At 70.1% G+C, this 110256-nt stretch carries 100 protein-coding genes and 2 pseudogenes (1 of these 102 cut by a window edge); 57 read left to right on the top strand and 45 right to left on the bottom strand.

Annotation, left to right across the window (positions count from 1 at the left end; all coding sequences use genetic code 11):
- Positions 1-43: 43 nt before the first annotated feature.
- The 3 genes from ACN6LB_RS04910 to ACN6LB_RS04900 all read right to left on the bottom strand — a co-directional run bounded on the left by ACN6LB_RS04910 (position 44) and on the right by ACN6LB_RS04900 (position 3721).
- Positions 44-1282 (bottom strand): DUF5667 domain-containing protein, encoded by a 1239-nt coding sequence (locus tag ACN6LB_RS04910; protein ID WP_445024707.1) that lies wholly within the window; start codon positions 1280-1282, stop codon positions 44-46.
- Positions 1283-1536: 254 nt separating this feature from the next.
- Positions 1537-2367, bottom strand: a complete 831-nt coding sequence (locus ACN6LB_RS04905; RefSeq protein ID WP_356144837.1) for an ECF subfamily RNA polymerase sigma factor, BldN family — start codon at positions 2365-2367, stop codon at positions 1537-1539.
- 403 nt (positions 2368-2770) lie between these two features.
- On the bottom strand, positions 2771-3721 hold the full coding sequence (locus tag ACN6LB_RS04900) for an HAD family hydrolase (protein WP_356144835.1): 951 nt from the start codon (positions 3719-3721) through the stop codon (positions 2771-2773).
- A 174-nt stretch (positions 3722-3895) separates the two neighbouring features.
- Between ACN6LB_RS04900 and ACN6LB_RS04895 the strand changes: the two genes are divergently transcribed.
- The 7 genes from ACN6LB_RS04895 (at position 3896) to ACN6LB_RS04865 (ending at position 12588) form a co-directional block, all read left to right on the top strand.
- Positions 3896-4225 (top strand): glutaredoxin family protein, encoded by a 330-nt coding sequence (locus ACN6LB_RS04895; RefSeq protein ID WP_356144832.1) that lies wholly within the window; start codon positions 3896-3898, stop codon positions 4223-4225.
- A 311-nt stretch (positions 4226-4536) separates the two neighbouring features.
- Entirely contained in the window at positions 4537-5307 is a 771-nt protein-coding gene (locus tag ACN6LB_RS04890) for a redox-sensing transcriptional repressor Rex (RefSeq protein ID WP_356144830.1), read from the top strand.
- Positions 5304-7013: a glutamyl-tRNA reductase gene (locus ACN6LB_RS04885; protein ID WP_445024706.1), complete on the top strand. Its 1710-nt coding sequence runs from the start codon at positions 5304-5306 to the stop codon at positions 7011-7013. Before ACN6LB_RS04890 ends, ACN6LB_RS04885 begins: the two co-directional genes overlap by 4 nt.
- Positions 7013-7981, top strand: coding sequence for a hydroxymethylbilane synthase (gene hemC, locus ACN6LB_RS04880; protein ID WP_356144826.1), 969 nt, complete (start codon positions 7013-7015; stop codon positions 7979-7981). Before ACN6LB_RS04885 ends, hemC begins: the two co-directional genes overlap by 1 nt.
- Positions 7978-9711: a bifunctional uroporphyrinogen-III C-methyltransferase/uroporphyrinogen-III synthase gene (locus tag ACN6LB_RS04875; RefSeq protein ID WP_356144824.1), complete on the top strand. Its 1734-nt coding sequence runs from the start codon at positions 7978-7980 to the stop codon at positions 9709-9711. The genes hemC and ACN6LB_RS04875 overlap by 4 nt, the downstream gene beginning before the upstream one ends.
- Before the next feature lie 187 nt (positions 9712-9898).
- Positions 9899-10897 (top strand): porphobilinogen synthase, encoded by a 999-nt coding sequence (gene hemB / locus ACN6LB_RS04870; protein WP_445024705.1) that lies wholly within the window; start codon positions 9899-9901, stop codon positions 10895-10897.
- Positions 10898-11214: 317 nt separating this feature from the next.
- Positions 11215-12588, top strand: coding sequence for a helix-turn-helix domain-containing protein (locus tag ACN6LB_RS04865; protein ID WP_445024704.1), 1374 nt, complete (start codon positions 11215-11217; stop codon positions 12586-12588).
- Here ACN6LB_RS04865 and ACN6LB_RS04860 read toward each other — a convergent pair.
- Positions 12585-13523, bottom strand: a complete 939-nt coding sequence (locus ACN6LB_RS04860) for an aminoglycoside phosphotransferase family protein (RefSeq protein ID WP_445024703.1) — start codon at positions 13521-13523, stop codon at positions 12585-12587. The two genes, ACN6LB_RS04865 and ACN6LB_RS04860, sit on opposite strands and share 4 nt — an antisense overlap.
- Positions 13524-13618: 95 nt before the next feature.
- Between ACN6LB_RS04860 and ACN6LB_RS04855 the strand changes: the two genes are divergently transcribed.
- The 3 genes from ACN6LB_RS04855 to ACN6LB_RS04845 all read left to right on the top strand — a co-directional run bounded on the left by ACN6LB_RS04855 (position 13619) and on the right by ACN6LB_RS04845 (position 17182).
- Complete coding sequence (locus ACN6LB_RS04855) at positions 13619-14827, top strand: aminotransferase-like domain-containing protein (protein WP_445024702.1); 1209 nt, start codon at positions 13619-13621, stop codon at positions 14825-14827.
- 283 nt (positions 14828-15110) lie between these two features.
- Positions 15111-16109: a DUF5937 family protein gene (locus ACN6LB_RS04850; protein ID WP_445024701.1), complete on the top strand. Its 999-nt coding sequence runs from the start codon at positions 15111-15113 to the stop codon at positions 16107-16109.
- A gap of 125 nt (positions 16110-16234) precedes the next feature.
- Complete coding sequence (locus tag ACN6LB_RS04845) at positions 16235-17182, top strand: hypothetical protein (protein WP_445024700.1); 948 nt, start codon at positions 16235-16237, stop codon at positions 17180-17182.
- A 154-nt stretch (positions 17183-17336) separates the two neighbouring features.
- Here the strand turns inward: ACN6LB_RS04845 and ACN6LB_RS04840 are convergent, their stop codons facing one another.
- From ACN6LB_RS04840 to ACN6LB_RS04825, 4 genes are all read right to left on the bottom strand, one after another.
- Complete coding sequence (locus ACN6LB_RS04840; protein WP_445024699.1) at positions 17337-17822, bottom strand: hypothetical protein; 486 nt, start codon at positions 17820-17822, stop codon at positions 17337-17339.
- A 429-nt stretch (positions 17823-18251) separates the two neighbouring features.
- Positions 18252-18599 (bottom strand): DUF6193 family natural product biosynthesis protein, encoded by a 348-nt coding sequence (locus ACN6LB_RS04835; protein WP_445024698.1) that lies wholly within the window; start codon positions 18597-18599, stop codon positions 18252-18254.
- 20 nt (positions 18600-18619) lie between these two features.
- The gene (locus tag ACN6LB_RS04830; protein WP_445024697.1) at positions 18620-18832 is read right to left on the bottom strand and encodes a DUF397 domain-containing protein; all 213 of its coding nucleotides are present in this window, start codon (positions 18830-18832) and stop codon (positions 18620-18622) included.
- 11 nt (positions 18833-18843) lie between these two features.
- Positions 18844-19698 (bottom strand): helix-turn-helix domain-containing protein, encoded by an 855-nt coding sequence (locus ACN6LB_RS04825; RefSeq protein WP_445024696.1) that lies wholly within the window; start codon positions 19696-19698, stop codon positions 18844-18846.
- Positions 19699-19936: 238 nt separating this feature from the next.
- Between ACN6LB_RS04825 and ACN6LB_RS04820 the strand changes: the two genes are divergently transcribed.
- A complete protein-coding gene (locus ACN6LB_RS04820; protein WP_445024695.1) occupies positions 19937-20413 on the top strand; it encodes an ATP-binding protein in 477 nt (158 codons plus the stop codon).
- A gap of 242 nt (positions 20414-20655) precedes the next feature.
- On the opposite strand, the gene argS is transcribed toward ACN6LB_RS04820, so the two are convergent.
- A complete protein-coding gene (gene argS, locus ACN6LB_RS04815; protein ID WP_445024719.1) occupies positions 20656-22428 on the bottom strand; it encodes an arginine--tRNA ligase in 1773 nt (590 codons plus the stop codon).
- Positions 22429-22575: 147 nt separating this feature from the next.
- On the opposite strand from argS, the gene lysS reads away from it, so the two are divergent.
- Positions 22576-24321, top strand: a complete 1746-nt coding sequence (gene lysS / locus ACN6LB_RS04810; RefSeq protein WP_445024694.1) for a lysine--tRNA ligase — start codon at positions 22576-22578, stop codon at positions 24319-24321.
- Positions 24322-24389: 68 nt separating this feature from the next.
- On the opposite strand, the gene ACN6LB_RS04805 is transcribed toward lysS, so the two are convergent.
- The 3 genes from ACN6LB_RS04805 to ACN6LB_RS04795 all read right to left on the bottom strand — a co-directional run bounded on the left by ACN6LB_RS04805 (position 24390) and on the right by ACN6LB_RS04795 (position 27686).
- The gene (locus ACN6LB_RS04805; protein ID WP_445024718.1) at positions 24390-25646 is read right to left on the bottom strand and encodes a DUF2637 domain-containing protein; all 1257 of its coding nucleotides are present in this window, start codon (positions 25644-25646) and stop codon (positions 24390-24392) included.
- 176 nt (positions 25647-25822) lie between these two features.
- Positions 25823-26701: a DUF3558 family protein gene (locus ACN6LB_RS04800; protein WP_445024693.1), complete on the bottom strand. Its 879-nt coding sequence runs from the start codon at positions 26699-26701 to the stop codon at positions 25823-25825.
- 157 nt (positions 26702-26858) lie between these two features.
- Positions 26859-27686, bottom strand: coding sequence for a DUF3558 domain-containing protein (locus tag ACN6LB_RS04795; RefSeq protein WP_445024692.1), 828 nt, complete (start codon positions 27684-27686; stop codon positions 26859-26861).
- A 204-nt stretch (positions 27687-27890) separates the two neighbouring features.
- Here ACN6LB_RS04795 and ACN6LB_RS04790 point away from each other — a divergent pair, with 204 nt between their 5' ends.
- A complete protein-coding gene (locus tag ACN6LB_RS04790; RefSeq protein ID WP_445024691.1) occupies positions 27891-29084 on the top strand; it encodes an RtcB family protein in 1194 nt (397 codons plus the stop codon).
- A gap of 43 nt (positions 29085-29127) precedes the next feature.
- On the opposite strand, the gene ACN6LB_RS04785 is transcribed toward ACN6LB_RS04790, so the two are convergent.
- The 5 genes from ACN6LB_RS04785 to ACN6LB_RS04765 form a co-directional block, all read right to left on the bottom strand.
- On the bottom strand, positions 29128-30000 hold the full coding sequence (locus ACN6LB_RS04785; RefSeq protein WP_445024690.1) for a hypothetical protein: 873 nt from the start codon (positions 29998-30000) through the stop codon (positions 29128-29130).
- A 144-nt stretch (positions 30001-30144) separates the two neighbouring features.
- Positions 30145-31413 (bottom strand): GNAT family N-acetyltransferase, encoded by a 1269-nt coding sequence (locus ACN6LB_RS04780; protein WP_445024689.1) that lies wholly within the window; start codon positions 31411-31413, stop codon positions 30145-30147.
- A 42-nt stretch (positions 31414-31455) separates the two neighbouring features.
- The gene (locus ACN6LB_RS04775; RefSeq protein ID WP_445024688.1) at positions 31456-31626 is read right to left on the bottom strand and encodes a hypothetical protein; all 171 of its coding nucleotides are present in this window, start codon (positions 31624-31626) and stop codon (positions 31456-31458) included.
- Entirely contained in the window at positions 31626-32405 is a 780-nt protein-coding gene (locus ACN6LB_RS04770; protein ID WP_445024687.1) for an SDR family NAD(P)-dependent oxidoreductase, read from the bottom strand. The genes ACN6LB_RS04775 and ACN6LB_RS04770 overlap by 1 nt, the downstream gene beginning before the upstream one ends.
- A gap of 169 nt (positions 32406-32574) precedes the next feature.
- Positions 32575-32913 carry a YnfA family protein gene (locus ACN6LB_RS04765; RefSeq protein ID WP_445024686.1) on the bottom strand — a complete coding sequence of 113 codons (339 nt, stop codon included), beginning with the start codon at positions 32911-32913 and terminating at the stop codon, positions 32575-32577.
- A gap of 120 nt (positions 32914-33033) precedes the next feature.
- Here ACN6LB_RS04765 and ACN6LB_RS04760 point away from each other — a divergent pair, with 120 nt between their 5' ends.
- Positions 33034-33519, top strand: a complete 486-nt coding sequence (locus ACN6LB_RS04760) for a hypothetical protein (protein ID WP_445024685.1) — start codon at positions 33034-33036, stop codon at positions 33517-33519.
- Positions 33520-33638: 119 nt separating this feature from the next.
- Entirely contained in the window at positions 33639-34151 is a 513-nt protein-coding gene (locus tag ACN6LB_RS04755; RefSeq protein WP_356133747.1) for a MarR family winged helix-turn-helix transcriptional regulator, read from the top strand.
- Here ACN6LB_RS04755 and ACN6LB_RS04750 read toward each other — a convergent pair.
- Positions 34124-34531: a winged helix-turn-helix transcriptional regulator gene (locus ACN6LB_RS04750; protein WP_356133745.1), complete on the bottom strand. Its 408-nt coding sequence runs from the start codon at positions 34529-34531 to the stop codon at positions 34124-34126. The genes ACN6LB_RS04755 and ACN6LB_RS04750 overlap by 28 nt on opposite strands.
- A gap of 165 nt (positions 34532-34696) precedes the next feature.
- On the opposite strand from ACN6LB_RS04750, the gene ACN6LB_RS04745 reads away from it, so the two are divergent.
- Positions 34697-35587 (top strand): NADP-dependent oxidoreductase, encoded by an 891-nt coding sequence (locus tag ACN6LB_RS04745; protein WP_356133743.1) that lies wholly within the window; start codon positions 34697-34699, stop codon positions 35585-35587.
- A 40-nt stretch (positions 35588-35627) separates the two neighbouring features.
- Here ACN6LB_RS04745 and ACN6LB_RS04740 read toward each other — a convergent pair whose 3' ends face one another.
- Entirely contained in the window at positions 35628-37058 is a 1431-nt protein-coding gene (locus ACN6LB_RS04740) for an MFS transporter (RefSeq protein ID WP_445024684.1), read from the bottom strand.
- A 75-nt stretch (positions 37059-37133) separates the two neighbouring features.
- Positions 37134-37952 (bottom strand): AraC family transcriptional regulator, encoded by an 819-nt coding sequence (locus ACN6LB_RS04735; protein ID WP_445024683.1) that lies wholly within the window; start codon positions 37950-37952, stop codon positions 37134-37136.
- 131 nt (positions 37953-38083) lie between these two features.
- On the opposite strand from ACN6LB_RS04735, the gene ACN6LB_RS04730 reads away from it, so the two are divergent.
- The 4 genes from ACN6LB_RS04730 (at position 38084) to ACN6LB_RS04715 (ending at position 42179) form a co-directional block, all read left to right on the top strand.
- Positions 38084-39172 (top strand): LLM class flavin-dependent oxidoreductase, encoded by a 1089-nt coding sequence (locus ACN6LB_RS04730; RefSeq protein WP_445024682.1) that lies wholly within the window; start codon positions 38084-38086, stop codon positions 39170-39172.
- A complete protein-coding gene (locus ACN6LB_RS04725; RefSeq protein ID WP_445024681.1) occupies positions 39169-39837 on the top strand; it encodes a CE1759 family FMN reductase in 669 nt (222 codons plus the stop codon). The genes ACN6LB_RS04730 and ACN6LB_RS04725 overlap by 4 nt, the downstream gene beginning before the upstream one ends.
- Positions 39838-40028: 191 nt before the next feature.
- Positions 40029-40730, top strand: coding sequence for a response regulator transcription factor (locus ACN6LB_RS04720; RefSeq protein WP_445024717.1), 702 nt, complete (start codon positions 40029-40031; stop codon positions 40728-40730).
- Positions 40731-42179 (top strand): HAMP domain-containing sensor histidine kinase, encoded by a 1449-nt coding sequence (locus ACN6LB_RS04715; RefSeq protein WP_445024680.1) that lies wholly within the window; start codon positions 40731-40733, stop codon positions 42177-42179.
- Between the two features lie 13 nt (positions 42180-42192).
- Here ACN6LB_RS04715 and ACN6LB_RS04710 read toward each other — a convergent pair whose 3' ends face one another.
- The 4 genes from ACN6LB_RS04710 to ACN6LB_RS04695 all read right to left on the bottom strand — a co-directional run bounded on the left by ACN6LB_RS04710 (position 42193) and on the right by ACN6LB_RS04695 (position 47834).
- The gene (locus ACN6LB_RS04710; protein WP_445024716.1) at positions 42193-44169 is read right to left on the bottom strand and encodes an amino acid transporter; all 1977 of its coding nucleotides are present in this window, start codon (positions 44167-44169) and stop codon (positions 42193-42195) included.
- 207 nt (positions 44170-44376) lie between these two features.
- Positions 44377-45051, bottom strand: coding sequence for a hypothetical protein (locus ACN6LB_RS04705; RefSeq protein ID WP_445024679.1), 675 nt, complete (start codon positions 45049-45051; stop codon positions 44377-44379).
- Positions 45052-45112: 61 nt separating this feature from the next.
- Complete coding sequence (locus ACN6LB_RS04700) at positions 45113-47110, bottom strand: amino acid permease (protein WP_445024715.1); 1998 nt, start codon at positions 47108-47110, stop codon at positions 45113-45115.
- Positions 47111-47276: 166 nt separating this feature from the next.
- Positions 47277-47834, bottom strand: coding sequence for a hypothetical protein (locus tag ACN6LB_RS04695; RefSeq protein ID WP_445024678.1), 558 nt, complete (start codon positions 47832-47834; stop codon positions 47277-47279).
- 440 nt (positions 47835-48274) lie between these two features.
- On the opposite strand from ACN6LB_RS04695, the gene kdpF reads away from it, so the two are divergent.
- The 5 genes from kdpF to ACN6LB_RS04670 are packed head-to-tail and all read left to right on the top strand — an operon-like array spanning position 48275 to position 53510.
- A complete protein-coding gene (kdpF, locus tag ACN6LB_RS04690; RefSeq protein WP_073491767.1) occupies positions 48275-48364 on the top strand; it encodes a K(+)-transporting ATPase subunit F in 90 nt (29 codons plus the stop codon).
- Positions 48365-48371: 7 nt separating this feature from the next.
- A complete protein-coding gene (gene kdpA, locus ACN6LB_RS04685) occupies positions 48372-50036 on the top strand; it encodes a potassium-transporting ATPase subunit KdpA (RefSeq protein ID WP_445024677.1) in 1665 nt (554 codons plus the stop codon).
- Entirely contained in the window at positions 50033-52162 is a 2130-nt protein-coding gene (gene kdpB, locus ACN6LB_RS04680) for a potassium-transporting ATPase subunit KdpB (protein WP_445024676.1), read from the top strand. Before kdpA ends, kdpB begins: the two co-directional genes overlap by 4 nt.
- A gap of 24 nt (positions 52163-52186) precedes the next feature.
- A complete protein-coding gene (locus tag ACN6LB_RS04675) occupies positions 52187-52819 on the top strand; it encodes a potassium-transporting ATPase subunit C (RefSeq protein ID WP_445024675.1) in 633 nt (210 codons plus the stop codon).
- A gap of 7 nt (positions 52820-52826) precedes the next feature.
- Positions 52827-53510: a response regulator gene (locus ACN6LB_RS04670; RefSeq protein WP_445024674.1), complete on the top strand. Its 684-nt coding sequence runs from the start codon at positions 52827-52829 to the stop codon at positions 53508-53510.
- Between the two features lie 35 nt (positions 53511-53545).
- Here the strand turns inward: ACN6LB_RS04670 and ACN6LB_RS04665 are convergent, their stop codons facing one another.
- The gene (locus ACN6LB_RS04665; RefSeq protein ID WP_445024714.1) at positions 53546-54433 is read right to left on the bottom strand and encodes a LysR family transcriptional regulator; all 888 of its coding nucleotides are present in this window, start codon (positions 54431-54433) and stop codon (positions 53546-53548) included.
- 78 nt (positions 54434-54511) lie between these two features.
- Between ACN6LB_RS04665 and ACN6LB_RS04660 the strand changes: the two genes are divergently transcribed.
- Positions 54512-56134: an EamA family transporter gene (locus tag ACN6LB_RS04660; RefSeq protein ID WP_445024673.1), complete on the top strand. Its 1623-nt coding sequence runs from the start codon at positions 54512-54514 to the stop codon at positions 56132-56134.
- Positions 56135-56435: 301 nt separating this feature from the next.
- Here the strand turns inward: ACN6LB_RS04660 and ACN6LB_RS04655 are convergent, their stop codons facing one another.
- The 6 genes from ACN6LB_RS04655 to ACN6LB_RS04630 all read right to left on the bottom strand — a co-directional run bounded on the left by ACN6LB_RS04655 (position 56436) and on the right by ACN6LB_RS04630 (position 63029).
- Complete coding sequence (locus ACN6LB_RS04655; protein WP_445024672.1) at positions 56436-56951, bottom strand: DUF4760 domain-containing protein; 516 nt, start codon at positions 56949-56951, stop codon at positions 56436-56438.
- A 57-nt stretch (positions 56952-57008) separates the two neighbouring features.
- A complete protein-coding gene (locus tag ACN6LB_RS04650) occupies positions 57009-60464 on the bottom strand; it encodes a type ISP restriction/modification enzyme (protein ID WP_445024671.1) in 3456 nt (1151 codons plus the stop codon).
- A 204-nt stretch (positions 60465-60668) separates the two neighbouring features.
- Positions 60669-61022 (bottom strand): ASCH domain-containing protein, encoded by a 354-nt coding sequence (locus tag ACN6LB_RS04645; RefSeq protein WP_445024670.1) that lies wholly within the window; start codon positions 61020-61022, stop codon positions 60669-60671.
- Positions 61019-62140, bottom strand: a complete 1122-nt coding sequence (locus ACN6LB_RS04640) for a hypothetical protein (protein WP_445024669.1) — start codon at positions 62138-62140, stop codon at positions 61019-61021. Before ACN6LB_RS04640 ends, ACN6LB_RS04645 begins: the two co-directional genes overlap by 4 nt.
- A gap of 44 nt (positions 62141-62184) precedes the next feature.
- Positions 62185-62580: a hypothetical protein gene (locus ACN6LB_RS04635; protein WP_445024668.1), complete on the bottom strand. Its 396-nt coding sequence runs from the start codon at positions 62578-62580 to the stop codon at positions 62185-62187.
- 32 nt (positions 62581-62612) lie between these two features.
- Positions 62613-63029, bottom strand: coding sequence for a hypothetical protein (locus ACN6LB_RS04630; RefSeq protein ID WP_445024667.1), 417 nt, complete (start codon positions 63027-63029; stop codon positions 62613-62615).
- A 119-nt stretch (positions 63030-63148) separates the two neighbouring features.
- Between ACN6LB_RS04630 and ACN6LB_RS04625 the strand changes: the two genes are divergently transcribed.
- From ACN6LB_RS04625 to ACN6LB_RS04610, 4 genes and pseudogenes are all read left to right on the top strand, one after another.
- On the top strand, positions 63149-64192 hold the full coding sequence (locus tag ACN6LB_RS04625) for a helix-turn-helix domain-containing protein (protein WP_445024666.1): 1044 nt from the start codon (positions 63149-63151) through the stop codon (positions 64190-64192).
- Between the two features lie 14 nt (positions 64193-64206).
- Positions 64207-64878: a YdcF family protein gene (locus ACN6LB_RS04620; protein WP_445024665.1), complete on the top strand. Its 672-nt coding sequence runs from the start codon at positions 64207-64209 to the stop codon at positions 64876-64878.
- A gap of 28 nt (positions 64879-64906) precedes the next feature.
- Positions 64907-65632 (top strand): WbqC family protein, encoded by a 726-nt coding sequence (locus ACN6LB_RS04615; protein ID WP_445024664.1) that lies wholly within the window; start codon positions 64907-64909, stop codon positions 65630-65632.
- A 37-nt stretch (positions 65633-65669) separates the two neighbouring features.
- Positions 65670-65816 (top strand): annotated as a pseudogene (locus tag ACN6LB_RS04610) (flavoprotein); the annotation flags it as partial.
- Here the strand turns inward: ACN6LB_RS04610 and ACN6LB_RS04605 are convergent.
- Positions 65812-65904: pseudogene (locus ACN6LB_RS04605) on the bottom strand (flavoprotein); the annotation flags it as partial. The pseudogenes ACN6LB_RS04610 and ACN6LB_RS04605 overlap by 5 nt on opposite strands.
- Positions 65905-65915: 11 nt before the next feature.
- Positions 65916-66353 carry a hypothetical protein gene (locus tag ACN6LB_RS04600; protein WP_003974483.1) on the bottom strand — a complete coding sequence of 146 codons (438 nt, stop codon included), beginning with the start codon at positions 66351-66353 and terminating at the stop codon, positions 65916-65918.
- A 484-nt stretch (positions 66354-66837) separates the two neighbouring features.
- Between ACN6LB_RS04600 and hemL the strand changes: the two genes are divergently transcribed.
- The 10 genes from hemL to ACN6LB_RS04550 all read left to right on the top strand — a co-directional run bounded on the left by hemL (position 66838) and on the right by ACN6LB_RS04550 (position 76890).
- Entirely contained in the window at positions 66838-68154 is a 1317-nt protein-coding gene (hemL, locus tag ACN6LB_RS04595; RefSeq protein WP_445024663.1) for a glutamate-1-semialdehyde 2,1-aminomutase, read from the top strand.
- A complete protein-coding gene (locus ACN6LB_RS04590) occupies positions 68151-68867 on the top strand; it encodes a histidine phosphatase family protein (protein WP_445024662.1) in 717 nt (238 codons plus the stop codon). Before hemL ends, ACN6LB_RS04590 begins: the two co-directional genes overlap by 4 nt.
- A gap of 284 nt (positions 68868-69151) precedes the next feature.
- Positions 69152-70444: a hypothetical protein gene (locus tag ACN6LB_RS04585; protein WP_445024661.1), complete on the top strand. Its 1293-nt coding sequence runs from the start codon at positions 69152-69154 to the stop codon at positions 70442-70444.
- Between the two features lie 81 nt (positions 70445-70525).
- On the top strand, positions 70526-71149 hold the full coding sequence (locus ACN6LB_RS04580) for a TlpA family protein disulfide reductase (RefSeq protein WP_445024660.1): 624 nt from the start codon (positions 70526-70528) through the stop codon (positions 71147-71149).
- Between the two features lie 6 nt (positions 71150-71155).
- Positions 71156-71932: a cytochrome c biogenesis CcdA family protein gene (locus ACN6LB_RS04575; RefSeq protein WP_356133712.1), complete on the top strand. Its 777-nt coding sequence runs from the start codon at positions 71156-71158 to the stop codon at positions 71930-71932.
- A gap of 3 nt (positions 71933-71935) precedes the next feature.
- Positions 71936-73750: a cytochrome c biogenesis protein ResB gene (resB, locus tag ACN6LB_RS04570; RefSeq protein WP_445024659.1), complete on the top strand. Its 1815-nt coding sequence runs from the start codon at positions 71936-71938 to the stop codon at positions 73748-73750.
- Positions 73747-74850, top strand: coding sequence for a c-type cytochrome biogenesis protein CcsB (gene ccsB / locus ACN6LB_RS04565; RefSeq protein ID WP_356133710.1), 1104 nt, complete (start codon positions 73747-73749; stop codon positions 74848-74850). The genes resB and ccsB overlap by 4 nt, the downstream gene beginning before the upstream one ends.
- 89 nt (positions 74851-74939) lie before the next feature.
- A complete protein-coding gene (locus ACN6LB_RS04560; RefSeq protein WP_445024713.1) occupies positions 74940-75533 on the top strand; it encodes an RNA polymerase sigma factor in 594 nt (197 codons plus the stop codon).
- Positions 75530-76465, top strand: coding sequence for a CU044_5270 family protein (locus ACN6LB_RS04555; RefSeq protein ID WP_445024658.1), 936 nt, complete (start codon positions 75530-75532; stop codon positions 76463-76465). The genes ACN6LB_RS04560 and ACN6LB_RS04555 overlap by 4 nt, the downstream gene beginning before the upstream one ends.
- 38 nt (positions 76466-76503) lie before the next feature.
- Positions 76504-76890, top strand: a complete 387-nt coding sequence (locus ACN6LB_RS04550) for an SRPBCC domain-containing protein (RefSeq protein ID WP_445024657.1) — start codon at positions 76504-76506, stop codon at positions 76888-76890.
- On the opposite strand, the gene ACN6LB_RS04545 is transcribed toward ACN6LB_RS04550, so the two are convergent.
- The 5 genes from ACN6LB_RS04545 to ACN6LB_RS04525 form a co-directional block, all read right to left on the bottom strand.
- Positions 76887-78428, bottom strand: coding sequence for a hypothetical protein (locus tag ACN6LB_RS04545; protein WP_445024656.1), 1542 nt, complete (start codon positions 78426-78428; stop codon positions 76887-76889). The two genes, ACN6LB_RS04550 and ACN6LB_RS04545, sit on opposite strands and share 4 nt — an antisense overlap.
- Positions 78428-80533 (bottom strand): hypothetical protein, encoded by a 2106-nt coding sequence (locus ACN6LB_RS04540; RefSeq protein WP_445024655.1) that lies wholly within the window; start codon positions 80531-80533, stop codon positions 78428-78430. The genes ACN6LB_RS04545 and ACN6LB_RS04540 overlap by 1 nt, the downstream gene beginning before the upstream one ends.
- 201 nt (positions 80534-80734) lie before the next feature.
- The gene (locus ACN6LB_RS04535; protein WP_445024654.1) at positions 80735-81277 is read right to left on the bottom strand and encodes a GNAT family N-acetyltransferase; all 543 of its coding nucleotides are present in this window, start codon (positions 81275-81277) and stop codon (positions 80735-80737) included.
- Between the two features lie 44 nt (positions 81278-81321).
- Positions 81322-82308, bottom strand: coding sequence for an isopenicillin N synthase family dioxygenase (locus ACN6LB_RS04530; RefSeq protein WP_445024653.1), 987 nt, complete (start codon positions 82306-82308; stop codon positions 81322-81324).
- Positions 82301-82759, bottom strand: a complete 459-nt coding sequence (locus tag ACN6LB_RS04525; RefSeq protein WP_445024652.1) for a nucleoside deaminase — start codon at positions 82757-82759, stop codon at positions 82301-82303. Before ACN6LB_RS04525 ends, ACN6LB_RS04530 begins: the two co-directional genes overlap by 8 nt.
- A 192-nt stretch (positions 82760-82951) precedes the next feature.
- Between ACN6LB_RS04525 and ACN6LB_RS04520 the strand changes: the two genes are divergently transcribed.
- The gene (locus tag ACN6LB_RS04520; protein WP_356133690.1) at positions 82952-83383 is read left to right on the top strand and encodes a DUF5959 family protein; all 432 of its coding nucleotides are present in this window, start codon (positions 82952-82954) and stop codon (positions 83381-83383) included.
- A gap of 21 nt (positions 83384-83404) precedes the next feature.
- On the opposite strand, the gene ACN6LB_RS04515 is transcribed toward ACN6LB_RS04520, so the two are convergent.
- Positions 83405-84394 (bottom strand): quinone oxidoreductase family protein, encoded by a 990-nt coding sequence (locus ACN6LB_RS04515; protein WP_445024651.1) that lies wholly within the window; start codon positions 84392-84394, stop codon positions 83405-83407.
- Between the two features lie 102 nt (positions 84395-84496).
- Between ACN6LB_RS04515 and ACN6LB_RS04510 the strand changes: the two genes are divergently transcribed.
- From ACN6LB_RS04510 to ACN6LB_RS04500, 3 genes are all read left to right on the top strand, one after another.
- A complete protein-coding gene (locus ACN6LB_RS04510) occupies positions 84497-84841 on the top strand; it encodes an ArsR/SmtB family transcription factor (protein WP_445024650.1) in 345 nt (114 codons plus the stop codon).
- Between the two features lie 51 nt (positions 84842-84892).
- A complete protein-coding gene (locus tag ACN6LB_RS04505) occupies positions 84893-85507 on the top strand; it encodes a hypothetical protein (protein WP_445024649.1) in 615 nt (204 codons plus the stop codon).
- 119 nt (positions 85508-85626) lie between these two features.
- Positions 85627-86592, top strand: coding sequence for a DMT family transporter (locus tag ACN6LB_RS04500; protein WP_445024648.1), 966 nt, complete (start codon positions 85627-85629; stop codon positions 86590-86592).
- Here the strand turns inward: ACN6LB_RS04500 and ACN6LB_RS04495 are convergent.
- Positions 86489-87370 (bottom strand): LysR family transcriptional regulator, encoded by an 882-nt coding sequence (locus ACN6LB_RS04495; RefSeq protein ID WP_445024647.1) that lies wholly within the window; start codon positions 87368-87370, stop codon positions 86489-86491. The two genes, ACN6LB_RS04500 and ACN6LB_RS04495, sit on opposite strands and share 104 nt — an antisense overlap.
- 1 nt (position 87371) lies before the next feature.
- A complete protein-coding gene (locus ACN6LB_RS04490; protein ID WP_356133677.1) occupies positions 87372-87764 on the bottom strand; it encodes a PLD nuclease N-terminal domain-containing protein in 393 nt (130 codons plus the stop codon).
- A gap of 88 nt (positions 87765-87852) precedes the next feature.
- Here ACN6LB_RS04490 and ACN6LB_RS04485 point away from each other — a divergent pair, with 88 nt between their 5' ends.
- The 8 genes from ACN6LB_RS04485 to ACN6LB_RS04450 all read left to right on the top strand — a co-directional run bounded on the left by ACN6LB_RS04485 (position 87853) and on the right by ACN6LB_RS04450 (position 94417).
- The gene (locus ACN6LB_RS04485; RefSeq protein WP_356133675.1) at positions 87853-89310 is read left to right on the top strand and encodes a menaquinone biosynthesis decarboxylase; all 1458 of its coding nucleotides are present in this window, start codon (positions 87853-87855) and stop codon (positions 89308-89310) included.
- Entirely contained in the window at positions 89307-90209 is a 903-nt protein-coding gene (mqnP, locus tag ACN6LB_RS04480) for a menaquinone biosynthesis prenyltransferase MqnP (RefSeq protein WP_356133673.1), read from the top strand. Before ACN6LB_RS04485 ends, mqnP begins: the two co-directional genes overlap by 4 nt.
- Before the next feature lie 31 nt (positions 90210-90240).
- Positions 90241-90927 (top strand): UbiX family flavin prenyltransferase, encoded by a 687-nt coding sequence (locus tag ACN6LB_RS04475; RefSeq protein WP_445024646.1) that lies wholly within the window; start codon positions 90241-90243, stop codon positions 90925-90927.
- A gap of 76 nt (positions 90928-91003) precedes the next feature.
- Positions 91004-91459 carry an Lrp/AsnC family transcriptional regulator gene (locus ACN6LB_RS04470; protein WP_356133669.1) on the top strand — a complete coding sequence of 152 codons (456 nt, stop codon included), beginning with the start codon at positions 91004-91006 and terminating at the stop codon, positions 91457-91459.
- Between the two features lie 49 nt (positions 91460-91508).
- Positions 91509-92672 carry an aminofutalosine synthase MqnE gene (mqnE, locus tag ACN6LB_RS04465; protein WP_356133775.1) on the top strand — a complete coding sequence of 388 codons (1164 nt, stop codon included), beginning with the start codon at positions 91509-91511 and terminating at the stop codon, positions 92670-92672.
- Positions 92673-92686: 14 nt separating this feature from the next.
- Positions 92687-93211 (top strand): GNAT family N-acetyltransferase, encoded by a 525-nt coding sequence (locus ACN6LB_RS04460; protein WP_445024645.1) that lies wholly within the window; start codon positions 92687-92689, stop codon positions 93209-93211.
- Between the two features lie 138 nt (positions 93212-93349).
- On the top strand, positions 93350-93652 hold the full coding sequence (locus tag ACN6LB_RS04455) for a DUF4229 domain-containing protein (RefSeq protein WP_356133665.1): 303 nt from the start codon (positions 93350-93352) through the stop codon (positions 93650-93652).
- 102 nt (positions 93653-93754) lie between these two features.
- Positions 93755-94417, top strand: coding sequence for a TetR/AcrR family transcriptional regulator (locus tag ACN6LB_RS04450; protein ID WP_445024644.1), 663 nt, complete (start codon positions 93755-93757; stop codon positions 94415-94417).
- Positions 94418-94426: 9 nt separating this feature from the next.
- Here the strand turns inward: ACN6LB_RS04450 and ACN6LB_RS04445 are convergent, their stop codons facing one another.
- Positions 94427-95287 (bottom strand): MaoC family dehydratase, encoded by an 861-nt coding sequence (locus ACN6LB_RS04445; protein ID WP_445024643.1) that lies wholly within the window; start codon positions 95285-95287, stop codon positions 94427-94429.
- Positions 95288-95326: 39 nt separating this feature from the next.
- The gene (locus tag ACN6LB_RS04440) at positions 95327-96628 is read right to left on the bottom strand and encodes a 3-oxoacyl-ACP reductase (protein WP_445024642.1); all 1302 of its coding nucleotides are present in this window, start codon (positions 96626-96628) and stop codon (positions 95327-95329) included.
- Between the two features lie 96 nt (positions 96629-96724).
- Here ACN6LB_RS04440 and ACN6LB_RS04435 point away from each other — a divergent pair, with 96 nt between their 5' ends.
- Entirely contained in the window at positions 96725-98011 is a 1287-nt protein-coding gene (locus ACN6LB_RS04435; protein WP_445024641.1) for an acetyl-CoA C-acetyltransferase, read from the top strand.
- Between the two features lie 282 nt (positions 98012-98293).
- A complete protein-coding gene (locus tag ACN6LB_RS04430; protein ID WP_445024640.1) occupies positions 98294-100195 on the top strand; it encodes an AMP-dependent synthetase/ligase in 1902 nt (633 codons plus the stop codon).
- 126 nt (positions 100196-100321) lie between these two features.
- Here ACN6LB_RS04430 and ACN6LB_RS04425 read toward each other — a convergent pair whose 3' ends face one another.
- On the bottom strand, positions 100322-100525 hold the full coding sequence (locus ACN6LB_RS04425) for a cold-shock protein (RefSeq protein ID WP_053740801.1): 204 nt from the start codon (positions 100523-100525) through the stop codon (positions 100322-100324).
- Between the two features lie 359 nt (positions 100526-100884).
- Between ACN6LB_RS04425 and ACN6LB_RS04420 the strand changes: the two genes are divergently transcribed.
- The 3 genes from ACN6LB_RS04420 to ACN6LB_RS04410 all read left to right on the top strand — a co-directional run bounded on the left by ACN6LB_RS04420 (position 100885) and on the right by ACN6LB_RS04410 (position 106073).
- Positions 100885-101733, top strand: a complete 849-nt coding sequence (locus ACN6LB_RS04420) for a menaquinone biosynthetic enzyme MqnA/MqnD family protein (protein ID WP_445024639.1) — start codon at positions 100885-100887, stop codon at positions 101731-101733.
- 104 nt (positions 101734-101837) lie between these two features.
- Complete coding sequence (locus ACN6LB_RS04415) at positions 101838-103607, top strand: serine/threonine-protein kinase (protein WP_445024638.1); 1770 nt, start codon at positions 101838-101840, stop codon at positions 103605-103607.
- 105 nt (positions 103608-103712) lie between these two features.
- Positions 103713-106073, top strand: coding sequence for a protein kinase domain-containing protein (locus ACN6LB_RS04410; RefSeq protein ID WP_445024637.1), 2361 nt, complete (start codon positions 103713-103715; stop codon positions 106071-106073).
- Positions 106074-106115: 42 nt separating this feature from the next.
- Here the strand turns inward: ACN6LB_RS04410 and ACN6LB_RS04405 are convergent, their stop codons facing one another.
- Positions 106116-110256, bottom strand: partial view of an FtsK/SpoIIIE domain-containing protein gene (locus tag ACN6LB_RS04405; RefSeq protein ID WP_445024636.1) — the 3' portion only. 455 nt of this gene lie beyond the right edge of the window; 4141 of the gene's 4596 nt are visible here — the last part of the coding sequence; the start codon falls outside the window, past its right edge — the gene reads right to left on this strand; the stop codon is at positions 106116-106118.

Here is a 110256-nt window from a genome sequence, read left to right as displayed (position 1 = left end):
CTTCCTGAGAAGGGAGCCCCCATCGCCGTACGACCTGATCCCGCTAGTCGGCGTCCTCGCTGTCGATGCCCAGGCCCGGGAGGAGGCCCGGGAGGAGCGGGGGCAGGGTGACGTCCGGCTCGGGGGTGGTGCTGTCGCTGCTTGAGGGGGACGAGCTGGTGTCGTCCTTGGGCGGGTCGAGGAGGCCGCCCGTGTTGCCGCCGAGGAGGCCGTCGCTGTCGCTGCCCGAAGTGGACGGCTTGGGCTTGCCGCTGCTGTGCGTTCCGGTGGCGGAGCCGCTGGTGGCGCTGGGCTCCGGTCGGTCCGTGCCGGAGGAGCCGGTGGACTCCTCGCTCCTGCCGCGGTGGCGGCCGGTGCCCTCCGGGGAGGTCGGCTGGGGCAGCAGCGAGCGCAGCGGCTCGACTTCCTCGTCTATGGCGGCGAACACCGACGAGACCTGCTCGCTGACGTCACCGAGCTGGACCGGCAGCCGGTCGCGCAGCGTGCCCCAGGCTTGGCGGTGCGACTGGGAGAACGCGGAGAGCGCCTGGATCGGGCCCAGGGAGCCGTCCCGCTCGTATGCCTCGTGCAGCAGCCGGTGGCCCTCGGAGGCATCGTGCTGCATGCCCGACAGAGCGCGGCGGATCTCGCCCAGGGACTCGTGGTCCAGGTGGCCGGAGCGGCCGCGTTCCATCAGCCGGCGTGCCTCGCTCAGCCGCGTCGAGGCCTGGTCGAGATACACCTCGCCGCGGTCGCTGTCGCCGTGGGCCAGGCCCAGCTTGATGTCCTCCATGCCGCGCTTGAGCCCGTAGAGCGAGTCACCGGGGAGGGCGTCGGAGCTGGCAGCGGCTACGCCGCCGAAGGCTCCCGCGGCCACACCGATGGAGAGCCCGCCCGCGGCGAGCCCCTTCGACAGCCGGGACCGTGGTCGCAACTTCCCGAGCCCGCTCGCCCGGTGCGTGCCTCTGCCCCGATGGGACCGCTGCTCGGGCACCGAAGGGTCCGGGCCTTCGCCGCCCAGTGCCGTGCCCTCCAGCAGCATGGCCTCCATGGCGGCCACGAGCTGGGCCCGCTGGACGACCTTCACCTCGGGGTCCAGCTCCGGTTTGGGCAGCTCGCCGAGACCGGAGGCGAGGGCCAACAAACGGCCCTGCCCGGTCTGTTCCGCAGCAGCCGTGGACGCAGCAGCCGGAGGCGGTGCCGATCCATCGGGCTGCTCGGCCGCCGTGCCCCGGTCGGACTGCTCCTCCAGGGCCTGGGCGAAGGCGTTCGCCCGCCGGTGTGCCGATACGTTCGCGATCACTGGCGGCACCTCCTCTCGTCATGACGGTCGACTCCCCAGGGGGTCCTGAGGGTTGCACGCCCTGACCACATCCACACGATCGAGTGATCGGTGGCGGCCAGGGAGTGACCACAGGGAGCCTGTATCCCACACAACGAGCGGCGCGGCACTTGGGTTACGGACGACGGATGATCGGACCGCGAAGTCAACGGACTTTTACGGACGGTGAGTTGAGCATCGCTGAGCGTATCGGTCCGCGGTGGGGTCGGGCGTTCTCAGCGGGCGTCGTCGGGGAGGAGCCGGGCGAGGGTGCGGACGGCCCGGTACTGGAGGGTCTTGATCGCGCCCTCGTTCTTGCCCATCACGCGGGCGGTCTCGGCGACCGAGAGGCCCTGGAGGAAGCGCAGGGTCACGCACTCCTGCTGCTGGGGATTGAGGCGCCGTACGGCATCGAGCAGTGCGGCGTTGGAGAGGGACTCCAGGACGGAGTCCTCGGGTGAGCGCTCGACCTCGTTGGCGTCGAGCATCTCGCCGGTCGTCACTTCGAGCCGGAAGCGGCTCGACTTGAAGTGGTCGGCGACCAGGTTGCGGGCGATCGTCACGAGCCAGGCGCCGAAGTCGCGGCCCTGCCAGGTGAAGGTGCCGATCCGTCGCAGGGCGCGCAGGAACGTCTCGCTGGTGAGGTCCTCGGCTGTCGCCTTGCCTCCCACGCGGTAGTAGATGTAGCGGTACACGGTGTCGCTGTACTGGTCGTACAGGCGTCCGAAGGCGTCGGCCTCGCCGGCCTGGGCGCGCTCGACGAGGTCCATCATCCGGGCGCTGTCACTGTCTGCGGCCGGGCGGCGGGCGGTGGGGGTGGCGGCCGAGCCGGAACGGCTCCGCCTGGTGACTTCCCGGCCGTCGCCCGATCGCCGCCCCCCGACGACGGCGCTTCGCGCCGAGCCCTGTTCGACGCCGTCGGCCAGGGCATAGCAGGGACCGGCGGGTGCGGGGACGGCGAAGGCGGGGACGGCGTACGCGGTGGGGACGAAGCCGCGCAGGCGGTCCAGGACCGTTGCGCGCAGCGTAGCCAGGCCAGAGGCGTCAACCCCGACGTGTGAGTACACGGGACTCCCAGAGGCAGAGCTTCCATCACGTGCAGTGCGGGACCGTTCACCCGTCGTAGCGACGGAGGGGTACCGGTTTGCGTCTGAGGAGAATAACGCTTCGTACAGGCAGTGCTACACCCAGTTGCTCAAATCATCGATTACGTCGCTTCTGTAACCGATTGACGCCTGATCAAGTGCCGGACAGTGACCGGTTGTTGATCGAATCGGGTCAGGTTCCGTCTGGGTGCGGGGCGTGTTGTGGCCGTGTGCGGTGAAGGGGACTGGCGGGGAGGCTGCCCGGGTAGAACCCCGTGATTGCCCTCCGGACAGCGACGCGAGGGCCCTGCGGGAAGGGAAACGTCAACCCCGGGCCCCCTCTTCGGGAGAGGGGACCCGGGGCGGGTGTTCGTGGGGTCCGGCGCTACCGCCGGCGGCGGTGCAGGGCGATCGCCGCCGCCGTGCCACCGGCTACCGCGCCCACCCCCGCGGCCGCGGGGATGCCGACCTTCGCGGCCTTGCGTGCCGTGCGGTAGTCCCGCAGCCGCCAGTCGGACGCCCGCGCGTGCTTGCGCAGCTTCGTGTCCGGGTTGATGGCGTAGGGGTGGCCCACCAGGGACAGCATGGGGATGTCGTTGTGGGAGTCGCTGTAGGCCGCGCAGCGGCCGAGGTCCAGGCCCTCCGCCGCGGCCAGCGCCCGTACCGCCTCCGCCTTGGCGGGCCCGTGCAGCGGCTCGCCCACGAGCTTTCCGGTGTAGACCCCGTCCACCGACTCCGCGACCGTGCCCAGGGCGCCCGTCAGGCCCAGCCGCCGCGCGATCACCGTCGCGATCTCGACCGGCGCGGCCGTCACGAGCCAGACCTTCTGCCCGGCGTCCAGATGCGCCTGGGCCAGCGCGCGGGTGCCCGGCCAGATGCGCTCGGCCATGTACTCGTCGTAGATCTCCTCGCCGATGGACATCAGTTCGGCGACGCGGTGGCCCTGGACGATGGACAGCGCGGAGTCGCGCGCCTCCTGCATGTGCTCCGGGTCCTCGATGCCGGCCAGCCTGAACCAGGCCTGCTGCCAGGCGAACTTGGCGAGGTCGCGGGTCTCGAAGAACTTCCGCTTGTACAGACCGCGGCCGAAGTGGAAGATCGCGGCGCCCTGCATCACGGTGTTGTCGAGGTCGAAGAACGCGGCGGCCCTGTCGTCACCGAGTACCGGGAACTCCGGTTCCTCCGCGGCGTCCGGAGCGTCGGGCGCGGTTTCGTGGGCGAGGTCCTCCAGTTCCTGCGAGGACTTGCGGGCGGCCTCCGCCGAGGCCTCGCCTGCCAACACGCTCCGCGCGGTGGCGGAGCGCCTACGGGGAGTGAGCCATCCGAGAGCGGCCATGTCGTGAGCATAGCCAGTCTGTTCGGTCGCTTCGGAGTCGAGAGGATTCGGTGCTGTGAACTCTCTGCGACCGACCAGTTAAAGAAGTGGTCCCACCAAGGCGTCGGCCCAGTGTGCAAGCGGGTTGGGGCCGCCCGGGCGGACGGTCCCCACCAGCGCGGCCGCAGCGGGAGAATGGCCGGTATGAGTCCCATGTTCCGGCGCAACGACCGCCGCACCGACAAGACGGACGGCGAGAAGCACAACGAGAAGGACACGAGGGAGTCTCAAGTTCACCTCGTGACGCTGATCAGGAAGCCCGGCTGCCATCTGTGCGATGACGCACAGGCAGTTGTCGAGAAGGTCTGCGGCGATCTCGGTGTCCCGTGGGAGCAGAAGGACATCACGCAGGACGAAGACCTGCACCGGGCGTACTGGGAGCAGATTCCGGTGGTGCTGGTGGACGGCGCGCAGCACACGTTCTGGCGCGTCGACGAGGGCCGGCTGCGCAAAGCCCTCTCCTAGGAGGTGCCTCCCATGCCCTGGCCGAGGAGTCCAAGTGGTCCGGAAAGTCGCCTAGGATCGGGGGCGATTCAGATCTCGGGGGCGGGATTCGTTGAGGAGTGTGTGCGGCTTTGCCCCCTTCAGGCAAGGAACGTAGGTGCTCGTGCGCCGGTTCCATACGGGTGCGCCGGGCGTGCGTGACCCCGGTCACGTTGGCCGGGCAAATCGGACACCATCTTTGTGCACGCGTTCACAAAGACATAGCCTGCATTCGACGGGGCGGTCCGGGGACGTGTGACCGCCTGCAGCCCCGCGCTACCCGCAGGAGCACCGTGGCAACTGGCCGAACTCACCGAACGGCGACCCGCAGCCGAGGGATTCCCGAGGCCACCGTCGCCAGGCTTCCGCTGTACCTCCGAGCCCTCACCGCCCTGTCGGAGCGCTCGGTACCCACGGTCTCCTCCGAGGAGCTCGCTGCCGCCGCGGGGGTCAACTCCGCGAAGCTGCGCAAGGACTTCTCCTACCTCGGGTCGTACGGGACGCGCGGTGTGGGCTACGACGTCGAGTATCTCGTGTACCAGATCTCCCGCGAGCTGGGGCTGACCCAGGACTGGCCGGTTGTGATCGTCGGTATCGGTAACCTCGGCGCCGCGCTGGCCAACTACGGCGGGTTCGCCTCCCGTGGGTTCCGGGTCGCCGCGCTGATCGACGCCGATCCCGAGATGGCCGGAAAGCAGGTCGCCGGGATCACCGTGCAGCACAGCGACGACCTGGAGAAGATCATCTCCGAGAACGGCGTCTCCATCGGGGTCATCACCACCCCGCCGGGCGTCGCTCAGGCCGTCTGCGAGCGCCTGGTCGCCGCCGGAGTCACCTCCATCCTGAACTTCGCGCCGACCGTGCTGTCCGTCCCGGACGGCGTCGACGTGCGCAAGGTCGACCTCTCCATCGAGCTGCAGATCCTCGCCTTCCACGAGCAGCGCAAGGCCGGCGAGGAGGCCGAGGCGCAGGCGCAGGCCCAGGCGGGCGCCGCGCTCGCGGCCTCTCAGGAGAACAACGGCAAAGGACCCGACGGGGACGTCCCCGCCGTGATGCCGGCATGAGTCTCCTCGTCGTCGGGCTGAGTCACCGCAGCGCTCCGGTCAGCGTCCTGGAGCGGGCCGCGCTGGCCACGGACACACAGGCCAAGCTCCTCCAGGACACCCTGGCCGCCGAGCCGGCCACCGAGGCCGCCGTCCTCGCCACCTGCAACCGCATCGAGCTGTACGCCGACGTGGACAAGTTCCACGCGGGCGTCGCCGAGCTGTCCACGCTGCTCGCCCAGCACAGCGGGGTCGGCCTGGAGGAGCTCACTCCTTACTTGTACGTGCACTACGAGGACCGGGCCGTCCACCACCTCTTCTCGGTGGCGTGCGGGCTCGACTCGATGGTCGTGGGCGAGGGGCAGGTCCTCGGTCAGATCAAGGACGCGCTGGCCACCTCGCAGGAACTGCACACCGCCGGGCGGCTGCTCAACGATCTGTTCCAGCAGGCGCTCAGGGTCGGCAAGCGGGCCCACTCCGAGACCGGCATCGACCGGGCCGGGCAGTCGCTGGTGACGTTCGGTCTGGAGCAGCTCTGCGCCGGTGCGGCCGTCGAGGCCTGGGCCAAGGACAAGAAGGCCCTCGTCATCGGCGCGGGCTCCATGTCCTCGCTGGCCGCGGCGACGCTCGCACGCGCCGGGGTCGCCGAGATCGTGATCGCCAACCGCACCCACGACCGCGCCGAGCGCCTCGCGCAGATCCTTTCCGAGGGCGACGACACGGACGTGCTGGCCCGCGCGGTACCGATGGAGTCGGTGCCGGTCGAGCTGACACGTGCCGACATCGCCGTCTCCTGTACGGGCGCGACCGGCCTCGTGCTGACCGCCGACGCGGTCACGGCCGCCGTGGAGGGCCGCACCGGCACTCCGGCAGCCGTCCAGCACGACGTACCGGCCGCATCCGCGGGCGCCCTCGCACCGACCAGCCTCGGCACCGAGGAGGGCTGCCCGCTCGACCTGTCCGCCGTGCAGGGCGCCTCCGGCTTCTCCGTCATGGGGGAGGCCGCGGTGGCCGGGATGAACGCGGCGACGCTGGAGCAGCACGCCGCCTGGGTGGACAAGGGCACCGGAACGGTCGAGCGCCGCGACAGCCGCCGCATGGCGGAGGCCGACGCCGAGCTGATCACCGCGCTCGCCGCGACCGCGGCCGCCATCGGCCGCGTCCCCGAGCGCCGCAGGCCCGAGCCCGTCGTCGAGGCCCCGCGCCCGGCGCCCGTGCTCGCCCTTCTCGACCTCGCCATGCCGCGCGACATCGACGCGGCCGTGCACCGGCTGCTCGGGGTGCGGCTCGTCGACATCGAGTCGCTGGCCGAGGCCTCCGCCGACGCGCCGATGGCCGCCGACGTGGACCAGGTGCGCCGTATCGTCGCCGACGAGGTGGCCGCCTTCGGCGCCGCCCAGCGGGCCGCGCACATCACGCCGACCGTCGTCGCGCTGCGCACCATGGCAGCGGACGTCGTCGCCGGCGAGATCGCTCGCCTCGACGGCCGGCTGCCCGGCCTCGACGACAAGCAGCGCAGCGAGATCACCCAGACCGTGCGGCGCGTGGTCGACAAGCTTCTGCACGCGCCGACCGTACGGGTCAAGGAGCTGGCCGCCGAACCCGGCGGCGCCGGGTACGCGGACGCACTGCGCACCCTCTTCGATCTGGACCCCGAGACGGTCGCCTCCGTCTCGCGGGCCACCGATGACATCACCAACGAGAACGCCGAGAACCGAGGGCGATGATGAGTGAGCCGGAAACAACGGCACTGAGGCTCGGGACCAGGCGGAGCAAGCTCGCCCTGGCCCAGTCCGGGCAAGTGGCGGATGCCGTGAGCCAGGTGACCGGACGTCCCGTCGAACTCGTGGAGATCACGACGTACGGCGACACGTCCCGCGAGCACCTGGCGCAGATCGGCGGCACCGGTGTGTTCGTCACCGCGCTGCGTGAGGCGCTGCTGCGCGGCGAGGTCGACTTCGCCGTGCACTCCCTCAAGGACCTGCCGACCGGACAGCCCGACGAACTCGCGCTGGCCGCCGTGCCGGTGCGCGAGGACCCGCGTGACGTGCTGGTCGCGCGGGACGGGCTGACGTTCGCCGAACTGCCGGACGGCGCCCGCGTCGGCACCGGCTCGCCGCGCCGCATGGCGCAGATGAACGCGTATGCGCGCAGCCACGGGATGACGATCGAGACGGTCCCGATCCGTGGCAACGTGGACACCCGGATCGGGTTCGTGCGGAAGGGTGAGCTCGACGCCGTCGTCCTCGCCGCCGCCGGACTCGCCCGGATCGGGCGGAGCGCGGAGGTCACCGACTTCCTGTCCGTCGACACCGTTTTGCCGGCCCCCGGCCAGGGGGCCCTCGCGATCGAGTGTGCCGCGGACAACGCGGACCTCGTCGCAGCGCTCGGAGAGCTCGACGACCCGTTCACCCGGGCCGCCGTGACCGCCGAGCGGTCCCTGCTCGCCGCCCTGGAGGCCGGTTGCAGCGCACCTGTGGGTGCGTACGCCGACCTTCTGGCCGACGGGCAGATTGTCAAGGAGATGCGCCTGCGCGGCGTCGTCGGCACGACCGACGGCTCGACGCTGGTGCAGCTGTCCACCACCGGTCCCGTGCCCGAGACACATGACCAAGCAATGGCGCTCGGCCGTGAACTCGCCGCCGAGATGCTTGCCAAGGGCGCGGCCGGTCTGATGGGGGAGCGAGCACTTTGAGCCCCACCAACTTTCCCGCCGGTCCGGAACACGGGCACGTCACCTTCCTTGGTGCCGGACCCGGGGATCCGGGACTGCTGACACTGCGCGCCGTCGAGGCGCTGGCGAACGCGGACGTTCTCGTCGCCGAGCACGAGGTGCTCGACGTGGTGCGTGTGCATGCCAGGCAAAGCGTCGCCGTGCTGAACACGGATGCGACATCCGCGTCTTCGGCGGATACGCCCTCGGGGTCTTCCTCGGGTACGTATCCGGGCACGGGCACGCCTCGTCCGACGGTTGTTGACAGTGCGTCAACAACCGCTGGGATCCCGGCGATGAGGGACGCGGCCAATCTTGTCATGGAGGCCGCACGGGGCGGCAAGCGGGTCGTGCGTGCGGTGTCCGGTGACCCCGGGCTCGACACGTACGCCGCCGAGGAGATGCTGGCCTGCGCCGCCGCGGGTGTGCCCTTCGAGGTCGTGCCCGGTGTCGCCGCCGCCGTCGGTGTGCCCGCGTACGCCGGTGTGCCGCTGCGGGACGCGCAGGGTGCGGACGTGCGGTTCGTGGACGCCCGTACCGCCTCGGACCGGTGCTGGACCGAGGTCGGCGCGTCCGACGGAACCGTGGTCGTCTCCTCGACGCTCGACTCGGTCGCCGCGGCCGCGGGTGAGCTGGTCGCCGCCGGACGCAAGCCCGATACGCCGCTGTCGGTGACGATCGCCGGTACGACGACTCGGCAGCGGACCTGGTCCGCGACGCTCGGGACGATCGCGCAGACGTTGAAGCAGGCGAAGGTGCTGCCGTCGCCGGAAGGTCATCGGCCCGTCATAGCCGTGGTCGGTGAGCGCTCCGCCGCCGCGCAGCGCGACCAGCTGTCGTGGTTCGAGTCCAAGCCGCTCTTCGGGTGGCGTGTGCTGGTGCCGCGTACGAAGGAGCAGGCGGCGTCGCTCTCCGACCAGCTGCGGTCCTACGGAGCCGTGCCGCACGAGGTGCCGACCATCGCCGTCGAGCCGCCGCGCACGCCCCAGCAGATGGAGCGGGCCGTCAAGGGGCTCGTGACGGGGCGTTACGAGTGGATCGCCTTCACGTCGGTGAACGCGGTCAAGGCCGTACGGGAGAAGTTCGAGGAGTACGGGCTCGACGCGCGCGCGTTCGCGGGGATCAAGGTCGCCGCGGTGGGGGAGCAGACCACGAAGGCGCTCGTCGCGTTCGGTGTGAAGCCGGACCTCGTGCCGAGCGGGGAGCAGTCCGCTGCCGGGCTGCTGGAGGACTGGCCGCCGTACGACCCGGTCTTCGACCCGATCGACCGGGTGTTCCTGCCGCGGGCCGACATCGCCACGGAGACGTTGGTCGCCGGGCTGATCGAGCTCGGCTGGGAGGTGGACGACGTCACAGCCTATCGGACCGTGCGGGCGTCGCCGCCGCCGGCGGACACGCGTGAGGCGATCAAGGGCGGTGGGTTCGATGCCGTTCTGTTCACGTCCTCGTCCACGGTGCGCAACCTGGTGGGTATCGCGGGGAAGCCGCACAACGTGACGGTGATCGCGTGCATTGGTCCTGCCACGGCCAAGACCGCCGAGGAGCACGGGCTGCGGGTGGATGTGATGGCTCCCGAGCCGTCCGTGCACAAGCTCGCCGAGGCGCTGGCCGACTTCGGGCTGAAGCGGCGCGCTGCCGCGCAGGAGGCGGGGGATCCCGTCACCCGGCCCAGTGAGCGCCGCCCCGGGTCTCGGCGGCGCCGGACCACCTAGCCGGTGGTTGGGGGCTGAGGGGACGGCTTTTTTCGCCCCCTCCGCCCCTGCCCTGCCCGTTTCTGGGGGCTGCGCCCCCTTTCCCCCTGCCATCGCGCTGCGCGCTCGTCCTCAAACGCCGGACGGGCTGGGAACCCCGACTGGGCGTCGGTAAAGGTGCCTCTGTGGCGGGCGTAGCGTAGGGCGTATGTCTACGTACGGATCCTTCCCCGGTACGCGGCCGCGGCGGCTGCGTACGACGCCTGTCATGCGGCGCATGGTCGCCGAGACCCGGCTGCACCCCGCCGACTTCATCCTGCCCGCCTTCGTGCGCGAGGGTGTCAGCGAGCCGGTGCCGATCGGGGCCATGCCGGGCGTGGTGCAGCACACCCGCGACAGTCTGAAGAAGGCCGCCGTCGAGGCGCTGGAGGCCGGGGTCTCCGGGATCATGCTGTTCGGCGTGCCCGAGGAGTCGAAGAAGGACGCCGTGGGGACGCCGGGGACCGATCCGGACGGGATTCTGCAGGTCGCGCTGCGGGATGTGCGTGCCGAGGTCGGCGACGAGTTGCTGGTGATGTCCGATCTGTGTCTGGACGAGACCACCGATCACGGGCACTGCGGGGTGCTGGACGCCGAGGGGCGTGTCGACAACGACGCGACGCTGGAGCGGTACGCCGAGATGGCTCAGGTGCAGGCCGACGCCGGGGCGCATGTGGTCGGGCCCAGCGGGATGATGGACGGCCAGATCGGTGTCGTCCGCGATGCGCTCGACCAGATCGGGCGTGAGGACGTGTCGATCCTCGCCTACACCGTCAAGTACTCCTCGGCCTTCTTCGGGCCCTTCCGGGAGGCCGTCGCCTCTTCGCTGAAGGGTGACCGCAAGACCTACCAGCAGGATCCCGCCAACGTACGTGAGTCCCTGCGGGAGTTGGCGCTCGATCTGGAGGAGGGCGCCGACATGGTGATGGTCAAGCCGGCCGGGCCCTACCTGGACATCCTGGCGCGCGTCGCCGACGCGGTGGACGTGCCCGTGGCCGCCTATCAGATCTCCGGCGAGTACTCGATGATCGAGGCCGCCGCGGAGAAGGGGTGGATCGACCGGGAGAAGGCCATCCTGGAGACCCTCACCGGGATCAAGCGTGCCGGGGCGCGGAATATTCTGACGTACTGGGCCACTGAGGCTGCCCGGATGGTGCGGCAGGCCTGAGTCCCGAGGACGGGCCCTCGTCGCGAACGCCCTCGCCGTCCTCGCATGCCGTCAGCGTGAGCGCGGCGGCCAACATGGCGGCCGCCGCGGCCAGTCGGCGTGTGCGGGCCCTGTGCGTGGTGCGTGCGGGCATGGGCGTTCCCCTCGGTTTCGGTGCGCAGTCGGTGCTGAAACGCGCCAACGGGCGTGGGCGGTCAGGTAGTTGCCGGGTGCAGGTGCTTGGATGGAAACAGCTTGCTCGGTGAACCGGCCCGGCCGCCATATCTGTCGGGATATTCGGGACGCCGGAACAGCAACATGGGCTTTGAGCTGCGGAGATGTCGTCCCTCTGGAACACGGGCCGGGACGCGGGGGACGGAGGAACGGTGGCCGGGGACGAGTTCGCGGGACTGCTGAGGGAACTCAAGGAGAGGTCCGGACTCAGCTACGGGGCCCTCGGCAAGCGGCTGCACATGAGCACGTCGACCCTTCACCGGTACGCCAACGGGGATGCCGTACCGACGGATTATGCGCCCGTGGAGCGGTTCGCGCGTGCCTGCCGGGCCACCTCTGAGGAGCTTGTCGAGCTGCACCGGCGGTGGGTGCTCGCGGATGCGGTGCGGCGGGGGCAGAAGGGGGCGGCCGCTGCCTTGGCCGCGGGGGGCGCGGGGGCGGTGGAGGCTGCCGAGGTCTCGGAGGCAGTGGAGCCGGCGCCGGAGTTGGCGCCGGAGACCGTCTCGCCCGAGGTTCGTGAGGTTCGTGAGGTCCGCGAGGGCGGAGCCGGGGCCGACGCCGAGGCCGGCGTCTGGCGGCGTCGGCGGGCCGTCGTGCTCGCCGGGGCCGGCGTGGTCGCGGCGGCCGTCGCCGCCGTGCTCGTCGTCAACCTCGTGCCCGGCAAGGGCAAGGACCACGGTGAGAAGCAGTCCTTGGGGGTCCCCGCGTCCACCGTCGCCGAGCGCACCGGGGCCGGGGTGACGGCGTCGCCGGACGCCCGGCCCAAGTCGCCCTCGCCGTCCGCCTCGCGGAGCCCTCGTACGACACCGTCCGTGTCCGCGCGTACCACCGGGGCTGCCGCCGCGCCCAGCTCCGCGGGCCCTGCCGACGACGGTGCCGCCGCGCCCGCCGTCGCCACCAACCCCTACAAGTGGGAAGAACCCTGCAGTCAGCACTACCTGGTGAACCGGGAGCCCGAGAAGGTTCCACCGCCGCCGAACGAGTCGGACGCGCGCGGCTGGGTTGCCGCGCTCGGCGGGGTCGCGGGAGGGCAGCAGATGGTCGCGTTGACCGTGCAGGGCACCGGGAAGGCCACGGTCGTCCTGGACGCGCTGCATGTGCGGGTGGTGGACAAGGAGGCGCCGCTCGCCTGGAACGACTACACGATGGGTGTCGGGTGCGGGGGCGGGGTGAAGACCGCGTCGTTCCATGTCGACCTGGACGCCGGACGGCCGGCGGCCGAACCCAGGGCCGGGCAGCGGGACTTCCCGTACAAGGTGAGCGAGTCCGACCCCGAGGTCTTCTACGTGTTCGCCGACGTCCAGGCGCACAACGTGAGTTGGTACCTGGAACTGGACTGGTCCAGCGGGAGGAAGAGCGGGACCGTCCGCGTCGACGACCGTGGGAAGCCCTTCCGGACCAGCGGGAACGTGGGGCGGCCCGCCTATGACCAGCCGCTGGGCGACAGCGAGTGGGGGCCGGTGGCTCCCCAGGGTTAGCGGCTCGTGTCCGTTGCGAACCAGGTGTCCGCGAGGACGTCCAGCCGCGGTTCGGGGGCGACGGGCAGGCCCTTCAGGTAGCGCGCCAGATTGCTGTACACGTGCAGCAGTGTGTACGCGAGGAGGGTCTGCGGAGGGTACGGGGCGCGGCCGTAGGCCTCGTAGAAGCGGCTGAGGAGGCGGGGGTCGCCCTTCGTCACGTACAGGCCCACCCCCACGAAGTCGTACGCCCGGTCGCCGGTCATCGCCGGTTCGAAGTCGATGAGGCCGGTCAGGCGCCAGTCGTCGGACGGGTCCGTGATCAGGTGCTCGCGCATGAACTCCGTGTGCAGCAGGACGCGTTCGGTCGACGTGGGCAGCTGGGCGGAGTCCAGGTAGTCGGGGATCTGCTCCAGCCACACCTCCGCGAGACCGCACTCGCGCTGCTGCTCGACCGCGCCGGCCCGCTGCTTGTCGAGGAACGTGCCCCAGTCGGGCGGGCCCACGACGTCGGCCAGTGGTGCCGGGTCGAGCGCGTGCAGGGCGGCGAGGGCCGCGCCGGACTCCGTGGCGATACGGTCGCGGACCGCGGTGGGGACGCGCGGCCACGCCACGGCCAGGTCCTCGCCGACCAGGCGCGACATGAGGACGTAGTGCCAGCCGTTCTCGTAAGCGCCTGCCGCGTGGACCCGCGGGGTGGGCACCGGCAGGCGGTCCTCCAGGTGGGAGAGGACGCGCGCCTCACGGACGGCGTCCTGCGCGTACGCACCGGGGAACAGCTTCAGCACATGCTCGGTGCCGACGGCGTACACCGGCAGCGAACCCGCCGGGAAACGGGTCAACTCGGTGCCCGCCAGGCCGAGTCGGGCGCAGAGGTCCTCGACGCCCGGCCGCAGCGCGGCCTCGTTCGAGGAGGCCTCGTCCCATTCGGTGTCGGTGTCCACGCGGGGCAGCATGTCCGCACCGTAGACAGCCCCTGCGTACGCGATCAAAGGGTTTTAGGCTGCTCGATACGAACAACTGCCCAGAGCCGCAGCCGAAGGAGCCCGCCGTGAGCGTCGCCGACCCCGTGACCGCAAGTTCGCCCGTGCCGCCGCTCGCCGCACGAGCCACCGCGATCGGCGGCTCTCCGGTCCGGGACATCCTGGCGGTGACCGCGCGGCCCGAGGTGATCAACTTCGCGGGTGGGCTGCCCGCGCCCGAGCTGTTCGACGTGGCGGGGATAGCCGCCGCCTACCGGGACGTCCTCGCCGACGTTCCCCGGCAGGCGCTGCAGTACGCGACGACCGAGGGCGAGCCCCTCCTGCGTACCGCCCTCGCCGAGCGGTACGGCGTCCGGGGCCTGGCCACCGGGCCCGACGACCTGCTCGTCACCACCGGCTCGCAGCAGGCGCTGTCGCTCCTCGCCACCGCCCTGATCGACCCCGGCGACACCGTCCTGGTCGAAAGCCCCTGCTATCTGGCGGCACTTCAGGCCTTCGCGTTCGCCGGAGCCCGCGTCGTGCCCGTGCCCGGCGACGACGACGGCATGGACACGGCCGCCCTCGACGACCTCGTCGCGCGCGAGCGGCCCAAGCTGCTCTACACCGTGCCCACCTTCCAGAACCCCACCGGCCGCACCCTGCCCGGCGAGCGGCGGGCCGCCGTCGCGGCGGTGGCGGCCCGGCGCGGGCTGTGGATCGTCGAGGACGACCCGTACGGCGAACTCCGCTTCGAGGGCGACCGGGTGCCGTGGATCGCCTCCTACGAAGGGGCCGAGGACCGCACCGTACTCCTCGGTTCGTTCTCCAAGGTGATGGCACCCGGGATGCGGCTCGGCTGGCTGCGCGCCCCCGGCGCGCTCCGGCGCGCCTGCGCCGTCGCCAAGCAGGCCGCCGACCTGCACACCCCGACCGTCAACCAGCTCGCCGCCGCCCGCTACCTGGCCGACCGCGACCTCGACGCACACGTCGCCCGGGTCGCGGGCGTCTACCGCGAGCGGCGCGACGCCATGCTCGCCGGCATCGGCGAAGCGCTCCCGGAGGGCTCCACCTGGAACCGCCCCGAGGGCGGCATGTTCCTCTGGGCCCGGCTGCCGACGTCGTACGACACCACGGCCCTGCTGCGCCAGGTGGTCGAGCACAACGTGGCGTACGTCCCCGGCGCGCCCTTCTACGCTGGCACACCGGACCCGGCGACCCTGCGGCTGTGCTTCGTCACGCAGACGCCGGAGGAGATCGGGGAGGGGCTGCGGCGGCTGGGGGAGGGGCTCCGGGGCTGAGGCGATCGAACTGAGGGGGCGGGCCCCGACAGGGCGGTGAGGTTGCGAGTCCGCGCACCCTGCCGGGTCCTCCCGCCGGGGTTCCCCCTGCCCCTCGGGTGGTGAGCGGCCGGGTCACCCCTGCCCCTCGGGTGGTGAGCGACGCCGAGTCCGGATCGCTCCTTCCGTCCAGTCGGCCGCACTGCTCATAATTCGTGAACCCGGCACGCGCCGCGATGGGTTCGGCCCTGACCGAACCGTGGCCCGCGCAGGCGCCGGGAAGCGCGAGGGGAAGGGGCGGTACATGCTGCGTCTGCACTTCACGGCGGAGGACCTGCTGCGGGTGTCGTTCGCGACCCAGCCCGCCCCGCTGATGGAACTCGGGATGGCCGTCGCGGTACTCCAACGCCGTTCGCCACCACCGGCGTTGACCCGTTGGCAGCACCGGACACGGCAGGCGTTCCCCGCCGCCGCGCGCCCCCTGCTGCACCTGATCCCGCCCTCCGCGCGCGGCCCCATGTTCCTCGACCCGCTCAGTCGCGGCCTGGAGGACGGGCTGGAGACCGTCCTGTCGACCCCCGGCGCACGCGTCCGCGCCGAACTCGACCACCGGATCCCCTCCGTGCTGCCGCCGAGCACCTGGGCGCGCCGCCTCGTCGACCAGGACCGGCAGGCCTGGCAGGAACTCGAACGCGCCCTGCGGTCCGCGTACGACGGCCTCCTCGCCGAGCCCTGGGCGCGCGTCCAGGCCGCCTTCGACGCCGAACGCGCCTGGCGCACCCGGCTGTTGGCCGAACACGGCATCCGCACCGCACTGGCGGGCCTCGGGCCCGGCGGGCACTGGGACGGCACGACCCTGATCTACGACTCGCCCGACGACATCCAGGCGACCCTCACCGGGCACGGCGTCACCCTGCTCCCCTCCACCCTGTGGACCGGCCGCCCGCTGTTCGCCGTGCACGACGACGCCCCGAGCATCATCGTCTACGAAGCCGCCGCCCCGCTGCCGCTGCTCACCGAGCCCCGCAGCGAACCCGCCCACGGGCCGCTCGCCGCGCTCCTCGGACGCACCCGCGCCGCCGCCCTGGAACTCCTCACCAAGGAACGCACCACCACCGACGTCGCCCGCGAACTCGACATCAGCAAGTCCTCCGCGTCCGAACACACCAAGGCCCTGCGCGACGCCCGCCTCATCACCACGCACCGCGACGGCAAAGCGGTCTGGCATACGTGCACTCCGCTGGGGCTGGACCTGTTGACCACTCGGGTGGAGAGCGCGAAGGAGGAGCGGCGGGCGTCCTGAAGCCGGAGAGTTCCGGGAAGCCCCTTGAATTTTCGGGGAGTTGGGGGCCTGTGTCAGTGGCGGTTGTTACAACTGTGAGGCGGGGGTCCAGTGGGGACGCCCACCACACGGAGGGGGAAACATCCGTGCGCAGACGCACAGCATGGCAGCGCGTTCTCACCGGCGCCTTAGCCGGCCTTGCCACGACGATCGGCCTCACCACGGCCCTGGCCGCACCCGCTGCGGCGGCCACCGGCACGCCGACGGCCGTGACCAGGTACACGTACACCAGCCAGCCCGGTGACTACATCGGCCAGGGCGGCACCGCCACGTACAAGAAGTCGACGGCCACCATCACCGCCGGAGGCTCCGCCGAATACGTGCGCTTCCGCGTCTCCACCGACAACGAGTGGTGGGACGTCGAACTCGCCGCGCCCCAGGGCGAGAAGCTCCACCCCGGCGTCTACCACGACGCCGAGCGCGCCTCGTTCCGCACCGGCCGCTCCCCGGGCCTCGATGTCTCCGGCGACGGCCGCGGCTGCAACGAGGTCTACGGCCAGTTCTCCGTCAACCAGATCGAGACGGACACCTCCGGCGCCATCACCGTCCTGGACGCCAGCTACACCCAGCACTGCGAGAGCGCCACGGCCCCGGCGCTCAAGGGTGTCGTCAAGTACCGCGCCCACCCGCTGTCCTACGCCTACACCAGCGACCCCGGTGACTACATAGGCCAGGGCGCCACCAAGACCCACACCGGCTCCACCAGCACCTTCTCGCTCAGCGGACGCGGCGACGGCATCCAGTACAGCGCCTCCGGCAAGCGGGAGTACTGGACGGCGCTGCTCGCCCCGCCCACCGGCGAGCACTTCCAGGCCGGGCACACCTACCAGGCCGAGCGCAGCAGCGCGGCGGGCGTCGCCGGGCTCGACGTGTTCGGCAACGGACGCGGCTGCAACACGGTCACCGGCGAACTCACCGTCACCAAACTGGCCTTCGGCACCGACGGAGCCGTCAAGGCGTTCGCCGCGACCTTCGTCCAGCACTGCGAGGGCGGCGGGCCCGCGCTGCGCGGCTCGATCCACTACTACGCCTGACACCCAGCGGGGAGCGGTAGCGAGAGCCCGGCAAGACGCGACGTGCCGACTCGCGCGCCTTGCCGGGTTTCCTCTCCCCCTGAGTAGGGACGGCCTCGGCCCGTAGACGACCGGACCGTCCCGTGATCGGTGCCCGACTGCTGGTGAGCCGCGATCAGTGCCAGTTCGTGGGGCACTGGAAGGTCGTCCCGTCCCGCCAGCCGAGGCAGACCTGGAAGTGCACGTCCTTGATCGGGTAGTTCGAGGCGTAGTACTTCGAGATGACCTGGCCGTCGTTGATGTCGCAGTCGACCGCAGGGGAGCGGTACTGCCAGTCGCTCTTCCAAGCCCCGTTGACCTTGACGTGATAGCGCAGTTGCGTGATCGCGCACCAGCCGTCGTTGATCCGGTCGGCGGCACCGGTGTGGACCTCCACGTCCGTGCCGGTCCAGTCCACCCGGCCCCAGCCCTCCGCCTGAGCGGGGCCGCTGGGAGACTCCGGATAAGCCATCCAGCCGGTCGGCCGCTTGGTGGCCAGGCCGCTCCAGCCGCTGATGACGTGCCAGTCGTCCGACGCGCTGGCCGGTGTCGATGTGGCCAGGACGAGACCGGCGCCGACGGCGGCCAGAGCGAGCGGAGCCAGGCGTGAGCGTGTGCGCACTGTTGCTTCCCCTGTCTGTCAGCCCTGTTGGGCCTGATGGACACCACGGTGGTCAACCGCGGTGTGAGTGGTGAGGGCGACCCGTCCGGTGAGCTGCTTCCGTACCGGCGGTCGCACAGCCAATACTTCGAGGGTCCGCAGAGGGGCGCGATGCTTTCGGCCCTGACCGAACAGTGCCGTGTGGCAAGAGCGTTGGGCATGTCGGTGGGTCCTCGGCCTCCGAACACACCAAGGCCCTGCGCGACGCGCGCCTGATCACCACGCACCGCGACGGCAAGGCTGTCTGGCACACCTGCACTCCGCTGGGCCTGGACCTGCTGACCACTCGGTCCGAGCCCGCACATGATGGGCGGCGGGCGTCCGGAGCCCGGAAACGCCCCACGGGGCTGGGGCTCACGGGCTTGCCTTCATCCTCGACTCCCTCGCGGATCACCCCGCGCGCTGCTTCTCGATCAGCCGGGCCGTGAATTCCACGGCCTCGACGGGATCGGCGCTCTGAAAGAGAACGGTCTCCTGCGGGTACGGCCAGGCCAGCACCGTGTACACGCCGTCCATGGCAGCGATGGCGGGAAGTGCATCGGCAGTGACCTCCATGACCGCGGAATCCGTGACGGTCAGCGACCACATGGAAATCACTGGATACAGGGACCGGAACACCGGATTTCCGTGGGCGATCGGAAGCAGGTGAGCCAGGCTCACGGTAAACCTGCTCTCCAGCGCCTGCGGTCGAGCGTATTCCTGGAGTACGACTTCCCACTCCTCGCTACGCGTTCGCACGGTGCCCTCCGAAGCCCCGTTCACGCACGCTTGGCGCCCTGCCTGCCGCACTCACCGTCTGGCCCCTTGGCCGCGGCTATGAGGTTCTTGAGCGGGGTGCGGGTAGTGCTGAGGGTGACCTCCGGGTCGTCGCTCTCGCGGAGGCGGATCGTTCCGTCGGGGGCGGTGGCTATGTTGACGCAGGAGGAGGCCTCCTGGCTGTACGTCGATTTCTGCCAGTGGAGTTCGGGCACGGCGGGGCTTCCTAGAGGTCCTGGATGAGTTGGGCGATGAAGTCGCGGGACTTGGCCGGGGCGAGAGCGGCGCTTTCCATGCGGTCCAGGACGAGGCGGTAGCGCTCCAACTGGGCCGGTGAGTCGATGAGTTCGCCGCCGTGGTCGGTGTCGATCTGGACGGTGTCGAGTTGCCGGACAGGTCCGTGGAAGTAGTCGACGCCTTGGCCCGACGTGTGGAAAGGGCCGCTGTCGAAGGGGACGACGGCCAGGGTGACGTGCTCGAGGTCGCTCACCTCGATGAGGTGAGCCAGCTGATCGCGGGTCGTGGCCCGGTCGCCGAAGCGCATGCGCAGGGCTGCTTCGTGGATGACCGCCCTGTACGGCGTGGGCTGGTCGCGGTGCAGCACGGCCTGGCGCTTCACCCGGTGGGAGACCCGGTGCTCGATCTCGTGCGGCTTGAGCTGCGGGACGGTCTGCTCGAAGAGCGCTCGTGCGTGGGCGGTGGTCTGGAGCAGGCCGGGGATGTTGATGATCTGGGCGACGCGCATCCGCGTCGCGTGGTGCTCCAGCTCGGTCAGGTCCAGCATGCGCGGCGAGAGGATGTCGCGGTACTCCTCCCACCAGCCGCGCCGGCGGTCACCGGGCATCGCGGCGAGGGCGTCGACCAGTTCGCTGTCGGTGCAGTCGTAGTGACCTGCCAGGGCGCGTACGCGGTCACCGCTCACTCCGTAGCGCCCGGCCTCGATGTTGCTGATGCGGGACTGGGGGACGCCGAGCAGTCCGGCTGCCTCGGTGACGCTCAGGTCAGCGCGTTCGCGCAGTCGGCGCAGTTCGGTGCCGAGACGTCGTCGACGCACCGTCGGCAGGGGACTTGGCTCGGGCATCGGTTTGCTTCTCCTCGTCCGCGCATACGTTGCAGAGGTACCCCACACGAGGGAATAAGGTCTGCATTCCTCGCATTCCATGGAATGCAGACCATGCTACGTCCTACGGTGTTCCTCGCCCCGCTCAACCGCCCTGACCCGTAAGCCGGAAGCGCACCGCGTGCCGATTGCGCACGGCATGCCACCGCCGGGTCGACGTGGAGAAGAGCGAACCGAACTACGCCCCCAAGGAGGCGACATGGTCACCGTATCCCCGCCGCACACCTGGTCGTACGCCCTTCACCTGCCCCACGATCCCCGCGCCCCGCGGATCGCCCGCAAGACGCTGCGCGCTGTGCTCCCGGCGTACGGGCTGAGCGAACTCCTCGACTCCGCCGAGCTGTTGACGTCCGAGCTGGTCACCAACGCCTACCTGCACACCCCCGGCCCCGCCGCCCTCCGCCTGCGCGCGCTCGGCGGCGAAGACGCCCCCGGCGTACGGGTCAGCGTGTGGGACACCGACCCGCACATCCCGGAACCGTTCGACAAGCCTCCTGGCCGCCGCGGTCCCCTGAGCCCGGTGCCGGACCTGGCCGAGCGCGGGCGCGGGCTGATCCTCGTACGACAGTGGGCGGACAGCTGGGGTGCCTTCCCGCTCGGGGACGACCTCTTCGGGCGGGGCGGGAAGCTGCTGTGGTTCGAGCTGGGGGCCGCGAGCGGTCGCGGTTCGCGGTGAGCGGGGCGTTCGAAGAGCTCCTCCGCATCGTCGAGGGACTGGACACACCTGATGGCTACAAGGCCGAGCTCATCCGGGGGAAACCGGTCATGTCACCGTCGACGTTGACACTGCGGTCCCTCAGGCCGCTGAGGTCGCTGCGGCTGCTAGGAAGCGGGGGTGGGCGAGTAGAGGAGACGCAAGAGCCCCGCACTCCGGGGGATCCCGGGGTGCGGGGCTCTTGCGTCCTGCCCGAGGTCAGGTCAGAGCCGCTCAGGCGTCCTGATGCCCAGCAGGGCCATGCCCTGGTGGAGTGTGCGGGCCGTGAGGTCGACGAGGAACAGGCGGTTCTCGACGACCTCCGCCGGGTTGTCGTCGCTCAGCACCTGGCACTTGTCGTAGAACGCGGTCAGGAGCGACGCCAGCTGGTACAGGTACGCGGCCAGCTTGTGCGGCTCGTAGCCCGCCGCGACCTCGGCGAGCGTCTCGCCGAAGCGGTCCAGGTGCAGGCCCAACTCGCGCTCCGCGGCGTGGAGTTCGAGCTCCGGGTGGGCGAGGGGGCGGGCCTCGCCGGCCTTGCGCAGGATCGACTGGATACGGGCGTACGCGTACTGGAGGTACACCGACGTGTCGCCGTTCAGCGAGACCATCTGGTCCAGGTCGAACTTGTAGTCCCGGACCGCGGACGTCGAAAGGTCCGCGTACTTGACCGCGCCGATGCCGACGTATCGGCCGTTCTCGACGATCTCCTGCTCGCTCAGGCCCATCTTCTCGGCCTTCTCCCGCACCACGGCGGTGGCGCGCTGGACCGCCTCGTCGAGGAGGTCCTCCAGCTTCACCGTCGTGCCCTCACGCGTCTTGAACGGCTTGCCGTCCTTGCCCAGCACCGTGCCGAACGCCAGCTGCGCGGCCTTCACGTCGTCGTCGTTCAGCCAGCCGATCCGCCGCGCCGTCTCGAAGACCATCTTGAAGTGCAGTGACTGGCGGGCGTCGACCACGTACAGCAGTGTGGACGCCTTCAGGTTGAAGACACGGTCACGGATCGCGGACAGGTCCGTCGCCGCGTAGCCGTAGCCACCGTCGGACTTCTTCACGATCAGCGGGGTCGGGTTGCCGTCCGGGCCCTTCACGTCGTCGAAGAACACGCACAGCGCGCCCTCCGAACGGACCGCGACACCCGACTCCTCCAGGAGGCGGCACGTCTCGTCCAGCATGTCGTTGTAACCCGACTCGCCGACCACGTCCGGGTCCCGGATCTCCATGTCCAGCTTCTCGAAGACCGAGTAGAAGTAGATCTTCGACTCGTCCACGAACTTCTGCCACATGGCAAGCGTCTCCGGCTCACCCGCCTGGAGATCCACCACCCGGCGCCGCGCCCGCGTCTTGAACTCCTCGTCGGAGTCGAAGACCGCCCGCGAGGCCTTGTACAGCCGGTTGAGGCTCGACATGGCCTCCTCGCCGGAGACCTCGCCGCCCTCGTGGTCCAGCTCGTGCGGGTGCTCGATCAGGTACTGGATGAGCATGCCGAACTGAGTGCCCCAGTCGCCGATGTGATGGCGCCGGACCACCGACTCGCCGGTGAACTCCAGGATCTGCACGACCGCGTCACCGATCACCGCGGACCGCAGATGACCGACGTGCATCTCCTTAGCCACGTTCGGCTGCGCGTAGTCGATCACCGTCGTGCCCGGGTTCTGGGCGAAGGGCACGCCCAGACGGTCGCTGTCCGCATACCGCGCGGCCAGGTTCTCCGTGATCGCCCGGTCCGTGACGGTGACGTTCAGGAAGCCCGGCCCCGAGACCTCGACCTCCTTGATCAGCTCACCGGAGTCGATCCGCTCCACGACCTGCGTCGCCAGCTCCCGCGGGTTCGCCTTCGCCTTCTTCGCGAGCGCCAGGATCCCGTTGGCCTGGAAGTCGGCCCGGTCGCTTCGTCGCAGCAGCGGGTCGGCGGAGCCGGCCTCCGGCAGGGCTGCCGAGAGGGCGTCCGCGAGGCGCTGGTGGACGGAAGCGGTGAGGGACGTGACCGAGGCCATGAAGTGGCTGCCGTTCTGCTCGGGTTCCGGAAGTTCCTGCATCTACGAAAACCGAGTATCCCATGCGGTGAAAAGCCGTTTTCGCGGTTCGCGTCCGAGCTGGGAGAATGGTGCCGTCAGCCGTACTGGCGTATGAGGAAGAAGGACGTGCCGATCGTGGGCCAGAGCACCGAGACCACCGACTGGGTCTCCCGTTTCGCGGATGAGGTCATCGAGGAGTCGGAGCGTCGCGCACCTGGCAAACCCGTCGTCGTCGCGTCCGGCCTCTCCCCCTCCGGTCCGATCCACCTGGGCAACCTCCGCGAGGTCATGACCCCGCACCTGGTCGCCGACGAGATCCGCCGCCGCGGGCACACCGTGCGCCACCTCATCTCCTGGGACGACTACGACCGCTACCGCAAGGTCCCGGCCGGTATCCCCGGCATCGACGGCACCTGGGCCGAGCACATCGGCAAGCCGCTCACCTCCGTGCCCGCGCCCGCCGGATCGGCGTACCCGAACTGGGCCGAGCACTTCAAGGCCGCGATGGTCACCTCGCTGGCCGAGCTCGGCGTGGAGTTCGACGGCATCAGCCAGACCGCGCAGTACACCTCGGGCGTCTACCGCGAGCAGGTCCTGTTCGCCATGAAGCACCGCGGCGACATCGACGCGATCCTCGACCAGTACCGCACCAAGAAGGCCCCCGCCAAGAAGCAGCAGGGCCAGAAGCCGGTCGACGAGGCCGAACTGGAGGCCGCCGAGGGCTCCGGCGCCGCCGCCGAGGACGACGGCAGCGGATCGGCCGCCGGGTACTTCCCGTACAAGCCCTACTGCGGCCAGTGCGAGAAGGACCTGACGACCGTCACGTCCTACGACGACGACACCACCGAGCTGACGTACGTCTGCACGGCCTGCGCCTTCACCGAGACCGTCCGGCTGAGCGAGTTCAACCGCGGCAAGCTCGTCTGGAAGGTCGACTGGCCCATGCGCTGGGCCTACGAAGGCGTCGTCTTCGAGCCGAGCGGCGTCGACCACTCCTCGCCCGGATCGAGCTTCCAGGTCGGCGGTCAGATCGTCGGCATCTTCGGCGGCAAGCAGCCCATCGGTCCCATGTACGCCTTCGTCGGCATCAGCGGCATGGCCAAGATGTCGTCGTCCCGGGGCGGAGTGCCCACCGCGGCCGACGCCCTCCAGATCATGGAACCGCAGCTGCTGCGCTGGCTCTACGCCCGCCGCCGCCCCAACCAGAGCTTCAAGATCGCCTTCGACCAGGAGATCCAGCGGCTCTACGACGAGTGGGACAAGCTCGGCGCCAAGGTCGCCGACGGCTCCGCGCTGCCCGCGGACGCCGCCGCCCACGCCCGCGCCGTCGGCACCGCCGCCGGGGAACTCCCCAGGACCCCCCGCCCCATGGCGTACCGCACACTCGCCTCCGTCGCCGACATCACCGCCGGCGCCGAGGACCAGACCCTGCGCATCCTCAGCGAGCTGGACCCCGCCAACCCGCTGTCCTCTCTCGACGAGGTCCGGCCGCGCCTCGACAAGGCCGAGGCCTGGATCAACACCCAGGTCCCCGCCGACCAGCGCACCGTCGTCCGCGCCGAACCCGACACCGAGCTCCTGAAGTCCCTCGACGACGAGGGCCGCGCCTCCCTGCGCCTGCTGCTCGACGGCCTCGACACCCACTGGTCCCTGGACGGCCTGACCCACCTCGTCTACGGCGTCCCCAAGGTCCAGGCCGGCTTCTCCGCCGACGCAGGCCCCAAGGAGCTCCCGCCGGAGATCAAGGTCGCCCAGCGCACCTTCTTCGCCCTCCTCTACCACCTGCTCGTCAGCCGCGACACCGGCCCGCGCCTGCCCACCCTGCTCCTCGCGGTGGGCCAGGACCGGGTGAGGAAGCTGCTCGGCGCGTAGGACCCGCGACACACGGAAGGGGCGCCCGGTGATCACCGGGCCCCCCTTCCGTCGTCAGCCGGGCCGACCTACGCGATGTGGTCCTCTTCCAGCTCCGCGTTGTGACGGCTGGAGAAGCGATTCACCATCCGCTTCGCATCCTCCGCGGGAAGGCTGGTGCCGAACTCCGCCTCGACATTGCCGATGAGCTCACGCGGCGTCGGATAGCTGCCGTTTATCGACTGCTTGAAGACCTGGTAGTAGGCCTCCTCGTCCGGCTCCGGAGCCGCCGGGGCCCCACCGCCCTCACCCAGCTGCCGGGTGCGCTCACCGGCGCCCGTCGGGATCGGAAACGTGCCCGTCTCCTCCGCGGAGGGCTCACCCGCAGGGACCTGGTGCTGCTCGTCGTACCACTGCCACGCCTCCTGCTCCGGCGAGTACGACGGGTCGTGCGGAGCCTCGAACGAAGGGTCGTAGCCGCCCTCGTAGACGACGTCCTGCCGGGGCGGCGGGAACCAGGGGTTCTCCTCCTGCGTGGGCTCCTCGGCGGTGCGCCCGTGCTCCGGATCCGGAGAGGCCAGCTGACGCTGCTCCTGCGGCGCGGGGGCGGCCTGGAGCGGCACCGGCGCGGGAGTCGGCTCCGGCTCCGGTACGGGCACGGGCGCCGGCGGCAGCAGCGCGGGCTCGATGCCCGCCGCGGCCAGGCCCGAGGGCGCCGTCTGCGCCAGGGGGACGCCGTAGCGGGCCAGCCGCAGCGGCATCAGGGACTCCACCGGGGCCTTGCGGCGCCAGGCGCGGCCGAAACGGGAGTGCAGGCGGGCCTGGTAGACGAGACGGTCCTGCTCCAGCTTGATGACCTGCTCGTAGGAACGCAGTTCCCACAGCTTCATCCGGCGCCAGAGAAGGAACGTCGGGATCGGGGAGAGCAGCCAGCGTGTGAGCCGGACGCCCTCCATGTGCTTGTCGGCCGTGATGTCCGCGATCCGCCCGATCGCGTGCCGCGCCGCCTCGACCGAGACGACGAACAGCACCGGGATCACCGCGTGCATGCCCACGCCCAGCGGGTCCGGCCAGGCCGCCGCGCCGTTGAACGCGATCGTCGCCGCCGTCAGCAGCCACGCCGTCTGGCGCAGCAGCGGGAACGGGATCCGGATCCACGTCAGGAGCAGATCGAGTGCGAGCAGGACGCAGATACCCGCGTCGATGCCGATCGGGAAGACGTACGAGAAGTTCCCGAAACCCTTCTTCAGGGCCAGCGCGCGGACGGCCGCGTACGACCCCGCGAAGCCGATACCGGCGATCACGACCGCACCGGAGACGACCACGCCGATGAGTATCCGGTGCATCCGTGTCAGCTGAAGTGGCCCGGCCACCTGTACTCCCCTCCCCTTACATGCTGTTGCGCGCAACAGAGTGGCACATGTGTGCGGCGCACGGGCGGGCGGTACGGCGAGAGCCCGGCCACCACGGCGGCCGGGCTCCTGCAAAAGGCTTGGCTGAGCTGCGAGTTGGGGCGCAGACGTCAGCTCTTCTTCGTCGCCGACTTCGACGGGGACGCCGACTTCGAAGCCGACTTCGACGGAGACGCCGACTTCGACGGAGCGGCGCTCTTGGAGGGCGAGGCGCTCGCCTGGCCGCCACTGCCACCGCCGTCACCGTTGGCGGCGGCCACCGCGGCGACCGCCTCCTTGGCGGCCTTCTCCGCGGCCTTCGCCAGGTCGTCCGCGCTCGGCGCCTTGTCGCCGGCGAGACCGGCACCGTTGTAGTCCAGCGTCACGACGACGTTCTCGACGCGGGCCACGACCGTCTGCTGCTTGAAGGTGCCTTCCTTCTTCTTCAGGTCGTAGCGCACCGCCGTCGCCTCGTCGCCCGTCCCGGCCACCGGCTGCGACCTGGTGCCCTTCGCACCGGTCACCGCCTGCGCGTCCTTGACCTGCTTCTCGTAGTACGTCTGCGCGAGCTTGTCGCCCTCACCGCGCGAGGCGTCCGAGTCGAAGCGCAGCAGCGACACGTTCAGCCAGCGGAACTGGGAACCCTTCACGCCCTTGTTGTCGAGGCTGTTCCAGGAGCAGCTGCTGCGATCGTCCGTATCACCCGACTTGCCCTCCTTGGCGGACTTGACCCCCTTCGGGACCAGTTCGCCCAGAGTCTTCTTCGACAGCACCGCACACGGCTCGGGCAGCTTCGCGTACGCCGCCGCCTTCACGGCGTTCGCCGAACCGCTCGCGGACGACGACGCACCGGAACTCGCGGACGCCTTGCCCTGGTCGCCGGAGTCGGACCCTGAACCGGAGTCCGAGGAGCAGCCGGCGACGAGGAGCAGCGCCGGGACGGCGGCCGCGCCGACAAGGAGGCGGTTGAATCGCTGTACTCGCTGGGCACGCTGTGCGGGTCGGTACATGGTTCCTTCACTCATGGCACTCAGGGCGCTCGGGGGTCGCTCACATGTGGATCATGCGAGACGGTCGGGTCCGAGGGGCCACGGTACGCGGTGAGAGAGGAGTGCGGTCCTGAATCGGAGGGTTCGCGGGAGACCGCCGACCACCCCGCCCGGCCCCTCAGCCGTTGAACGTCTCCGCGAGCTTCTGCGCCAGATTCTCCGCCCTGTCCTGCAGTTCCTTGCTGTCCGGAGCCTCGGCGGAAGCGGTCGGCTGCTCGTCGTACTCGATCGTCACGATCACGTTGGACGTGCGGAACACCACAGTCACCGTGCGCTGCTGAGCCGTCGAACCCGACGCACTGAGCTTGTCGTTCAGGAACGCCTCGTCGCCCAGACCGTCGAGGGTGCGGGGCTGGAGGGCGGCAGGCGTCTCACTCGCGCTCGCGGTGCCGGAGGGGGCGGCTGCGTCGGCACTCCCGCCGTCCGCGGATGCGGATCCCGAAGGGGAGCCCGTGGAGTCGGTCGAGTCGCTTGAGCCGGTGGAGCCCGCGGCGGGCTCGGGAAGGTCCGCCGCCGTCTCCTTGGTCGCGTAGACCTCCTCGGCCTTGCTGTCGTCGCTGACCGCGTTGTCGTACGACACCACGCGCTCGAAGTCGACCAGGAGGTGATCGGTCGCGGAGGTGGACTCCACCTTCCAGCGGCAGCCCACCCGCCGGTCCGTGTCGTACGTGGGCGTGGCCTCGCCCTCGTACTCCTTCTCGCGCTGCTCCTCGTCGGCGATCTGCCCGATGCCGGGCAGCAGCGTGTCGAGCGTGTCGTGGCTCACCGCGCCGCAGGGCTCCGGAAGCGTGCGGTACTTGCCCGGCTGCGCCGCGGGCGCCGTCGTGGTGGAACCGCCCGCCTTCGAGTCGTCCGGTTGCTCCCCGCTCCCCGAACCGCCGGTGCAGCCGGCCAGCACCACCGCGAGGAGCGCGGCGACGCCGGATACAAACGCCTTCCGCTGCACGGTCAGGCTCCTCTCGACGGGGTCGGGGCGTCGCTTCGACAACGAAGCCCGCTGGTTATTCGCTTGCCGCACGGGGGCGGCCCCTGGAGACAATGTGTATCGCACGCACGGCCGTGGACGCCGGTCCGTTGTCCCAAACGTCGATCTTGGCGCCGGTTTTGCGATTTAAGACTTCTGTTGCTTTTTCGGGGGAATGAGGACGAAATGTCATACGTAGAGGTGCCGGGCGCGAAGGTCCCCATCCGCATGTGGGCCGACCCCGCGTCGGTCGAGGACGTGGCTCTGCGCCAGCTCCAGAACGTCGCCACCCTGCCCTGGATCAAGGGCCTCGCCGTGATGCCGGACGTGCATTACGGGAAGGGCGCCACGGTCGGCTCCGTCATCGCCATGCAGGGCGCGGTGTGCCCGGCGGCGGTGGGGGTCGACATCGGGTGCGGGATGTCCGCCGTCAAGACATCGCTCACTGCGAATGACCTGCCGGGGGATCTGTCGCGACTTCGGTCGAAGATTGAGGAGGCGATTCCTGTGGGGCGGGGGATGCATGAATCCCCGGTCGAGCCGGGGCGGTTCCATGGGATGGCTACGGCGGGGTGGGATGGGTTTTGGGGGCGGTTCGACGGGGTTGCTGAGGCGGTGAAGTTCCGTGAGGAGCGGGCCACCAAGCAGATGGGAACGCTCGGAGGAGGCAACCACATGATCGAACTGTGTCTGGATCAGACAAATTCGGTCTGGTTGATGCTGCACTCCGGTTCCCGGAACATCGGTAAGGAGCTGGCCGAACACCACATCGGCGTTGCTCAGAAGCTCCCGCACAACCAAGGCCTGGTTGATCGCGACCTTGCGGTGTTCGTCTCGGACACTCCGCAAATGGCGGCGTACCGAAACGATCTCTACTGGGCGCAGGAGTACGCCAAGTACAACCGCTCGATCATGATGGCGCTTCTGAAGGACGTGATCCGCAGGGAGTTCAAGAAGGCGAAGCCCGCCTTCGAGCCTGAGGTGTCCTGCCACCACAATTATGTTTCGGAGGAGCGGTACGAAGGGATGGACCTGCTGGTCACGCGCAAGGGTGCAATCAGTGCTAGGGCCGGAGAGTTCGGCATCATCCCAGGCTCGATGGGCACCAGCTCGTACATCGTGAAGGGTCTCGGCAATGAGAAGGCCTTCAACTCGGCTTCGCACGGGGCTGGTCGGCGTATGAGCCGTAATGCCGCGAAGCGTCATTTCTCGGTGCGGGATCTGGAGGAGCAGACGCGGGGTGTGGAGTGCCGCAAGGACTCCGGCGTGCTCGACGAGATTCCGGGTGCCTACAAGAACATCGACCAGGTGATGGAGCAGCAGCGCGATCTCGTTGAGGTCGTGGCGAAGTTGAAGCAGTTCATCTGTGTGAAGGGTTGACGGGCGAGATCCCCGGCGGGGGCCGGGGATCTCGCTCAGCTTGTCATCGATCGGTCGGCATCGGGACCTGCCCGGTCCGCAGGCGCCAGAGCCGGATGTAGCAGCTCTTCTCGGTTCGGCCGAGTTCCTTGGCTGACGCCGTGTCGTTGTTCAACCTCAGCAGTACGCGGTCCTCCCAGCCGTTCCAGCGGCGGCGGTCGGGAGCGACCCTCATGTCTGCCGGGCGGATCCAAGCGCCCAGGGAGTCGGCCGACGTCTGCTTACGCTTTAGAGACAGGCAGTCCTTGTAGTAGAGGTGGGCTGCCAACTCCTGGGCGTTCTCCTTCGTGTAGAGGATGTTGTAGATGCCGTCGCGGGCGTTGCGCTTCAGGGTGCGCTCGGCTCCAGTGATCTTCCCGGCGTAGAAGCACAGGTAGGCGCCGATGGCTGTGCTCTGCGTGGTGAGAGAAATGAACGGGTAACCCTGGCCCGTGTAGCCCACCGAGCCGTCGGCGTCGATGACGCCGCGGAGGTAGTCGCGGGGTGCGAACTGCCCGCGTGGCGGGGCAATCTCTTTGGACTTGCGGCCGTAGGGCAAGCCGAGGCCGTTGAGCAGGGTCCTGGCTTCAAGAGAGCAGAGGGTCCAGATTGCCGAATGGGCGGTCTCGACAAAGTTCGTGGACCGGGTGCGCTCTCTGATGCTGCTGTTGTACGGCGTCAGCTTCTGGAACTCGCGGAGGAGCTCGATGTCCCGCGCGTGGATCTCGACAGTCAGACGCCCTCGCTGCCTCGACTGCTGAGCAAGGTGTCCGTCGGCCTGCAAGAAGCCGAACATGTAGGAGTAGTTGGGGTCTTTCAGGTCCATGAACCACGTCGTGTCGACGCCGAGGGCTACGTCCAGCGTGAATTGGTGCGCGCTAGGCTCGCGTTCAGCCACAGGGAAGTCTGCCTTCCTTGATGGTCAGGCCCTCGGTCGGGACGGCTATCCCGGCCGAGGGCCGTCGTTTTTGATGTTGTGGCGCGAGCCTAGATCGCGAGTTCGGGTGGGGTATGGGTGATCTATCCGGTTCACCCGTGTGGGTTACTTGAGCCGCTTCTCCAGGAGCGTCACCGCGTACGGGCTGCCCTGACGGCCGTCCTTCATGGGCTGTTCGCCTACGACCTTGTAGCCCGCGCCCTCGTAGTACGCGCGCAGGTGCGGGTTGGTGGAGATGCAGTCCAGGCGGGAGAGGGTGCGGTCGGAGGCGGTGATGCGGTGTTCCGCTTCGGTGAGCATGCGGCGGCCCGTGCCCGGCGGGGCTGTGGTGTGGTCGGTCATCAGGCGGTGGATGTAGGCGGCTGTGGGGGGTTGGGGGCCCCAGGCGGCCGGGTCGCTCCACCAGAGTTCCCAGGCGCCGACGACGGTCGTGCCGAGGTGTGCCAGCCAGACCTCGCCCTCCTGGATGCGGGTGCGGAAGTGGGTCTCGTCCAGCTGGCCCGGCGTCCACTGGGCGATGTCGGGGGCGGTCCGCTGCTGCCAGCGGGCCGCTTCGTCGCGGAGGCGGACCAGGGTGGCGAGGTCGTTCTCGTCGGCCTTGCGGAACGTCAACTCGGGCTCGGGGGACGGCTGTTCGAGGAGGTTCGCGCGAAGGGTCCGGGGCAGTGAGTCGTCCAGGCCCAGGGTCTCCGTGACATACCTCTGGACCGAGCCGTAGCGGGTTCGCAGGTCCGCCAGGAACAGGGCCATGATCTCCGCGGGGGCCTTGCCGTAGCCTGGCCAGGTCAGTTCGCTGTCCGGGTGCGCCGCCTGCCAGTCGGCGACCAGGCGGGCCGTGGCCAGCTCCGTGAGGGTGAAGTCCTCGATGATCGTCTGCTCGGGGACACCGAGGAGCGAAAGGACCAGCGCGGCCAGCAGGCCCGTGCGGTCCTTGCCGGAGGCGCAGTGGAAGACCAGGGGGGCCTCCGACTCGCCCGCTTCGGCTATCAGCTTCAGCGCCTCGCGGATCTCCTTGGTGCCGTCCTCCGCCACCTCCGCGAAGCGGGCCGCCAGGTAGGGGCTGGGGTCCACGTCCGGGGTCAGCGCCGCCTGGTCGTAGGGGCGGTGCTCGATGCTGAGGTTGCGGTACGTGAAGGACGGGTGCTCGGGGACGCGGCCCCTCGCCTCGATCTCCCAGGGATAGCGCAGGTCGATGACCGTGCGGACGCCGAGGGAGAGGAAGGCGTCCCAGTCCGCGGTGTCCTCGGCCAGCTTGCCGAGCCCGTCCGAGCGGAACAGACGGCCCCAGCGGACCGTCCGGCCGTCGTCTGTCGTGTATCCGCCCAGGTCGCGGAAGTTGTGCAGCCGATCGAAGGGTATGTGTCGTCTGTTCACGGACAGGAACCCTATGCGGCTCGCGACGAGGGCACTGTGCGGCTACTTCGCGTGCATGACCGCGTAGATCATCACGAACGCCACGATGTGGATGCCGAAGAGGAAGTACGCGAGGTAGTACCAGACGATGCGTTCGTTCTTCTTCTCCTGAACCAGGCGGCGCTGCTCCGGGGAGGCGGTGTCGGCCGGCTCGGGGACGGGCTCTTCGGGCATCACAGCTCCCGGTGGACCTTCGTGTTCGACGCCTGGGCGCGGGGGCGCACGACGAGGAGGTCGATGTTGACGTGGCTGGGGCGGGTGACGGCCCAGGTGATGGTGTCGGCGACGTCGTCGGCGGAGAGGGGCTCGGCGACGCCCGCGTACACCTTCGCCGCCTTCTCGGTGTCGCCGCCGAAGCGGGTCAGCGCGAACTCGTCGGTCCTGACCATGCCGGGGGCGACCTCGATGACCCGCACCGGAGTGCCGACGATCTCCAGGCGCAGCGTCTCGGCGAGGACGTGCTCGGCGTGCTTGGCGGCCACGTAGCCACCGCCGCCCTCGTACGTGCCGTGGCCGGCGGTGGAGGACAGGACGACGATCGTGCCGTCGCCGCTCGCGGTGAGGGCGGGCAGCAGGGCCTGGGTGACGTTGAGGGTGCCGATGACGTTGGTCTCGTACATCTGGCGCCAGTCGGCCGGGTCGCCGGTCGCGATCGTGTCGGCGCCGAGTGCGCCGCCCGCGTTGTTCACCAGGACGCCGATGGTCTTGAAGGCGGAGGCGAACTCGTCGACGGCCGTGCGGTCCGTGACGTCGAGGGTGTAGGCCGCCGCCTGGTGGCCCGCCGCGTTGATCTCCTCCGCGAGGGCCTCGATGCGGTCCTTGCGGCGCGCGGTCAGCACGACGCGGTATCCGGCCGCGGCGAGCTGCCGGGCCGTCGCCGCGCCGATTCCGCTGCTCGCGCCGGTGACGACGGCGATGCGGGAGGGGGCTGCGGGCACGGCGGGGGCGGTCATGAGCTGCTCCTCGGGCATATGTGCGGGTATCGCGGGTGTACGGCGCGCGGGACACGGCGTACGGGGATCCCGGCCAGGATAGGCGGGCCGCGCAGGTCGGCGTCGAACGGTCCGGGGTGCGGGCGAGGGGGCGGAAGGTCGGCCGGAGGGCGGGCCGGGGCTTGGGCGGTCAGTTGCCGCCGCGGGGCGCGTACATGATCACGGCCATCCCCGCGAGGCAGATCAGCGCGCCCGTCACGTCCCAGCGGTCGGGGCGGTAGCCGTCCGCGACCATGCCCCAGGCGATCGAGCCGGCGACGAAGACCCCGCCGTACGCGGCGAGGATGCGGCCGAACTCGCCGTCCGGCTGGAGCGTGGCGACGAAGCCGTACACGCCCAGTGCCATCACGCCGGCGCCGATCCAGAGCCGGCCGCGGTGTTCGCGTACGCCCTGCCAGACCAGCCAGGCGCCGCCGATCTCGAAGAGCGCGGCGACGACGAAGAGCGCGGCGGAGCGGGCGATGAGCATGCGGTCACTGTGGCATGCGGGGAGGGCGGGTTCGTCCGTCACCTGATGGACGGCGCCTGGCAGCGGCCGGAGGTGGGATAGATCAGATGAACCGGTGATCTATGTGAAGGAAACGACGTCATGCGGATTCTGAGTGTGCGCGGAGTTCTCGGCGCGGTGGGTGCGGTGGGTGCGGGCGTGGTGCTGGCGGTGGGGGCCGTCTCGCCCGCCGCGGCCCTGGACCCCGAGGCCGATCTCGCCTATCACGGGGCTGTCTCCATGGACGCCGGGCAGGTCGATCTCCGGCTGACGCCGCAGAACCACGGCCCGAGCGCCGTGGCCGACGCGACGGTGCGGCTGCGCTGGTCGCGGCCGCTCGCGGTCCGGCAGGAGTTGCCGCAGGGGTGCGCGCGGTCGGGGGTGCGGACGGTGGTGTGCCGGACGGGGGCGCTGGCGGCGGACGGGCTGGGGGAGGAGATCAGGCTGCGGGTACGGCTGCGGGAGGTGCCCTCGGAGGTGACGCTGCGGATCGACACGCTGTGGAGCGGCGGTGCGGTGGACCGCAACCACGTGAACGACCGGCAGCAGGTCCTGGCGCTGGACACCGGGGACTCGTACGTGTTCTAGGGCCGCGTCCGTGATGTGGTGCCGCGCCGGTGGGCTTCGTACGTCTGCGTCGTACGCTTTCTGCACGGCGCAGCGAAACAGGGCACCGAAGACGAAGGCGAAGACGAGAGGGCGTGGGCATGGCCGCGACAGCGCGTGAGGGGCTTCTGGGCGAGCTGGCCACGGTGTCGCGTCGCTACATGGCGTCGTATGCCTTGTTCAACCAGGCCCTCGCCGACCATCTGAGGCTGCATCCGACGGATCTGCAGTGCCTGAACCTGCTCGGGCTGGAGGAAGGGCCGGTGACGACCGGCCGGATCGCGGAGCTGACCGGGCTGACGACGGGGTCGGCGACCCGGCTCGTGGACCGGCTGGAGAAGGCGGGGTACGTCGTCCGGGAGCGGGACGCCGTCGACCGGCGCCGGGTGCTGGTGGCGACCGTGCCGGAGAAGGTCGCCGAGTTCGGGCGGATGTGGGACCGGCTGGGCGGTGGCTGGTTCGCGCTCTTCGACGAGGTGGACGACACCGAACTCGCCCTGATCATCGGCCATATGCGCCGCACGGTCGACTTCAGCGCGGCGCAGGTCGCCCGGTTGCGGGGCGGGGAACTCGACGAACCCGGGGTTCAGGCGGCGGCCGAGTCGGAGTCGTAGCGCTCCCGGGCTTCGTTGACCTGCTCGATGTGGCCCTCGGCCCAGTCCTTCACGGCGCTGAGCAGGCAGGTCAGGCTGGTGCCGAGCGAGGTGAGTTCGTAGTCGACGCGGACGGGCACGGACGGGGTGACGGTGCGGGAGACGAGGCCGTCGCGTTCGAGTGAACGCAGGGTCTGCGTCAGCATCTTGGGGCTGACGCCGGCGATCTTGCGGCCGAGGTCGCTGTAGCGCATCGGCCCGTCGGCGAGGGCGCTGACGACGAGGCTGACCCACTTGTCGCTGATGCGGTCGAGGAGCTGGTTGGTGGGGCAGCCCTTGATGAACGCGTCGTACTCGATGCGTGCCTGTTCGCGCCGCTGGGCCGCTGTCGTCGTCGCCATGGTGCACCTCTCGGTATCGGTTCGCCCGGGAAGGGGTCCCGGCTCACTTCTGGGTGACCTACGCACCTTCAGGTGCCTACTTACCAAGAGATAGTAGCTCTTCTTAAGGTTGTCGCAGCAGGGAGGGAAACCTGCACAAACCACCTTGTAATGGGGAGAGTTGACATGCGTGCTGTGACAGTGGAGTCCTTCGGCGGGCCCGAGGCAGTGCAGATCACCGAGGTCGCGGTGCCGGAGCCGGCCGCCCGGCAGGTCCGGATCAAGGTGGCCGCCGCCGCGCTCAACCCGGTGGACGCGGGTGTGCGCTCGGGCGTCTTCGGGGGCGCGGGCAAGCGGCTCGGGCTGGGCTGGGACGTGGCCGGGACGGTCGACGCGGTGGGCGTGGCGACCGGGTGGAGCGTAGGCGACGAGGTGGTGGCGCTGGTGTACGGCACCGCCAAGTCCCTTGGCACGCACGCCGATTACGTGGTCGTGGACACGGACGCGGTGGCCAAGGCGCCCGCCTCGGCCGACGCGGTGCACGCGGCGACCCTGCCCCTGAACGCCCTCACCGCCTCCCAGGCCCTGGACCTGCTGGCGCTGGAGCCGGGCCGGCACCTGCTGGTGACCGGCGCGGCGGGCGCGGTCGGCGGCTACGCGGTCCAACTCGCCGCTCACCGGGGGATATCCGTGACCGCTCTGGCCCGCGAGGACGACGAGGAGCTCGTACGGTCGCTGGGCGCGGCCCACGTCGTGTCGGGCGCCGTCGAGCCGGGCAGCGTGGACGCGGTGCTCGACGCGGCGATCCTCGGCGAGGCGGCGCTGGAGTGGGTGCGCGACGGCGGCGCTTTCTCCGGTGTCATCCCGGGAGCGCAGCCGGCGTCCGTGCGGGGTGTGCGCACGGACGCCGTGGAGGTGAGCCCCGACGGGGCGCGCCTGGCGGAGCTGGCGGCGCTCGTCGACGAGGGGGTGCTGACGCTGCGGGTGGCCGAGACGTACGCGCTGGACGAGGTGGCCAAGGCGCACGCCCGGCTGGCGGAGGGCGGCCTGCGGGGGCGTCTGGTGCTCGTGCCCTGAGTGCCCTGAGTGCCATGAGCGCCCTGTGCAGCCCGGGCGCTCAGTGGTGCTGGTCCTGTGCCTTGCGGGGCAGAAGCCGTACGAGGGGGAGGCACAGGAGGGTGACGGCGGCGACGACGGTGAGGCTCATGATCGTGGCGTGGGCCTCGCCGCCGCCCGCCTCGGGCGTGTGCAGTGTCTTGAAGTAGACGGTGGTGACGGCGGCGGCGCCGATCGCGTTGGCGAGTTGTTGCACCGCGCCGAGCGAGCCGCCTGCGCTGCCCGCCTCGCTGGGGTCGATGTCGCCGATCGCGACGTCGTAGACCGTGCCGAAGCAGGTGCCCATGCCGAGTCCGACGATGAGCAGCGGCGGCACGAGGGCCCACGGGCCGGTGTCCGTGCCGGAGTGGGCGACGAGGGCGAGCAGGTAGCCGGTGCCGGTGAGGGTGATCAGGAGCCCGGCGAGGACGAGCCGGCGGCCGAGCCTGCCGATCAGCTGGTGGCAGGCGATGGACGCGACGACGATGCCGGCGGACAGCGGGACGAGGCCGAGCGCGGCGCCCGCGGGGGAGCGGCCGAGGCCCTGCTGCTGGAAGAGCGAGACGACGTAGAGGAGTCCGGCGACGGCGGCGAAGAAGACGACGCCGAGGGCGAGTCCTGAGGTGAAGCCGCGGTTGCGCAGCAGGGAGGGCTGGATCAGCGGGTTCGCGGCGGTGCGCTGGCGGTGCCAGAAGGCGGCGAAGGAGGCGAGCCCGGCGGCGATGAGCAGGACGGGGGCCGTGGTCCAGCCGTTGGTCGAGCCCTCGATGAGGCCGGAGAGCAGGCCGAGCATGGCGGCGCCGAGGAGGGCGGAGCCGGGGCCGTCGACGGAGACCGTGCGGTCGCCGGTGTCGCGGGGCAGGAGCCGGGCGGCGGCGAGGAGGGCCGCGCCGCCGAGGACCAGGTTGATGAGGAACATCGACCGCCAGCCGAGTCCGGCGATGTCGGTGTCGATGAGGAACCCGGCGAGGATCGGTCCGCCGACGGCGGAGAGCCCCATCACGGGCCCGAAGAGGCTGAAGGCCTTGCCCATCTGGTCGCGCGGCCAGGTGGCGCCGAGGATGCCGAAGCCCTGCGGGATGACGAGCGCGCCGAAGGCGCCCTGGAGCAGGCGGGCGACGACGAGGGACTCGGGGTTCACGGCGAGGCCGCAGGCGACCGAGGCCGCGGTGAAGCCGCCGAGTCCGGCGAGGAAGAGGCGGCGGCGCCCGTACCTGTCGCCGAGCCGCCCGCCGAGGACGAGCAGTACGCCGAGGGCGAGGGCGTAGGCGGCGCCGAGCCATTGGATGAGGCCGGTGCCGCCGCCGAGGTCGCCCGCGATGGTGGGGGCGGCGATGTTGGTGATCGTGGAGTCGAGGAGGTCGAGGACGTCGGCGGCGAGGACTACGCCGAGGATCGCCCAGCGGCGCCGGGCGGACTCCGTTTCCTTTGTGTCGTGCAGTATCTGTGTCACGCAGATAAATGTGCAGCAGTGTGGGCCGGAGGTCAAGCTGTTATTCGAAGTGGGTTGTCGCGCTTCGCGCTCGTCCTAGACCGCTGCGCCGCTCGCGTACGCCGTCGGCGGGACCCCCACCGTCGCCGTGAAGTCCCGTACCAGATGGGCCTGGTCGGCGTAGCCGAGGTCGGCGGCCAGGGTGGACCAGTCGACGTCTCGGCGGGTGCCGGCGAGTTCCAGGGCCTCGTGGATGCGGTAGCGCAGGATGACCCACTTCGGGCTGACGCCCACGTACGCCGCGAAGAGGCGTTGCACCGCCCGCACCGAGAGGCCCTCCGCGTCGGCGAAGTCGGCGACGCGGCGCACGGTGCGGTCGGCGCGGATGCGGTCGACGAGGCCCATGGCGAGGTCGGCCTGTGGGTCGGGGGCCGGGGCGAGGGAGAGCAGGAACGCGTCGAGCGCGGCCACCCGGTCCTTGTCGTCGGCGGGGCTGACGACCGAGTGGGCCATGTCTTCAGGGGGCGGCGCGAACACGTCCTGGACGGGCAGCACGCGGCCCGTCCACCGGGACACCGGCACCCCGGGCACGTACGGCCGGAAGCCGCCCGGCCAGAACTTCGCCCCGCACACCCGGCCCCGCCCGGTCAGCTTCCTGGTGAACAGGCCGAGGGCGACGCCGGTGACCTCGCTGTAGGGCGCCCCCTCGTCCTCGTCCCACTGGAAGCTGACGTTGACGGAGGGGTGCGGAACGATGTGGGAGGCGTACGGCTCGGGCAGGTCCCAGTCGATGAACCAGTACGTCTCGATGTGCCGGCGCAGCGGTTCGGCGGGCTCGTGGCGGCGGAACCGTACGCGGGTCAGCAGCGCGGACGGGTCGACGATCCCGCGGGTGTCGCGACGGGGTGCGGCCATGACCGGATCGTACGTCCGGGGTGGGATCGGATGTCCGGGCGCTCGCCCGGTGGAAGCGGGAATAGGCGGCGGGGGCCCTCGGTTCTGTGGGTATAGTTGAACAATCAACAACCTGCGGAAGGTGAGCAGCCATGCAGTTCGGGATCTTCACCGTCGGTGACGTCACGCCCGACCCGACGACCGGGCGTACGCCGAGCGAGGGTGAGCGCATCAAGGCGATGCTCACCATCGCGCAGAAGGCCGAGGAGGTCGGACTTGACGTGTTCGCGACCGGCGAGCACCACAACCCGCCGTTCGTCCCGTCGTCGCCGACCACGATGCTCGGCTACATCGCCGCCCGCACCGAGAACCTGATCCTCTCCACCTCCACCACCCTCATCACCACCAACGACCCGGTGAAGATCGCCGAGGACTTCGCGATGCTCCAGCACGTCGCGGACGGGCGGGTCGACGTGATGATGGGGCGCGGCAACACCGGGCCGGTCTACCCCTGGTTCGGCAAGGACATCCGCGACGGCATCCATCTCGCCGTCGAGAACTACGCGCTCCTGCGCCGCCTGTGGGACGAGGACGTGGTGACCTGGGAGGGCAAGTTCCGCACGCCGCTGCAGTCCTTCACCTCGACGCCGCGTCCGCTGGACGGGGTCGCGCCGTTCGTGTGGCACGGGTCGATCCGCTCGCCCGAGATCGCCGAACAGGCCGCGTACTACGGCGACGGCTTCTTCCACAACAACATCTTCTGGCCGGCCGACCACACGAAGCAGATGGTCGAGCTGTACCGGCAGCGCTACGCCCACTACGGGCACGGCACCCCGGAGCAGGCGATCGTCGGGCTCGGCGGCCAGGTGTTCATGCGCAAGAACTCGCAGGACGCCGTACGGGAGTTCCGGCCGTACTTCGACAACGCGCCGGTGTACGGGCACGGGCCGTCGCTGGAGGAGTTCACCGAACAGACCCCCCTGACGGTGGGCTCGCCGCAGGAAGTGATCGAGAAGACGCTGTCCTTCCGGGAGTACGCCGGTGACTACCAGCGCCAGCTGTTCCTGCTGGACCACGCCGGGCTCCCGCTGAAGACCGTGCTGGAGCAGCTCGACCTGCTCGGCGAGGAGGTCGTGCCGGTCCTGCGCGAGGAGTTCGCCAAGGGGCGGCCGGCGAATGTGCCGGACGCGCCGACCCACGCGGCCCGTGTGGTCGCCGCCCAGGAGGTGACCGTCGCATGAAGCTCGTCGTCGTCTCGGCGGGGCTGAGCGTCCCGTCGTCGACCCGGCTGCTGGCCGACCGGCTGACCGCGGCGACCGTCCGGCACGCCGGTCCCGATGCCGGCGTCGACGTCCAGGTCGTCGAACTGCCCGACCTGGCCACCGACATCGCGAACCACATGGTCACCGGGTTCCCGGCGGCCCGGCTGGCCGCCGCGCTCGACGCGGTCGCCGCGGCGGACGGCCTGATCGCGGTCACCCCGGTGTTCTCGGGGTCCTACAGCGGGCTCTTCAAGTCCTTCTTCGACGTGATCGACAAGGACTCCCTCACCGGGAAGCCGGTGCTCGTCGGCGCGACCGGCGGCACCGCGCGGCACTCGCTCGTCACCGAGCACGCGCTTCGGCCGCTCTTCTCCTACCTGCGCGCCCTGGTCCTGCCGACCGCCGTGTACGCGGCCTCGGAGGACTGGGGGGACGAGGGTCTTGAGGGGCGGATCGAGCGGGCCGGGGCGGAGCTGGCGCGGTTCATGGGCGCCGGCGCGGAGGCCTCGGTCTCGGCCGCGGTGCCCGACACCGACACCACCGCCGCCATCGCGCCCCGCTCCCTCAAGGGCGCGATCACCTCGGTGGACGCGTTTCAGGTCGTACCGTTCGAGCAGCAGCTCGCGGCGTTGCGGCAGGTGTAGAGGGTTCTTCGCCCCCTCCACCCCTTCCCTGCCCGTGTTCCGGGGCTCCGCCCCTGGAACCCCGCTCCTCAAACGCCGGAGGGGCTGTCTCACCCCTCCGGCGTGAGAGGCCGGTAAGAAGCGTGCCGGGAGCCTGGGCATCGGGTGGTGGCGGGCCGCGGCCTTGGCAGACTGGTGGCGTGCCCCAGAATCTGCTGCTCGCCGAGGACGACCGAGCCATCCGGCACGCGCTGGAACGCGCGCTGACGCTGGAGGGCTACGAGGTGACCGCGGTCGCCGACGGCGTGGAGGCGCTGGCCCAGGCCCACCGCACCCCGCCCGACGTGCTCGTCCTCGACGTGATGATGCCCGGCATCGACGGCCTCCAGGTCTGCCGGGTGCTGCGCGCCGAGGGCGACCGTACGCCGATCCTGATGCTCACCGCGCTCGTGGAGACGGCCGACCGGATCGCCGGCCTGGACGCGGGCGCCGACGACTACGTGGTGAAACCGTTCGACGTGGAGGAGGTCTTCGCGCGGCTGCGCGCCCTCCTGCGGCGCACCTCCCCGGAGAGCGGCGCCCCCGCCGACGTACCGGCGATGAAGGCGCCGCCCGGGCAGGTGTCCGTCGCCGGGCTGCGGATGGACGTGCAGGCGCGCCGTGCCTGGCGCGGGACTCGCGAACTGGAGCTGACGCGCACCGAGTTCGAGCTGCTCGAACTGCTGGTGCGCAACGCGGGCATCGTCCTCGACCACGCCACGATCTACGACCGTATCTGGGGCTACGACTTCGGCCCGGGCTCGAAGAACCTGGCCGTCTACGTGGGCTACCTGCGGCGCAAGCTCGACGAGCCGGGCGCCGCTGCGCTGATCCACACGGTGCGGGGTGTGGGGTATGTCCTGAGGGAGGACTGAGTGCCCCCGCAGCTGCGGGTACCGCCCTCCCTGCGCCGGCTGTCCTCGCTGCGTACGACCTTCACCGTGTCGTTCGCCGCCGTGGCCGCCGCCGTCACCGTTCTCGTCGGCTTCCTGAGCTACCACGCCGCCGCCCGGCTCGTCCGGGTCGACCAGCAGACCGTCTTCGCAGAGGTGGTGCAGGACCTGCGCGACCAGGTGCGCGCAAGCGCGCTGGTGCCCGAGGACTTCGCGTCGGCCGACCCCGATCCGGACCACGACGGGCCGCGCGACGACCTCATCAGACCCAGCCGTACGAACGTGCAGGTCCTCGCGGCGAGCGGGGCGGTCGACGACCGCGGCAACCCCGCCCTGCCCGTCGGCGCGGACGACCGCGGGATCGCCGCCGCCCGCACCGCGGGCACGCTCGTGGAGCACAGGGAGGTCCAGGTCGGCGACGGCCGCTACCGGGTGGCGACGGTCGCGCTGGGCGACGGCCGGGGCGCGGTGCAGGTGGCGCAGGAGTTCAGCGACACGGAGGACCTGCTGAACGAACTACAGCAGCGCACCGTGCTGCTGGAGCTCGCCGTCGTGCTCGCCGCCGGGCTCTCCGGCTGGTGGCTGGCCCGCCGGATCACCCGCCGCCTGGTGCGACTGGCCGGGGCCGCCGAGGACGTGGCGCGCACCGGGCGGCTCGGCATCCAGGTGCCGGTGACCGGATACGACGAGGTGGCGCGGCTGGGCCGGTCCTTCGACCGGATGCTGGGCCGGCTCGCCCAGTCGGAGGAGGACCAGCGGCGCCTGGTCCAGGACGCCGGCCACGAACTCCGTACGCCGCTGACCTCGCTGCGTACGAACATCTCGATGCTGCGCCGGATCGGGGAACTGCCGCCCGCCGCCCGTGAGGAACTGGTCGCCGACCTGGCCCAGGAGTCCCGTGAGCTGACCGACCTCGTCAACGAGCTGGTGGCGCTGGCGGCCGGGCAGTCCGACACGGAACCCATGCGGCGTATCGACCTCGCCGAGGTCGCCGAGGACGTCGCGCTGCTCGCCCGCCGCCGCAGCGGCCGTGAGATCACCGTTCGCAGGAGCGGCACGACGACGGTCGACGGGCGTCCCGCCGCGCTGCAGCGCGCGGTGTCGAACCTCGTGGAGAACGCGGTGAAGTTCGACCGCGGCGGCAAGGCGGCCGTCGAGATCGCCGTCACGGGCACCACCACTGCCGGTGGTGGCATCGGGAACGTCCGCGTCGAGGTGCTCGATCGCGGTCCCGGTATCGACGACGGCGACCTCATCCGGGTCTTCGACCGCTTCTACCGCGCCGCGGACGCCCGCAGCCTGCCCGGCTCGGGCCTCGGCCTGTCCATCGTCCGGGAGGTGGCGACGGCCCACGGCGGGGCGCCTTTCGCCTTCCGGCGGGACGGGGGCGGCGCGGTCATCGGCTTCACGGTGGGCGTCGGCAGCGACTGAAGGGTGCTCCCGCTCAGCCGACGTGCACCCGCGGCCGTCGCGTGCGGTCGGGCTCGGCCTCGCGCAGCACCTCGCGGGTGACGGGGGCGACCTCGCCCTGGCCGAAGAGGAAGAAGCGGAGGAAGTTGGTGAAGGGGTTGCCCTCGGTCCACTCGAAGTAGATGTGCGGGATGCAGCCGGTGGTGTCGCGGACGTGCAGGACGAGGGCGGCCAGCGCGTTGGGGATGGAGGAGGACTCCAGGGTCAGGATGCGGTAGCGGCCGTGCAGCACCTCGCCGCGTACCGTCAGGCCCGCCTCGAACTCGGAGGGGTCGAGGACGGTCACCTCGACGAAGACGAAGTCCTCCTGGACCGGGACGTCGTTGTCGGCGCGGATCTGCTCGATCTTGTCGCGGTACTCGGCCTTGTCACGGTTGTCGGGCTCGTTGGCGATGAACCGGATGCGGCGGCTGGCGATATCGCGGACGAAACGTTCCGCCATGGGGTCCAGCGTCACGCTGGTCACGCGCAGCTCGAAGGCGCGGGCGAGCCGCGACAGCAGGGAGATGAGGATGATCCCGGCGATGAAGCAGGCGCCGATCTTCACACCGTCGGGGCGCTCGATGACGTTGACGACGGTGACGTAGAGGAGGACCGCCGAGACGACCGCGAAGCCGATCGTCCAGCCCTTCTGCGCGGCCCGGCGGGCGGCGATGGTCACCGCGATCGCCGCCGAGGACATCAGGACGAGGACGCCGGTGGCGTAGGCGCCGCCCTGCGCGTCGACGTCGGCGTCGAAGATCCAGGTGACGAGGAAGGCGACGAGGGTGAAGACGATCACCATGGGGCGCACGGCGCGGGCCCAGTGCGGGGCCATGCCGTAGCGGGGCAGGTAGCGGGGCATCAGGTTGAGGAGCCCGGCCATGGCGGAGGCCCCGGCGAACCAGAGGATGGCGATCGTCGACACGTCGTAGACGGTGCCGAAGGCGCCGCCGAGGTAGTGGTGGGCCAGATAGGCGAGGGCGCGGCCGTTGGCCTGGCCGCCCGACTCGAACTCCTTCTCCGGGATGAGCAGGGTGGTGATGAAGCTGGTGGCGATCAGGAACACGCTCATGATCAGGGCGGCGGTGGTCAGCAGCTTCTTGGTGCCCCGGATACGGCCCTTCGGGTTCTCCTCGGTGTCGTCGGGGTCGCCCTCGACGTGCGGCATGACGGCCACACCGGTCTCGAAGCCGGACAGGCCCAGCGCCAGCTTGGGGAAGACGAGGAGCGAGACGCCGATCATCGCGAAGATGTTGCCGTGGTCGGCGGTGAGACCGGTGGTCCAGTCGGTGACCACATGGCCCTGGGTCATGACGTGCCACAGCCCCACCACCACGACCACGACGTTCAGGCCCAGGTAGATGCCGACCAGCACGACCGCGACGCCGATCGCCTCCAGGAAGCCCTTGAGGAACACCGCGCCCAGCAGGGCCACGAGGACGAGGGTGATCACCATCTGCTTGTCGTGCAGGGTGCTGGTCAGGTGCGGGTTCTCCACCAGGTGGGTGGAGGCGTCCGCCGCCGACAGGGTGATGGTGATCAGGAAGTCGGTGGCGGCGAAGCCGAGCAGAGTGAGGACGAACAGCTTGCCCTTCCAGAACGTCAGCAGCCGCTCCAGCATCGCGATGGAGCCCTCGCCGCGCGGGCTCTCCTCGGCCACCCGCCGGTACACGGGCAGCGCGCCCGCGAGGGTGACTATCACCAGCACGATGGTGGCCACCGGCGAAAGGAGTCCGGCGGCCAAGGCCGCGATACCGGGCTGGTAGCCGAGGGTGGAGAAGTAGTCGACGCCGGTCAGGCACATGACCCGCCACCAGCGCTGGCCCTTGTGCTCGGGCGGGGTGTGCCCGGGCCGGGCTTCGGGCTCGGTCTGCGCGGGCTGCTGCCGGCCGGCCTTGCCGATGTCCGCCAGGCCCTCCAGCATCCACGCGCGCAGGCGACTCGTGCGGGCGTGGTCGGTGGTGGCCATCGACGGGCTCTCCAGACGTACGGCTATGCGAACGGTTTCGGCCATCGGGTGACGGCTGGACCAGCGTAAGCAGAGAGTTATCCGTGGGCCCACGGATGAGAGGCCGATCGCGTCAAGCTTCCGTTAAGACCGGCGAGGCGGGGGCCGGAAGTCCGGCGAGGCGGGGGCCGGCGACAGGGTTCGGCCGCGGCGGCTCATCGGCCGGTGTCAGTAGCCGGGCTTCTCCCACTCGTCGACGGTGCCGTCGCCGTTGTCGTCGTACATGTAGTCGTAGCTGTCGCCGTACGTGTCGTCGTACCGCGTGCACGCGCCCTCCACCCGGAGCTCGGGCTTGCCGCTGTAGTAGCCGGGGTGGACGGTGACCTCGATGCCGTCGCCGAGGGTGGTGGTGATGCCGGGGAGTCCGTGACCGGGCTCGCCCGGGGCCGGGGCCGGCAGGTCCTTGACCTTGTGGCCCTGCTTCTTCCAGGTGGCCTTGAGTCCCTTCACCGCGGTGCGGTAGTCCCCGGTGCTCGCGAAACGCAGGTCCCAGGTGAAGATCGGCTGGTCGCGGGTGACGCCGCTGTCGTCGAAGCCGAAGTCGTCGACGCAGGACGAGCTGCCCTCCTTCTCGGCGTACGGCGCGCCCGTGGGGGTCGGCGTCAGCTGGTAGTACGCCTCCTCGCCGATTCGCGTCGTGTCCCGTACGTAGACCCGGAACTCCTCGGTCGAGCGCACCCGGCCGCCTTCGATCGACTCACAGCCCTTGGCCGCCAGAGCGAACAGCACGACGAAGGCGAGAGCGACGGCCACGGCGACGATCTGACCCCGGCCGAAGACCCGCTCCGGCTTCTGCGGGGCGGTGGAGGGCACGGGGGCCGGGGAGGGTGTCGTCGTCTGCATGGCCTTGATCAAAGCCGCCGTACGCCGTTGCGGGCACCGTCCTTGTACTCAGACGACGTACTCATCCGGCCCCCGGAGTGGTGGGCCGCGACCCCACGGGGCGCGGGTTCTGCGGCTCGCCGCGTCGTACCGCACCGGGCGCCCGTCCCGTCGGCCGGTTCGCGCGCTCGGAGGAGTTGAGCTGCCAGGGCACGCTGGTGACCATCACCCCCGGGGTGAAGAGGAGCCGGCTCTTGAGCCACAGCGCGGACTGGTTGTGCAGCAGGTTCTCCCACCAGTGGCCGACGACGTACTCGGGGATGAAGACGGCGACGATGTCGCGCGGGCTCTCCCGGCGGATGGAGCGGACGTAGTCGACGACCGGGCGGGTCACCTCGCGGTACGGCGAGTCGATGATCTTCAACGGGACCTCGATGCCGTACTCCTCCCAGCGCTCGCGCAGCGCTGCCGCCTCGTCCCGGTCGACGGAGACGGTGAGCGCCTCCAGCAGGTTCGGGCGGAAGGCGCGCGCGTACGACAGGGCCCGCAGCGTCGGCTTGTGGATCGTTGAGACCAGGACGATGCCCAGCACTCTTGAGGGAGGGATGAGTTCGTCCTTCGGGTCGGTCACGGCGAGTTCGGCGGCGGTGGCGTCGTAGTGCCGCCTGATCCCGCGCATCATCGTCCACAGCGTGATCGCCGCGAGCACCGCGAGCCACGCGCCCTGGGTGAACTTGGTGGCGAGGACGATGACGAGGACGAGGCCCGTGACGACCGACCCGAGCGCGTTGATCACCCGGGCGGTGTGGTGGCGGCGACGCGGCGCCGGGTCGCGCTCGGTGCGAAGTTCGCGGTTCCAGTGCCTGACCATGCCGATCTGGGAGAGCGTGAAGGAGGTGAACACGCCCAGGATGTAGAGATGGATGAGGCTGGTGACGTTGGCCCGGTAGCCCCACAGCAGCAGTCCGGCGACGACCGCGAGGGCCAGGATCCCGTTGGAGAACGCCAGTCGGTCGCCCCTGTTGTGCAACTGGCGTGGCAGATAGCGGTGTTGGGCGAGGATCGAGGAGAGCAGGGGGAAGCCGTTGAAGGCCGTGTTCGCGGCGAGGATCAGGACGAGGGCCGTCGCGGCCTGGATGAAGTAGAAGCCCACGCTGTGCTCGCCGCCGAAGACGGCCGCTGCGATCTGGGCGATCACCGTGCGCTGGGTGTAGTTCTCGCAGCTGCCGTCCAGGCCGGTCAGCCGGCAGGCGTCGTCGGTGATGTGCACTTTGGCGACCAGCGCCAGTGTGGTGACGCCGACGAACATGACGATCGCGATGATGCCCATCGCCGCCATCGTCGAGGCCGCGTTCTTCGACTTGGGCTTCCGGAAGGCCGGTACGCCGTTGGAGATCGCCTCCACCCCGGTCAGCGCGGTGCAGCCGGAGGAGAACGCGCGCAGCACCAGCATGAGCAGGGCCAGGCCGGTGAGATGGGCGTCGCCGCTTTCCGCGCTGATGCCGTACCGCGCGCTCTCGGCGACCGGCGCGTCCCCGAGGACGTACCGGATCAGGCCCGTGATCACCATGATGAGCACGCCGCCGATGAAGAGGTACGTCGGCGCGGCGAAGGTCCGCCCCGACTCGCGCACGCCACGCAGGTTCATCGCGGTCAGGATCGCGACGAAGCCGAGGGCCAGCAGGACGCGGTGGCCGGCCAGTTCGGGCACCGCCGAGATGATGTTGTCGACGCCGGAGGCGACCGAGACGGCCACGGTCATGACGTAGTCGACGAGCAGCGAGGCCGCGACCACCAGACCGACCGAGGGCCCGAGATTCCTCGACACCACCTCGTACGAGCCGCCCCCACTCGGATAGGCGTGCACGACCTGGCGGTACGAGAGCACCACGACCGTCATCAGCGCCACCACAGCACCGGCGATCCATGGCGTGAAGTGCAGATAGGCGAGGCCGCCGAGGGTGAGGACGAGCAGGATCTCCTGCGTCGCGTACGCCACCGACGACAGCGGGTCCGAGGCGAAGATGGGGAGCGCGAGCCGCTTGGGCAGCAGTGTCTCGCCCAGCTCCTCACTGCGCATGGCGCGGCCGATGACCAACCGCTTGAGGACCCCCGTCACGTTGAACACGGCGCGAGGGTAAGCCGCGACGGGGGCCGTGAGGGGGAGGGCGACCGGGCCAGGGGGCGTTAAGAGACCGTCAGGATTTCAAAGAATACGTACATTTGGCGCAAAGTTCCCCGGCGGCTCAGTCCAGCCCCGACACCTTGAACACCGTCAGCGCCGTCTCGCGGTCGATCCGTTCCGACACGCGGCGCAGGGCACTCGCCCCGCACGTCAGGCTGCCCCGCTGGGCGGACAGTCGGGCGTCCTCGTCCAGGCGGTGCCAGAGCGGCGGATTGGCGACCAGCACCCGGGGATCGATCTCGACTCGCGCCCCGGAGGTGTCCCGCAGCACCAGCCGCTGACCGACGCCGTCCAGGCAGCACACCGACACCAGACGGTCGGTCCGCACCCGGTGCCTGCCCAGCAGCCCGCGGGAGACCAGCCAGCCCTCCCCTGCGGAGATCCGGGCCGGGAACAGCACCAGGAACAGCACGGCGGCGAGCGTGACCCACAGGGCGGCACGTGCCGCGGTGAGCGTGCCGGCACCCCGGTCGGCGAGCAGCAGGAAGCACAGGAGCACGGCGGCGCAGCGGACCGAGCTGCGCAGGTCCCCGGCCCAGTGACAGTCGTGCGCCACTTCCCGGGCGGGGTGCGGTGCGCGTGCGCCGGCCGCGCTCTGCGTGTCGTTGCGGCGTCCCATGAAACCGACGTTAGAGACCCCGGGGCTGTGGCGCCGTACCCCTTGACGCGTCTCTGACGGGCGATCGCGTCAAGGTTTCGACAGGACCGGGGCGCCCCGGGGCGCGGTCGTCGCGCATGCGGTGCGGCGGGACACGGACGCGGCGATCTGCAGGCTGCGCCTGCGTATGGGTTCCGTCAAGAGCGGATGAGGCGCCGTATGGAGCCCGTCAACGAACCCGGTGACGGCCGAAAACGGCTGTTTCCTCTAACCGTCGGACCGGTCACCGGCCGACGGTCACCGTCCGACCGGTCACCGTCCGATCGGTTCAGACCTCATCCGTCCGGACTCATTCATCCCGACCTCATCTAGGAGCATGCGATGGCCGACCTGGCCTTCGTCGTCATCACGATCGCGGTGTTCGCGCTGGTGGCCCTCGTCGCCAAGGGGGTGACGAAGCTGTGAGCGCCGAAAACATCGTCGGGCTCGTCGTGGCCGTCGCCCTGTTGGGCTATCTCGTCCTCGCCCTGGTTTTCCCGGAGAGGTTCTGAGCACGACATGAGCCCCGTCCTCGCCGGCGTCCTCCAGCTGCTCGCGCTCATAGCGGCACTGGCGCTCGCCTACCGTCCCCTCGGCGACCACATGGCCAGGGTCTACTCCTCCGACAAGCACCTGCGCGTAGAGAAGTGGATCTACAAGGGCATCGGTGCCGACCCGAACACCCAGATGCGCTGGCCCGCCTATCTGCGCGGTGTCCTCGCCTTCTCCGCCGTGGGCGTCCTCTTCCTGTACGTCCTTCAGCGCGTCCAGGGGCAGCTGCCCGGCTCGCTCGGCTTCAGGTCCATAGACCCGGACCAGGCGTTCAACACCGCCGCGTCGTTCGTGACGAACACCAACTGGCAGTCGTACTACGGCGAGCAGGCCATGGGCCACGTCGTGCAGACCGCCGGCCTTGCCGTGCAGAACTTCGTCTCCGCCGCCGTCGGCATCGCGGTGGCGGTCGCCCTCGTACGCGGCTTCGCACGGTCCCGCACCGGTGAACTCGGCAACTTCTGGTCCGACTTGGTGCGTGGCGTCGTACGTATCCTGCTGCCCCTGTCCGTCGTCGCCGCGATCGTGCTCGTCGCGTGCGGCGCGATCCAGAACTTCTCCGGGATCCACTCGGTCGGCCAGTTCGTGGGCGGCTCGCAGCAGTGGAACGGCGGTGCGGTCGCCTCGACGGAGGCCATCAAGGAGGTCGGCACCAACGGCGGCGGGTACTTCAACGCCAACAGCGCCCACCCCTTCGAGAACCCGACCCCCTTCTCCAACCTCTTCGAGATCTTCCTGCTGCTGGTCATCCCGTTCGCGCTGACCCGCACCTTCGGCCGCATGGTCGGCTCGCTGAGGCAGGGCTACGCGATCCTCGCCACGATGGTGACCATCTGGGCCGGCTTCACGGCGCTGATGATGTGGACCGAATTCGCGCACCACGGACCGGCGTTCGAGCTCGCGGGCGGTGCGATGGAGGGCAAGGAGACCCGCTTCGGCGTCGGCGCCTCCTCCATCTTCGCGGTGTCCACCACTCTCACCTCGACCGGCGCGGTGGACTCCTTCCACTCCTCCTTCACCGGGCTCGGCGGCGGCATCACCATGCTGGGCATGCAGCTCGGCGAGATCGCGCCGGGCGGCACCGGCTCCGGCCTCTACGGCATGCTGATCATGGCGATCATCGCGGTGTTCATCGCCGGTCTGATGGTCGGCCGCACCCCCGAGTACCTGGGCAAGAAGATCGGCACCCGCGAGATCAAGTTCGCGGCCTGCTACATCCTCATCACCCCGGCATTGGTACTTGTCTTCACCGCCGTGGCGATGGCCCTGCCCACCCCGGGCCACTCGATGACCAACAGCGGGGCGCACGGATTCTCCGAGATCCTGTACGCCTACACGTCCGGCGCCAACAACAACGGCTCGGCCTTCGCGGGTCTGAACGCCGACACGCAGTGGTTCAACACCACCATCGGGCTGGCGATGCTGCTGGGCCGCTTCCTGCCCATGGTGTTCGTCCTCGCGCTGGCGGGCTCGCTCGCCGAGCAGCAGCCGGTCCCGGCGACCGCCGGCACCCTGCGCACCGAAAAGCCGCTGTTCACAGGCCTGTTGGTGGGCGCGATCCTCATCATCACCGGTCTGACCTACTTCCCGGCGCTGGCGCTGGGCCCGCTGGCCGAGGGGCTGGCGTCATGACCACCGACGTAACGAAGACAGAGGACTCCATGTCCACGTCCACTCCCACCCTTGCGCCCCATCAGGACGCACCGACCGGGCACAAGCCCCCCGAGGGGCGCGTCGGCGCGGGCCTCTTCGACCCGAAGCAGCTGCTCAGGTCGCTGCCGGACGCCTTCCGCAAGTTCGACCCACGGGTGATGGTCAAGTCCCCTGTGATGTTCGTGGTGTTGGTGGGGTCCGTCCTGACCACGGTCTTCTCCTTCAAGGACCCGGGGGACTGGTTCGGCTGGGCGATCAGCGCCTGGCTGTGGCTGACCGTGCTCTTCGCCAACCTGGCTGAGGCAGTCGCCGAGGGTCGCGGCAAGGCGCAGGCGGACACCTTGCGCAGGGCCAAGACCGACACGGTGGCCCGGCGGCTCAACGGCTCGGTGGAAGAACAGGTCCCCGGCACCGAGCTGACCATCGGCGACCTGGTCGTCTGCGAGGCGGGCGACATCATCCCCGGCGACGGTGACGTCGTCGAGGGGGTCGCCTCGGTGGACGAGTCGGCGATCACCGGCGAGTCCGCGCCCGTCATCCGTGAGTCCGGCGGCGACCGCAGCGCCGTCACCGGTGGCACGAAGGTCCTCTCCGACCGCGTCGTCGTCAAGATCACGACGAAGCCCGGAGAGACGTTCATCGACCGGATGATCAGCCTGGTCGAGGGCGCGTCCCGGCAGAAGACGCCCAACGAGATCGCGCTGAACATTCTGCTGGCGTCGCTGACCATCGTGTTCCTGCTCGCGGTGGCCACGCTGCCGCCCTTCGCGGACTACGCGGGCACACACCTCACGATGGTCGTGCTGGTGGCGCTGCTGGTCTGTCTGATCCCGACGACGATCGGCGCGCTGCTGTCCGCGATCGGTATCGCGGGCATGGACCGGCTGGTGCAGCGCAACGTACTGGCCATGTCCGGCAGGGCGGTCGAGGCCGCGGGCGATGTCTCGACCCTGCTGCTGGACAAGACCGGCACCATCACGCTCGGCAACCGCCAGGCATCCGAGTTCGTGCCGGTGCGCGGCACGACGGAGGCCGAGGTCGCCGACGCCGCCCAGCTCTCCTCGCTGGCCGACGAGACACCCGAGGGCCGCTCCGTCGTCGTACTGGCGAAGGAGAAGTACGGACTGCGGGAGCGGACCCAGGGCGAGTTGACCGGCGCCGAGTGGATCGCGTTCACCGCGCAGACCCGGATGTCGGGCGTGGACGTCGACGGACGCAAGATCCGCAAGGGCGCGGCCGGTTCGGTCGTCGCGTGGGTCAAGGAGCAGGGCGGGGCGGTCGCCGAGGACGCGGCCGAGCTGACCGACGCGATCTCCGAGGCGGGCGGCACGCCCCTGCTGGTGGCCGTCGAGGACGCCGACGGCGCACGGGTGTTGGGTGTCATCCACCTCAAGGACGTCGTCAAGGAGGGCATGCGCGAGCGGTTCGACGAGCTGCGCCGGATGGGCATCAAGACCGTCATGATCACGGGCGACAACCCGCTGACGGCCAAGGCGATCGCCGAGGAGGCGGGCGTCGACGACTTCCTCGCGGAGGCGACTCCCGAGGACAAGATGGCCCTGATCAGGCGCGAGCAGGCGGGCGGCAAGCTGGTCGCGATGACCGGCGACGGTACGAACGACGCGCCGGCGCTGGCGCAGGCGGATGTCGGCGTCGCGATGAACACGGGCACGTCGGCCGCCAAGGAGGCCGGCAACATGGTCGACCTCGACTCGAACCCGACCAAGCTCATCGAGATCGTCGAGATCGGCAAGCAACTCCTCATCACGCGCGGGGCGTTGACGACGTTCTCCATCGCCAACGACGTCGCGAAGTACTTCGCGATCATCCCGGCGCTGTTCGCGGCCGTCTATCCGGGCCTGGACAAGCTCAACGTCATGGGCCTGTCCTCACCGGACTCCGCGATCCTCTCGGCCGTCATCTTCAACGCGCTGATCATCATCGCGCTGGTGCCGCTCGCCCTGCGCGGCGTGCAGTACCGGCCGGTGAGCGCGGACAGGCTGCTGCGGCGCAACCTCGGGATCTACGGCCTGGGCGGGCTGATCGCGCCCTTCATCGGCATCAAGATCATCGACCTGCTCATCTCCCTGATCCCCGGGCTGTAATTCCTCGAAAGCGTGTTGAAGGTCATGAACAACTCCCTTACGAACACGGCCCGGTTGCTGGGCGCGGGCCTCCGTGCGCTCCTGGTGTTGACCGTGCTCACAGGCGTGATCTATCCGATGGCGGTCACAGGTGTGGCCCAGGCGCTGTTCAGCAACAAGGCGAACGGCTCGGAGATCAAGGCGGACGGCAAGGTCGTCGGCTCCTCGCTGATCGGCCAACAGGGCTACGGCCTCGACTACTTCCAACCGCGCCCCGCCAACGGACTGGGTGTGAACTCGGTCAACACCCAGTACAAGCTGATTCTGTCCGGCGCCACGAACCGCTCCGGTGACAACGCCGACCTGATCAAGTGGGTCAAGGAGGCCAAGGCCAAGGTCGTCAAGGACAACTCGACGGCGGGCTACACGGTGAACCCGTCGGACGTGCCGGCGGACGCCGTCACCTCCTCCGGTTCCGGCCTGGACCCCGACATCTCCCCGGCGTACGCCGATCTCCAGGTCCACCGGGTCGCCGAGCGCAACGGCCTGTCCGTCGCCCAGGTGGACAAGCTGGTCAGGGACCACACGGACGGCCGCACCCTCGGCTTCATCGGCGAGCCCCGCGTGAACGTCCTTCAACTCAACGTCGCCCTCAAGGAACTGACCAAGAAGGGGTGATGCCCACGTGACCCGGGTGCTGCTCGTCGAGGACGACCCCCAGCTCGTACGGGCCCTTGTGCTCAACCTGCGGGCTCGCCGGTACGGAGTGGACGCGGCGCCCGACGGTGCCACGGGCCTGCGGCTCGCGGCACTCCGGCAGCCCGACGTCGTCCTCGTGGACCTCGGGCTGCCGGACATGGACGGCATGGACGTCATCAGGACGCTGCGCGCCCGGACCCGCGCGCCCATCCTGGTGCTGTCCGCCCGCCGGGCCTCCGACGAGAAGGTCGAGGCGCTCGACGCGGGCGCCGACGACTACATCACCAAGCCGTTCAGCATGGACGAGCTGTTGGCCAGGCTGCGCGCCGCAGTCCGCCGTACGGAGGCCATGCCGGTCGCCCCGGAGACCGCCCTCGTCACCACGGCCGACTTCACGGTCGACCTGGTCGCGAAGAAGGCCACCCGGAGCGGGCGGGACGTGCGGCTGACGCCCACGGAGTGGCACCTCCTGGAGATCCTGGTCTGCAACCCGGGCCGCCTCATCACGCAGAAACAGCTCCTCCACGAGGTGTGGGGCGCCTCCCGGACCACCAAGACCAACTACCTGCGCGTCTACATGGCCCAACTCCGCCGGAAACTGGAGTCGGACCCGGCCCACCCCCGCTACCTCATCACCGAGGCGGGGATGGGGTACCGATTCGAGAACTGACCTCCGCCGGGCCGGGCCGGAGCCCCTGGGGCGCTCTATTGCGGCCGGACCCCGAGGACTTCGAGCATCGCCCGGGTGGCCGGGCTCGGGTTGAACCGGCTCCACGCCAGGTACTCGACGCGATGCGGCCCGTCGGCCACCGATATCAGCGCCAGTCCGGGGTCCGCGGCGGCCAGCGGGCGGATGAACGCCGACGGCAGCAGCGCGACGCCGAGCCCGCGTGCGATCAGCCGGGTGATCAGCTCGACGACACCGGCCTCGTACGCGACGTCGCGGACCAGGCCCGCGGCGGCGAACGCCTGATCGGACTGGGCCCGGGCGGGAGTCCCGGCCACGAAGTCCACGAACGTCTCCTCGGCGATCTCGCGCAGGGTGACCCGGGAAGCACCCGCCAGCGGGTGCCCGGCCGGCACCACCAGCACATGCTCGTCGTGGTCGAGTGCGAGGGTCTCCACGCCGGACGGCGGTTCGCCCTCCGGCAGGCCGAGGAAGGCGATGTCCAGGTCGCCGCTCCGGATCGCCGCCGCCAGATCGTCACTGCGACCGGAACGCAGGGCGACGCGGACGTCCGGGTGCCGGGCGCGATACCGCTGCAGCAACTCGGGTACGTCGACGGCGGCCGTGGTCACGATCACGCCGACGGCGAGCCGGCCGCGTACCACGCCCGTCGCGGCGGCCGCGTCGGCAGCCGCGCGGTCGGCAGCGGCCAGGCACTCGCGCGCGCCGACGAGAAACGCCGCTCCCGCACTGGTCAGCTCGGTACGGCGGCTGGACCGGGCGAACAGCTTGACCCCGAGTTCCCGTTCCAGACTCGCTATCCGGTGACTGAGCGAGGACTGCACCACGAGGCAACGCTCCGCCGCGCGCGTGAAGTTGCGGGTTTCGGCGACGGCGACGACGTACCGCATCTGCTGGAGGTCCACGCGGCAATCGTTCTCGTTCATGGCTGGCATGGCAACCATGCTTTGGATTCATGACGAGCCGTGCTGAGACTGCATCACATGCATTCCTCGACCGAGCGGTCACCGGGCCGGCTGCGGACCCCGACTCCTTCGCAGGCGGCAACCGTCGCGCTCACCGCCCTCGCCCCCGCGTCCTGGGGCACCACGTACGTAGTGACCACGGAACTGCTGCCGCCCGCGCATCCGATGTTCGCCGGGCTGATGCGCGCCCTGCCCGCCGGGCTGCTCGCGCTGGCGCTCACTCGGGTGCTCCCGCGCGGGGACTGGTGGTGGAAGGCGGCCCTCCTCGGCGTGCTCAACATCGGCGGGATGCCTCTGCTGTTCCTGGCGGCCGAACGGCTCCCCGGCGGTGTCGCCGCCACCCTCGGCGCCGCCCAGCCGCTGCTGGTCGCGGGCCTGGCCGTCGCCGTGCTCCACGACCGGCCGACGGCCTGGCGACTCGCCTGGGCTGTCATCGGCGTGGTCGGCGTCGGACTCGTCGTACTCGGTCCGGCGGCCCGGCTGGACACCGTCGGGGTGCTCGCCGGGCTCGGGCATACGGCCACCATGGCCGGCGGGGTCGTCCTCACCAAGCGCTGGGGCCGTCCGGCGGGGGTCGGTCCACTGACCCTGGCCGGCTGGCAACTGACGGTCGGCGGACTGCTGTTGCTCCCGCTCACCTTCGCGTTCGAGGGAGCGCCGCCGGGGATCGACGCCGGAGCGGTCTGCGGCTACCTGTGGCTCGGCAGCATGGGCGGGTTGATCGCGTACACGCTGTGGTTCCGCGGGATCGGGCGGCTGCCGGTCGGGGCGTCCGCACCGCTGGTGCTGCTGTCCCCGCTGGTCGCGACCGTCATAGGCATCGCGCTGGGCGAGTCACTGAGCCTGCCGCAGACGCTCGGCTTCGCCCTCGCCCTGGCCGCGCTGCTCGCCGCGCAACTCAATCCCCCCAACCTGAAGAGAGTTTCGATGACGGAGAATTCGATGACCCAGAACATGACGATCGCCGTGCTGGGCGCCACCGGGATGGTCGGCAGCCGGGTGATCACCGAGGCGAGCGCACGCGGACACCGGGTGCTCGCCCTGTCCCGCAAGCCCGAGAGCCCCGCGAGCGAGGACCCGAACGTGACGCCGATCGCGGTCGACGCCAATGACGCCGGCGCCGTACGCGAGGCACTCGCAGGCTCCGCCTCGACCGGCGCCCGCCCCGCGGACGCCCTCGTGCTGGCCGTGCGGACCTTTCCGGTCGACCAGGAGTTCCTGGTCGGCGCCACCGGTACGGCGCTGGACATCGCCGCGGAGCTGGGGATACGCGTCCTCGTGGTGGGCGGCGCCGGCGCCTTGCGCAGCCCCGACGACCCCGACCTGCTGATCGCCGACAACCCCGCGTACGTGCCCGCCGAGTTGAGAACCGTCGCCGCCGCGGGAACAGCTCAGCTACGGACCTGCCAGGCCCACTCCGGCGCCGACTGGGTCTACCTCAGCCCCCCGGCCCTGCTCGAACCCGGCGCCCGAACCGGCCACTACCGGCGCGGCACCGACACCCTGCTCACCGCCCCCGACGGCCGCTCCTGGATCAGCGCCGAGGACCTGGCTGTAGCCGTGGTCGACCACCTCGAAACCCCCGGCCCCGACCACCACATCACGATCACCCACCACGACGAACCCCACCTGCCGACATAAGCCCACCGAAGAAGCCCGAAGACCCCGCCCGAACGCCGAGAATCCCGGGGGCTACGGCCACACCAGGCAATAAGGCTGATGCCCCGCCTCATGCAGCCGATGGCTGAAAGCGTGCCATTCGTGCGGCGATTGGGGCGGGAGGGCGCTGACCTGGGGTTTCGCAAGGGAATGCACGTTGAACTGGGAAAACTTCTCTCGGTGGCTCTCACGGGGCAACGCCGTTTCCCAGGCTCATGTGCCCTGGATGTGCCCTCGCAGGGTGGGGCGTTTGGCTAGCCATCGCCGATACATTCGTCGATGGTCAGTGGCGCGGAAGCCGCCATAGATGAGTGGCTGCCCGGGCTCGGTCTGCGGGCTTCTCGCGGACGAGGTGGTACAGGTTCTCGAAGTACTCCTGCCAGCGGTTCGGATCCGGCATGGCGTTCTGCGCGCGCTTCGCGCGCTCCGCCTGCACCAGCGGTTGCATGCCCTCCCAGACCGAGATCACCGAGCCTCCGAGGTATCCGGAGACGGGTTCGATGTCCACCACTCCGTGTGCGACGAGAGCTCCGAGATTGTCGTAGAACCAGGCCAGTTCACGGACTAGGTCCCGGTCATCGTCCGGCAGCCCGGCCAGTCCAGCGGACAGGTCACAGGCAGGCAGGCGCTCGTGCACGACTTGCCGTGCCTGCGCCAGCCGCACGCTTCGATGCTCGCGGAAGAGATCTACAAGAACCGGCAGCGTGTTGGCGTGCTCGGTCAGCCGTAACTGTAGAAACGAGACGGCCCCGCTTACCGCCAGCGCTACCAGCGATACCACCAGTGCCGCGATCTCCAATATTGCCTCCGTTAGCAGCTAATGATGCAGTGAGGCAGCGGCTGCTGACGCCATCAATCAGGCCGGGCCGCGACGCCGTCGAGCACGCGAGCCGGGGTGCGCCGGTGCGTGGGGTTTGGGCGGCGCGGTGCCCGCGGGGTCGTTCGGGAGAGACAGGGGGTCGACGGGGCCCGGTGGTTGGCCATCGACTGTCTCCATGCCGGGCAGGAATGCATGGTTCGGGCCGGTGCGAGCGTGCTGGGCGCGCTCGGGTACCGGGAGAATGTGGCGGCGGGTGAGCTCAGCGACATCAATCATGGGGGCGACGACGATGCGGTTGAGGAGCTCTGCCTGTTTGGGTTCCAGGGCAGTGAGATGCCTGAGTACGGCAAGGATTTCGACGAGCTCTCGGCTCCAGTCGGGTTCCCAGTACTCGGGGCGCTCGCGGTCGAGTTCACTGGTTATTTTGCCGGCGGTGCGGTCGCTGCGGTAGGCGAGCCAGCTGTCGAGTACGTTGCGCCCGCCGGTGGTGTAGTTGCGCATGCGTGGGGTCACACCGGTGAAGATGCCGCCCTCGATGACAAGTTGCTCGCTTCCGCTGTCGTAGCTGACGATCGAAGGGAGCGTCTCGGGGGCGACTTCTCGGGCGTACATGATCTCGGGATGTAGGTGCCGCCACCAATTCGATGTGCCTGCTGGGCGCCCGTCGTCGGGATTGACGCAGCGTGCGCCAAACGTCGAGGCCCACAACACGTGGTGTCCCAGGCTGATGGCCTGGTGCCAGAGACTGCGATCGGCGGTCAGGGGGATGCGTACGCCGAGGGAGTTGAGGTCGTCCGCGTAGTGCTCGGTGAAGGCCGGGTGGGAGGTGACCGCGGCAATGTAGGCGAGTAGGTCCTCGGGGAGGACTTCCTGGAGGCCATAGGAGTTGGCGAGGTGGTGTGACAGTCCCGGGGTGATGTTGGGAGTTTGATCTGCATGTAGGAGCGGCAGAACACGGCCCCCATTTCCCTTGAAATAGTCATTGTCAGGAACGAGGTCAGTGAAGAGCAGCGCTGGGCCGGTCTGCAGACGCTGGGTGTGCTGTTCAACGACGAAGATCTGACCGTCGATGACGGCTTGCCACAGCTCGGGTCGGGGACGGTCGATGACGCGGCCGTCGGGTATGAGCCACTGGCGGTCCAGGGCCCGGCGGGCGATACGTTCCGGAGGAGGGCAGGAGCCTTGTTCGACGCGGAGGAGCGTTGGCGGGTGGGGGTGACCGGGGATCTGGAGTGCTTCCTTGTCCAGGCTACGGTCGCCGGTCTCTTTGAATAGGGCCTGCTTTATGACCGGGTCGCGTTCTTGGACGAGACGGTTCCAGCGTCGGCGCAGGATGGACTTTGAGGGGCTGACGACCCAGTTCCGGTTGGGTTTGATACCGGGTTTATGCCAGGGCATGAGGTCGGTGAGGGCGGGGAAGGTGTCCCACCCACTGTGAGAGGCGGGGGTGAAAGGGGCGCGCTCGACAGACCGTGAAGTGCGCCAGCCGGGACTGTTGATGCGCAGGTTGTGCAGTTGCTCTTCTTTGCTCTCGCGGGTGCCATGAACGGCCATGTAGTGGACGGGGGCTGGTTCGTCTTGTTGCTCTCCTTGCCGGCGGACGAAGATGGCAATGGCTAACTCTTGCTGGACTCCAGGAAAGAAGCGGCTATTGACCGGGGGCCTTTTGGTCTCAGGTGTGAGGTCGATGACCCAGCCCTCGGTGCAGGCGCGTCGTAGGTAGGAGCGCATGCCCTGGAAGCCTGCGCCGCGGATGAATCCGCCGGTGCTGATGAAGCAGACGACGCCGTGACGGTGGTCGTCATGCTGGTCGAAGACCTTGTGGGTGGCCCAGCGCCAGAAGTAGGTGCACAGGTTTTTCAGTTTGTTCTCGTACACGCCTGCCGCACCGCGCAGCCGGAACGCGTCCAAGGGTGGGGCGCCGCGGTCCGGTGAGCCCTTTTCGATCCATCCGCCCTGGCCTTCTGCTTGTTCGCGGTGGGGAGGGTTGCCGATGACGACGGTGATGCGTTCGTTGCGCTGGATGGTGCTGGCTGCTTCGGCGTCATCACGTAAGGGCCCCCACAGGGCACCGTGGCGATCGAAGAGTTCACTGGGCCGCCATGGGTCGGCGAGAGTGTCGGCCAGATGCAGCCGCATGTCGCGCAGCCGTACTCGGGCATTGAGGTGGCGCAGCATCTGCCCGACGCGCATCTGAGCGACGGCGAAGGCGCCCATCTGCTTTTCGAACCCGATCAGCCGTCCGGCGAGTTCTTGCACGGATTCGGCACGGAAGCCTTCATTGCCACCCTCGGACTGCTTGCGGGCCACGAGTTCGATGATGCCGGTCAGGAAGGTGCCGGTTCCCATCGCCGGGTCGATGATGGACACACCGGAGTCGGCGAAGCCATCCGGGCAATCCAATGTGGTGGCCAGCACCTCGTCTACAAGGCGGATCATCTCCGTCACCAGTGGGGCCGGGGTGTAGTAGGTGCCGGAGTCCTTGCGCAGATCGGCGTCGTACTCCTGCAGGAAGTGTTCGTAGAGATGGATGTGGAAGCCGGGTTCGCCGGCCAGGGAACTCCTCCAGTCGACGGCGTCGATGACGCGGACGAGCATGTCGAGGCTGTCGCGGAATTCTCCCTCGACTTGATCGGTGAGGATCTGTAAGGCGCGGCCCATGACGGAGTGCTCGACTCCAAGGCGTCGGCCTACCTCGTGCAGGCTCATACCGACCAACGCGCTGCCGTTGGTGTCGGAGCTGGCGAGCAGAAGTGCGAAAGTGACGGACTGGGCGTAGCGGTCAGCAAAGGTCGCCCGCTGGTCTCGGTCGTCCGTGGTCGGGAAGAGGTCAACCTCAAGTGTGGAGGCCAGGTAGGTGAACGGGCGCTGGTGACGTGGGAGGACCGCTTCAGCATCGAGGCGGTCGTGAACTGCATCGCGCAGAAGAGTGCACAGGGGGGCGACCTGGGCAACCACTTCCCGCATCGACGTCAATGGCTTGGGCTGCCAGCTGAAGAACGCGGCAAGCATCGCCTCGAAGGCGGCCTCACTGGCTACGGGTAGCCGTAGGCGGGAGCCAGCGCTGCGTAGATCACCCTCGAAGTGGATGGCCTCGCCGTACTGCCGACCTGAGCGGTACATGATCCAGGTCTGACCGTTCGTGTAGATCAGGTTGGGTAGTTTTGCCATGCCTTCCCACTGACGGCGGTCGCGCTGGTTCAGGCCGCCAGGATGGATCACGCTCTTGTCGGGGCTTTTCAGCTCGACATAGCCGACGATGTTGCGCGGCAACTTTCCAATCCGCACCGCCAGGTCAGGGCGTATCCGATGCGCGGCGATAGCCACCTCAGCATGCAGGACCGCTTGCAGCCCTAGCACCCCTGCTGCGTCGACGAGAAGGGTTTCCACCGCTCGGCGGATCGCGGCTTCCTTTTGACCGTGCAGCAACGCCTGCTTACACGTCGCACCGAATTCGCTGACGATCCTCCGAAACCGGTCCTTGCGCTGCATCCTGCCCCCAAGGCCAGCACAACCCGCATCTTCCTCAACTCACGGTAAACGCAACATCACTCTTCGTCGAGAGTGCCGCCCAAGGTGCCGAGTCAAGTGACCGTTCAGCGGCAGCGGCATCGATGGAGGAAGCGCCCGGCATGTGGGTAGTGGTGCTGGACGGCAGGAGCGCGGCGATGACCACGAGAGTCTGCTCGCAGTGCGTCAGCCGCTGAGCTTTATCTGGATGGCGAGGACGCCGAGGGCTTCCTTCTCGGGTGGGTAGATCTTCCGGATGTTGACGAGTTGTTCGTCGCGGGTGGCTGTCGGGTTGACGTTGCCCGACCCCTCGCCGTCGAGCATGGCGTCGAAGTCGGCGTACTCGGTGACACGTTGGATATTCACAAGGCAGGTCTCGTCGGTCCCTTTGATCCGGAAGCGGATGGTGTCGCCAGCGGCGAGGTCAGCGAGGTGGGTGTATTTGACCCGCACCTCGATGGTCTTGGTGCCTGCGGCCACGAGATCGAAGTACTGGCGGTAGAGGTTGAGTTCGTGGACGCGTGGGGTGGTGTTGCTCATTGGGCAGGGATGCTCCTGGGCGCTGGTCCGGTGATCAGGCGGCCGATCTCGGCCGCGGAGTACGAGCGGAAGAAGTGTCGGGGGTCGGAGAGCAGGATCTGGGCAGTGGTCAGCAGTTGGTCGGCGTATTCGGTGATGGTGCCGGGCCATTGCCGGGTGTCGAGCATCCAGTCGGCAGCGCCTTCTGGCAAGCGGGCGCCGTCTTCGCGGATGCGGGACTTGGAGAGCTTGGCGCCGGTGTCGGTGACGACCTGCGGGCAGAACAGGCGGGCGGGGAGCTGGGCGCGGGTGAGACCGACGGCTTGGAGGGCTTCGTCGACGAGGAGGGAGCCGAAGATCCAGTCGCCGCCCTTGACCATGACGTACAGGGTTCCGTGGGGCGGAGTGCCGGTGAGGGCGAGTTCCTTGACGAGGTTGCGGTAGAGGGTGGCCAGGTCGAGGTAGCCGCCAGCGGTGGGTGTGACGGTGGTTCGGTAGGGACCGTGGTGGAGGCATACGGCGGCGACAGTGGCCTCTTCTCGGTCGGCGAGATGGACCCGGGTGTGTTCCGCGTGCTTCTCCGCCCAGCCACAGCTTGTGTGCGGGCAGGGGATGCGCAGGTGCGGGGTGCCGGTGGAGGGGGCGAGCCACCAGCGGGCGGCGTCGAGGCGGGGGAGCAGCCGTAGCCAGGTTCGGCGGAAATGCTCGCTGGCCTGCTGCTGCGTGTAGGTCTCGACGCGGTGAGGGATGCCCAGGCGTCGGGACAGAGCCGTGAAGAGCGGCTGGTAGAGAGCGTTGACGAGGTCGGTCAAGGCTTGCTCGCCCAGGGCTTGGGCGTAGGTGCGTTGGTAGCGGTGGCCGTTGGTGGGGTCGGTGGCCAGTTCGTACGGGGCGTTGTCGAGGGCGCTGAAGAGGACTTCGGTGGGGGTGCCGAAGCGGCCGCGCAGGCGAGCGGCCATCGCGAAGGCTAGGGACTGCACGAGCGAGGTGCCGATGTGCGGGGCGCCGTTGATCTGAGTGCCGACGACCAGCACGATCCGCTCCGGTGGAGTGGCCAGGATGCGTGGGGTCAGGATGTCCTCGGCGCGGAGAAGTGCGTTGGCGAGCACGGTGTTCGGTGAGACGAGGTGGGTCGTCACAGGTGTCCCCTTGAGGTTGGGGTAGAGGGGCGTGGGGCCCGGTTCTAGAGGCAGGCGTCGGCGTGTGCTTCGTCCTTGGCCGCGGCGACGTACGGGTGCTGGAGAGCAGCGCGGAGGGCGTCCGCGTCGGTGAGGGTGTCGTCGTCAGGCAGCTCGCACCACCCGCCGAACCAATCGTCGAGCAGCTCCAGGCCCGGTGCGACGAGCCAGGAGTTGGTGGAGAGGTGCCGTACCGGCAGATCGTCCCAGCTGGCTGCGGTGCCGGTCGGGACGGCGTAGTAGAGACGCCCGTTGGGCCTGTCGTAGAGCACGGGGCCGACGGAAGTACCGATGCAGCGCAGGTAGGCCAGGGCCAGGAGGCCGATCTCGGCGGAGGTGCGCACGACGTCCCAGCCGTCGCCGACCTTCAGCAGCCGCAACCCCGGCACGTCGTTCACCATGGGAGCCCTTCGCAACGCGTCACGCACGGACATCACGCATCCCCCAGCGGCCGGAAGCTGTGGCTCGCGCCGAGCGAAGAGGTGGATTCCGTGGTCGGCGTGAGGTGGCGGACCATGATCAGTCGAGCGCCTGCTGCTGTTATCTGCCGCTTGCGCTCGGTGCCGAGGCCCTTCGGGCCGAGGTGGCTGAGAGCCGGAACCACGGCACCGTAGGCATCGGGGAGTTCGAGCGCGTCGAGCAGACCGACGAAGGCGGGGGAGCGGACGATCACTGTGGTGTCGCGTTCGGTGAAGACGCCGCACAGGGCCAGTTCGTGCCGGTCGCAGTACTCGGTGAGGCAGTCGACGAGCGCCGTATGGCGGGGCAGGCCGCCGGTGACGTGGCGCAGGTAGCCGAAGACCTGAGGGAAGGCGATGGGGCGGCGTTCTGTGATGAGGTCGTCGTCCATGCCCATAGCGTCGGCCGTCGTGAACGGCCTCGAAATGACCTGCTGTTGTACTTCCGTTGCACTTCCCGCCCCACGTCGTCACTGACAGTGCTTCCATACGTGACGTAGGGAGGTCATCCGTGGTCAGCGTGCAGCAGTGGACAGGTCGGGAGGCGAGCGCCCTGCGCGCCGCGTTGCGTATGAGCATGCGCGCTTTCGCCGAGCACCTCGGTGTCGCGCTGCGCACAGTTGCGAAGTGGGAGAGCCTCGACGCGGAGACGCAGCCCCGACCGGACACCCAGGCCATCCTCGACACCGCACTCGCACGGGCGGATTCCGCTGCCCAAGCCCGCTTCGAGGCAGTGCTGTTCCCTGAGCGGAAGAGCGCGCGGCCGGCGGACTACGAGACCTGGACCGACGACATCGAGCGCGCTGTTGTCTGCATCAGCCGCCAGGACTTTCCTTTCGCCTCAACCCTGTTGAACCGCTGGCTGGGCAACCATGCCCCCCATCAGCTGGACGACAAGGGCCTCTATTTGTACGGCCGTTCCCTCGTCCTCCTTGGCGACCTCCAGCGCGACCAGGGCGCGATCCTCGGCCCACTCTCAGCCTGGCACTCCTACTTGAGCGCCCGCGGCATGTTCACCGAGCTCGACATCCCGCGCCGGGTGGCTCAGATCGAGCTGTCTTTGGCCGTCGTCCAGGAGATGTCGGGCCAGCTGGATTCCTCCGCTCGCCAATACGAACTCCTCGCCGGGGATGAGCGCTTGAGCCCGCGTGACCGTGCCAGGGCGCGGCTGTGGGTGGGTACGGCGCTGAGCAAGGAGGGCGACAACGAGTACGCGACCGGCGTCATGGTCGAGGCTACTCGCTCCTTCGAGGATCTGGGCGAACCGGAGGACTGGTCGGTTGCCCACCAGAAGCTTGCGCTGGCCCATCGTGGCGCTGGCGACCTGAAACAGGCCCTCCATTACATCGACGTCGCTCGCACCACCGGCACGGTTGACTCTCCGATGCAGCGGGTGCGGCTGGACACCGCGTACGGGCACATCCTTCTGTCGGATGCGGCGACCCGGAATGATGGGCTGTCCGTCCTCGATCAAGCGGCACAGGTGGCCCGCCAGTACGGGCTGAGCCACCAGCTGCGCAGCATCGAGGGCATCCGGAAGGACGAGCAGGGATAAGCCAGGGAGTGCCAGTGCCGGAGCACGAGCAGCGCCAGATCACCGACGAGCAGTTCCACGACGCGACGCTGATCTGGACCTACCACCAGATGGGCCACGAGCAGCGGCCCTGCTCGGCGGCGATCGGCCTGGGCAGCCACGACCTCGGCGTCGCCACAGCGGCCGCCGACCTCTACCGCGCAGGCCTCTTCCCAGTCGTGGTCTTCAGCGGCGGCAACAGCCCCACGACCCGGGACCGCTTCCCGCGCGGGGAAGCAGTCCACTACCGCGAGCACGCTCTGAGCCTGGGTGTGCCGGACGAGGCGATCCTGGTCGAGGCGAAGGCGGCCAACACCGGCCAGAACATCACCTTCTCCCGTGAGCTCATGGGAGGGGCCGGTATCGAGATCGATTCGCTGCTGCTGATCTCGAAGCCGTACATGGAGCGCCGCTCGTACGCGACGTGCCGCAAGTTGTGGCCGGAGGCTGAGGTGGTGTGCGCTTCCGAGCCGCTCGAGTTGGACGACTACATCAAGTCGATCGGTGACGAGAGGCTCGTTGTCGACATGCTCGTCGGCGACCTGCAACGGGTGATCGAGTACCCGAAGCTCGGCTTCGCCGTCGAGCAGGACGTACCGGGGGATGTGTATGACGCTTACGAGCGCCTTCTCCACGGCGGATTCGACAGTCGCCTCATCAGTACCTGAGTCGCCGCGCGTCGGTCTGCCTGGCGGAGTGTGTGCGATCCACCAGCCGAACCTGTTCCCGCGGCTGTCCACGCTGGCCAAGCTGTACGCCGCTGACCGGTGGATAGTTCTCGGCGACGTCCAGTTCGCCCGGCGCGACTACCAGCACCGGGCCCGCCTTGCGGCACTGGACGAGCCCGCTCATCAGCAGTGGCTGACGCTTCCTACGCGTCTGCCCGAAGGGCGCTCGACGCTGATCAGTCAGGCGCGGCTCGCCGAACCGGGCCGCTCCCGTCGCACCGTCAGTCTTTTGATTCGGCAGTACTACGGACGCAGCCGCCACTGGCCCGCGGTGCGTGAAGTCCTGGAGGCGGTTCTCAATGAGTTCGAGGCGACCGACCGTGTCTCCGACGTTGCCAGGGCGTCGACGGTCGCCCTGCTCACCGCGTTGGGCTGGAGCGGCGAGGTATTGGACAGCAGCGCGATTCCGACCCGAGAAGGCCGCTCGGAGCGACTCGCCGACCTCGCTGCGGCCACCAGGAGCACCCAGTATCTCTGCGGCACGGGCGGCCGGCGCTACCTCGACACTCAGGCGTTCGACGCCCGTGGCATCCAGGTGCTGTCCTTCCACACCCCTGTGGACACGGGCGACCCGCTGTGGCGGTGGGCCCGCCAGACCAGCAGCCTCTGGGCGATGAGCAGCTTGGGACCAACGGCCCTCGGGGAGAAGCTGATCGAACATCGACCGGCTGTTGCCCTGAGGGTTTCCGCGTGACTGAGCCGAGCGCTCCGGAGAAAGGCCCTTCCTGTACGTCGGTGTCATCGCCACCCCGCCGGGCCTGGGCTTCCTCGACACCGAGGCGATCGAAGGGCACAGCCCGGCTACCCCATGCGCTCAGCCTGGCGCACACCGGGTGAGGCGCTTCGCCTACCGCCCGGGGACGCCATCGCCGTGCCCATGCCGTACGCCTCGCTCAGGATGCCCAGGGCGAGGGTGTCGGAGATCCCGGCGGCCCACTTGTTGACCGTGTTGAAGATGGCCGGCGCGAAACCCCAGCTCAGGGCCACACCAAGCAATAAGGCTGATGCCCCGCCTCATGCAGCCGATGGCTGAAATCCTGCCACTCGTGCAGCAGTTGGTAGACATTGAACGCATCCCGCGGCCCGCCGCGGTCCGGGACTGTCGACCAGATGAAGGCGGCCGCGCCGACCGCTTCCTCGCCGATGCCGCGGAGGGGGTCGACGACTGTCATCGGGAGCTTGACCACGGCGTAGTCGGGGTGGAGGACGACCAGCTCCAGTGGGGGCACCTTGTGCAGGGGGACGCCCTCGATGCCGGTGAGGACCATCGCGGCCATCGTCTCCGGCTTGATCTTGGTGAACATGCCGTTCATGCCGAGCTCGTCGCCGCCGAGTTCCTCGGGGCGCATCGAGATCGGGACCCGGGCCGCCGTCGCGCCGTCGGGCGCGCCGAAGTATTTGTACGTCACCCCCACCCGGCCACCATTCCCGCTCCCTGCCCCGAGCCGGTCCGCCTTACGGTCCATGAAGTCCATACCGTCCATACGGGCCGACTGCTCGATCCGCTCAGGCTCATTCTGCGATGCCTGAGGAGATCCCTGCGGGGATCCCTGTGAACCCTGGGGTCCCTGGGGCCCCTGCGAACCCGGTGTTCCGGGCGTTCCCTGTCCCTGGGTCTGTCCCTGTACCGGGGACGGTCCCTGTGCCTTGGCCTGCCTGGCCTCGGCCGCTTCCTCCGCCTCGCGTCGGTGCTTCCCCCGCCGGGCACGCCGAGGACCGAGGTCATCGGTCCCCTCGCCCAGTCCGCCACCGCGATGCATATCTCCACCCGACTGCTTTTCTAGGACGCGCAGCCCCCGCCGCGCAACCCGATCATCGTGACAGTGACCTCCCCCGCGGCCGCACGCCGAAACGTGCGTTGAAACACCTGTCCGCAGGATCTTCGCAGCCTCTGACACCATGGCTCGTGTGAGCTATCCGTACGAAGCCCCAGTTTCGCAGACTCTTTTCGACCGTGCGGCTGCCGTCACGCCCGGGGGCGTGAACTCCCCGGTGCGCGCGTTCCGCGCCGTGGGCGGTACGCCCCGATTCATGGTGTCCGGTATCGGTCCATACCTGACCGATGCAGACGGCCGCGAATACGTCGACCTCGTATGTTCGTGGGGACCGATGATCCTCGGCCATTCCCACCCCGATGTGATCGCCGCCGTGCAGGAGGCTGTCGGACGCGGGACCTCCTTCGGTACGCCGGGGGAGGGCGAGGTCGCGCTCGCCGAGGAGATCGTTGCGCGCGTCGAGCCCGTCGAGCAGGTGCGGCTCGTGTCGAGCGGCACCGAGGCGACCATGTCCGCCATCCGTCTCGCCCGCGGATTCACCCGGCGCACCAAGGTGATCAAGTTCGCCGGGTGCTACCACGGGCACGTCGACTCGCTGCTGGCCGCGGCGGGGTCGGGGGTGGCGACCTTCGCGCTGCCCGACACCCCCGGCGTCACCGGCGCCCAGGCCGCCGACACGATCGTCCTTCCCTACAACGACCTCGACGCCGTGCACGAGGCCTTCCGGGCGCACCCCGGCGAGATCGCCTGCGTCATCACGGAGGCCTCGCCCGGCAACATGGGCGTCGTCCCGCCGCGGCCCGGGTTCAACCAGGGGCTGAAGGACGCGTGCGCCGAGAACGGCGCGCTGTACATCTCCGACGAGGTGATGACCGGCTTCCGCACCAGCAGGGCCGGCTGGTACGGCGTGGACGGTGTGCGGCCGGACCTGATGACCTTCGGCAAGGTCATGGGCGGCGGCTTCCCCGCCGCGGCCTTCGGCGGCCGCAGGGACGTCATGGAGCACCTCGCGCCCGCCGGACCCGTCTACCAGGCCGGCACCCTCTCCGGGAACCCGGTCGCCACCGCCGCCGGGCTCGCCCAGCTGCGGCTGCTGGACGATGCGGCCTACGACACCGTGGACGCCGTATCGGCGCAGATCCAGTCCCTGCTGGGGGACGCGCTCACCAAGGAAGGTGTCGCGCACCGGCTGCAGAACGCGTCCAACATGTTCTCCGTCTTCTTCACGGACGGAGAGGTGAGGAACTACGAGGACGCGAAGGCGCAGGAGTCGTTCCGGTTCACCGCCTTCTTCCAGTCGATGCTGGCGCAGGGCGTCTACCTGCCGCCGTCGTCGTTCGAGTCCTGGTTCGTCTCGACCGCCCATGACGAGCGGGCCATTCAGCGGATCGCCGACGCCCTTCCGGCGGCGGCGCGGGCAGCAGCGGAGGCCACTGCATGAGCAGCAACGACGACAGCACCGGGCGCGACGGGTACCCGGACGAGGACGTCACCGTCGTCCACGTGATGCGGCACGGTGAGGTCGCCAACCCGGACGGGGTGCTCTACGGGCGCCTGGCGGGCTACCACCTGTCCGAGCTGGGGCGGCAGATGGCCGAGCGGGTCGCCGAGCACCTCGCCTCGCGTGATGTCACTCACGTCGGCGCGTCGCCGCTGGAGCGGGCGCAGGAGACGGCGACGCCGATCGCCAAGGCGCACGGCGTGGATCTCGCCACGGACGGGCGGCTGATCGAGGCCGACAACGTCTTCCAGGGCAAGACCTTCGGTGTGGGGGACGGCGCGCTGCGCCGGCCCGCCAACTGGAAGCACCTGGTCAACCCGATGAAGCCGTCGTGGGGCGAGCCGTACGTCGACCAGGTCGTCCGCATGATGGGCGCGCTGGACGCGGCCAAGGACGCGGCGCGCGGCCACGAGGCGGTGCTGGTGAGCCACCAGCTGCCGATCTGGATCCTGCGTTCCTACGTCGAGCGGCGGCGGCTGTGGCACGACCCGCGCAAGCGGCAGTGCACGCTGGCGTCCCTGACGAGCTTCACCTACCGCGGAGACAAGATCGTCTCGGTGGGTTACAGCGAGCCGGCCCGCGATCTCGTCCCCGCGCATCTCCTCGCCGGTGCCAAGCCGGTGAAGGGGAAGGACAAGGCTTTCGGGGCGTAAGGGCACGCGCCGTGCGTGACGGGAAAGTGCGCACGCACCGTACGTGACGGCAATGTGCGCACACGCGGTACGCGACGGAAAAGTGTGCACGCACCGTTGCCGGTTGTGCACTCCCGAGCAAGGTGTGCGCCCGTCACAAAGCGTATGCAGCCGTGTCATCAGAGCGTATCTTCGTAAAAACAGTTAAATATGCGTGAGTTTGAAGGAACCGCCGTCTTCGTCGTGCCCTCTCAATGGGTGCCAGCTGAAAGCCAGCTGAGAGGGAACGACGAAACGGGGACGCCATGCGGGAGTTCAGTCGACGGGGAGCGATGGGGCTCGGAGCAGGCGCCGCCGCCGCGCTGGGACTCTCCGGTTGCGGTACCGACATGTCAGACGGTGGAGGCCCCATCGGCGGTTCTCCCGCGGGCGGTCACGCCGGCCCCAAGCACCCGGTACGCCCCATAGGCGACGGCTCCACGTCGTTTACGGGCAAGCAGCCGCACCAGCCCGGCAAACCGGAGCCTCTCGAAGCCGGCCAGACCCCGCCGCAGTTCGTGATCTTCTCCTGGGACGGCGCCGGAGAAGTCGGCACGGGACTCTTCACCCGCTTTCTCGATCTCGCCAAAGAGCACGACGCGCACATGACGTTCTTCCTCTCCGGGCTGTATCTGCTGCCCGAATCGAAAAAGCGCATGTACTTGCCGCCCAATAACCCCAAGGGCGCCTCCGACATCGGCTATCTCACCGACGAGCACATCAAGATGACGCTGAAGGGCGTCCATCGCGCCTGGCTCGAAGGCCACGAGATCGGCACGCACTTCAACGGTCACTTCTGCGGCGGTTCCGGCACCGTCGCCAACTGGACCCCCGCCCAGTGGCGCAGCGAGATCGACCAGGCGAAGTCCTTCGTCAAGGAGTGGCGCACCAACACCGGCTGGAGCGACATGCCGTCGCTGCCCTTCGACTACGAGAAGGAGCTCGTCGGCGGCCGTACGCCCTGTCTGCTCGGCCAGAACAACCTGCTTCCCACCGCCAAGGCCCTCGGCTGGCGCTACGACGCCTCCTCGCCCGGCGGCCTCCAGCAGTGGCCGGACAAGAAGCAGGGCGTGTGGGACTTCCCGCTGCAGGGGATCCCGTTCCCCGGGCACTCCTTCGAGGTGCTCTCGATGGACTACAACATCCTGGCCAACCAGTCGCACAACTCGACCAAGGCGCCGCCCGCCAACTACCCGGGCTGGCGTACCCAGGCGGCCGACGCGTACATCGCCGGGTTCAAGCGGGCCTACGAGACCAACCGCGCGCCCTTCTTCATCGGCAACCACTTCGAGCAGTGGAACGGCGGCATCTACATGGACGCCGTCGAGCAGGCCTTCAAGTACGTCGCCCGGGAGAAGGAGAAGGGCGAGGACGTGCGCATCGTCTCCTTCCGGCAGTTCACCGACTGGCTCGACGTGCAGAAGCCCGAGGTGCTGGACAAGCTCCGGACGCTGAACGTCGGCGAGCAGCCGGCCGGCGGCTGGAAGAGCTTCCTCGGCGACGTCTCCACCAGCTCGACCAGCTCCGCAAGCGCGTCGAGCGGCTCGGCCAAGAGCTGACCGCAGGTGGCCTGAAATGGGCTTTTCCGCCCGCAAGGGGGGTGCGGAAGATCCCCTAAACAGACATGCGAAACTTTTCACATGAGTGCCGCCTGCCGCGTCGACCAGCGCCCGAACCGCACCCGTAGCCGTGCTGCCCTGCTCACCGCAGGGGCCGCCGTCGCGGCGCTCCTCCTGTCGGCATGCACCTCCGGGGGCACCTCCGGGGGCTCGGGCAACACCAACTTCGTCGCCGGCAAGGACGGGGTGGACACCGTCGCGAAGGGATCGCGGTCCGCGATCCCCGACCTGTCCGGCAAGACCGTCGACGGCAAGCAGCTCGACGTCGCCGACTACAAGGGCAAGGTCGTCGTCCTCAACGTCTGGGGCTCCTGGTGCCCGCCGTGCCGTGCCGAGGCCAAGAACCTGGAGACGGTCTACCAGAGCACCAAGGACCAGGGTGTGCAGTTCGTCGGCATCAACACCCGCGACGGCGGCACCAGCCTGCCCAAGGCGTTCGAGGAGCAGTACGGCATCTCGTACCCGAGTCTCTACGACCCCTCGGGCAAGCTGATGCTCCGCTTCAGGAAGGGCACGCTCAACCCGCAGCTGATCCCCTCCACGCTCATCATCGACCGGGACGGAAAGATCGCGGCCCGGACGCTGCAGGCGCTCAGCGAGGAGAACCTGCGCAAGATGCTCAAGCCCGTCCTCGCGGAGAAGTGACCTGACGTGTCCCTTCTCGCCACGACCCTCGCCGCGCCCGTCGGCGGCAACGCGACGGTCTACAGCGGCGCCCTGCTGGTCGCCCTGCCCATCGCCGTGCTCGGCGGACTCGTCTCCTTCTTCTCGCCGTGCGTCCTGCCCCTGGTGCCCGGCTACCTGTCGTACGTCACCGGCGTGAGCGGCACGGACCTGGCGGACGCCAGACGGGGGCGGATGGCGGCGGGCGCGGCCCTGTTCGTCCTCGGCTTCACCGTCGTGTTCGTGTCCGGCGGCGCGCTCTTCGGGTTCTGGGGCGCGAACCTGCGCGCCCACCAGGACGTCCTGTCCAAGGTGCTCGGCGTGCTCATGATCCTCATGGGCGTGTTCTTCATGGGCGGCATGCCCTGGCTCACCCAGCGCGAATTCCGCTTCCACAAGCGGCCGGTGACCGGTCTCGCGGGCGCTCCGCTGCTCGGCGCGCTCTTCGGGATCGGCTGGACGCCGTGTCTGGGCCCGACGCTCTCCTCCGTGCAGGTACTGGCGATGAACCAGGCGAGCGCGGGCCGGGGGGCCATACTGACCGTCGCGTACTGCGCCGGTCTCGGCATCCCCTTCGTCCTCGCCGCGGTCGCCTTCCGCAAGGCGCTCGGCGCGTTCGGCTGGGTCAAGCGTCACTACGCCTGGGTGATGCGGATCGGCGGCGGCATGATGATCGCGACCGGTCTCCTCCTGCTGACCGGCGCGTGGGACGCCCTCGTTCAGCAGATGCAGAGCTGGTCCGACGGCTTCACGGTAGGGATCTGATCCATGAGCACGACCGACACGGGCACCACGGGCTCCGGCGCCGGAAAGACGCCGGACCCGGAGTCCCAGGACGCCCGCGACGCGCGTGATCTCGGCGAGGCCGGGTCCCAGCTGTCCACCGCCCCCGTGGAGACGGCGATGCCCGGCTCCTTCGGCGGTTCGCGCGCCCCGGGCCTTTCCGGGTGGCTCGCCTGGACCGGCCGCGAGGTCATCGGCTGGGCGCGCTGGTTCTGGCGGCAGCTGACCTCCATGCGGGTCGCGCTGATCCTGCTCTTCCTGCTGTCGCTCGGCGCGATCCCCGGGTCGCTGATCCCGCAGTCCGGGACCGACGCGAGCAAGGTGCAGGAGTTCAAGGACACGCACAGCGTGCTCGGGCCGCTCTACGACAGGCTCGGCCTGTTCCACGTCTACAGCTCGGTGTGGTTCTCGGCGATCTACATCCTGCTGTTCGTCTCGCTCATCGGCTGCATCGTGCCGCGCACCTGGCAGTTCGTCGGACAGCTGCGCGGCCGTCCGCCGGGCGCGCCGAAGCGGCTGACCCGGCTGCCCGCGTACGCGACCTGGCGCACCGAGGCCGACCCGGAACTCGTCCGTGACGTCGCGCTCAAGGTCCTCAGGAAGCGCCGGTTCCGGGCGCACGTCGACGGGGACGCCGTCGCCGCCGAGAAGGGCTATCTGCGCGAGACCGGCAACCTGCTCTTCCACATGGCCCTGATCGTGATGCTGGTGGCCTTCGCCTGGGGTCAGCTGTTCAAGTCCGAGGGCAACAAGCTGATGGTGGAGGGGGAGGGCTTCTCCAACACGCTCATGCTGTACGACGACTTCAAGTCGGGCACCCTCTTCAGCAACGACGACCTCACGCCGTTCAGCTTCGACCTGAAGAAGTTCACCGGCACCTATGAGCGGACGGGTCCCAACACGGGCACCCCCCGCACGTACCAGGCGGACATCACCTACAGCGTGGGCGCCTACGGCAAGGCGAAGAAGGCCACCGTCAAGGTCAACGAGCCGCTGAAGATCGGCGACTCGAAGGTCTACCTCGTCAGCCACGGCTACGCGCCCGTGGTCACCGTCCGCGACGGCAGGGGCAAGGTCGTCTTCCACGAGCCCGTGCCGATGCTGCCGCTCGACTCGAACGTCACCTCGCAGGGCGCCATCAAGGTGATGGACGGCTACAAGGACGCCAAGGGCCGGCACGACCAGCTCGGTTTCGCGGCGCTGTTCGTGCCGACGTTCGCCGGCAAGGGAAACGGGACGATGTTCTCGCAGTTCCCGGCGCTCGACTTCCCGGTGCTCAACGTGTCCGCGTTCCACGGGGACCTGGGCGTCAACGCGGGCATCCCGCAGAACGTGTACCAGCTGGACACGAAGAACATGAAGCAGTTCAAGGACTCCAAGGGCGCGATCCTCAAGAAGCAGTTGCTGCCCGGCGAGACCATGACGCTGCCGAACGGCGCCGGGTCGATCACCTTCGACAAGGGCATCAAGGAGTGGGCCGGCTTCCAGGTCACACAGCAGCCCGGCAGTGACTGGGCACTGGTGGGGGCCTTCGGCGCGATCTTCGGACTCGCCGGCTCGCTCTTCATCCAGCGTCGCCGCGTCTGGGTGCGGGCCACCACCGGCGCCGACGGCGTGACGGTCGTGGAGATGGCGGGCCTCGGCCGCAGCGAGTCCGCGAAGCTCCCCGAGGAACTCGGCGACCTGGCCGCACTCGTGCACGACCAGGCGCCCACCAAGCCCGAACCCGATGCCGATCCCGCCATCGACCCCGACGCCGAACCCCCCGTACCTGCCGCCGAAGGGGCTGAGACGAAGTGACTCTCGCCACCGCAACCGACCTGGCCACCGCCACCAACGAACACCTCGCCAACGTCAGCAACACGCTGATCTACTCCGCGATGGCCGTCTACACGCTGGCGTTCTTCGCGTACATCGCCGAGTGGCTCCTCGGCAGCCGCAGCAAGGTCGGCCGTACGGCCGCCGCGCTCACCCAGCAGGCCGACGCGAAGGCCAAGGCTCCGGCGGTCACCGTGAAGTCGGCGGGCGGCACCACCGTGCTGGAGCGGCCGCAGGTCGTCACCCGGTCCGCGGTCGGCGCACGCGATGTGCCCGACGGCCCCGGCGCCCACGGCGGCGACGTGCAGGGCGATCTCTACGGCCGGATCGCGGTGTCCCTCACCGCGCTCGCCTTCCTGATCGAGCTCGGCGGCGTCATCGCCCGCGCGGCCTCGGTGGAGCGGGCGCCGTGGGGCAACATGTACGAGTTCAACATCACCTTCTCCACGGTGGCCGTCGGCGTGTACCTCGGCCTGATGGCGCTGAAGAAGAACGTGCGCTGGCTCGGCCTGTTCCTGATCACCACCGTCCTGCTGGACCTGGGCCTCGCGGTCACCGTCCTGTACACCGCGAGCGACCAGCTGGTGCCCGCGCTGCACTCGTACTGGCTGTACATCCACGTCTCGACGGCGATCTTCTGCGGCGCGGTCTTCTACGTGGGCGCGGTCGGCACCCTGATGTACCTCTTCAAGGACTCTTACGAGAACAAGCTCGCGAACGGCGGAAAGCCCGGCCGCTTCGCGACCTCCGTCATGGAGCGGCTGCCCGCGTCGGCGTCCCTCGACAAGTTCTCCTACCGCGTGAACGCGGCCGTCTTCCCGCTGTGGACGTTCACGATCATCGCGGGCGCGATCTGGGCGGGCGACGCCTGGGGCCGCTACTGGGGCTGGGACCCCAAGGAGACCTGGGCGTTCATCACCTGGGTCGCCTACGCCTGCTACCTGCACGCCCGGGCGACGGCCGGCTGGAAGGGCCGCAAGGCCGCCTACATCGCGCTGATCGCCTTCGGCTGCTGGCTGTTCAACTACTACGGCGTCAACATCTTCGTGGGCGGCAAGCACTCGTACGCCGGCGTCGGCTGAGCCCGCATGCCCGAGGGGCCGGTTCCTGTGACTCAGGTCACGGGAACCGGCCTTTGTCGTGCGGACAGGTACGGGGCGTGGACACGAATCTGCGGAAACGGATCCGGGCGGGGGACCACGACGCTTTCGCCGAGCTGTTCGACGCGTACGCGCGCTCGGTCTACAACCATGCCTTCCGGCTCACGGGGGAGTGGGCGCAGGCCGAGGACATCGTGTCGCTGACCTTCCTGGACGCCTGGCGGCTGCGCGACAAGGTCGACGAGGAAGGCGGTTCGCTGCGGCCCTGGCTGCTCGGCGTCGCCACCAACGTCACGCGCAACACCCGCCGGGCGGCCCGAAGACACGCGGCCGCCGTCGCCCGTCTGCCCCGCGACGAGGCGGTGGGCGACTTCGCCGACGAGGTCGCCGGGCGGCTCGACGACGCCGCGCAACTGGACCTCGTACGGGCGGCGCTGGCGAAGCTGCGGCGGGCCGAGCGTGAGGTGCTGGCCCTGTGCGTCTGGTCGGGGCTGGACTACCGGGCCGCCGCGGAGGCGCTCGGGGTGCCCGTGGGGACCGTACGGTCGCGGCTCTCGCGGGCCAGAACAAAACTCGCAAAACATATGGAACTGCCTTCCAGGCGCGGACAGATGAGAGGTGACCGCACCACCGCGGTCGGGCCCACGAAGGAGGGGAACCGATGAACCAGCTTCCCGAGCAGGACCTTCCGCCGGGCCGTCACCGACTCCTCAAGGAGCATCTGATGACCGAGATCCGGCGAGACGAAGCACCCGCGCGCAGGCGCAACCCCTGGCTGCGGCCCGCGATCGCCGCGGCGGCCGTCGCCACCGCCGCGGCCGTCACCTTCGTACTGCTGCCGTCGGGTGGCGGCGGCGAGGGCGCGAGCGCGCAGCCGCCGAGCCGGGCGACGGTCGCGATGCTGGAGGACATCGCGCTGGCGGCCGAGCACGAGGACTCGCCCGGCACGATCCGCGACGACCAGTACGTGTACGTCGACGCGAAGGTCTCCTACTCGCAGAGCGGCATCGGCGTGAAGACGAAGATCCCGCCGCTGCACCGGCTGGAGACCTGGCATGCCGTGGACGGCACCCGCGCGGGGCTGTACCGGGAGGCCGGGCGCGGCCAGTGGTCCGGTGAGCCGGACGCGAAGCCCGGTAAGCCGGGCTACGACGTCGCCACCAACTACCGCCACCTGCAGACGCTCCCCACCGACCCCGGCAAGATGTACGACTGGCTGCACGAGACCGCCCCGGAGCAGAGCGGCCAGGAGACCGATCAGGCCATGTTCGTCCTGGTCGGCGACCTGATCCGGGACGCCGTCGTGCCGCCCGGGCAGAGCGCCGCCCTCTACCGGGCGGTGGCGCGGATCCCGGGCGTGACGGTGATCGACGACGTGGTGGACGCCGCCGGGCGGCACGGTGTCGCGATCGCCCGCAAGGACCCCGACAACCCGAGCCGCGACGAGTGGATCTTCGACAGGAAGACCCACGAGTTCCTCGGTGAGCGGACGGTCGCCACGAGTGACTGGTCGGGCGGCGTGAAGAAGGGCGATGTCACCAGCAACACCGCGGTCCTCGACCGGGCCGTCGTGGACAAGCGGGGTCAGCGCCCCTAACAGGTGCACAACCCCCGCTCTCCGGCCACGCTGGTGTCATGACCCAACCCATCGAAGAGGGCACCACCGAGGTTCAGGGGGACACCCGCACCGAGCACTGGCTGCTCCGTCTTCCCCAGCCTGTGGACAAGGTCTGGACGGCACTGGCCACCCCCGAAGGCCTGCGGGGGTGGCTGTGTGCCGTGGACGTCTTCGAGCCGCGGCTGGGCGGCGCGGTCGGTCTGCGCGGGCTGGGGACCGGGCGGATCACCGCCTGGGACGTGGAGCGCGTCGCGGAGTACAGCGTGGACAGCAGGCTGCGGTTCCACCTGGAGCCCGACGGCGAGGACGCCGGCACGGTCCGCTTCACGCACGAGACCGGAGGCGACCGGGGCCCCGACTGGCGCGCCCGCTTCGAGCGGCTGGTCCAGGGCCTGTCGGCCTAGGACGGCGGCAGGCACTCCTTCGCCGGGGGCTTCCCCTCCGGCCAGGCGATCTTCACGAAGCGGGAACCGCCCTGCGGGGTCAGCTCCACGACCGGTACGGCCTTGTCGTACGGGTTGCCGTGGTTGTCGAGGCAGATCCAGCCGCTCGCGCCGCTCACCCGCTGGGAGCCCTTCACCAGCGTCCACTGGTTGCCGACGTCCGCGAGCGGCGGCGCCTCCTGGCCGTCCGCGGTGGCCTCGCGGATGCCCTGCACGGCCAGCCGCATGGCGTCGTAGGCGATGATCAGCTGCCCGTCGTCCAGGGCGATCGGGCCGATGGGACCGATCGGCTCGCGGATACCGCTTCGCAGCATCCCGTTCAGTGTCGCGGTGTCGGCGGCGCCGCCCCCGGTCCTCGGGGCGTTCCCGGTCCAGGCGTCCGGGTGGGCGAGGGCGGTGTAGCGGACGGTGAGACGGCCCTTGAGGGCGCTGCGGTGCAGGGCCTTGTCGGCGGTGAGGTAGGAGCCCTCGTCGCCGGTGAGCAGGGTGAAGCCGCGGTCCTGGCAGCCGCGGTCGCCCAACGCGTTGATGAACTGGCGCAGTTGGGTGTGGCGGCCCGCGAAGAGGATGGTGTCCATGCTGTCCGCCGTGTCGCAGACGACGTGCGTGATCTGCCGGAAGGTGTTGGCGGTGGTGCCCTCCCGGCTGCGGTCGGCGGGCGGTGTGAAGGGCTGTGCGCCGTAGGGCGAGCCCTTGAGCAGCTTGGCGAACGACGTCTGGAGCGTGCGCGTGTAGGGGTCGCCGGGCTTGTCGTAGACGAGGAACGCCCTGCCCGCCGAGACCTTGGCGAAGGAGGCGAGGGCGCGGGCCTCGTCGGTGTTGGTGGGGGAGACGCGGGCGAGCCCGGGGAAGGGGTCCTTGCCCTGCTGCCCGTTGGCGAGGTCGTCGGCGGTGATGGACGAGCCGATCACCGGGATGCCGAGCCGGGTGAGTTCGCGCACCGCGAGCTTGTTGTTGTCGGTGCTCATGCTGACGCCGGTCACCGCGCGCAGCCTGTCCCGGCTCTTCGTCATCCGCTCCAGCTGGTCGACGGTCCGGCGCCAATGCGCGCCACTGGCCCCGGGGTTGGCGAGTACGAGCCGTATCTTCGGGGTCTGGTCGTTGGAGTCGTGGTTGGCCTGGTACTGGGCGAGATAGGCGCCCTGCAGCTCGTGCAGCACATCACCGAGGTTGTCGGAGTCGGTCGCGGTGAAGGGCTCCAGCAGGGCGACGGTGACGTAACCGCCGGGCTTGAGGCGGTGGTTCTCGCGGTTGATCGCCCCTACGGTGTCGGCGAATCGGGGACGTCCGAAGGCGTACGTCGTCCAGGAGACGCCCACGCATTCCTGGCTGCCCTCGGGCCGGGTGACGCCGGGCGCGCAGGAACGGTCCTCCTTTGTCAGCGTCCGGCCGCCCCAGACTCCGAAGGCCACCAGGACGGCTGCCAGGGTCAGCGCCACATACCTGCGGAAACGAATCTCCCAGACGTCCTCGCGGAGCCACACCCACAACCGCCGCATCACCGGCCCCCGTCCCCGCCGCCGCGGTTGTCGTCGTCGCCCGGGATGCGGAAGGGCCGGCCGGCCAGGGCGTCCGACGGCCAGTCCCGCGACGCCCGCCACAGCAGGGCGTTGCCCGCGGGCCGCAGATTCGACAGCTGCTCCAGCTCGAAGCGCAGCCGCTCGGTCACCTTCGGGTCCGGCAGTACGAGCGGATCGGTCAACTGCCATACGGCGTGCAGGAGTCGGCGCACCCGAAGGTGCAGTACGGCGTCGGCCCCGTCCGGCGGCCGCTGGGCGGCGTCCGTGTGCCCGAGCGCCACGGCGGCCCGGTCGTCGTGCCCGTCGAAGTCGTGGCCGTCGGGATCGTGGGCGTGGTAGTAGGGCGCGGACGCGATGAAGACGAGGGAGGCGAGCCAGCCGCCGGTGTCGGTGCGGTGGAAGGTGTCGCGCAGGTGGTCGATGGCGAAGTCGGGCTTGCCGAGGGCGAGTTCGTGATGGAGGCGGTAGCGCGCGCTGCCGGCCCGCTGGTCGTCGGCGTAGTGGGCGATGAGGGCGCGGTGCACGGCCCGCCACCGCTCGTGGTCCCGGTCGCTGTGGTGCAGCCGCAGCAGGAGCAGCGCACGCAGGAAGGGGTCGCCGACGAACTGGCCCGGGGCCGTGGCCCAGCCCTCCGCGCCGAGCCGCTCCTCCAGGTCGAGGACGCCCGCCGTGCCGAAGTCGTCCGGGAGTTGGGCCTCGGCCAGTGCGCACGCCGAGTCGCGGTCGTGGGCGGCGGCGAGCACGGTCAGCTCGTCGAGGTGGCCGCCGGGCACGAGCCGGTCGAGGAGTTCCCGGTAGGCGGGCCGGCCGCCCTGGTCGTCGTGGACGGCGACGTCGCCCGTCAGCAACTCGCCGAGGGAGGTGACGCCCTGGGGCAGGTTCTGCCGGGCCGACTCGGCGAGCAGGGTGATGCCGAGCGGGCTGCCGCCGGTCAACCGGTGGGTGGCGTGCGGGAGTTGCGGGGGCATGTCGAGGCCCCGGCAGGCGGCGCCGACGATGTGCAGGGTGTCGTCGGGCGTCAGCGGGGGCAGCGACACCAGCAGGGCGCGCGAGGACGGGGACGCGTCGGGCTCCCAGCCGGTGGACCGGGCGACCTCGGGCAGGGTGCGGCGGCCGGCGTGGCGCAGCGCCGGGTGCGTATACCCGCGTAGCGCGGCGAAGAAGACGACCTGGTCGGTGAATCCGTCGGCGCGGTCGCGCAGCACGCACTCCATCAGGCGGCGCCCGGCGGGCCCCTGCACGTTGTCGATCAGTACGACCGGGCGGCCGAGGCGGTGCGCGCGCTGCATGGCTCCCGAGTACGCCTCGTCGAGGTCGGCCAGCAGGGCTCGTACGAGCCAGCGCTCGGCGTGTCTTCGGGAGTCGCCGCCCGCCCTGAAGTGCGCGGAGAGCAGGATGAGCCCGAGCTTGGGGTTGCCGCCCGCGTTCGGGTAGTCGCGGTACCAGGTGGCGGCCCGGCGCAGCCGGCGGTGCGCGGGGGCGACGCCCTCGGAGAACGCCTCCAGCGTCGCCTCGATGATCGGCTCGACGACCGGCCCCGTCCCGCTCATCGAGGCGATCAGCTTCGCGATGACCTTGCTCACCCAGCGGCCCGCGAACCCCGACAGCCACGAGCCGCTCTCGTTGAGCAGCAGGATGCGCTCCGCCTCCTGCCGGATGCGCGGCAGGTCCCGGTCGCTCCAGCCGCCCGCCGCGACGGCCAGCAGCCCCGACACCAGCCGGGGAAACCCGATCCGCCCGGCGCCCGTCACCGGCTCGGCGAGCTGCTCGGCGACGGTGGTCAGCGCCTGTCCCACCGGCGACCAGGCCTCCGCCGGCCGCTCGTCCGGCGGCCCCGCGAACTGCCGCTCCTCCCCGTCGATCAGCGCGACGGGCGTCCGCCCTTTGTACGCCTCCCGCAACTCCCCGAGCACCGCGCTCTTGCCGAGCCCGCGCCCGCCCGCGAACACCACGAAGGGCACGTCCTTGTGGTGCTCGTACGGGGACGAGCGCAACTGGGAGGGGCGCAGGCCGACGAGCCGTGGCGCGAACCCGGGCGGATCGGGGTCGAACAGCGCCCCGCGTCCGTGCAGCCGTCCTTGCACCGCATCTCCCCCCGGAGCGGTCCGGTTCCTCGTGCTGCTGTGAGGTGTATCAACAACAGTGTAGGAAGGGGGAGTTGGTTCGGACTAGGGCGCGTGATGTCCGTCGAGTTACGAAAATGTCGGCGGCGGGGCGGAGCCGGGTCGAAATTGTCGCTCCTCAGGTGAGGGATCCACCCGCCGGTCGACAGGCGGCGGCGGTGGTCACATCGGCAACGAGAGCAGGCGGACCGCTCCGGCCGGCCAGTCCGCGTCGGCGTGCAGCGGGGTCCACATGGTGCGCAGCGGCATGACGGTGAGGCCCCCGGGTTGCTCGACCTGGATGTCGCCCTCCAGGGGGTGCCAGCCGAGGCGCCGGTAGAGGGGGACGAGGGGCGGGCGGCAGAAGAGGAGCGCGTGCCGGGGGCCCATCGTCCGGGCGTGGTCCAGGGCCGCCGTGACGACGAGCCGGGCCAGGCCCTTCCCCCGCAGGTCGGGCGCGACGGCGACGCCGCCCACGCCGACGACCTCGGTCTCGGCACCCCCGATCGACAGGGGCAGCCTCAGCAGACCGGCATGGGCCACGAGGCGGCCGTCCAGCCTGATGCCGAAGTGGTCCTCCTTGGGCAGCCAGGTCAGACCGGCGTCCGCGACGCCGAAGGGATCGGCGCCGTCGCCGAGGATCTCGCTCTGGTCGGTCTTCGTATATCCCGCGAGGTGCACCGCAGTTGGCGAAGAGGGAGAAGAAGGGGACAGGTGATCAGCCATGCCGACCAATGTTCTCCCTCAGTGGGTGCGGGTCTCCACATGGGTCAGCCGACGGTGATCGAGTCGAGCTTCTCGCGCAGGTAGACGTGCGAGTCCACCGGTTCGTGGGATACCCGGCCGATCGGCGCGGGGACCGACTCGACGAGCGTGCCGGGGGTGCACTCGCCGAAGTAGACCAGGGACATCAGCTCCTCGGCGGGGGCGTCGGCGGGCGGTGGCAGGACGCGGTGGCGGCCGGAGCGCCAGCGGTCGCCCGTCCAACGGGCCATCAGATCACCGATGTTGATGGTGAACGCCTCAGGGTCGAAGGGCGCGTCCTCCCAGCCGCCCTCGTCGGTGAAGACCTGCAGCCCGCCCTTGCCCGCCTGCCGGTCCAGGATCGTCACCGTGCCGAAGTCGGTGTGCGGGCCGATACGGAACTGGCCCTCCTGAGGCTCGCCGACGACCTCCGTACCCGGGTACCAGTTGATGTTGAAGCCGTACGTCGGGTGGGCCATGTGCTTCGTGAAGAAGTCCGGCTCCAGGCCCAGTGCCTCGCCGAGGAGCGCGAGGAGGTGGTTCTCCAGCTCGCCCATGCGCGCGAGGTACTCCTCGCAGAGCTCTTGCAGTCCGGGCGTCTCGGCGGGCCAGACGTTCGGCGCGTACCACTCCGCGTTGGTCGCCGGGTCCTCGAAGGGCTCGTGCGTCGCGAACGTCAGCGACTCCTTGAGGTCCGGCGGGGTCTGCGTGCCCTCCGAGTAGCCGTTGGCCTCGGCGCCGGGGCCCAGCCAGCCGCGGCCGCCGACCCGGGCGGCGTACCGCTCCTTCGTCCCGGCGGGAAGCACGAAGAACGCGCGGGCGGCGTCGCGGAGGCGGGCGCGCAGCGACGGGTCCACGCCGTGGCCGGTGACGAGGAGGAAACCGGCGGTCTGCAGGGCGCGGTCGACGGTGCCGGCGATCCCGGCGCGGGCGGCCTTGTCCCCCGACACCCAGGGCCGGAGGTCGATCGTCGGGATGCGGGGGGTCCGGGGGCTGCTCGCCAGGCTACTCACCGATGTCCTCGTTCCACAGTTGCGGGTTGTTCCTGATGAAGTCGCGCATCAGGGCGGTGCACTCGGCATCGTCGAGGAGCACGATCTCCACGCCGTGCTCCGCCAGCCAGTCGTGGCCGCCGTGGAAGGTCGCCGCCTCGCCGACCACGACCCGCGAGATGCCGAACTGCCGCACCAGGCCGGAGCAGTACCAGCACGGCGACAGGGTCGTCACCATCGTCGTACCGCGATACGTCCGCTGCCGTCCCGCCGCGCGGAAGGCCGCCGTCTCCGCGTGCATCGAGGGGTCGTCGTCCTGGACGCGGAGGTTGTGGCCGCGGCCGAGGAGCGCGCCGTCCCTCCCGTACAGCGCGGCCCCGATCGGGATACCGCCCTCCGCGAGCCCGGCGCGGGCCTCCTCGACGGCAGTCGCCAGCCAGCTGCGGGCCTGCGCCTGATCGATGTGCTCCATGCCTCCCACTCTGGACGAAACACCGGGGCGACGCAGGCAACCTCGCACACGAGATCCGCGCCGCCCGCTACGAGACCCGGTCGACGATGACGAAGGCCCGCACGCACCGCGCTGCCCCTCGCCACCGAGGACCCCGCGGATAGGCTTCGCCCACGTAGAGCGTGCGTGCGAGTGGAAGCCGGGGGAGTGCTGGTGGCCGAGGAAGCGATTGATCTGATTCGTCTGGCGGGTGAGGGCAACAGTGTTGTCCTGCGTGTCAGCGGGAAGGAACAGCGGTCCGGACCGGACTCGGGCGGGGCGTTGGCCGGGGAGTTCCTGGTCGATACGCCGTTCGTACGGGGGAGTCTCGAGGTCCGGGTGTTCCCCGAGGAGCTGCGGGAGTGGCAGGAGGCGTTGGACGCGCTCGATGCCGGGCAGGACATCGCCTGGCGGGAGGGTGCGCGCGGTGCCGAGCTGCACATCGAGCGGGACGCGGACGGGGAACGGGTCCACGTCACCGTCAGGGACGACTCGATGTCCCTGACGGCTGTGACGGTGACCGTTGCGCTGTCCGACGCCTGGTTCGACGACGCCTACGGGCGGCTGGAACTGGCCTGGAAGACCTGGCCGCCGGCTGAGAGCTGAGACCTCGGGCCGGCAGGGCCCTCAGCCCTCCACCCTCAGCAGCAGCTTCCCCGTGCTCGTCCGCGTCCCCATCAGCCGGTGGGCCTCCGCCGCGTCCTCAAGCCCGAACTCCGCCGTCACCGGCAGGGACACCGCGCCCTCGACCACGGCTTTGAAGGACTCCTCGGCGATCGCGCGCAGCTTGGTGGGAGCGGTCCGGGCGAGGGTGAGGATGGAGAACCCGGCGACCGAGAGGCCGATGGGGTACAGCTCCGGCTGGCCCACCTGCCAGGGCGCCGCCGAGCTCGCGTTGCCGAAGGAGACCAGCCGCCCGAACGGGGCGAGGGAGGCGAGGCTGCCGCGCAGGGTCTCGCCGCCCACCGGGTCCAGGGCCAGGTCCACGCCCCGGCCGGACGTCGCGGCGCGCACCTCGTCCACGAAGAAGGCCTTGTCGGAGGGGCCGGCGAAGACCTCGTCGTAGCCGTGGTCGAGCGCGTACTTCGCCTTCGCCGCGCTCGACACGACGCCGTACACCGTCGCCGCGCCCGCCGCCTTCGCCAACTGCCCCACAACCGTGCCGACTCCGCCCGCCGCGCCCTGGACGAGCACCGTCTCGCCGGGCTGCAGGCGGCCCACCTTGTGCAGGAGGGCGTACGCCGTCGGCAGCACCGTCGGCAGGGTGGCGCCGGTGCGCAGGTCCACGCCGGCCGGGAGCGGGAAGACGGTCACGGCGTCGGCCACGACCACGTCCGCGTAGGCGCCGCCCTCGGTCAGGGCCGCCACCTCCTGGCCGGGTGCGAGACCCGCGACACCGGCACCGACCGCCCGTACCCGTCCGGAGACCTCAAGTCCCGGCCGGAACGGCAGACCCGGCACCCGATACCCCTCCGAACGCGCCTTCAGGTCCGCGAAGTTCACCCCGACGTAGGCCACGTCGATGCTCACCTGCCCGGGTCCCGGCTCGGGGGCCTCCGCCTCCACCGTCCTGAGGACCTCGGGACCGCCGTACTCCTGGAACTCGATCGCGCGCATGCCACACACCCCTGGCTCGGCTGTTCAATGAAAAGCGAACACTCAGGAGTGTATGGTTTTCATCGAACACTCGGCAAGCGGGTACGGGGTAGGGAGTACGGCGTGTCTCAGCGCACCGGTGCCGGCGGTCATCGAGCGGCCCCCGAGCACACCCACCCCGACGACGTGCCCGTCCTCACCGCCCTCGGCGCCCTCGCGGATCCCGTACGCCTCACGCTCGTACGGGAGTTGGCGGGCTCGGCCGAGTGGTCGCGCAGCTGCGGCAGCTTCGATGTGCCCGTCGGGAAGGCGGCGCTGAGCCATCACTTCGCCGTGCTGCGGGGCGCGGGGCTGGTGGAGCAGCGGGACGAGGGGCCCAAGCGGGTCAACCGCCTGCGGAAGGACGAGTTCGGCGCCCGTTTCCCGGGGCTGCTGGAGCTGGTCCTGCGGGACGACCCGACCGCCTGAACCCTTCCGGCTCCTCCGGCGTCACAGTGGTGGGCGAAACGGAGGAGGGGCATGAAGAGGTACCTGTGGGCCGCCGTTGCCGCCGCGATCGTGGCCATGGCCGTCGCGGTCGCCCTGGCGCTGCACGGCCTCAGGAACCTGGGCGCCGACTCCGGTGGCGACGCCCGGCCGAAGGCCGACACCGGCACGGAATGCACCGGCACCCGCCCCGTCGACAGCCTCCCCGAGGCCGACGACGGCTCCCCACTGGAGCGCGTCGTCACCCACATCGACAAGCTGGCGCACGGCAAGCGCTACGCCGACGTCTTCACCGGCCTGGCGCTCGACGAGGACCAGCACGCCGCCGACGTCTGGCGCATCCCCTCCGCCGCCTTCGACGACGCGGTCTGCGGATCCGCCGTCAAGGGCGTGACCGTAAGGCTGCACGACACCCACGTCGGCCGCAGGACGCTGGACGCCCTGGCCGACCGGATCGGCGACGACATGCGACGCTGGGACGGCACCTTCGAGATGCGCGAAGTCGGCCCGGACGAGCGGGGGTTCGTGCACGTCGGGGTCGACGACCCCGACAAGGCCGGGCCGATCGTCGAGAAGGCGTACGGGGAGCAGAACAGCCGGTACATCAAGGTCGAGTACGCCGAACAGGCCGAGGCCGCCGTCGGCTGACCCTCACCCGACCGCACCCCGCCGGGACCAGGTGTCATCGGCGCGGCCGATGAGCCCATCGGCAGGACGCCCCACTGGCGCGTGGACCGGCCGCACCGCCCGCTCGTAGCGTCGACGCCATGACCACAGAGAACAAGGGCACAGAGAACAAGGGCACCGCCCAGCTGACCGCCGCGATGGTGCTCTCCGGCACCCTCGGCGTCTTCGTCGTCGAGTCCGGCGCCTCCCCCTTCAACGTCGTCTTCTTCCGCGTCCTGTTCGGTGCGCTCGCCCTCGGCACGTACGTCGTCGCCCGCGGCTGGCTGCGCGGCCACGGCTTCACCCCGCGCACCTTCGCACTCGCCGTCCTCGGCGGAGTGTTCATCGTCTTCAACTGGGTCTTCCTCTTCCAGTCGTACGAGAACACCTCGATCTCCGTCGCGACGGTCGTCTACCACACCCAGCCGTTCTACGTGGTCCTGCTCGGAGCGCTGCTCTTCCGCGAGCGGCTCACCGCCGCCAAGGTCGGCTGGATCGTCGTCGCCTTCGCGGGGCTGATCCTGGTCTCGGGGGTCACACCCGGCGACTTCACCAGCGGCGACAGCAGCTATCTGACGGGCGTCGGCCAGGCCCTCCTCGCCGCGCTCCTGTACGGACTGTCCACCCTGGTCACCAAGCGCATCACCGGCGTCCGCCCGCACCTCATCGCCCTTGTCCAGGTCCTCGTCGGCATCCCGCTGCTGCTCCCCTTCGCCGACTTCGGCGCGATGCGCGGCACCGGCGCGGACTGGGGCTGGCTGGTCGGCCTCGGGCTCATCCACACCGGCCTGATGTACGTCCTCATGTACTCCGCTTACGCCAAGCTCCCGACCGCGAAGATCGCCGTACTCGCCTTCACCTACCCGGCGGTCGCGATGGTCATGGACTGGGTGGTCTACGGCCACCACATCGGCCTCGTCCAGGCGCTCGGCGTCCCGCTGATCGTGACGGCGAGCCTGCGCGTCACCCTTGCTCGGACACCAGCCGCCGCGCCTGCTCGACAAACAGCCGGACATGGGCCGGAAGCCGCTTCCCGGACCGCCACGCCAGTTGCGTCACAAGGGTGAACGGCGGCTCCCAGAGCAGCTGTTGGAGCCTCCCCTCGGCAAGTTCGGCGGCGACCGTCACCTCGGGAAGCAGGGCGATCCCGAGACCGGCCGCCGCCGCGCGTTTGGTGGCCTCGATCGTGCCGAACTCCATGAACTGCACCGGGGCCAGCGAGTTGAGCTCCCGCTCGAACAAGTCCCGGTAGGCGCAGCCGGGTTCGGTGGCCAGCAGCGGTTCCCGTACGAGATCGGCGGTGCCCGCGGGTTTCCCGGCGAGCCGGTGCCCGGGCGCCGCGACCAGCGCGAGGGGCTCCACCGCGAGGACCGCGACCTCAAGACCCGGATGCTCGGTCTCCGCCTCCATCAGGAACCCGACGTCGTAGGTCCCCTGCCGCAGCGCCTGCCGCGTCTCGTCGCCCAGCGTCGGGCGCATGGACAGCCGTACGCCCGGATAGCGGTGGTGGAACAGCTCAAGGAGCGGCGGCAGCCGGTAGGACGTCAGCGACTCCATCGTGCCGACGGTCAGGGTCCCGGCGGGCTCCTCGGTGCCGGTGACGGCCGCCCGCGCCTCCTCGTTCAGCTCGATGATCTGCCGGGCGTAGGGCAGCAGCCGCTCGCCGGCCTCCGTCAGCCGGATGCGGCTGCCGAGCCGGTCGAAGAGCTCCGCGCCGAGCGAGGACTCCAGTGCGCGGATCTGGCTGGTGACGCTGGACTGCGCGTACTTCAGCTCCGCCGCGGCCTGAGTGAAGCTCAGGACGGACGCGACCTTCTCGAAGGTGACGAGCAGCCGCAGCTCCATGTCAGGACTCGTCGTCCGTGCGGCCCTCGCGCCGCCGCAGCTCCTCCTCGCGGCGCCGCAGATCGGCCTCCCAGTCCTTCAGCAGCGACTCGTCCTTCTTGGCCTCGGCCTTCAGGGACTTCAGGAACTCGGGGTTGTCGTCGGGCGCGACGAACTCGGAGCGGTGGTTGCGGTGCCACTCGGAGGGCGTCGAGCCGCCCGCCGGACCGCGCCGCGACCTGCCCGCCGCGAGCCAGGCGATCGGGCCGATCAGCACCTCGCCGAAGAGCAGCACGATGATCACCCACACCACCTTGGGCAGGTGCCTGACCTCGTTCTCCGGAGTGTTGAGGCAGTCGATGAACGCGTAGATCCACAGCGCCAGGACCAGCAAATACGGCAGATACCGAAGCATGCCCGAACGTTCCCCCAGTGAGCGACGGCGGGGCGGCGTAGGGCCCCGGTGACGGCCACAGGTTAGCGGGTGCCCGATACTTGGACACATGGCTTACGACGATCTTCGCTCGCTGCTGCGGGCGCTGGAGCGCGAGGGTGACCTCAAGCGCATCAAGGCCGAGGTGGACCCGTACCTGGAGGTCGGGGAGATCGTCGACCGGGTGCAGAAGGCCGGCGGGCCCGCGCTGCTCTTCGAGAACGTGCGCGGCTCGGCGATGCCCCTCGCGATGAACGTCTTCGGGACCGACCGGCGGCTGCTGAAGGCGCTCGGCCTGAAGTCGTACGGCGACATCTCCGACAAGATCGGCGGGCTGCTGCGGCCCGAGCTGCCGCACGGGTTCGTCGGCGTGCGCGAGGCCTTCGGGAAGCTCGGCGCGATGACGCACGTACCGCCGAAGAAGGTGAAGTCCGACAACGCGCCCGTCCAGGAAGTGGTGCTGCACGGTGACGACGTCGACCTCGACGCCCTCCCCGCCCTCTTCACCTGGCCGCAGGACGGCGGCTCCTTCTTCAACCTGGGGCTGACCCACACCAAGGACCCGGAGAGCGGTATCCGCAACCTCGGGCTCTACCGCCTCCAGCGCCACGACAAGCGCACCATCGGCATGCACTGGCAGATCCACAAGGACAGCCGCAACCACTACCAGGTCGCCGCCCGGCGCGGGGAGCGGCTGCCCGTCGCCATCGCCTTCGGCTGTCCGCCCGCCGTGACGTACGCCTCCACCGCGCCGCTGCCCGGTGACATCGACGAGTACCTGTTCGCCGGGTTCATCCAGGGCAAGCGGATCGAGATGGTCGACTGCAAGACCGTCCCGCTCCAGGTCCCCGCCAACGCCGAGGTCGTCCTCGAAGGGTGGCTGGAGCCCGGCGAGATGCTCCCGGAGGGGCCGTTCGGCGACCACACCGGGTTCTACACCCCGCAGGAGCCCTTCCCGGCGCTCACCATCGACTGCGTCACCATGCGCAAGCGGCCGCTGATCCAGTCGATCGTGGTCGGCCGGCCGCCGACGGAGGACGGTCCGCTCGGCCGGGCGACGGAGCGGTTCTTCCTCCCGCTCCTCAAGATCATCGTGCCGGACATCGTCGACTACCACCTTCCCGAGGCGGGCGGTTTCCACAACTGCGCGATCGTCGCGATCGACAAGAAGTACCCCAAGCACGCCCAGAAGGTGATGCACGCCGTCTGGGGGGCACACATGATGTCCCTGACCAAGCTGATCGTGGTCGTCGACTCCGACTGCGACGTCCACGATCTGCACGAGGTCGCGTGGCGTGCCCTCGGCAACACGGACTACGCCCGCGACCTCACGGTCGTCGAAGGCCCCGTCGACCACCTCGACCACGCCTCCTACCAGCAGTTCTGGGGCGGCAAGGCGGGCATCGACGCGACGAGGAAGTGGCCCGAGGAGGGCTACACACGGGACGGCGGCTGGCCGGAGATGGTGCTGTCCGACCCGGAGACGGCGGCGACGGTCGACCGCCGCTGGAAGGAGTACGGCCTGTGAGCTCAGCCGCCGCCGCGATCCCGCAGCCGGGGCGCACCAAGGCGTTCCTCCGTCTCGTGATGATCGAGCACTCGGTGTTCGCGCTGCCCTTCGCCTACATCGCCGCGCTCACCGCGATGTTCGAGTGGGACGAGAACATTCACTGGGGGCGGCTGCTCCTGGTCACCGTCTGCATGGTGGGCCTGCGCACCTTCGCGATGGCGGTCAACCGGATCATCGACCGGGAGATCGACGCCCGTAACCCCCGCACGGCGCATCGCGAGCTGGTGACCGGCGCGATGTCGGTCCGGCACGCCTGGACGGGCGCCCTGATCGCGCTGGTGGTCTTCCTGGGCTCGGCGGCCCTGCTGAACCCGCTGTGCCTGGCGCTCGCCCCCATCGCCGTCATCCCGATGGTCGTCTACCCCTACGGCAAGCGGTTCACGAACTTCCCGCAGGCCATCCTCGGTCTCGCCCAGGCGATGGGCCCGATCGGCGGCTGGCTGGCGATCAGCGGCGAGTGGTCGTGGGACGCGGTGATCCTGGGGCTCGCCGTGGGTGTGTGGATCGGCGGTTTCGATCTCATCTACGCCTGCCAGGACGTCGAGACCGACCGCGAGATCGGGGTCATGTCCGTCCCCGCCCGCTTCGGGATCCCGGCCGCGATCCGGGGCGCGCGTGTCTGCCACGCCGTCACCACGGGCCTGTTCGTCTGGTACGCCGTCGCCACCGGCGCGGGCGCGTTCTTCTGGCTGGGCCTGGTGATCGTCGCCGGTGCCTTCCTCTACGAGCACTCCATCGTGAAGCCGCACGACCTGTCCCGCCTCAACCGCGCCTTCTTCCAAGTCAACGGTTTCATCGGCATCGCCCTCTTCGCGTGCGCGCTGCTCGATCTGCTCGTCCGCGGCCTCACGGTCTGATTCCCCACCGCTGCCGGATAGGCTCGACACCATGAAGCCAGGACAGACGCAGCGCCGGCCTTGGATCGTGGGGGTGTCGGGCGCCTCCGGTACGCCGTACGCCGCCGCTGTGCTGCGCGCGCTTCTGGACGCGGGGGAGAGCGTCGACCTCGTCGTCTCGCGCGCCTCCCGGCTCACCCTGCTCGACGAGACCGGCATCCCCTACCGCGACGCCCACTGGCAGGAAGACCTCCACGAGTGGCTGGCGCGCGGCGCCGACGGAAAGCCCGACACCTTCGGCGCGTTCCGGGATCGGATGGACGCCGTACGGCACTGGAGCGCGGGTGACCTCGCGGCCGGGCCGTCCTCCGGCTCGTACCCCGCCAAGGGCATGCTGATCGTGCCCGCCTCCACGGCCTGCGTCGCCGGGGTCGCGCTCGGACTCTCCAAGGACCTGCTGCAGCGCGCCGCCAGTGTCACGCTCAAGGAGGGGCGCAAGCTGGTCGTCGCCGTGCGCGAGACCCCGCTCGGCGGTCAGACGCTGAAGCACCTGGTCGCACTGGACGAGGCCGGCGCGGTGGTGCTCCCCGCGTCACCGGCGTTCTACACGGGGGCGACGCACATCCAGGACCTGGTGGACTTCGTCGCGGGACGGGTGCTGGACGCGGCGGGCGTCGAGCACCGGCTGTACCGGCGCTGGGAGGGCGAGCTCGGCGGGGGCTCGCGCGGCGCCGACTGAGCACCGAGCACCATCTGCAGGGCGCACGACCACTCACACATTCTTCAGCACCTTTCAGCGGAAGGCTTTCGATCGCATGGACGCGGTGGACAGGCAGCTCATCCAGGCCCTGAGGGAGAACGGCCGGGCCTCCTACGCGGAGCTGGGGCGCCTCGTCGGACTGTCGGGACCCAGTGTCACCGACCGCATCAACCGTCTGGAGGCGGCCGGAGTCATCACCGGCTACCGCGCGACGGTCGACTCCGCCTCGCTCGGTCTCGGCGTGATCGCCCTCATCGGCATCTCGCTCTCCGACGCCGCCGACCACGAGGACGTGGCGCGCCGCATGAAGGACCTCACCGAGATCGAGGACTGCTGGTTCATCGCGGGCGACGACTCGTTCATGCTCAAGGTGCGGGCGAGCGACGTGGACGGCCTGGAGAAGACCATCCGGCGCCTGTCGGGAACCAAGGGCGTCTCCCGGACCCGTACGACCATCGTGCTCTCCACCAAGTGGGAGAACCGGGTGGGTGAGCTGCCCGAAGAGGCATAGAGGCGCTGGCGTACGGTTTGACGAAGTCTGCTGAGGAAGAGGTATGGGCATGGATGTCGGGCTCAAGCGCGAGCTGGAGGACAAGGTCCGGGCCGGTGAGCGGCTGACCCGCGAGGACGGCATCGCGCTGTACGAGTCGGACGACCTGGCCTGGCTCGGCGGGCTCGCCCACGAGGTGCGCACGCGCAAGAACGGCGACGTCGTCCACTTCAACGTCAACCGCCACCTCAACATGACGAACGTGTGCACCGCCTCGTGCGCGTACTGCTCGTTCCAGCGCAAGCCGGGCGAGAAGGACGCGTACACGATGCGCATCGAGGAGGCCGTCCGCCTGGCCAAGACGATGGAGGGCGAGAACCTCACCGAGCTGCACATCGTCAACGGACTGCACCCGAACCTGCCGTGGCGGTACTACCCCCGCTCGCTCAGCGAGCTGAAGAAGGCCCTCCCGAACGTCTCGCTGAAGGCGTTCACGGCGACGGAGATCCACCACTTCGAGACGATCTCGGGCCTCACGGCGTCGGAGATCCTCGACGAGCTGATCGACGCCGGCCTGGAGTCCCTGACGGGCGGCGGCGCCGAGATCTTCGACTGGGAGGTCCGGCAGCACATCGTCGACCACCGCACCCACTGGGAGGACTGGTCGCGCATCCACCGCCTCGCGCACGAGAAGGGTCTCAAGACCCCGTGCACGATGCTGTACGGCCACATCGAGGAGCCCCGCCACCGCGTCGACCACGTGCTGCGGCTTCGTGAGCTCCAGGACGAGACCGGCGGCTTCCAGGTCTTCATCCCGCTGCGCTACCAGCACGACTTCGTGGACATGAAGGACGGCAAGATCCGCAACCGCCTCCAGGCGCGGACGCAGATGGCCACGGGCGCCGAGGCCCTGAAGACCTTCGCCGTCTCCCGGCTGCTCTTCGACAACGTGCCGCACGTGAAGGTCTTCTGGGTCATGCACGGCGTCCAGACCGCGCAGCTCGCCCTGCAGCACGGCGCCGACGACATGGACGGCTCGGTCGTCGAGTACAAGATCACGCACGACGCCGACAACTACGGCACCCCGAACAAGCTGGGCCGCGAGGACCTGCTCGACCTCATCCGGGACGCCGGCTTCCGGCCCGTCGAGCGGAACACGCGCTACGAGATCATCCGCGAGTACGACGGTCCTGACGCGGGCCGCCGCGACGAGCCCCAGCCGATGCGGCTCTGAGGTCCGAAGGCACCATGGCACTGACGTTTCGACTGGACCCGCCCGGCGGACCGCACCTGCGTGAGGGTGTGCTCGCGTTGTGGACCGACGTCTCCAACGCGGGCGGCTCCGTCGGGTTCGTCCCGCCGGTCACGGTCGAGGACATCCGGCCCGAGTGGCTCAAGCACCTCGCCGCGATGACCGAGGGGCGCACCCGCCTGCTCGTCGGCTACGACGAGGAGGGCGCCGTCGCCGCCACCGCGTTCCTCGCGTTCAACACCCACCGGCTGATGACGCACTGGCTGTGGCTCTACACGGTCATGGTGCATCCCAGGCACCACGGCAAGGGGTACGGCCGCGAGCTGCTGGCCGCCGCGGAGGACGCCGCCCGCGGCTTCGAGGGCATCCGGGCGATCCGGCTCACCTGCCGGGGCGGCGAGGGCCTGGAGCGGTTCTACGCCTCCTGCGGGTACAAGGAGGTGGGCCGGGTGCCCGACGCGATCCGGGTGGCGCCCGGTGACGAACGCGACGACATCACGATGCTGCTGCCGCTCGGCTGAGGCGGTCGTCGAGGCCCCCCTGCAAGATCGGTGCCTCGGCGTGCTTCACTGGACGGTGCCCTTTGGGATCGTTCGGGACCGTTCTGGACGGATCCGGTCCACTGTGGATCTCTACGGAAGACGGAAGAGTGAGTTGAGATGCTCCGCTACACGCTGATGCGCCTTGGGATCCTCGCGGGCTGCCTCGTGGTCGTCGGAGGCCTCGTCTACTCCGGCATCGCCCCGCGCGGCCTCGGCGACTCCAACTACATGTGGGTCGTCCTGCTCTCCCTGGTGATCTCCGCGCCGATCAGCTTCGTCGTCCTGCGCAAGGAGCGCGACCGCGCCTCCGCGACCGTCGTGGCGCGCGTCGACCGCATGAAGGCCAACCTGGAGCAGAACCGCAGCCAGGAGGACGCTGTCGTCGACGACGCGACGCGGGCTCACGGGCAGCCGTCCTAGCCCCGTCCGCCGGCCGTCCCGGTCTCGTCCGCCGGATGTCGTAGCAGGTTGTCGGCCACCCGTCAGGTGGTCAGGGCGTCGGTGGACCTTACGCTTGCCCGCATGGGTGCTGTGAAGAGCAAGCGGATGCCGCGTGCGGTGCGGGAACAGCAGATGCTGGACGCCGCCGTACGGACCTTCGGGCAACGCGGGTACCGGGCCGCCTCCATGGACGAGATCGCCGAACTGGCGGGCGTGTCCAAGCCGTTGGTGTATCTGTACCTGAACTCCAAGGAAGACCTCTTCACCGCCTGCATCCGCCGCGAGGCGGCCGCCCTGACCGCCGCCGTGCGCGCGGGCGTCCAGCCCGGCCTGCCCGCCGACCGCCAACTCTGGGAAGGGCTGCGGGCGTTCTTCACGCACACCGCGCACAACCCCGACGGCTGGTCGGTGCTGCACCTCCAGGCCCGTACGCACGGCGAGCCGTTCGCCGCCGAGGTCACCGCGATGCGCGAGGAGATCGTCGCGTTCGTCACGCAACTGATCGTCGTCGCCGCGCGGGAGGCCCACCGGGACCCCTCGCTGCCCGAGCGCGAGGTCGCCGGACTGGCCGCGGCCCTTGTCGGCGCCGCCGAGTCGTTGGCGGCCTGGGCCAATGCGACACCCGGTGTCTCGGCCAAGCAGGCCGCGGCGACACTGATGAACTTCGCGTGGGCGGGGCTCGGCGATCTCATGGAGGGGAAACCCTGGTCCCCGTCGTCCCCGTCATCCCCGTCATCCATGTGAGCCCGTGACCTACGTGATCGCGCGCACTGTGCCGGAGAGGTGGACGCGGTTGCCGCTGCCGCCCTCGCGCAGCCGGAAGGCGGGCCCCTCGGCGGCGTAGGTCACCGTCCCCGGGAGCAGGACCGGGGCCTTGAACTCCGCCCGCACGTGGGCGGCATCCGGCACTCCGTGCTCGGCCAGGCAGCGGGCCACGGTCCACATGCCGTGGGCGATGGCGCGGGGGAAGCCGAAGAGGCGGGCGGTGAGCGGGTGCAGGTGGATGGGGTTGCGGTCGCCCGACGCGGCTCCGTAGCGGCGCCCGACGTCCGCGCCGAGGCGCCACTCGGCGAGGGCGGGCAGGGGATGGTGTTCCCGCGCCTCGGGGGCGAGGGCGGGCGCGGGGCGGCTGCCGGTGGTCCGGTGGCGCGCGAGATACGTGCTCCTGGACTCCCATACGAGCCCGCCGGCCCCCCTCAGCTCGGTCACCACCGTCGCCTCGGTTCCCCGCCGGTGCGGTGCCAACCCCTCGACGTAGACGGTGAGTTCGTACTCGCCGGTGGCCGCCAGCCCCTGTCGCTGGGTGATCACGACCGACGTGTGCACCAGCCCGAGCAGGGGGAGGGGAAACCCCCGTCCCGCCATGATCCGCATCGCCGCCGGGAACCCGAGCACATGCGGATACGTGACCGGCAGCGCATCGGCGCCGGTGGCGAAGCCGCACACCCGCTCGTACGCCGCCAGCCGCGCGAGATCGACCCGGACGCCGGGCAGGACGAGCCGGGTGCGGGGGAAGTCGGCGTCCGGGCGCGGCCGTTTGAAGGGGGAGAGCAGTGCGCCTCGGGCCAGCACGGTGGTGAGCGAGGGAGATGCGGTGAGCGTGCGCGTGTCCATGGGGGCTCCAGGTGCTGGTGCGTGCGGGGACGGGCGGCGCTACGCGCCCAGCAGGCTCTGGCCGCAGACGCGGACGACCTGGCCGTTGACCGCGCCGGAGGCGGGGTTCGTCAGCCAGGCCGTGGTCTCGGCGACGTCGACGGGCAGGCCCCCTTGCCCGAGGGAGTTCATCCGGCGCCCCGCCTCCCGGATGAACAGCGGCACGGCGGCGGTCATCCTCGTCTCGATGAAGCCGGGGGCGACGGCGTTCACGGTGACCCCGTGCTCCGCCGACGCCCGAGGCGCGAGAGAGCGGACGAGCCCGACGACGCCGGCCTTGCTCGCGGCGTAGTTGGTCTGCCCGGCGTTGCCCGCGATCCCGGCGATGGACGCGGTCGCGACGATCCGCCCGCCCGCGCGCAGCGCCCCCGCGGTCAGCAGCGTGTCGGTCGTCCGCAGGACACTCGCGAGGTTCACGTCGAGCACCGAACTCCACCGCTCGGCGGGCATGTTGGCGAGTCTCCGGTCCCGGGTGATGCCCGCGTTGTGGACGAGGACGTCCAGCCCGTCGGGCAGCGCGGCGACGATCCGCGCGCCAGCGTCGTCGGCGGTGATGTCGAGCGGCAGGGCCGTCCCGCCGAGCCGCGCGGCGATCGCGTCGAGGTCGGCGCCGGCGGCCGGTACGTCGAGGCACACCACCCGCGCCCCGTCCCGGGCCAGTGTCTCGGCCACCGTCGCCCCGATGCCGCGCGCCGCCCCGGTGACCAGGGCCGTGCGCCCGGCGAGGGGGCGGTCCGGGTCGGCGGGGGCGGTCACCTCGGCGGCGCCCACCTCGATCACCTGCCCGCTGACGTACGCCGACCTGGGCGAGAGCAGGAAGCGGAGGGTCGACTCGGCGCCGGACGCGTCGGTGAGCCGTAGGAGGTTCACGGTGCGGCCCCGCCCGATCTCCTTGCCCAGCGAGCGCACGAAGCCCTCCAGGGCCTGCTGCGCGGCCGACTGGTGGTGGTCGGCGGGGTCGAGCGGGGCGCCCAGCACCACCACGCGGCCGCTCGTGACGACCGACCGTACGACGGGATGCAGGGCCGCGTGCACCTCGGTGAGGGCGCCGACCTCCCGGATGCCGGTGGCGTCGAGGACGACCGCGGCGGGGTTCGCGTCCCCGGCGGGCAGTCCCGTGCGGGCCAGGACGGGGGCGAGGTCAAGGTCCGACTTACCCGCGGTGAGGTGCAGCAATCCGCCGTCCAGGGACGGGTGCCGGGGTGACCAGCGGCTGAGGGGGGCCGGCTGGGGGAGCCCCAGGCGCCGGGTCAGGAAGCGTCCGGGGGCGGTGCCGGCGAAGCTCAGATAGCGGTCGGCCATGTCCCATCTCCCACGTGTTCTGTCGTGCCCACATTTGCTTACTCTGGAGTAAGGTTACCGGAGGTAAGCCTATGTCACGGTGAGGAGCAGGTCGAGATGAGTCCCCTTGAGCCCCCTCGGACCCGCCGGGTCGCGGTGGTCGGCGGCACCCGCATCCCCTTCGCCCGCTCCGACGGCCCCTACGCCACCGCCTCCAACCAGGAGATGCTGACCGCGGTGGTCGACGCACTCGCCGCGCGCTTCGGTCTCGAAGCGCCCGGCGCGGTGGGCGAGTTGGTCGCCGGAGCCGTCCTCAAGCACAGCCGCGACTTCAACCTCGCCCGCGAGACCGTCCTCGGCTCCCGCCTCGACGCCCGCACCCCCGCCTACGACATCCAGCAGGCCTGCGGCACCGGCCTCCAGGCCGTCATCGCCGCCGCGAACAAGATCGCGCTCGGCCAGACCGACTCCGCGATCGCGGGCGGGGCGGACACGGCCAGCGACGCCCCTCTCGGCGTCAACGACGAACTGCGCCGCATCCTGCTGGAGGTGCGCCGCGCCAAGTCACCGGCCGCACGCCTGAAGGCACTGACCCGCGTCCGGCCCCGCCACCTCGTCCCCGACATCCCGCGCAACGCGGAGCCCCGCACCGGCCTCTCCATGGGCGAGCACGCCGCCGTCACCGCCCGCGCCTGGGGCGTGACCCGCGCGGACCAGGACGAACTGGCGGCCGCCAGTCACCGGCGGCTGGCCGCCGCGTACGAACGCGGTTTCCTCGACGACCTCGTCGTCCCCTTCCGCGGCCTGACCCGCGACCAGAACCTGCGCCCGGGATCGACGGCCGGCAAACTCGCCGCGCTCAAGCCGGTGTTCGGGACCGACGGCCCCGACCCGACGATGACCGCCGGGAATTCGACTCCGCTGACGGACGGCGCGGCGGTCGTGCTGCTCGCGAGCGAGGAGTGGGCCGAGGCGCGCGCTCTGACGCCCCTCGCGTACCTCACCGCGTACGAGACCGCGGCCGTGGACTTCGTCGAGGGCGACGTGGCGGGCGGCGAGGACGGACTGCTGATGGCCCCCGCGTACGCCGTCCCGCGCCTGCTGGAGCGCACCGGACTCACCCTGGACGACTTCGACTTCATCGAGATCCACGAGGCCTTCGCCTCCCAGGTCCTGGCCACCCTCGCGGCCTGGGAGAAGCGCGGCCTCGGCCCGGTGGACCGCGCCCGCCTCAACGTCGTGGGGTCCTCGCTCGCCACCGGTCATCCCTTCGCCGCGACCGGTGCGCGCATCGTGGCGACTCTGGCCACGCTCCTGGACGAGCAGGGCGGCCCGGGCCGAGGCCTGATCTCCCTGTGCGCGGCGGGCGGCCAGGGAGTGACGGCGATCCTGGAACGCCGGTGAAGTGGCGTTTCGTTCCCACCGCCGCGGGGCGTGAGCGCGAGGGTTCGTCCAGCGGCAGCGCGGCGCGGCGCTGCCCGGGGAAACCCCTTTCCGACCTGCACGGATACTCCCGGTAACCGCACCTCGCCCGCCCCAAAGCGACACAAACCCCACACCTCGGCGCCGTACGATCCCCGTCTCCCCTTCCATTGCACAGCCCGCTCATGAACCACCCACCTGTCAGGGCCGTATGAGGACGTGCGCCGCTCACCCGTCCCGGCCCGGCAGACAAGGAGCCGCCCCGTGTCCAGCCTCTATGCCTCCGAACTTCCTCTGGTGGAGCCCGAGATCAGGCGGCTGGACGGCGTCGTGCGCGAGGTGGCCGTGGCGCCGCTCGTCGGGCAGGTCACGCACGGCTCGCTCGCCGACATCCCCTTCGACAACGCGGACATCGCCCCGGCGGAGGCGGTCCTCAGCCGGAAGGGGCCCGACGGCGGGTGGACGGACGTGAGCGCGGCCGAGTTCGCGGCACAGGTGCTCGCGGTCGCGAAAGGGCTGATCGCCGAGGGTCTCGTCCCCGGGGACCGGATCGCCATCATGGCCCGTACGACGTACGAATGGACGCTCCTGGACTTCGCCGCCTGGGCCGCGGGCCTGGTCACCGTGCCGGTGTACCCGACCTCCTCGGTCTTCCAGGTCCGTTGGATCCTCCAGGACTCGGGCGCCGTGGCCCTCGCCACGGAAACGGCGTCGCAGGCCGCGGCACTCGGCCCCGAACTCGACCGGATACCCGACCTGCGGCACATGTGGGTCTTCGAGAAGGGGCACATGGAGCGGCTCGCCGAGCTGGGCCGGAACGTCTCCGACCAGGAAGTCGCCGTGCGCCGCGGGGTGCTGGGCCCCGGCACCCTCGCCACCCTCATCTACACCTCGGGCACCACCGGCCGCCCCAAGGGCTGCGCCCTCACCCACGGCAACTTCTTCGCCGAGATCGACAACGCCATCGAACTCCTCTACCCCATCTTCAAGTTGAAGACGACGGACGCCGCCTCCACCCTGCTCTTCCTCCCGCTCTCCCACGTCTTCGGCCGCATGGTCGCCATCGCCTGTCTGCGTGCCCGTGTGAAGCTCGGCCACGCGCCGAGCCTCGCGACCGAGGACCTGCTCGCCGACCTCGCGAGCTTCCGCCCGACCTTCCTGCTCGCCATCCCCTACGTCCTGGAGAAGGTCTTCAACACGGGCCGCGCCACGGCCGAGAAGATGGGCCGCGCCTCGTCCTTCGACCGCGCGGCCGGTATCGCCCAGCGGTACGGCGAGGCGCTGGAGGCCCGCCAGCACGGCACCGGGCCGGGCCCCTCGCGCTCACTGCGCGCGGCCCGCGCCCTCTACGACCCGCTGGTCTACCGACGCATCCGCAACGCCCTCGGCGGCCGGGTCCGCTACGCGATCTGCGGCGGTTCCCCGCTGGGCCGCCGGCTCGCCGCCTTCTACGCCGGCGCCGGCATCGAGATCTACGAGGGCTACGGCCTCACGGAGACGACTGCGGCCGCGACCGTGACCCCGCCGAACAAACCCCGTCTCGGCACGGTGGGCTGGCCGTTGCCCGGCACCCGGGTGCGCATCGCCGGCGACGGGGAGGTGCTGCTCAGCGGCGGCCAGCTCTTCCGCGGCTACTGGGACCCGAGCGCGGGCGGCGTCGTCCCCGCCACCCCGGACGGCTGGTTCGCCACCGGTGACCTCGGCGAACTCGACGACGAGGGCTACCTCACCATCACCGGCCGCAAGAAGGAGATCCTGATCACCGCCGGCGGCAAGAACGTCGCCCCGGCGCCGCTGGAGAACTGGCTCCGCTCCCACCCCCTGATCGCCCAGTGCATGGTCCTCGGCGACCGCCGCCCCTACGTCACCGCCCTCATCACCCTCGACCCCGAGGGCATCACGCACTGGCGCCACATGAACGGCAAGCACTCCGTCCCGCCCGAACTGCTCCTCGACGACCCGGAGTTGCACGCCGTCCTTCAGCGCGCCGTCGACGAGGCCAACAAGCTCGTCTCCCGCCCCGAGTCGATCCGCCGCTTCGCCGTCCTGCCCGTCGACTTCACCGAGGCGGCGGGCCATCTCACGCCGTCGATGAAGCTGAAGCGCGAGGCCGTCGCCCGGGACTTCTCCGTGCAGATCGAGGGGCTGTACGCGATGGAGAAGTAGGCGCCCGCGCGGCAGGGGGCGTGGGGAGGGAAAAGGCAGGAGCCCCGATGCCAGAGACTGGCGCGGGGCTCCTTGGGTACTGCGTTAGTTCCTGATCACAGCAAGGGGCTCAGGTGAGCCGAAGCCTTAGATCGGGGTGACGTTCTCCGCCTGCGGGCCCTTCGGACCCTGCGTGACATCGAAGGAAACCGCCTGGTTCTCTTCGAGAGAGCGGAATCCGCTCGCGTTGATCGCGGAGTAGTGGACGAAGACGTCCGGGCCGCCGCCTTCTTGGGCGATGAAACCAAAGCCCTTTTCGGCGTTGAACCACTTCACGGTTCCGGTAGCCATAAGCCCTCCTTGGGCCCCAAAGGGTTGCCCTGCTCCAGAACCTGCAAGGTGTAAACAAAAGCTTGTAAACAACTGCATTCGTCTGAAAACGACGAGAGCCCGCGGTTACATGCTCCGCAGGCTCTGTACTGCAAGGGAAACCAAACTGCAACTTGCGGCTGAGCCTACCCACGAGGGCAGCCGAAAGCAATAGAGGGCAAGATCACGTCACCCGGAGGTTTGACCTGCATCGGGTCGGGGTTGACGTTGCGCTGACGTGTCGTTGTCGTAGGGGTTGACACGCGAGGTTCCGAAGGTTTCTGAAGCCACTCCGGGACCCTGAGGCATGCACCGTACCGCATGGGGGCTAGCCTCGCGATGTGGACAATTCTCGCACCCGGCCGCGTGTCGGCCACATCCAGTTCCTGAACTGCCTGCCTCTGTACTGGGGGCTCGCGAGAACAGGGACGCTCCTCGATCTCGAGCTGACGAAGGACACCCCGGAGAAGCTCAGCGAGAGACTGGTCCAGGGCGATCTGGACATCGGGCCCATCACGCTCGTCGAGTTCCTCAAGCACGCCGATGAGCTGGTCGCCTTCCCCGACATCGCGGTCGGCTGCGACGGCCCCGTGATGTCCTGCGTGATCGTCTCGCAGGTCCCTCTCGACCAGCTGGACGGCGCCCGCGTCGCCCTCGGCTCCACCTCGCGCACCTCCGTGCGCCTGGCCCAGCTGCTGCTCGCCGAGCAGGTCGGCGTCCAGCCGTCGTACTACACGTGCCCACCCGACCTCCCCCTGATGATGCAGGAGGCGGACGCCGCCGTGCTGATCGGTGACGCGGCCCTGCGCGCCAATCTGCGCGAGGCCGAGCAGCTCGGTCTGCAGGTGCACGACCTCGGCACCCTGTGGAAGGAGTGGACGGGCCTGCCGTTCGTCTTCGCCGTCTGGGCCGTCCGGCGCGACTACCTGGAGCGCGAGCCCCTGGTCACCCGCAAGGTGCACGAGGCCTTCCTCTCCTCGCGCGACCTCTCCCTCGACGAGGTCGGCAAGGTCGCCGAGCAGGCGGCACGCTGGGAGGCATTCGACGCGACGGTCCTGGAGAAGTACTTCACGACCCTCGACTTCCGCTTCGGCGGCCCCCAGTTGGCGGCCGTCGAGGAGTTCGCCCGCCGCGTCGGCGCGACGACCGGCTTCCCCGCGGACGTGAAGGTGGACCTGCTGGAGCCGTAAGGCCCGCTTTCCTTCGGAAGGCGGCACTACGCTGCTGGGAGCGCCACGAGGCAGTGCGGCGAGCCAGTGCCGCGAGGCGTGCGTACGGGGGAGGTGTGGACGCCATGCAACCGCTCGGAGCCGATGAACCCACGGTCGTGGGGCCCTACCGGCTGCTCGGCCGGCTGGGCTCCGGCGGAATGGGCCGCGTGTATCTCGGCCGCAGCGCGGGCGGCCGCACGGTCGCGGTCAAGATCGTGCACCCGCACTTCGCGCTCGACGAGGAGTTCCGCGCCCGCTTCCGCCGCGAGGTGGACGCGGCGCGCCGGGTGGGCGGCGCCTGGACGGCCCCCGTCCTGGACGCGGACCCCGAGGCCCCGGTCCCATGGGTCGCGACGGCGTACGCGGCCGGCCCCTCGCTGGCGGCGGCGATCGCGGACTCCGGCCCGCTTCCCGCCCATTCCGTACGGGTCCTCGGCGCGGGCCTGGCCGAGGCGCTCTCGGCGGTGCACGCGCAGGGTCTGGTCCACCGCGACGTGAAGCCCTCCAACGTGCTGCTGACCCTCGACGGCCCCCTCCTCATCGACTTCGGCATCGCCCGCGCGACGGACGGCACGGCCTCGCTCACCTCCACCGGCGTCTCGGTCGGCTCGCCCGGCTACATGTCGCCCGAGCAGATCCTCGGCAAGGGCGTCACGGGAGCGGCGGACGTCTTCTCCCTCGGCGCGGTCCTCGTGTACGCGGCCACGGGCGAATCCCCGTTCCCCGGTGACTCCTCCGCCGCGCTGCTCTACAAGGTCGTCCACGAGGAGCCCCGGCTCGGGTCCCTGGAGGGCGAGTTGCGCGAGCTGGGCGCCCGGTGCCTGGCGAAGGACCCGGCCGACCGGCCCACCCCGGGCGAGATGTCCGGGCGGCTGGCCCCGCAGGGCGCGGCCCGGCTGGTGACGGCGGGCTGGCTGCCGGGCCGGATGGTGGAACAGGTCAGCCGAAGTGCCGTACAGCTGCTCAACCTCGAGGCCGCGGAGGTCGCGCCCTCGGGGCCGGTGGGGTTCAGCAGCCCTTCGGTGGGGGCGCCTTCGGCGGCGCCCGGTCCCTCGGGAGTGCCTGTCGCGGAGGGCGGGGTCTTCGGACCGCCACCGCCGGGCTTCGGTCCCGCGGTGCCCGTGGTGCCGATGCCGACGTATGTGCCGGGGCAGCGCGAGTCGCAGCCGGGCCCGCAGGACGCGGTGCCGGCGACCTCGGGCGGCCACCAGGACGCTCATCCCGGCAAGGTCTCCGTCAGCCTCGCCGCGACGTCGCTTCCCGGGGCGAACGGCCGTGGCCGCAGGCTGAGTTGCACGGTCGCGCTGGCCGTCGCCGGTGCGCTGGCGGCGGTGACCGTCGGCTCGGCGTTCCTGTTCGACCTGATGCCGGGCAACGACTCGGGGGACAAGGGAAGCTCCGCGGGAGGCGCCGTGACTCCGGAGCCGACCGCCGGATCGGGCGACGCCGCGAGCACTCCTTCGCCGACGGCCGGCGCCTCGAATCCGGGCGATGCACAGTCCGCGATTCCCGCCTCCTACCTCGGCACCTGGGAGGGCGACGGCATCGCCCTCGGCGGCGCCCTCCCCATGGGCACCTTCCGCGTCACCGTTCACCGGGCCGCCGTGGGCGAGCAGTTCGGCACCTTCCGCCAGACCGACCAGATCGGCGGCATCTGCGACGACGTACTCGTCCTCAGGAAGGTCACCAAAACCCAGCTCATCGCCACGAGCATCGCCAAGAAGTCCAACCGCAACGTCTGCACGAAGGGCTCGCACGTCGTCCGACTGACCCCCGTCGGCACCGACCTGAAGTACGAGACGGACAACGCGGACGCGGGGGATCCGGTGGCGCGGATGGCGAAGGTTTCCTGAGCAACGGACCTGCCCTCTGCGTCCGTCACGCCCGTCACTACTGTGTCTGCGATAGCGAACGCCATCAGACGCGACCGGCGTGAACAGCACGGGGAAGGCCCGACCATGGAGACGCTGCAGGCCGACGATCCACGGGAGTTGGGCAGCTACCGGTTGCTGCGGCGGCTGGGCGCGGGCGGTATGGGGCGTGTCTACCTGGCCCGTTCGCCCGGCGGCCGCACCGTCGCGGTGAAGGTCGTACGGCCCGACCTGGCGGCCGACGGCGACTTCCGGCGCCGCTTCGAGCACGAGGTCGCCATCGCGCGGGCGGTGTCCGGCCGTTACACCGCCCCGGTCGTCGACGCCGACCCGGCCGCCGCGCTGCCGTGGCTCGCGACGTCGTACGTCCTCGGGCCGGACCTCACGGACGTGGTGGAGACCCATGGCGCGCTGCCCGAGCGGACCGTACGCGCACTCGGCGCGGGCCTCGCCGCGGCCCTCCAGGAGATCCACACCGCGGGGCTGATCCACCGCGACCTGAAGCCCTCGAACGTCCTGCTGGCCGCCGACGGCCCCCGCGTCATCGACTTCGGCATCGCGCGGGCGGTGGACGGAAACCGTATGACACAGACGGGAGTCGTCGTCGGCTCGCCCGGCTACATGCCGCCGGAGCAGGCCCTCGGCCGGGACGTCGGCACGGCGGGCGACGTCTTCTCCCTCGGCGCCGTCCTCGCCTACGCGGCGACCGGACACGACGTCTTCGGCTCGGAGGCCGCGAACCACGCGGCCATGCTCTACCAGATCGTCTACGGCGAACCCGACCTCACCGGCGTACCGAAGTCGCTGCTGGGCCTGATCCGGGCATGTCTGCTGAAGGACCCGGCGCTGCGCCCGGCCCCGGCGGAGATCGTGACGGCCCTCGCCCCGGCCGGCGCCGAGACCCTCCTGACGGACTGGCTCCCCTCGGCGGTCGCCTCCACCATCGCCACGCACGCGGCGGGAATCCTGGACCTGGAGATACCGGCCGCGACGACACCGGTCGCGACCGCACCGGCGGGCTTCGGCGGGCCGCCGGCCGTGCCCAACCCGCCGATGGGGTACGGGACTCCGCCCGGCGGTACGCCCGCGCCGGTGACCCCGGGATACGGGGCCGCGGGAGCCCCGGGGTCTGCGGGCGCTCCCGGCTACGGGACCCCGCCGCCCGGCACGTTCCACCTCGGCGCACCGCCGGCCGCCGCCTCCGCGGACCCTCCCGCGGCCCCCTCCCGTCGCCGTCTCCTCAGCCGCGCGGCCGGTGCCGCTGCCGGTGTCGCCGTGCTCGGCGGGGGCACCGCCTGGTGGCTCTCGCGGGACACCCCCTCCCCCGCCTCGGCCGGGGCGGGGTCGGGCGGTGGAAGGACGGAGCCCGCCGCGGAGACCTTCACGACGCCTCCGGCCGGTGTCGCGCCCCAGCCGCTGTGGCACGTGACGGTCGCCGAGGACGGCATCGAGACCGACCTTCCGCTGCTCACCCACGACGGTCTGCTGCTGATCAGCGGTGAACCGCTGGTGGCGTACGACGTGAAGACCGGCAAGAAGCGCTGGACCCGCAAGGACGTGATCCAGCCCGGCGCCGCCCTGCTGTTCCACGACGGCAAGGTCTTCCTGTCCGACAGCCAGTACGACGGCGTACTCGTGGCGCTGGACGTGCAAACGGGCAAGGAGGCCTGGCGCAGCCGTCTCACCGGGGCGTTGCAGGTCGACAACACCATCGCCATCGACGACCAGCACGTCTACACCATGGTGACGGACTTCGACGACGCGCGCAGCGCCACCGACTACCGCAACGGCGTCGCCGCGATCAGCCACACCACCGGCAAGCAGGTGTGGGTGCAGATGCGCGACTGGGGCACCGGCAACTGGGACGCCGACGGCTCCGTCGACGGGAAGTACCTGGTGTACGCCGACTCCAAGCACAACCTCACGGTGCGCGACACGGCGACCGGTGAGCAGTTGTGGACCAGGAAGTGGGGTGACCACGACCTGGGGTGGAAGCCCCTCGTCGCGGCCGGCCTGGTCTTCCTGCCGGGTGACGAGCTGATCGCCTTGGACGCCGACACCGGGAAGACCAGCTGGACGCTGTCCCCCAACGGCCGCCGCGGCTTCAACGACCCCACCGTCATCGACGGCGTGCTCTATGCGAGCGACCACGACGGGGGCGTCTGGGCCGTCGAGGTCAAGACCGGCAAGAAGCTCTGGCTGTGCGAGGACCCCGGCGCCACACGGCCCCCCGAGCGGTTCATCCGCGTGGGGCAGACCCTCTACGGGGCGTCGTACTGGGGCAGTGGCGGCATCTTCGCGATGAAGGCCAAAACCGGCGAGAAGCGCTGGGTCTACAACGACAACCAGTCCGGTGACGGTGCCTCGGACCCATGGCAGGTCGCCATCTCCGGCAACCGCCTTCTCGTGACGCACGGTTGGTCGATCTACGCGCTGCCCGCAGTGTGAGCGCACGGTGGGCCCCGGCCTCAGGGGCCCACCGCGGGCGCGTCACAGCGGCGTCGTGACCGTGAGCGGCTCCCCGCTGCCGAGGTGCAGCAGGCCCTTGCCCGGCGCGACCGGTCCGCCGACCATGCTGCGGTTGGTGCGGATACCGATCAGCTCGCCCGCGGAGGAGTCCTGCGGGGAGAGCAGGATGCCGCGGCGGCCCTTCTTCATCTCGACCTGCCAGCCGGAGAAGCCGCTGCACACGTCGTCCTCGTCACCGGCGATGACGAGACCGAGACCGCGCTCGGTGCCGCGCTGGACGATGCGCTTGAGAACGGTCGCGGCGTCGCAGTCCTCCAGGACCTCGCCGTCGTCGACCAGCACCACGATCGGCTCCTCGGGCGTGGCCGACTCGATCACCTCGTCGAGGTCGTCGCTCTCGATGTCGTCCTCGTCGAAGACCTTCAACACGCCGTCCTGGCCGTCGAGTTCACGCAACGGCGACGGACGCGGCGCGGCGACGACGATACGGACGCCCTGCGCAAGGTAGGACCGGGCCAGGTTCAACAGCGTCGTACTGCGGCCCGACTTGGCGGGACCGGCGATGACGAACGTCGGCACGCCCTGCGAGAGGTCGGGGCCGAAGCCCATGATGTCGTCGCCGCCGATGCCCACCAGGCCCCACAGCTTCGAGCGGGAGGCATCCGGGTCGCGCATCTCCCAGGCGTCGGCGAAGTTGATGCGGGTGGGCAGCACGTCGACACGGAACGGGCGTCGGCTGCGCGGGAGTTGGGCGTCGCGTGCGGCGGCGGCCTCGCCGATCGCGGCGAGCGCGGCGGCCTGTCCCTGTCCCGTGGAGTCCTCGGTGAGCAGCGCGAACTGCGTCTCGGTGCCCTGCTCGTTGCGGTAGCCGCGGCCCGGCGGGATCTCCTCGGGGACCTTGCGGGCGTTGATGCCGAGCAGCGAGAAGTCGGAACGGTCCGCGAGCCGCAGTCCGTACTTGTCCTCGGTGAGCGAGCCGATCCGGGTGGAGAGGATCTGCCGGTCACCGGTCATGATCACGTGGATGCCGACGCTCGCGCCCTCGCGCATCATCGCCTGGATCTGGTCGGTCAGATCACCGTGGTCGTACTCGCCGAGCGTCGGCAGCCAGCCCTCCCACCGGTCGAGCAGCACGACGAGATGCGGCAGCCGCTCCTCCTCCGTCGACGCGGCCCGCTGCTCACCGATGTCGGCGAAGCCCTTGTCCGCCAACAGGTCCTGGCGGCGCGTGAGTTCACCCTTCAGGCGGGCGATGAGCCGGACCACGCGCTCGGTCTGGTTGCGGCTGACGACCGCGCCGCAGTGCGGCAGCCGGGTCAGCGCGTTGAGCGCGCCGTTGCCGCAGTCGATGCCGTAGAGGTGGACGTCCGCGGCGGAGTGCGTGCGCGCCAGCGAGCCCGCGATGGTCCGCAGGATCTGCGAACGGCCGCTGCGCGGGGCACCGCCGATGAGCAGATGCCCGAAGGAACGGAAGTCGATGACGACCGGACGGCGCGCCTGGTCGGCGGGCAGGTCCTCGACGCCGTACGGGGCGGGCGGCAGCTTGCCCGGTCCGCCGGCGAAGGCGGGCAGCGGGATCTCGTCGAGCAGCAGCGTCTCGGAGAGCGCGGGCAGCCACGGACTGTGCTGCGGCGGGATGCCGAGCACCTGGTTGGCCGCGCGCACCGCGTCCACCAGCACCTTGAGGTCGGTGATCTCCTCCTCCTCGCGCGCGGCGGCCTTCGGCTTCACGAGAGCGGCCCGGCCGAGGTCCTCCCAGTCGAGGGGGCCGGCCCACGGAGCGAGCAGCGCCGGGTCGGCGGCACCCGGGCGGCGGCCACCGACCCGGCCGGACTGGAACGGTACGAGCGAGGCGTGCCCGAGGCGGACGTACGCGCGGCCGGGAGTGTTCTTGGAGATGTGCCCCGCCTCGGGCGAGTCGATGACATCGCTGGACTCGCCGCCGTCGGTCACGCGCAGCGCGATACGGAGGTTGGTGTTGGCGCGGATCTCGGGTGACACGACGCCGCTCGGCCGCTGGGTGGCGAGCAGCAGGTGGATGCCGAGCGACCGGCCTCGCTGGGCGATGTTGACCAGACCCGTCACGAAGTCGGGCAGGTCGCGCACCATGGACGCGAACTCGTCGATGACGATGAGGAGTCGGGGCACGGACGGGTGCGCGGGATCACGGCGTACGAGGTCCTGGTAGTCCTCGATGTCCTTGGCGTCGGCGGCGGCGAGGATGTGCTCGCGCCGCTTCAGCTCCGCGCCGAGCGATTCGAGGGCGCGCTCGACGAGATGGGCGTCGAGGTCGGTCACCATGCCGACGGTGTGCGGGAGTTTGACGCAGTCCTTGAACGCCGAGCCGCCCTTGTAGTCGACGAGGACGAACGTCATGTTCTCGGGGGTGTTGGCCACGGCCAGCGACGCCACGATGGTCTGCAGCAGCTCCGACTTTCCGGAACCCGTCGTACCGGCGATGAGTCCGTGCGGCCCGTCCCGCCGCATGTCGATGCCGAACGGCCCGTCGTACGACTCACCGATGACCGCCATCGTCGACTGCCCGCCCATCCGCCAGCGCGCCGTGATGGCGTCACTGCTCGGCGGCTCCAACTGCAGCACGTCCAGCAGCCGGCTGGCCCCGGGCAGCGCCGAGTCCTCGGTCTCGCCGCTGATGTCGCGGAGAGGGGAGAGCGCGCGGGACAGTCGTGCGCACCAGGCCGCGGAGACGAAGTCCGGCCGTACGTTCCGTACGCGGGCGACGCCCGTCTGCTGGACGCGCAGCCGCAGTTCGAGCGGCTTGTGCGAGCCGGAGTGCGCGTCGTCGGTCTCGGTGGCGTGCCAGGCGTGGAAGGAGGGGAAGCCGCCGGGGGCGGCGGGAGCGGCCGCTGTGGTCCGCTGAGCGGTGTGCTCCTCGGGCTTGGGCTCGGCGATCACGATGGCCTGGCACTCACCGGGCAGGAACCGCTCCTCCGCGTCGAGGCAGATCGCGTACATCGACATCGCGGGGCCCTCGCGCAGCAGCCTTACGACGCCCGGCATGGACCGCAGCCGCCGTGAGCCGTCCCAGACCACCACGATGTCCGGGTCGCCGAAGGCGGCCTTGTTGCCGTTCTGCCGGGCGGCCTTCTGGCGGGCGTCGAGCAGCTGGGTCAGCTCGCCGATGCGGGCGCCGACGGTCTCGGCGTCCGTACCGATGAGGACGTTGGAGTCCTGGCCGCCGCCGGGCCGGCTGTGCGGCAGCCAGCGCACCCAGTCCCAGCTCTCCCGGCCGCTGTTCTCGGTCAGGACGTAGAACTGGACGTCGAGCGGACTGTGCAGCACGGCGGCCTGCGCGACGACCCAACGCCCCAGCGCCTGCGCGGAGTCACCGGGTCCCGCGATGCCGACGACACCGCGCTCGCACAGCGGCAGCGCGACCGGTGCGTCCTCGATGGTCCAGGTCACCTGGCGCTTGTGGTCGTCCTGCTCGGGGTCGTCGAGGACGACCTCGGAGGGCAGCTGCCCGGTCCCGACGCGCAGCAGCAGATGATCGGGGTCGGTGCGCCGCCGCTCCCACAGCCGCGTCCGCGGCCCGGTGCTCAGCGACAGCACGGCCGCCGGGTCGGGAACGGCCTGCCGCCGGTCGAGCCGCTCGGCAACAAGCGCCTCCTGCGCTTCCTTCTCGATCCGCTCCTTGTGCTCCTTGTACTCCTTGACCTGCTTCGCATGGGACTTGCGCCCCTGCTTCTTGTCGTTGAAGTAGTTGGCGATCATGATCATCGGGCTCAGGGCCGCCATGATCAGGTAGTAGTAGCGCTTGAAGATCACCACGGACACGATGGCGCCGACCAGCGGCATGAGCGCCATCAGCCAGGGCAGCGGCCGGGCTTCGTAGTCGCGTACGGGGCTGGGCAGCCGGAACTTCGTCTCGCGCTCCGGCGGGTGCAGTCGCGGCGGCCGGTTGTAGTCGAGCCCGGCGCCGTCGTCGGACCACTTGAGGGCGGCGTTGGGCGGGGAGTACCGGTCGAGCTCAAGGAGGGTGTTGCCGACGGCGATCTGACTGCCGAGCGGCCAGGTGTCGTCGTCCTCTCCGTCCTTCTTTCTGTCCTTGAGGCTCTCCCCGTCGAGAGTGACGCCTTCTCCGTCCTCGTCCCCGCGCCCGTGAACGGTGAACCGGCAGGTTCCATCGGTTGCAACTGAC

The sequence above is a fragment of the Streptomyces sp. SAS_270 genome (genome assembly GCF_052543295.1).
The sequence above is the reverse complement of the archived record's forward strand: the minus strand, read 5'-3'. Positions and strand labels throughout refer to the sequence as shown.

Coding starts and splice junctions, on each gene's coding strand:
- ACN6LB_RS04900 (WP_356144835.1), bottom strand. CDS start 3,721: ATGGCCGCTCTCGGATGGCTCACTCCCCGTAGGCGCTCCGCCACCGCG.
- ACN6LB_RS04895 (WP_356144832.1), top strand. CDS start 3,896: ATGGCCGGTATGAGTCCCATGTTCCGGCGCAACGACCGCCGCACCGAC.
- ACN6LB_RS04885 (WP_445024706.1), top strand. CDS start 5,304: ATGAGTCTCCTCGTCGTCGGGCTGAGTCACCGCAGCGCTCCGGTCAGC.
- hemC (WP_356144826.1), top strand. CDS start 7,013: ATGAGTGAGCCGGAAACAACGGCACTGAGGCTCGGGACCAGGCGGAGC.
- hemB (WP_445024705.1), top strand. CDS start 9,899: ATGTCTACGTACGGATCCTTCCCCGGTACGCGGCCGCGGCGGCTGCGT.
- ACN6LB_RS04865 (WP_445024704.1), top strand. CDS start 11,215: ATGTCGTCCCTCTGGAACACGGGCCGGGACGCGGGGGACGGAGGAACG.
- ACN6LB_RS04860 (WP_445024703.1), bottom strand. CDS start 13,523: ATGCTGCCCCGCGTGGACACCGACACCGAATGGGACGAGGCCTCCTCG.
- ACN6LB_RS04850 (WP_445024701.1), top strand. CDS start 15,111: ATGCTGCGTCTGCACTTCACGGCGGAGGACCTGCTGCGGGTGTCGTTC.
- ACN6LB_RS04825 (WP_445024696.1), bottom strand. CDS start 19,698: ATGCCCGAGCCAAGTCCCCTGCCGACGGTGCGTCGACGACGTCTCGGC.
- ACN6LB_RS04820 (WP_445024695.1), top strand. CDS start 19,937: ATGGTCACCGTATCCCCGCCGCACACCTGGTCGTACGCCCTTCACCTG.
- argS (WP_445024719.1), bottom strand. CDS start 22,428: ATGGCCTCGGTCACGTCCCTCACCGCTTCCGTCCACCAGCGCCTCGCG.
- ACN6LB_RS04805 (WP_445024718.1), bottom strand. CDS start 25,646: ATGCACCGGATACTCATCGGCGTGGTCGTCTCCGGTGCGGTCGTGATC.
- ACN6LB_RS04800 (WP_445024693.1), bottom strand. CDS start 26,701: ATGTACCGACCCGCACAGCGTGCCCAGCGAGTACAGCGATTCAACCGC.
- ACN6LB_RS04790 (WP_445024691.1), top strand. CDS start 27,891: ATGTCATACGTAGAGGTGCCGGGCGCGAAGGTCCCCATCCGCATGTGG.
- ACN6LB_RS04775 (WP_445024688.1), bottom strand. CDS start 31,626: ATGCCCGAAGAGCCCGTCCCCGAGCCGGCCGACACCGCCTCCCCGGAG.
- ACN6LB_RS04770 (WP_445024687.1), bottom strand. CDS start 32,405: ATGACCGCCCCCGCCGTGCCCGCAGCCCCCTCCCGCATCGCCGTCGTC.
- ACN6LB_RS04765 (WP_445024686.1), bottom strand. CDS start 32,913: ATGCTCATCGCCCGCTCCGCCGCGCTCTTCGTCGTCGCCGCGCTCTTC.
- ACN6LB_RS04760 (WP_445024685.1), top strand. CDS start 33,034: ATGCGGATTCTGAGTGTGCGCGGAGTTCTCGGCGCGGTGGGTGCGGTG.
- ACN6LB_RS04755 (WP_356133747.1), top strand. CDS start 33,639: ATGGCCGCGACAGCGCGTGAGGGGCTTCTGGGCGAGCTGGCCACGGTG.
- ACN6LB_RS04750 (WP_356133745.1), bottom strand. CDS start 34,531: ATGGCGACGACGACAGCGGCCCAGCGGCGCGAACAGGCACGCATCGAG.
- ACN6LB_RS04745 (WP_356133743.1), top strand. CDS start 34,697: ATGCGTGCTGTGACAGTGGAGTCCTTCGGCGGGCCCGAGGCAGTGCAG.
- ACN6LB_RS04735 (WP_445024683.1), bottom strand. CDS start 37,952: ATGGCCGCACCCCGTCGCGACACCCGCGGGATCGTCGACCCGTCCGCG.
- ACN6LB_RS04730 (WP_445024682.1), top strand. CDS start 38,084: ATGCAGTTCGGGATCTTCACCGTCGGTGACGTCACGCCCGACCCGACG.
- ACN6LB_RS04725 (WP_445024681.1), top strand. CDS start 39,169: ATGAAGCTCGTCGTCGTCTCGGCGGGGCTGAGCGTCCCGTCGTCGACC.
- ACN6LB_RS04710 (WP_445024716.1), bottom strand. CDS start 44,169: ATGGCCACCACCGACCACGCCCGCACGAGTCGCCTGCGCGCGTGGATG.
- ACN6LB_RS04705 (WP_445024679.1), bottom strand. CDS start 45,051: ATGCAGACGACGACACCCTCCCCGGCCCCCGTGCCCTCCACCGCCCCG.
- ACN6LB_RS04700 (WP_445024715.1), bottom strand. CDS start 47,110: ATGCGCAGTGAGGAGCTGGGCGAGACACTGCTGCCCAAGCGGCTCGCG.
- ACN6LB_RS04695 (WP_445024678.1), bottom strand. CDS start 47,834: ATGGGACGCCGCAACGACACGCAGAGCGCGGCCGGCGCACGCGCACCG.
- kdpA (WP_445024677.1), top strand. CDS start 48,372: ATGAGCCCCGTCCTCGCCGGCGTCCTCCAGCTGCTCGCGCTCATAGCG.
- kdpB (WP_445024676.1), top strand. CDS start 50,033: ATGACCACCGACGTAACGAAGACAGAGGACTCCATGTCCACGTCCACT.
- ACN6LB_RS04675 (WP_445024675.1), top strand. CDS start 52,187: ATGAACAACTCCCTTACGAACACGGCCCGGTTGCTGGGCGCGGGCCTC.
- ACN6LB_RS04660 (WP_445024673.1), top strand. CDS start 54,512: ATGCATTCCTCGACCGAGCGGTCACCGGGCCGGCTGCGGACCCCGACT.
- ACN6LB_RS04650 (WP_445024671.1), bottom strand. CDS start 60,464: ATGCAGCGCAAGGACCGGTTTCGGAGGATCGTCAGCGAATTCGGTGCG.
- ACN6LB_RS04645 (WP_445024670.1), bottom strand. CDS start 61,022: ATGAGCAACACCACCCCACGCGTCCACGAACTCAACCTCTACCGCCAG.
- ACN6LB_RS04635 (WP_445024668.1), bottom strand. CDS start 62,580: ATGGTGAACGACGTGCCGGGGTTGCGGCTGCTGAAGGTCGGCGACGGC.
- ACN6LB_RS04630 (WP_445024667.1), bottom strand. CDS start 63,029: ATGGACGACGACCTCATCACAGAACGCCGCCCCATCGCCTTCCCTCAG.
- hemL (WP_445024663.1), top strand. CDS start 66,838: ATGGCTCGTGTGAGCTATCCGTACGAAGCCCCAGTTTCGCAGACTCTT.
- ACN6LB_RS04590 (WP_445024662.1), top strand. CDS start 68,151: ATGAGCAGCAACGACGACAGCACCGGGCGCGACGGGTACCCGGACGAG.
- ACN6LB_RS04585 (WP_445024661.1), top strand. CDS start 69,152: ATGCGGGAGTTCAGTCGACGGGGAGCGATGGGGCTCGGAGCAGGCGCC.
- ACN6LB_RS04580 (WP_445024660.1), top strand. CDS start 70,526: ATGAGTGCCGCCTGCCGCGTCGACCAGCGCCCGAACCGCACCCGTAGC.
- resB (WP_445024659.1), top strand. CDS start 71,936: ATGAGCACGACCGACACGGGCACCACGGGCTCCGGCGCCGGAAAGACG.
- ACN6LB_RS04555 (WP_445024658.1), top strand. CDS start 75,530: ATGAACCAGCTTCCCGAGCAGGACCTTCCGCCGGGCCGTCACCGACTC.
- ACN6LB_RS04550 (WP_445024657.1), top strand. CDS start 76,504: ATGACCCAACCCATCGAAGAGGGCACCACCGAGGTTCAGGGGGACACC.
- ACN6LB_RS04545 (WP_445024656.1), bottom strand. CDS start 78,428: ATGCGGCGGTTGTGGGTGTGGCTCCGCGAGGACGTCTGGGAGATTCGT.
- ACN6LB_RS04535 (WP_445024654.1), bottom strand. CDS start 81,277: ATGGCTGATCACCTGTCCCCTTCTTCTCCCTCTTCGCCAACTGCGGTG.
- ACN6LB_RS04525 (WP_445024652.1), bottom strand. CDS start 82,759: ATGGAGCACATCGATCAGGCGCAGGCCCGCAGCTGGCTGGCGACTGCC.
- ACN6LB_RS04515 (WP_445024651.1), bottom strand. CDS start 84,394: ATGCGCGCGATCGAGTTCCAGGAGTACGGCGGTCCCGAGGTCCTCAGG.
- ACN6LB_RS04505 (WP_445024649.1), top strand. CDS start 84,893: ATGAAGAGGTACCTGTGGGCCGCCGTTGCCGCCGCGATCGTGGCCATG.
- ACN6LB_RS04500 (WP_445024648.1), top strand. CDS start 85,627: ATGACCACAGAGAACAAGGGCACAGAGAACAAGGGCACCGCCCAGCTG.
- ACN6LB_RS04495 (WP_445024647.1), bottom strand. CDS start 87,370: ATGGAGCTGCGGCTGCTCGTCACCTTCGAGAAGGTCGCGTCCGTCCTG.
- ACN6LB_RS04490 (WP_356133677.1), bottom strand. CDS start 87,764: ATGCTTCGGTATCTGCCGTATTTGCTGGTCCTGGCGCTGTGGATCTAC.
- ACN6LB_RS04485 (WP_356133675.1), top strand. CDS start 87,853: ATGGCTTACGACGATCTTCGCTCGCTGCTGCGGGCGCTGGAGCGCGAG.
- ACN6LB_RS04475 (WP_445024646.1), top strand. CDS start 90,241: ATGAAGCCAGGACAGACGCAGCGCCGGCCTTGGATCGTGGGGGTGTCG.
- ACN6LB_RS04470 (WP_356133669.1), top strand. CDS start 91,004: ATGGACGCGGTGGACAGGCAGCTCATCCAGGCCCTGAGGGAGAACGGC.
- mqnE (WP_356133775.1), top strand. CDS start 91,509: ATGGATGTCGGGCTCAAGCGCGAGCTGGAGGACAAGGTCCGGGCCGGT.
- ACN6LB_RS04460 (WP_445024645.1), top strand. CDS start 92,687: ATGGCACTGACGTTTCGACTGGACCCGCCCGGCGGACCGCACCTGCGT.
- ACN6LB_RS04455 (WP_356133665.1), top strand. CDS start 93,350: ATGCTCCGCTACACGCTGATGCGCCTTGGGATCCTCGCGGGCTGCCTC.
- ACN6LB_RS04450 (WP_445024644.1), top strand. CDS start 93,755: ATGGGTGCTGTGAAGAGCAAGCGGATGCCGCGTGCGGTGCGGGAACAG.
- ACN6LB_RS04445 (WP_445024643.1), bottom strand. CDS start 95,287: ATGGACACGCGCACGCTCACCGCATCTCCCTCGCTCACCACCGTGCTG.
- ACN6LB_RS04440 (WP_445024642.1), bottom strand. CDS start 96,628: ATGGCCGACCGCTATCTGAGCTTCGCCGGCACCGCCCCCGGACGCTTC.
- ACN6LB_RS04435 (WP_445024641.1), top strand. CDS start 96,725: ATGAGTCCCCTTGAGCCCCCTCGGACCCGCCGGGTCGCGGTGGTCGGC.
- ACN6LB_RS04425 (WP_053740801.1), bottom strand. CDS start 100,525: ATGGCTACCGGAACCGTGAAGTGGTTCAACGCCGAAAAGGGCTTTGGT.
- ACN6LB_RS04415 (WP_445024638.1), top strand. CDS start 101,838: ATGCAACCGCTCGGAGCCGATGAACCCACGGTCGTGGGGCCCTACCGG.
- ACN6LB_RS04410 (WP_445024637.1), top strand. CDS start 103,713: ATGGAGACGCTGCAGGCCGACGATCCACGGGAGTTGGGCAGCTACCGG.